The sequence below is a fragment of the Corynebacterium sp. KPL4035 genome (genome assembly GCF_037908325.1).
GTDB lineage: Bacteria > Actinomycetota > Actinomycetes > Mycobacteriales > Mycobacteriaceae > Corynebacterium > Corynebacterium kefirresidentii.
Genome location: NZ_JBBMGF010000006.1, coordinates 56,494 through 158,100, shown reverse-complemented (window position 1 = coordinate 158,100; position 101,607 = coordinate 56,494). Strand labels below are relative to the sequence as shown.

The window sequence follows — 101,607 nt, the reverse complement described above, 5'->3', positions numbered from 1 at the left end:
CGGCCCCACCACCCGCCAGCGCCGCCCGCGAAATCCCGACCCTGGCCGAAGACATGAAAAAGCCGCCTCCCACGCGGGGGAAGCGGCCAGTTCGGCGTGCCTACTTAAGGGGCTGCCGCAGCTTAGAAACTTTACTTGGAGAGGGACTTGCCCACAGAGTGCAGGTCCTGGCAAGACTCGATGACGCGCTCGGACATGCCCTGCTCTGCCTTCTTCAGGTAGGAGCGTGGGTCATAAACCTTCTTGTTGCCAACCTCGCCGTCAATCTTGAAGACGCCATCGTAGTTTTCCATCATGTGGCGAGCAACCGGGTTGGTAAAGGCATACTGGGTATCGGTATCCACGTTCATCTTGATGACGCCGTAGCGAAGTGCCTCTTCAATCTTTTCCTTCTCGGAGCCGGAGCCACCGTGGAATACGAAGTCGAAGGCGTACTCGTCCTCACCCAGGCCGAGCTTCTTCTGTGCAACCTTCTGGCCCTCAAGCAGGACCTCTGGGCGCAGCTTCACGTTGCCTGGCTTGTAGACGCCGTGAACGTTGCCGAAGGTAGCGGCCAGCATGTAGCGGCCCTTCTCACCGGTGCCCAGGGCATCGATGGTCTTTTCAAAGTCCTCCGGGGAGGTGTACAGGTTAGCGCCTGCCTTTGCCTGAACACCGTCCTCTTCGCCACCGACGACGCCAATCTCAGCCTCGAGGATGACGTGAGCGTTCTTAGCCTTTTCCAGCAGTTCCTGTGCGATGACCAGGTTCTCGTCGATTGGAATAGCGGAGCCGTCCCACATGTGGGACTGGAACAGCGGGTTCTCGCCGCGGTCGACGCGCTCCTGAGAGATAGCCAGCAACGGGCGGACGTACTCATCGAGTACCTCCTTCTGGCAGTGGTCGGTGTGCAGCGCGATATTGACGCCGTAGTGCTTCGCGGCCTCATGAGCGAATGCGGCCAATGCCTGAGCACCCTTGACCTTATCCTTCAGTGCCAGGCCGGAACCGAAGGCTGCGCCGCCGGTAGAGAACTGGATGATGCCGTCGGACTCGGCCTCCGCAAAGCCCTTCAGAGCTGCGTTAATGGTCTCAGAAGAGGTGCAGTTGATAGCTGGGAACGCGAAGCCATTCTTCTTCGCGGTATCCAGCATCTCGTTATAGACCTCAGGGGTTGCAATTGGCATGAATTTCCATCCTTAAAAGTGGGTTTGTGGTCAAACACGTTCCAGCACCCAAGTATGCCCGTTTCACGGAATTTCTGCCGCAAAAACTCTGTGACATTTTCAACCCGTCTATGCGCGCCGCACAACTAGCCCGCGGCTGCAGACTATTTAGATAGATGCCGCGTCACGCGAGCGCAGGCCTCCATCAGCATCCACCCGGAAAGTTGCACGGACAAATCACGCTCGTCCACCCGGATGATGCCTACCTTCTCGCTCATGGTGCGCCGGCCGAAGCCGTAGTTATGCGGCAGGCGAGCATCGGACAACCAGTCAGAGCCGAAGATCGGCAGCCCATCAACCTCTAAGCGGTGCTCCCACACCGACTCGGCCGAGGCCATCACCATGCGCGCGGCCAGCTTCTTCGTCGCACGGTTGGCGGGAGAATCGCCGGGCAGGCGCACGGCGACGTCGGCAAGATAGCGCATCAAAATGCCCTTAAACAGGCCACCGTCACCATCGCCGGTCTCCCAGTCCACCACGCCCGAGGGGGTAGCCATGCCCGAAGCCACGGTCTGCACCAGGCCGCGGATGCGGATAATGTAGTCCATCATCTCGGAAGCCAGCTCGGCCTCGTGTACGCTGTCGATTTGCTCCAAATCACCGATACCGGCCTTTTCCCGCAGCGCCAGCACAATTTCCAAGCACGCACCAAGCACCACGCCTTGGCAGTAGGGGTGGATGTTTTTTACCACCTCAGGGCCGTCCATGCGCATGCGCACGCCGTCCATGATGTAGCCGTCGTCGTCAAGCAGGTGATCGTAGATCCAGTCAATGATGCGCCGCGCTTCCTCAATGCGCCCCATCCGCGCCAACATGATGGCGCCCGGGCCATTGGAGGGAACGTTCATGAAATTCTCGCCGAGGCGCCACGGCAGCACGCCGAGCGATTCATCGAGTCCTTCGTGGATATTGCGCTGCAGCTCCGCCAAACGCTTCGGCGTCTTCGCCTTCTTTAGCTCCTCCACGCGGCCGAAGGCCAAGGCGAGCCACCCCTTGTCATCGTAGTATTTATTCTTCGTCAGCTGCGTCAGGTTGCGGATACGAATCCCCCGCATGGTGTCGAAGATGCGCTGTCGGCGCACCTTGGTGTTATTGCGCAGCGCCGCATCAACGAGGCAATCCAAATAATGGGCCTGCCACCAGTAGTGCCAATGGATGAAGAGTTTTTCTTTCGTGGTAGGCGGCCAGCTCACCACCGCAAGATTGGTGCGCGGCAGGCCCCACACAGGGTGCGCGTGGCGCTCATTGATGGCGGCTTCTGCGAGTTCGGCGCGGTGGGCCCATTTTTCTTCCACGATTCCTCTATCACTCCAGTTACGCGGGTAGATATAGCTAGTGTAACGATCTTCCTACCAAGAATCGGCTAGATCAGCGTGCTGGCGAATCCAGGTGTGCATGGCGATTCCGGCCGCGACGCCTGCGTTGATGGAACGGGTGGAGCCGAACTGGGCGATGGAGCAGGTCATCACGGCGGCGTCCTGGGCCGCTTGTGTCACGCCGGGACCTTCCTGGCCGAAAAGTAGAAGGCTGCGCTCGGGCAGCTCGGCCGTTTCCAGGGGCACGCAACCGGGGGTGTTGTCGATGGCGACGACGGTCAGCCCCTCCTCGGCCGCCCACGCAATAAGCTTCTCGACGCTCTCATGGTGCATCAAGTGCTGGTACCTATCCGTCACCATTGCCCCACGCCGATTCCACCGCCGGCGGCCGACGATGTGCACTGTATCGACGGCGAATGCGTTGGCGGTACGCACGACGGTGCCAATATTGGCATCGTTTTCAAAGTTCTCGATAGCGATGTGCAGGCTATGCCGGCGCTTATCGATGTCCTTTTTGATCGCTTCCCTGCTCCAGTAGCGGTAGGCATCGACGACGTTGCGACGGTCGCCTTCAGCGAGCAGCTCTGGGTCGTATTTCTCGGCCTCTGGCCCTTGCGGCAGCGGACCTTCCCACGGTCCTACGCCATGGCGGCCCTCGTTCCACTCGGTCGGGCCCTTGGCCTCGTCTGCGTTAGGCAAGGTCAAGGTCGCCCAGGCCCAACAGGGAGCGGTATTCAAGGCCTTCTGCGGCGATGACGTCGCCGGCACCAGTCTCGCGGTCTACGACGGTCGCCACGCCAACGACCTCGGCGCCAGCCTCGCGCAGCGCAGCCACGGCGGTCAGCGGGGAGTTACCGGTGGTCGTGGTGTCTTCTACGACAAGGACCTTCTTTCCTTCCACGTCCGTGCCCTCGATGCGGCGCTGCATGCCGTGCTTCTTGGCTTCTTTGCGCACGACGAAGGCGTCGATATCGCGGCCGTCGGCATGCATGATGGAAGTAGCAACAGGGTCAGCGCCGAGCGTTAGGCCACCGACGGCCGCGAAATCCCAATCGGCGGTCAACTCGCGAAGCAGCGCACCGATGAGGCGGGAGGCCTCGTGGTGCAAGGTAGCGCGGCGCAGATCCACGTAGTAGTTAGCTTCCTTGCCCGAGGACAGGGTCACCTTGCCGTGGACTACGGCCAGTTCCTTGACTAGCTCGGCAAGGCGGGCCTTCTTCTCGGCATCCAGGTTCTGGGCATTCGCGGTGTGCGCATTGGTGTTGTGAGAATCCACAGTCATCTGCTCCTTGTCGTGGTTCGTGCGCGGCGGTTCGCGCGTGGTGGCAGGCCTCCAGTATCGGTCTCTAGGCTACTCTTCCCGGCGCGGGTCCGATTCCTCGGCTGCACGGGAATCGGCCGCGCCGGGGGCGGGCCCACTAGTGGAATCGTCGGAGGGGCCGTCAAAGATGGAGGCAGCGCGGAACTGCTGGCGCGGCAGGCGGGCGGTATGAGAATCGGGGGTGGGGCGCTCGCGGCCGTCGGCAATAGCGTCTACTTCGTCGCCGCCTAGCGCGCTGTGTTCGACCGGGCCGCGAGTTTCGGAGTACGCCCGGGACGGCATGTGCAAAGGCTCTTCCGGCCGCTGGATGACGGGACGCTCAAACACGGGTGCACCGGCAGCCGGCGCACCGCCGACAGCTTCCGCGATGGGCTGGGCGGGAATCTCGCGAGCTGGATCCAATTCCTCTAGTCGCACCACGTGGGTGGCCGAGGAGCGCGGTGGCAAGACACGGGCGGCGTCTGCCAATAACGCAAGCGGCGGTAGCATCGCTTCCCATTCCGCGGAGCGCGCCTGCTTTGTAGTCTGTGCTAGCACCCACTCAGTTTCCATCCACAGTGCGGTGACCGCTTCGGGCATTTGCTGCAGGGCGACGTGAACACGCTCGTCTACCATGCGCTCGGTAACAGCACTATCCGAGGAATACACATCAAACCCCTCAAGAGTCATGGCTAAATGCAGATCCTCGGAGGCCTTCGTGTCTTCGCGGTCGAAGCGACGGAAGTCCACCACCATGTCTGAGGCCGCTCCGGTGCGCATCGCCATGACGTTGACGCCATCAATATCCATCAACAGCATCTCGTGGCCATACACGTTTCCCGCGACAATGTCTTTTGGCGCCGCACCGGTAGAGGCCACTCCCCTCGTCCATTCATCTACGAGGTAAGGATCGGACTTCATAAATTCGAAGCCTTTTGCTTCTGCCCAACTGCGGCGCTCGCGACGCAACGTTCCCGGCAGAATCGGCCGATGGCGGGTGTGCGGCTTGGAGGGCGCGCAGTTCTCGCTCGCGGTCTCCTGGCTCGGATTGTGGCTTCGCTCGTGCTTCGGCTCGTTGCTCGGCTCCTGGTCTGGTCCGCGCTCAGGGGTTGGCTCAGGGTCTTGCTGGGTTTCAGACTCCGGTGCGGACTCTGGTGCGGCTTCGGCATGGGACTCGGGAGCTGGGGCAGCTGGCGAAGACGCTAGGTGGGCTGGGTCGACAGCGGGGGCATCGCTAGAGGTCGAGTCAACGGGAGCGGTATCGGAAGAAGCAGGCTCGGGGGACTCGGTGGACTCGGTCCTGGACTCAGGCTCGGGGGAAGCGGCGTCGACAGGCGCGGCGTCTGCGGGGGTGGTGTCCGCGGGCGCGGTGTCTGCAGGCGTGGCGTCAGCGGGCGTCGGGTCCGTGTCGGCGGAGAGTGTAGGGGCGGAGGTGCGCTGTTTGCCGTCGTAAAGCAGCAAGGCACCGCCGACAATGCCGAGAAGTAGCGCCAAAGCAAGGATTAGAAAAGCCATCACCCCACGATAGTAGTAGGAACAAACAAGCCCTCAGCGCTCGGCGCGCGGAGGCGGGAGGCTGAGGGCGAGGGGTGAGCGTGGGCGATTAGCCGTTGACGGTAAGGCGGTCGCCGCGCTCGACAGGGTTCTTAGGGTTAGCGGACCACTGCGACCAGCCGCCGACATAGTGGCGCAGGCCGGTGAAGCCGGCGTCGTGCATGGCGGCGAGGGCGAGGGCGGAGTGGTTGCCAGAGCCGGAGTAGATGATGGCGCCTTGGACATTGTCGGGGGTTAGTCCGGCGTCGAAAAGAACTTCGCGGATTTCACCCGCAGACTTCCAGGTGCGCAGGCCGTCGTTGTGGAAGAGGCGCTCCGGCACATTGACGGCGCCGGGGATATGACCGGCCTTAAGGTCGAGGTTTTCGCGGCGGCCGGCAAAGCGGTTGCGGGTGCGGGTATCGATGAGCAGGCCATCGTGACTGCGCACGTCATCAATGGTGGCCACCGGCATCTGGCCGGGGTTTACCGTGGCGCTGGCGCCCACGGCGAAGTTGCCGGGGCCGGTCAGCGTCGTATAGCCCAGGTGGCGCCAATTGGCCAAGCCGCCGTCGAGGATGCGGACGTTGTCCAAGCCGGCCCAGCGCAAGGTCCACCACGCGCGGCCGGCGAATAGGCCGCGCCCCTCGTCATAGACCACGACGGGGCGGTCCTCACGGATTCCCCACTGGCGGAAGTGCTCCTGCAGCTTATCCGGATCCGGCAGCGGGTTGCGGCCTACCTGTGAACCGGGGAGACCGGCGAAGGAATTAGCGGTATCGCTAAACAGTGCCGTAGGAATATGCAAGGAAGTGAACTGGTTATAGCTCTGACGCAGCTGTGGCTGCCAGTGGGTGGCCAAGAGGGTAAATCGTTCGCCGTGATAAATGGATTCGCGGAGTTCTTGTGGGGAGACCAAAATGCTCATGCCCCGAGTCTAGGGGCATGAGCAGGATTTGGCGCGGCGGGCGGTACGCGGCCGACTAGCGGGCGGCGATGTCTAGCTCGGCACCGCCATCTGCGACGTCCACGTGGACAGTGTCGCCATCGACGATATCGCCGGCCAACAGCTTCTTGGCGAGCTTGTCACCAATGGCCTGCTGGATGGTACGGCGCAGCGGGCGGGCACCATAGGCTGGGTCGTAGCCGCGCTCGGCCAGCCAGGACTTGGCAGAATCCGAGACTTGCAAGGTCAGGCGGCGGGCGTCGAGGCGCTCGGCCAAGCCACGCAGCTGGATATCGACAATGCCGCGTAGGAGCTCCTCAGAAAGGGGCTCAAACATGACCACGTCATCGAGACGGTTGATGAATTCAGGCTTGAAGGCCTTCTTCACCGCATCCATGGTTTCTTCCCGGGTGCCGCCGGCGCCCAAGTTGGAGGTCAAGATGATGACGGTATTGCGGAAGTCGACGGTGCGTCCCTGGCCGTCGGTAAGCCGTCCCTCATCCAAGACCTGTAGGAGGACGTCGAAGACATCGGGGTGGGCCTTTTCTACCTCGTCGAAAAGCACGAGCGTGTAGGGGCGACGGCGCACGGCCTCGGTGAGCTGTCCGCCGGCCTCATGGCCGACGTATCCCGGAGGAGCACCAACGAGGCGGGAAACGGAGTGCTTCTCCCCGTACTCGGACATATCGATGCGAACCATCGCGGATTCATCGTCGAAGAGGAAGTCCGCCAGGGCCTTCGCAAGCTCGGTCTTGCCCACGCCGGTAGGACCGAGGAAGAGGAAAGAACCGGTGGGGCGGTTCGGATCGGCCACTCCCGCACGGGAACGGCGCACAGCATCCGATACCGCGGTAACGGCTTCCTTCTGTCCCACCACGCGCTTGCCCAGCACGGATTCCATATTGAGCAGCTTTTCTGTCTCGCCCTGCAGCATCTTGCCGGCCGGAATGCCGGTCCAAGCGGAGACGACCTCAGCGATGGTGTCTGGGCTTACTTCCTCATCGAGCATGGTATTGCGCTGCTCGGTGGCCTTAACTTCGGCGGCCGCAAGATCCTTTTCCAGCGGCGGAATCTTGCCGTAGTTAATCTCAGAGGCGAGTGCGAGGTCGCCATCACGCTCGGCGATTTCTGCTTGTCGGCGCAGGTCATCGAGTTCTTCCTTGATGTTTTGCACATCATCGATGGCCTTCTTCTCATTAGCCCAGCGGGCCTTGAGCTCGCCGAGCTTCTCGCGCTGGTCCGCAAGCTCACCTTGCAGGGTGGCCAGGCGGTCTTGAGAAGCAGCATCCGATTCCTTCTTCAGCGCGAGCTCTTCAATCTCCATGCGGCGGACGATGCGCTCGAGCTCGTCGATTTCCTGCGGGGAGGAATCGATCTCCATGCGCAGGCGGGAACCTGCTTCGTCGACAAGGTCAATGGCCTTATCCGGCAGGAAGCGGTTGGTGATGTAGCGATTGGACAGCTCGGCGGCCGAAACCAACGCGGAGTCCATAATGCGCACGCCGTGATGCACCTCGTAGCGTTCCTTCAGGCCACGCAGAATACCGATGGTGTCCTCCACGGAGGGCTCGGCAGCATAGACCTGCTGGAAGCGGCGCTCCAGAGCGGCGTCCTTTTCGATGTACTTGCGGTACTCGTCCAAGGTAGTGGCGCCTACGAGGCGCAGCTCGCCACGGGCCAGCATGGGTTTGATCATATTGCCGGCGTCCATAGAGCCGTCACCGGTAGCACCGGCGCCGACGATGGTGTGCAGCTCGTCGATGAAGGTGATGATCTCGCCCTCAGAGGACTTAATCTCATCGAGCACGGCCTTTAAGCGCTCCTCGAATTCACCGCGGTACTTAGCGCCAGCGACCATGGAACCCAAGTCCAGGCTGATGAGGGTCTTGCCCTTGAGAGACTCGGGGACATCGCCAGCCACGATGCGGCGGGCCAAGCCTTCCACGATGGCGGTCTTGCCCACGCCGGGCTCGCCAATGAGTACCGGGTTATTCTTCGTGCGCCGGCTGAGCACCTGGACCACGCGGCGAATTTCCTGATCACGGCCGATGACCGGGTCGATCTTGCCTTCGCGGGCGCGAGCAGTGAGGTCAGTGGCGTACTTTTCCAAAGCCTGGAATTGGTCCTCCGGATTCTCGGAGGTTACCTTGGCAGCACCGCGCACGGAAGGGAAAGCGCCCTTGATGGCGTCATAAGTAGCACCGCGGCCGGTAAGCAGCTCGGCGGCATCGGTCTTGGAGGCGGCGATGGCAGCCAGCAGAACCTCGGTGGAAACGAATTCATCACCAAGCTCACCGGCCAGTTCCTGCGACTGCGTTAGGACGTTGAGGCCGTCGCGGTTAAATTGCGGGTTGGCCATATTGGCGCCCTCGGCCTTGGGATAAGAATCAACAAGCTCGCGGGCTTCCTTGAGCACAGTATCCGGATCTACGCCGGTGGCCTTAAGAACCGGAGCGGCGATTCCGCCGTCCTGGCTGAGAATTGCCGCCAGCAGGTGAGCCGGGCGGATATCCGGGTTTCCATTAGAAGAGGCGGTTTGCAGGGCATCCTGCAAGGCCTCTTGTGTTTTAGTGGTGGGGTTAAATGAGTTCATGTGTGCGTTGCTCCTTCTAAGATTTATTCACCCACTGTAGGGCTTCACTTAGTACAACGCACCCAGAGTTGAGCCTATTCCACTCAACCTAAATATTTTTGAGCGTAGGTCGCTCAACTTTGCACAGGGTGATTAAACCTGCTTGAACTCCTCGTTTTCATGGCCAAGAATCTGCAAGCCATGGGCGATGGCAAAGAAGGACACGGTTACCACCTGGATAAAAAGCGCCCACTTGAGATCTTCATTAAAGCTCTTGAAATCGCCGATGCTGCACAGATGGGCAATGCCATTGGCCCCTGCCCACACGGCCAAAGTGCTGATATAAACCAGCTGGTCGGTGGGAGTAATTCCCATCTCGATGACAAACTTGCGGAGCAGATCCATCATGATGGCGAAGTTCTTGGTCATGCCCTCATGCGAGCTACCATCACCATTGTGCGGAACTACAGAACCGCTGGCCAGCGCAATAATGGAGCTGAAACGCTCTGGGTACATCATCGCGTAGTTAAAGTAGGCGGCCGCAACAATCTGCAGGCGGTCTACCGTGGGGGTGTCATCCGGAAGCTCGGCGAGGCAGGCCTCAAAGATCTTCGCCATCTCTGTGGTGGTGAGAGTTTCTGCCACCTCACGCAGCGCGAAGTCATTGTCCACAATGGTGGTCAGGAAGTCTTTGGAGGTACCAAGCTTTTCGGCCACGTGGTCAAAGAAGCGACGGTCGACGCCGTTGCGACCAGCAACGCGCAGCGCGGCCTCAATAATGACCTTCTTGGCTTCCTCCGGGTCCATTTGCTCGAGGTTATCCGGGGCCACGAAGGGCTTTTCACGTTCGCTGCCCATGACCTTTTCTACAATGCCGCGGGCATCGTTCATAATGGGGCGGCGCTGCGGGATCTGCTTATTTTTAAACCAATATTGCAGGGCATCAACCACGAGGCGATCCACCTGCTTCAGGTTAGCGGCGCGAATAACGGCATGCTGCAGGCGCAAGATGCCCACCACACTCAAGTGGCCCATGCCATGGATGAGCGACCAGAGGGCCAAAGTAATGCGGCCGATTTCCAGGGGCGAGATATCTCCGTCTGCCGCTACGACGGCACCCTGCTCTTCGGCAAAGCGCTTGACGACGTTCAGCGCCATGTCCGCACCCGGCGTGCCCGACTTTTCCCCCTTGGCAAATTGGCAGACCCGCTCCTCATCCATGGCATCGTACCGTTCGAAAAGGTAGTGGTAGATGTCGGGCTCGTCTTGCACGTAGGCAAAGTAGGCCTCCGCCAACTGCATGAGGACATCGCCGCCAGAGTTACCCTCTGGCAGGTGACGTGCAGCCTCCACCATGTATTCAGACATGCGGCAATCCAAAAAATCTGGGATTTCCGCAAGCATGGCAGCACCGCTGCTAAATTCCTTAGAAACCGCCTCCGGCGAGAGGCCAGCCTGGTCTGCCACAGATTCCACGGTAACGGCCTGCTCGCCTTCGCAACCCGCTACATAAACAGCGGCTTCTAGGATAATCACCCGCCTGGAAGCCCCATCCAACTGGTACATCTATTTCCTCACCACGCCAGAGATTGACACCAGCTAATTCTAACAAATTTTAAGGTTTAGGGATAGTCCCAATCGATTGCACTTTTCAAGTATTTTTACCCTCACCGATGTTGACGGTGGTAGCGGGGCCGATAGGCCATGGTCACGACCGCAGCCGCGTCCACCCGCCTCGCACTGGGAACCATTTTCTAAGTTTTGGTGCGCCCAATCTCATAGTTTTTTAAGGTAGCGATGCGGGAGGGGGGGGACGTCGGCAAGCGCGGCTATTCCTGCCTTTGTCCTACATGGCCAATACCCTCTTGGAAGATGGTGCCGCGCGGTGGCATAAGACGCATGGATTTAAAGGCGATATAGACGCCGATGGAAATCGCCAAGGAAATGGCGCCGAAAATGCCGGTAAACCCGTACATGACGGCCATTGGCGCGATGATGGTCCACGAGATTTCAAAGGGTCCGAAGCCGATATAGGCCATGCCATATTCAGACAGGGTGCCGGACTTGAGCTTGGGATCCACGATCTTCAGGATGGCAATGCCGGTCGCCACGGTGGCGGTGGCCCAACCCCAGCCAAAGATGCCGCGCTCAATCCAGCGCTCACCAAAGAACTCGGCCGGGAACCACAGCAAGAAGAACACACAGAAGATGGTGCCGAGGATAAAGAGGAGAAGAAGCGCCTGCCAGTAGGAAGCAATGGCGGCCGGAACGATGGCGGCCACGCCGAAGGCAATGAGGTAGTCCGTGGCTGCTCCGGAGATGGAGGAAATGGAGTCCTTATCTAGGTAGTCCTCGGCGCCCACGAAGTTCATAAGCGCGCGGAAGAATAGTCCCACCACCATGGACATGGCAAAGAGCGGCACGGAGACATTCTCCCAGATGCTGCTCAAACCCTGGTTGATGCCGTAGGCAGTCATCACGGTCAGGATGATGAAGCCGAAGTGCAATGCGAGCGGCTCGATGGACGAGGGATTGGTGGTAGCGCGGCCGAGCGACGGACGATCATCAATGTTTTTGATGTAGCCGCGACGCAGCTCTTCCGGCAGCTCCTTGGGCACGTGGGAAACCTTGCCCTTGCGGATGCCCCAGTTGCCGGCGATAACGCCGCCAATGATTGCGGCCAGCGTGCCGACGGTCGCCGAGGTAAAGCCCAGCGAGGATGCCGCATCAGCGCCTACACCTTCGAGCGCGCCACCCACGGCCGCGGCGGTACCAAAGCCGCCGGTAAAGCCAACGGGCAGCATCATGCCGAACCAATTTGGGGTATCAAATAGCGGCGCAAAGAGGAAAAGACCCAGCACGATGAACAGGCCCCACTGGCCGGTAAACATCATGGTGGAGTAGCCCCACATATTGCGCGCACCCTTGCCCATATTTCCGCCTACTTCCATGGAGTAGGCCATAGACGCAAAGACCACCGCGATGAGGATGGAGGTGTAGTCACCCAAGTTATCGGAGAAGTTAATCCAACCCAGCACGTTTGGACCAACCAGCAAGCCGATGAGGCCGGCGGTAATCGGGGCAGGTAGCAACAGGTCCTGGAAGATGAACTTCACTTGGTGACGCAGGACATTGCCGATGACCATGAGCAAAGAAATCCAGCCCACATCCAGCATGAGCGTATAAGCGGAAAAATCTTCCATGGAGACCCTTTCTAGCTGTGCAATTATGGCGGCTTGCCCCCGTTAGAGGGCAGACGGATAGGGAATACAATACCTTCCACTAAGTGATCCACAACATAGGCTCCCGTTTTCACCCCCACTACAGCTTTCAGTATGTAGCTCGACCTCCGGTGCGGCACCGACTATTAGGATGATGAGACATGTGGGAATTGGGCGAGCATTTTCGAAATTACGCAAACGAGTACCGCGATGCGGTGCACGAGCATTTCTTTAACGCGGTGCCCGAATCCCGGCAAATATTCGCCCTGTCTATGCGCGATACCCATACCTCTCTGGTCCCCGCGCTGGCGTGGGTGATTGAACGTACGGAGCCGGGACAGCCCCTGCTTTCCGAAGTCTCTGCAAAGCTCACCCAACTCGCCCGCGATCACCGCCGGCATGGGTTTCCGGCCGAGATTTATTCTCGTTTTGAACACGCCCTGATAGCGGGCCTGCGAGTCCTGGCACTGACGCAGTATCAGTACGATTTCGCCCGCGATGTCATCCACCGCATATGCACGACGATGGCCCAGGTTGCCGGAGAATCTGATGCCGCCGGCGAAGCACCGGCGCACTCGGCGCAAGTGGTGGCTGTAGACCATCCCACCCGTGATACTTCTATTATTCGCGTGGAAGCCGGCTTAGCCGTGCCCTATCAACCGGGACAGCACTTTCCCGTGACCACGCAGTACTTGCCCGGTCAATGGCGCATGCTTACTCCCGCACAGCCTAGCGACGGAACCGGCCAGTTAGTCTTCCACGTCTCCACCGCGGGTGAGGCCTCTCGGTCCCTCGCGCACGCGCAGCCCGGTGATTGGTGGACCCTTGGCCAGCCCGCTGGTGGAATAAGCCTCCACAACGCGGGCGCAGAAGAGCTAATCATCATTGCCTACGGCACCGGATGGGCCACGGCCCGCTGCGCGGCGCTCGCCGCGCTGGACGACGGCGACCACAATCACGTACCGCGCATCTTTGCCGTAGCGGGCAGCCCCGGTGCTCACTATGACACCTACTTCCAGCAAAATCTGGCAGCGCTAGGAGTCCGAGTGCGCCGCATCGTGCGGGAAGAAAGGGACCCGTGGTTGCTCAACGCCCGCGAATTGGCCCCCGGTGCCGATTATGTGGTCTCCGGAGAGCCGACCGATGTAGTAGTCAACGAGGTGGAGTTATCCACAGGCACTCCCCCGCGCTTCCTGCTCGTCGGCCCCGCCGAAGAGGTTGCGGAAGGTAAACAAGAGTTGGTTAAGAAGGGCTTGAACAAGCAGCAGATCGATGTCCTTAGCTGGGGCCGCGACGGGCGCTGGCAGCCGGAAGATTACGCAGCACTCGCCTAGTCCGCAGGGGTCACGACCGGCAAGGTGCGGCGGGTTTTCGCTACCTCATTCGGATCGATCTCGGCATAGAGGATGTCGTCTTCGTAGCCAGCCTCGGCCACGCGCACCCCGTTCGGATCAACGATGGTGGAATGACCAATGCCCGTCGGGCCGGAGGGATTGCCCGCTTCTGCGTCACCGCCTGGGCGCGATTGGCCGGCCGCCACAATGTAGCTGGTGGAATCCAAGGCACGCGCGGCCGTAAGCAGGCGCCACTGCTCCAGCTTGCCAGGGCCGTCTGCCCAGCTGGTAGGCACCACAATAAGTTGTGCGCCCTGGCTAGCTAGCTCCTTGAACTGCTCCGGGAAGCGAATGTCATAGCAGGTGGCCGCGCCCACTACAAGGTCATCAACATCAAAGGCAACCAGCGATTCGCCGGCCAAGACAGTATCCGATTCGCGGTAATCGAAGGCGTCATAGGTATGAATCTTGTCGTACCCGCCTAACACGCCAGGCCCTGCAATAAGCGCTGTATTGCTAACCCGATTGATGGTCTTGCCATCGCGCTCAACGGTATCGGCTGGGCAAAACATGCCGGCTACGACGGTAACCTCGAGTTCTTCTGCCAGAGCTTGGATCGCCGTGGCAAACGGACCTTCGAGTGATTGCGCCTGCTCATCAAGACGCCCGGAGCGGAAATTCTGTGACGTGGCCTCTGGCAGCACGATAAGTCGCGCCCCGTTTCCAGCGGCTTCACGGATCTTTGCTAGGGCTATCTCCTGGTTTTCGGTGATATTTCCGGTGGATGTTAACTGCACTGCTGCTACCTTCATGCCTCCCAAAGTAATGAAGCGGAACCGAGTTATCCACAGGCTGCCTCTGTGCCCATAGCGCCGAACTGCGATGTCCATCAGGCTAAAGGGCATGAACTATGTAGAAATTCCCACGCACTTACCCGATTATGTCCGTTCCCTGCTCTCACGGCCTCCGCTGCCATCGCCGACGGCCGCGCTCGATACCGCCTGCCGAACCGCGGACGCGCTGGAGCGAGCCCGGTCTGCTTGGTCCAGCGCCGTGTCCGCAACTGAGGATGCCACGGCCGAGCAATTGCGCTCTGTCGCGGACTTCCTCAGCACCGCCGCCGGGGTGGATTCCCGGCTAGGCCAAACCCTAGGAGCCGCTCGATGACCCTTTCTGCGGCTTTAAGAAATAGCGCTAGCCAACTGCGCACAGAACGCTCTGAACTGAATCTTCGTTTTATAGATTCGCACCATGATTGGCTTGATCTATCGCTGGGAGGGCCTGCTGGCGACGCCGCTCGGACCAGCTTGGCAGGCTATACCGACTGGCTGGCACCGTCGTTGCATCAGATGGAGCATGTTGCCGCCACCCTTGACCGCCACGCCAACCTGCAGGCCCGCCGTGAGGAACTAGAAGACCGCGTCATCGCATTCCTAGGCCAGATAGACGAGCGCAATGTCGCGGCGGCCCGCGCCGCTGGGCTCCTATTAAATCAGGTACGAGCATTGGGCGATTCCCTCGATTGGCTCTGTTCCCAAGAAATTGATGCCCTGTGTACGCCTGCTGGTGTTTCTCCTCCCGTGCGGTTTGAAGAATTTTCCGATCTACCTGTGGACACCATTCACGAGATTAACCTAGCCCAAGCCAACGAGCACGTGGCTCAGTTGGCCGCGAAAAACCCAGATATGAAGGTATTAGAAGCAAGCGACGGACGGCTGGTTGCCATGGTAGATCCAGGCGAATTCCGGACCACGCCGGCATCGCTCACCACATTTATCGAAGGAGTTCACTCCTCCGATCCAGAAACCTGGCAGCGCGCGGTGGACCGGGGCCGCAACTTAGCTAAAGCCAGCGGTGGGCCGGCCGTGGTGTGGTTAGGCTACCAGGCGCCATCTTCCCTGCCTCGGGCAATTCATGCCGACCCCGCGCGCACCGCTGGCCAAGAGCTCGTCCGGTTTCAGCGCGCGCTTGGTGCGCGCTATCCGCAGGCCAAGCGCACCGTCGTGGGATATTCCTATGGTTCAGTAGTCACCGGGCACGCCGCTAAGGAGGACAAGATTGCTGATGACGTGGTGCTCGTCGGCAGCCCTGGAGCCGGCGCCAGCCACTCCTCAGAACTCCATGGCCGCATCTGGGCAGCTACCAACGCGCACGACCCCATCGCCATTGCGACGGGGCCGCACGGCGGCATCCATGGCCCCGATCCCACTACTGATGCCTTTGGTGCTACTCCCCTTCCCGGCGCAGATGGCCTTCCTGGTGACCACGGCACCTATTGGGAGGACCCACGGTTCCTGCGCGGCCTAGGCCAAGTGGCACGGGCACACTAGGCCGCACGACATTGTGGAACCGCCTGCACAGATTTACCCGCGGGAGGTGTTTTAGAACAGGCCGGCCGGCTGATCCGAGTAGGAGACCAACATATTCTTAGTCTCCTGATAGTGGCCCAGCATCATCAAGTGGTTCTCACGGCCAAGGCCGGATTCCTTGTAGCCGCCAAAGGCGCTGTGCGCCGGGTAGTCATGGTAGTGGTTTACCCATACGCGGCCTGCCTGAATATCGCGGCCGGCGCGGTAGCAAATGTTTTGGCTACGCGACCATACGCCTGCACCGAGGCCAAAGTTAGTAGCGTTAGCGATGGCAATCGCCTCGTCATAATCTTTGAACGTAGCTACAGAGAGTACTGGGCCGAAGATCTCCTCCTGGAAGATGCGCATGTCATTATTGCCCTTAAACACGGTGGGCTCAATGTAGTAGCCCTTTTCCAAGCCTTCTACCTTGTTCACGTGGCCACCGATGAGGGTCTCCGCGCCTTCCTGCGGGCCGATCTCCAGGTATTGCTTAATCTTGTCCATCTGCTCCTCGGAAGCCTGCGCGCCCATCATGGTTTCCGTATCAAGTGGGTGACCGATCTTGATCTTCTTCACGCGCTCAATGGCCAGCTCCAAGAATTTATCCGCAATGTCCTCGTGTACCAGGGCGCGGGATGGACAGGTGCAGACCTCACCTTGGTTGAGGGCGAACATAACGAAGCCTTCAACGCACTTTTCCAGGTAGGAATCATCTTCATCCATGATGTCTTTAAAGAAGATAGATGGGGATTTACCACCCAGTTCCAGGGTGACGGGGATGACCTTGTCTGCGGCGGCTTTGTTGATGATCTTGCCCACTGGAGTAGAGCCGGTAAAGGCAATCTTGGCAATGCGGTCCGAGCCGGAGAGTGCCGCGCCTGCCTCCTCACCTAGTCCGTTGACGATATTGAGCACGCCAGCAGGAAGGAGGTCACCGATAATATCCATGAGAAGCAGGATTGAGGCAGGGGTTTGCTCCGCTGGCTTCATAACAATGCAGTTACCTGCAGCCAGTGCGGGCGCGATCTTCCAAGCGGCCATGAGCAGCGGGAAGTTCCACGGGATAATCTGGCCCACTACTCCGAGCGGCTCATGGTAGTGGTAGGCCACGGTGTCCTGGTTGAGCTGGGATAGGCGGCCTTCTTGGGCGCGGATGGCGCCGGCGAAGTAGCGGAAGTGATCTACGGCGAGCGGAATATCGGCGGCAAGGGTTTCGCGCACAGCCTTACCATTCTCCCAGGTTTCAGCGACCGCAATCTTTTCCAGATTTTCCTCGATGCGGTCCGCTATGCGGTGCAGGAGCAATGCGCGCTCGGCTGGAGTGGTTTTGCCGAAGGTCTCGAAGGCTTTTTCCGCGGCGTCGATAGCCAGGTTGATATCGGCTTCTTTGCCGCGAGCTACCTGGCAGAATACCTCGCCGTTGACCGGACTGATGTTGTCCATATATTCGCCGTCGACGGGTGCTACCCACTGGCCGCCAATGTAGTTGTCATAGCGTTCGCGGTAATCGACGATGGAGCCTTCGGTTCCCGGAGCTGCGTACAGGGTCATGGTGCGTGTCCTTTCCTGGAGAATACGAGGATCATCGGTGGTACATGACACTCGTTATTGTTTCTGTGCCATAGGTCACCTTTATGTTGAATATACTAACCCCAAACTTTGCAACGCGCACTGATTGCAGCTATCCCCTTTACAAGCCTTAACATCACACCGTCACTGTGCAGGCAGAAGAAAACCCCGCAGCCAGCGGCGACGCTGGTTGCGGGGCGGGATGTACTCGTCTGCAGAGTAAGAATTAGTCCTGACCGTTACCACGGCCGCGGGCGCGTTTACGCTCGCGCGCGGTACGCGGACTCCACATCACCACGGAGGTAGACCGAGGGACATGGACAAGTTCGCCGCTGCGCTGCGGGCGGCGCCCGGCGGCCTGTTCGCGCAGAGTCCGAACCTCTTCAGCTAGGGCGTCGCGCTCGGCTTCAAGGCGATCGCGTTCCTCGGTCAGCTCGATGATGGACTTGATTCCGGCAAGATTGACGCCATCGTCTTGGGATAGCGCTTGAATCTTGCGCAGCAGCTCGATATCGCGGTCGGAATAGCGGCGGCCACCGCCACGGGTACGAGCCGGGGAAACCAAGCCCATGCGGTCATAGGTTCGCAAGGTCTGGGCGTGCATTCCGGATAGTTCCGCGGCCACGGAAATCACATATACCGCGGTGCCGGAATCTTCTGCCTTTCCAGTGCTCATGCCTTAACACACCTCCTACCCTAAGCCTTCTCGGCGCCGGCCCAACCCGCACGCGGGTTGAAACCAGAGTCCTTTTCCGCTTGAGCATAGGTACGCAGGGCGCTGGAGGCGGCGGCATCGAGCTTGGTGGGCACGGTGACCTGAACGGTAACCAAAAGGTCACCGGAGTTGCCCCCGCGCTTGGCGATGCCCCTTCCACGCACCCTCAGCGTTCGCCCGTCCGGCGTGCCGGCGGGGATCTTCACGCGTACCGGGTTATCCAAGGTAGGAACCGCGATGGTATCGCCCAAGGCCAGCTCCGTGAAGGAGACCGGGACGGTAACGTGCAGGTCATCGCCTTCTCGAGTGAAGACCTTGTCCGGTTTGACGGTTACCGCCACGAAGAGGTCACCGGCTGGAGTGCCGTTCGGGCCGGCTTCGCCCTGACCAGCAAGGCGAACCTTTTGGCCGTCAATGACGCCGGCAGGGATGCGCACGGTGATATTGCGGGTGCGATGAACCGTGCCGGTACCGTGGCAGTCCTTGCACGGGTCCGTGATACGGCGGCCGGTGCCATCGCAATCCTTGCAGGGGGCGGAAAAGTCGAAGGCGCCGCGGTTTTCAGAGGTAAAACCGGTGCCACTGCAGGTGCCACAGGTAGAGGTCTTGCCGGATGCAGAACCCGAGCCGTGGCACGTGGTACACGGAGCATTTCCGCTCAGCGCTAGGGGGATGGTGGTTCCCTTGGCGGCCTCGCGGAACTCGAGGGTTATTTCCGTTTCGACGTCGGCCCCCCGCGACGGTTTAGCTGAGTGGCCAGCACCACCGCCGCGGTTGAAAACGCTACCGAAGATATCCCCAACACCGCCGCCTTGAGCCGCTCCTCCAGCGGGTCCTCCGAAGAGGTCCGAGAGGTCGAATTCTTGCGCACCTTGTCCACCCATGCGCGTGGATCGAAACCCGCCGGGAAATCCGGCGCCTCCCATCCGTCCAAAGCCCCCACCGTTACGGAGCATGGCCTTGAACTGGTCGTATTCCTTGCGCTCAGAGGCGTCGGAAAGCACGTCGTAGGCTTCCGCCACCTTTTTGAACCTTTCCGCTGCTGCGGGGTCGTCGGGGTGGGTATCGGGGTGGTTTTCGCGTGCTAGCTTGCGGTAGGCACGCTTAATTTCATTCTGTTCTGCGGACGAGGAGACCCCCAGATCCACATAATAATCTTTGTCTGCCCATTCGGGTTTAGCGCTCACTGGGCATCTCCTCCTTTCAAAGAGAATCGATAAAGTTAAGTAAAAGGGCGCCGCGGGAAGGTCAATCGTCAGTTCCCAGGGCGCCCTTTATGTTATTTACTCGGAATCTTCCGAGCCGCTGGACTCATCGCTGGGGTCCGCGATGATGACCAGGGCATTGCGGACGAGCCTGTCGCCCACACGGTAGCCCTTGCGCAGCACGGTGCCCAGCACCTGCTCATCGCCTGAAGACAAGTCCTGCACGGCCTCGTGAACCTCCGGGTCGAAGGCGTCGCCTTCTTCGCCAAAGGCGGCAAGCTCGTGCTTTTCCAGCGTGCTGTGGAGCTTATCCGCAAAAGCCTTGAGCGGGCCTTCCAAGTCACCGTGTTCATCGGCCAGTTCCAGGTCATCAAGGACAGGCAGAAAATCTGCGATGACCTTGGCCTTGGCGGTCTCGATTACGGCTTGGCGGTCGCGCTCGGTGCGGCGGCGGTAGTTGGTGTATTCCGCATTCAGACGCTGTAGGTCTTCCGTGCGTTCTGCCAACTGTGCTTCCACATCGCTGACGCCGTTGCCAGCGGGCTCTTCACCCGCGGCCTCGGCCTCTACCTCATCAGCGTTGACGTCTGCCAGCGCTTCTTCAAGGTCAGCATCGAGAGTGGGATCCAGCTCGGCTTCTTCGGTGGCATCAGCCTGCGCTTCCTGCGCGGCCTGGGCCTCCTCAGCCTGCTCGGCAGCAGCCTCAGCGCGGTCAGCCGAGGTAGCCTCCGGATCCGTGTTTTCCGGGTCGCCTGGGTTATGCGGCATTCCGCTGTCCTGAGTCATTACTTATTGCCATCCTTATTCTCATCCTCGTCAACTACCTCAGCGTCGACGACGTTCGGGTCACCCTGCGCAGCACCAGCATCAGCCGCGCCCTCAGCACCAGCCTCAGCAGCCTGTGCCTCGTAGATCTGCTTGCCCATCTCCTGGGATTCGGTGGACAGCTTCTCCACTGCGGACTTGATGGCCTCGAGGTCATCGCCCTTCAGAGCCTCATCAACGGCGTCAGCAGCCTCGGTAACCTTGGTCTTAACATCCTCGGATACCTTGTCAGCATTGTCGTCCAAGAACTTGCGGGTCTGGTAGGAGGTGGACTCTGCGTTATTGCGCAGCTCCTGCTCCTCGCGGCGCTTCTTGTCCTCTTCGGCGTGCTGCTCAGCATCCTTGACCATGCGGTCGATTTCTTCCTGGGACAGGCCGGAACCATCCTGAATCTTGATGGTGTTTTCCTTGCCGGTGCCCTTGTCCTTTGCAGTCACGTGGACGATGCCGTTGGCATCGATATCGAAGGTGACCTCAATCTGCGGAACACCGCGCGGTGCCGGAGCAATGCCGCCGAGCTCGAAGGAGCCGAGGAGCTTATTGGCAGTAGCAATCTCGCGCTCACCCTGGAAGACCTGAATCTGCACGGAAGGCTGGTTGTCTTCTGCGGTGGTAAAGGTCTCGGACTTCTTGGTCGGAATGGTGGTGTTGCGCTCGATGAGCTTGGTCATCACGCCACCCTTGGTCTCAATGCCGAGGGACAACGGGGTGACGTCAAGAAGCAGCACGTCCTTGACCTCGCCGCGCAGAACGCCTGCCTGCAGGGCAGCGCCTACGGCAACAACCTCGTCCGGGTTAACGCCCTTGTTGGCATCCTTACCGGTGAGTTCCTTGACCAAGTCCGATACGGCCGGCATACGGGTGGAGCCACCAACGAGAACAACGTGGTCAATATCGCCGACGGAAAGGTCAGCATCCTTGATGACCTGGTTGAACGGAGCCTTGGTGCGATCCAGCAGATCCTGGGTGATCTTCTGGAACTCGGTGCGGGTCAGGGTCTCGTCCAAGAACAGTGGGTTCTTATCGGAGTCGACCGTGATGTACGGCAGGTTGATATTGGCCTGCTGGGAGGAGGACAGCTCAATCTTTGCCTTCTCTGCAGCCTCGCGCAGACGCTGCACGGCGCGCTTATCCTTGGTCAGGTCAACGCCCTGGGAGGTCTTGAAGCGGTCTACCAGCCAGTCAACGATGCGCTGATCCCAGTCATCGCCACCCAGCTCGTTATCGCCGGCGGTTGCCATAACCTCAACCACGCCATCGCCGATTTCCAGCAAGGAGACGTCGAAGGTGCCGCCACCCAGGTCAAATACCAGGATGGTCTGCTCCTGCTCGCCCTTTTCCAGGCCATAAGCCAAAGCGGCTGCGGTTGGCTCGTTGACAATACGGAGCACGTTCAGGCCTGCAATCTGGCCAGCTTCCTTGGTGGCCTGGCGCTGTGCGTCCTCGAAGTATGCAGGAACGGTGATAACGGCGTCAGTAACATCCTCGCCAAGGTAAGCCTCTGCATCGCGCTTCAGCTTCATCAGCGTGCGAGCAGAAATCTCCTGGGAGGTGTAGTCCTTGTCATCAATGTTGATCTTCCAGTCAGTGCCGATGTGGCGCTTGACGGAGCGAATGGTGCGGTCAACGTTGGTTACCGCCTGGTTCTTAGCGGACTGGCCAACCAGAATTTCGCCGTTCTTTGCAAAGGCAACGACGGAAGGCGTGGTGCGAGAGCCCTCGGAGTTAGCGATAACGGTGGACTCGCCACCTTCCAGTACGGAAACGACGGAGTTCGTCGTACCAAGGTCAATACCTACTGCGCGTCCCATGATTTCTTCTCCTTTTATCTTGGGGTAATTAATAAAGTTGATTGTCAGTGACTCAACTTCTCGTTGTGTCCGAGCGCTACTGTAACAGAACTTTCACACCCAGTCACACAACCTTGAGCCTGCGTCACTCAATCTCTACAACGAGCAGCCTACAAAAGCTATTCCCCAAGACTCAACTTTTTCTCAAATGTCCCACTTTTACCAGCTCACCGCCGCTCTTTCCGACGCCCACTTTCCCACCCCTGCCCATTAACCCCATCCCCCACACAGCCTCATACCCAAACGGAGATCCTTAAATATCTCTAAGAGGATCCAAGAGTTACCTCAGAAAGGATCCAAAAGAGGATTGGCGGCGCGCCCCCACTGCCGCATACTAGGAATCACAGCAGTTAAGAGCTGCTACCCCAGAGAGAGATTGTAGTTTTACTCCGCCTATCCGAAAGGAATGTATATGTTCGATTCCCTAGTAGACCTCAGCTCCGCTATCGACTTCGAGGCACTCGTCAAGGGCATCAAGGGCCTCGTCGAGGCTTCCTCCGAGTCCAACACCGACTCCGAGGGCCTGGCCTCCGTATTCGAGGGCCTGTCCTCCAAGGATGACGCAGAGGCTGCTGCAGAAGCTAAGTAATTAGCAATCTGCACTCCTTCATGAAGACCAGCTAAACCCCTCACCTTCTACCTCCGCACGGAACCCACCACAAGGAACCGCGCACGAAGGTGCGGGGGTTTCGCTGTTTTCAATCGCTGCTCTACGTTCGCTGCACCCGCACCGCTGTACATAGACTAGGGAGATAAAACCCGTTGAGCCTTAGCACCCAGGAAGTGTGGACCGCATCGTGCCGAAATCTTCACAGCCACCCATCTACCAGCGCATCCGCGCGGCCATGACTCTGCAGCGAACCGCCGCGTTAACTGCGGTGATTTGTGTGGCGCTAACATTACTTGGCGCATTCCTTACCCCCATAGAGCATCAGTTGTCGGCAGCCATCCTCGGATTGGTTCTTACAGTGATAACTACTTCGGGTTATCGCTGGCCGTTAGGCATGTCAGGTACATTTATTGCCGCTTGGCTAACCGCTACATTTCTCACTAGAACCCCTTTCATCTGTTCGGTGTTCCTAGCCCCGATTTTCCTAGCCGTAGTTGCTTACCACGGCAAACATAGCCGCACAATTGCAATCGGCCTGCTCCTTTGGATATGTGGACTCATTGATCCTGAGACGCTTGAGCTAAGCATTCACCCTGCCCCAGCCTTCACTTGGGGAATGCTAATTGGCGTCGGTGGTGTGATTGGAGCAACTTTCGCCCACTCAGCAAACCGATATAGATCTGCCATGGTGGAGTGGAACAATGACGTGAAGCGCCGTCAATCCGATCTGGCAGAAACCTTGCACAACTCGGTAGTTTCTAACCTAACGGTAAATACCATGCAGCTCGAAGCCCTGAACCTCGAGTACTCCACCCAGCCGGAACTAGCTAAGAAACTCGATGAGCTCAGTGATTCCATGCGCTCTGCCATGTCTGAAGTACGTGCACTGACCAAAGTCCTACGAAATAATATCGATGGGATTAACGACGGCATGAGTTTTGGTTCAACCACAAAACCAACGAGCTTCGCCCAACTAATTTCCGAAGAAGAAGAGCGTCTTTCCCGTCTCAACCGGTCACCCATTGTTGAGGTCACAGGCGAGGAGTTTGCGCCGGAATTTCCTCAAGAAATTCTTGAGCCCATTGCAGCCATCACCACAGAAGCGTGCCTCAATGCAGTGAAGTATTCCCCACCGGGGGCGGAGATTCTGATTTCCGTTCGTCCCCATATGGGCTGGACAGTCATCACCATCACTAATCCCGTAGCTAAGCCAACAAGTAAGAACACCGAAATGTCCTCCGGTATTGGCATGCCCTCCATGAACCGGATCGCGGCCACGATTGACGCACGACTGGATACAGATTTGGAATCGGGAAACTGGGAATTGAACCTATTTCTGCCGCCCAGCGCCCACAAGCGACGTTAATTCCACCACGTTGTATAGCAAAGGCTTAATTCATACACTAAGCTTTCGTTTGTTTCTGCCTATTCAAACTTTCGCAAAAGGAGCGCCTTGATGCAGGCCGCACTCGCAACTCTTCTCACCCCATTCGTGTTGTCCTCTTCCATCTTCGGTGCCGGCCCCACCCCTGGTGAGCTACCAGAGACTACGGCATACGCATCTCCTGTCGATATTGCTTTTGGTTGCCCGGCACCATGGTGCGTGAAGTAAAAACTTCCCTTTTGGTCGTCGATGACGACCCACTTGTCCTCGAAGCTTTGGGGCGTTACTTCGCCTCGGCCGAGGACATGGAGGTGCGCGCCACCGCAGAAAATGGCAAGGTCGCCCTCGATATATTGCAAGAGCAAGACTTTGACGTCATTGTCGCGGACATCCATATGCCCGAGATGGATGGCACTACCCTCTTGCGCGAGGTCAACAAGATGGAAGACCCGCCAGCCTTTGTCGCGATGACCGCGATGGACAATGATGAGACCCTCAAAGAGGTCATGTCCAATAGGGCTGCGGCCTATATTTTGAAAAGCTCCAAGCCGGTCTACATCTTGGATACCGTGCGCGAGGCTGTACGCGGCGGCACGGTTGTCACCCCGCAATCCCTCACCCGCTTATTTGAGCAACTTCCCGATTGGAACACTGAGGGAAGCGATGCCGATGTGGCCGCCGCAACCGCAAGAATTAAGGACAACCATCACATTTCGCCTGCTTTAGAGCAGGTTCTGGACCTGGTCTGCCAAGGCAAGTCCAATGAAGAAATTGCCAAGAGCACACACTACGCACCGGGCACGGTGAAGAAATATGTATCTACCCTGCTCAGTGAATTCCATGCCAAGTCCCGCCTCGAACTGGCGGTGAAGGCGCTCAAGGCTGGCTACGGTTCTTAGACCCCGATTGTTGGACAATCCGGGGGTGGAATACCCCCGGATGTGTCAATACCCCCTCTAAACCCCACATGCTGGGGTTTATTTTTTGTTTTTCTACCCCCACATAGCGATTTGCAAAGGAGACTAGCATCACGTTTGGCACTTCCCTATAATTACGGCAACACCAAACTTCATAGTATTTCCTAGGCAACAATAGGAACCTGAACCTGCAGGGTTGCCGCACGTCAGAGCGCTATACCGCTCACGTTTCTTCCTCTGCCCCTATAGTCACGTCATAGAAAGCAGGTGAGTGTTGAACACCAACCTGGCGCGCGTTCGTCGCAGCAGCGATAGGCCTCCCGTCCGCATTCGGCCCGCATAAAGGCCCGCTGAACATCGCATTTCACCACGAATCTCTGCGACCCTCACATTGCGTCGCGCGCACCCGCGTGTTCGCTCCTCACCCAGCTGCACCCTGCAGCACCACATAGCTCACCGCTCACCATCCAGACGCCGTATCGCCCAGCAATTCCAGACCGGCGCAGATACATCTACCTTCACTCCCGAGTGAAAAGTTGTGTCTAGGATGTGACCCGTTTGAAAAAGAGGTAGAACCCATATGACTTCTCCTGCAAATACCCGCTTGCCCATCTCTGATGATGTGGAAGCAGTCCTGCCCGCAGCGATTAGCCGCGCCCACGACTGGTTGAAGTCCACTGCGGACGAAGAAGATACGGCCACCGAACAGCTCGCGGACCTGCTGCGCGATGACGACGGCGTGAAGTTCACCATGGACTTCGTCGACCGCGTCATGCGCCCAGAAGATGACAAGGTTGCCGCACACGCGCTGAAGGATATTTCCTCCCACTATGACCCGTCGTTCCTGGGCAGCATCAATGGTGCGCTCGTTGGTGCCGGTGGCTTCTTCGGTCCAATCCTGCCCAACCTGGTCATGCCGGTTGCCCGCCTGTACATGCGCAAGATGGTTGGCCACTTGGTTCTGGACGCCGAGTCTGATGCACTCAACAAGATTCTGGACAAGGCCGCCGAATCCGGCGAACAGCTCAACCTCAACCTGCTGGGTGAGGCCGTGCTCGGTGAGGAAGAGGCAAAGTCCCGCGCGCAGCGCACCCTCAAGCTCATCCAGAACCCACGCGTAACCTACGTTTCGGTCAAGGCTTCCTCCATGGTGGCCCAGCTTAACCACTGGGATATCGATGGCTCGGTAGAGCGCCTCAAGGAGCGCCTGCGTCCGCTGTACCAGGCTGCGGCCGACCGTACCGACAAGGTCTTTATCAACATGGACATGGAGGAGTACCACGACCTCCACCTGACCATCCGCCTGTTCAAGGAGCTGCTCAGCGAGCCGGAATTCCTCACCCTGGATGCCGGCATCGTGCTGCAGGCTTACCTGCCAGATACCTTCGATGCGCTCAAGGATGTCGCTGACTTTGCCAAGGAGCGCGTGGCTAAGGGCGGCGGCAAGGTCAAGGTGCGCATTGTAAAGGGCGCGAACCTATCCATGGAAACCGTGCAGGGCGAGGTCCACGATTGGCCGCTGGCTACCTACACCAACAAGCTCGACGTAGATGCCAACTACTACCGCCTTTTGGATTTTATCCTGCGCGAAGAGTACGCCGATAGCGTCCGCATCGGTGTAGCAACCCACAACCTCTATACCGCGGCAATGGCCTATGAGCTGGGCAAGAAGCGCGGCGTGCTGCACATGATGGATTCGGAGATGCTGCAGGGCATGTCCCCAGCGCAGCAGGCAGCGGTGCGCAAGGTCTTTGACGGCCGCCAGATCCTCTATACCCCGGTTGTCCACGCAGAAGACTTCGATGTCGCCGTGTCCTACCTGGTGCGCCGACTAGAGGAGAACTCTGCGCCGCAGAACTTCCTCTACGCACTCTTTGCCCCAGGCGAGGAGCCGCTTGCGGACCAGGAAGAGACGTTCCGTCGGGCCGTCGCCAAGCGCTGGGACACCTTCGCTGGCGCCCGCCGCACCCAGAACCGCCTCGAGGAGGATGGCCGCCAGGCACCGCGCACCGGCCGCTTTACCAACGAGGCTGATACTGACCCGGCTCTTGCCCCGAACCGCCAGTGGGCACAGGAAGCGCTCAAGCGCAACCCGGGCGAACACGGCATCGCAGAGGTCACCGACCCAGCCGCGGTAGAAAGCCACATCGCCCGCGCCAAGGAGCTCGGCACCGAGTGGGGTAAGCGTCCTGCCGCCGAGCGCGCCGCGGCCCTCGAGGCAGTCGCGGACGAGATTGCTTCCCAGCGCGGCAAGTTCATCTCCGTGGCCGCATATGAGGCCAATAAGACCGTTACTCAGACCGACCCTGAGGTCTCTGAGGCGATTGATTTCTGCACCTACTACGGCCAGTCCGCGCGCCTGCTGGAGGAGTCTTACTCCCAGTTCACCCCGCACACCGTCACCGTGGTAACTCCGCCATGGAACTTCCCCATCGCCATTCCCACCGGCGGCATTGCGGCATCCTTGGCGGCCGGCTCGGCGGTCATCGTCAAGCCAGCCCCGCAGGTGGTTCACTGTGGCAAGCTCGTGGTGGAAGCCTTCCGCACCGCCCTCGAGGCGCAGGGCCTGGATCCGGATTTGGTGCAGCTCGTGCTCACCGATGAAGCCGAGGCCGGCAAGGCGCTGCTCTCCCACGATGATGTAGACAATGTCATCCTCACCGGCGCGTCCGATACCGGTGCACTCTTCCGTTCCTGGAAGCCCAAGATGAACATCATGGCAGAGACTTCCGGTAAGAACGCGCTCATTATCACCCCAGCGGCAGACCCCGACTTGGCCATCGATGACCTCTACAACTCCGCTTTCGGTCACTCTGGCCAGAAGTGCTCGGCGGCCTCCCTGGTCATCTTCGTCGGCGCGGCAGGCAAGTCCGAGCGTCTGCGCACCCAGCTATTGGATGCTGTCAAGACCCTTAAGCCGGGCCCGGGCTTTGATATCACCACGACCATGAACGGCTTGGCCGAGGAACCAAGCGAGAAGCTCCTGCGCGGCCTGACTCAGCTCGAGCCGGGCGAGAAGTGGCTACTCAAGCCGGAAAAGCTCAACCAGGAAGGCACCCTGTGGTCCCCGGGCATTCGCGATAACGTGCAGCCGGGCTCCTGGTACCACAAGAATGAGTGCTTCGGCCCCATCCTTGGCATCATGTACGCCGATACGTTGGAAGAGGCTATTGCCTGGCAAAACGACACCGGCTATGGCCTGACTGGCGGCATCCACTCGCTTGATGACGGCGAGATTGAGTACTGGATCGACAACGTTGAGGTGGGCAATGCCTACGTCAACCGCGGCATTACCGGCGCGATTGTGCAGCGCCAGTCCTTCGGCGGTTGGAAGAAGTCCGTCATGGGCCCGGGTGCTAAGGCCGGCGGCCCGAACTACGTGGCGCAGATGGGTGAATGGGCCGATGGCGAGCTCAAGCCACGCAATGTGGACATCGCTCCTGCTAGCCTCGCCGCGCTGCACCGCCTGCGCGATAACCTCTCCGGCAAGCTCACCGAGGACGACATCACTTGGCTGTGGCGCGCCGCTGAGCTGGACCAGTTGGCTTGGCAGGAGGAGTTCGGCCGCAACCACGACCGCACCGGTTTGGTCTCTGAGGCCAATATCTTCCGCTACCGTCAGCTACTGACCAAACTGCGCGTGCGTGTGGGCGAGGGCTACGCGCTGCGCGAAGTTGCTCGCCAGGTGCTGGCCGCCGCCATCACCGGTACTGCAACGGAAATCTCCGCCACCCCGGAGGTTGCTACCCAGCTGCAGGACCTCGGTTTCGATATCAAGGCCATTACCGACGAGGCTTTTGCCACCGACGTGGCCAATGCCCCCTCCTCCCGCGTGCGCGCCTTGGGCACCGTGCCGGATTCCATCTACGAGGCCGCAGTGCGCTCCAACTCCGTGGTGCTGGACCAGCCCGTGCTTGCCGACGGCCGCCGTGAGCTCATTCCTTACCTCCTTGAGCAGGCAGTCTCGGTAACCATGCACCGCTTCGGCATCATCCGCAACGTGGGTAACCTGCGCGAGGAGTAATCTCCCGCCGCATTAAAGGCACTCCCTGGAGGTAGCGTCCCGCCCGTGGGCCGCTACCTCCTTTTTCGTATATGCGCTGCGCGTTTTATGTGGCATAGTGGTAGGCAATGTCTACGTCACATAATTCATCTTCCCGCGACGAGGCCCAGCGCCCGTCTGCGCAGGAAAAAGGCACCGCAACGCAGATTCAGAAGCCAGGCGAGGAAGATTCGCATACCCTAGTCGCTTATGATGATGCGCATCTCGGTGCAGAAGCCGCCAGCGAGCACCCCGCCGAGTGCGATGATAAGTCTGCCATCCTGGCCAAGGACTTCCGCACCATGGCCAAGGTCTCGGTGGTCTTTATACTCATCGTCGCCGGCCTGGCCCTGGCGGGCTATTTGCTCAAGTTCATTTGGGTAGGCCTGCTCCCTGTCCTGCTCGCCATCCTTGTCTCCACGGTGCTTTATCCAGTCAGCGCCTGGCTGCGCGGCAAGGGATTCCCGCGCTCGCTCGCGGCGGTGAGCACTTTGCTCGGCCTCATCATCATCTTCTGCGGCGTCTTTGCCGCCATGGCCCCGGTTGTCACCAGCCAGAGCCAGACGCTCATTAACCAAGCCGAAGATGGCATTAACCAGCTGACGGACATGGTGGAAAAATCCCCCATCGATATCCAAAGTGACCAGCTGCAATCCGTACTCCAAGACGTGGTCAAGTTTGCCAAGGGCCAAGCCTCCACCATCGCCACCGGCGTTATCTCCGGCTTTTCCATGGCCAGCTCCATCGTTGTGGCCGCACTGATTATGCTATTTGTCACCTTCTTCATCATCAAAGACGGCGACAAGTTCCTGCCTTGGCTGCGCAAATACACCGGCAACTCCACCGGCTGGCACGTTACCGAGCTCGGCGCGCGCATCTGGAAGACCCTGTCCGGCTTTATCCAGGCGCAGGCCGCGGTGGCCATGGTGGACGCAGTTCTCATCGGCCTTGGCCTATGGGCTCTGCAAGTTCCGCTAGCACTCGTCATCGCGGTGGTGACTTTCTTCGCCAGCTTCATACCTATCATCGGTGCTGTCACCGCCGGTGCTTTGGCAGTTATTATCGCCTTGGTATCCAATGGCCTGACCAATGCACTATTGGCCTTGGCCCTTATCATCATCGTCCAGCAGGTTGAGGGAAATCTCCTACAACCACTGCTGCAATCCAAGGCCATGGGACTGCACGCGGCCGTTGTCCTACTCTCCGTCACCGTCGGCTCTACCCTGGCAGGCATCGTCGGTGCCTTCCTCGCCGTCCCCGTGGCCGCAACCATCGCGGTTGTCGTGCGCTACCACGCCGAAATGGCTGCACTGCGCTCCGGGGAAGTCGATCCTTCAGATATAGACATCATCACCGGCTCCAAGGATGATCCTGAAGACTTCAGCGACGTCACCTACGAACACGACGAGACTCCACGCGATAAGGTAGAGCAGCTCTACCAGTCCATGAGTCCGTTGAGCTAAGACTCAGCCACAAGCGCGCCGGCCCTCCCCGGCGCGCTTTTAGTTTTTAGCGCAGAAAGCCTAGGTCCGTGGCCGCCGAGGCGAGCTGGCGCGCGCCACGGTCAAGGACGTTGGCCCACGTGCCCTTGGACTCCTCATTCGCGGAATCAGATACCTGCTTGAGCAGGGTGCAGGGCACGTCGAAGCGCTGGCATACTGCGGCAATGGAATAGCCTTCCATGTCGCAGAGCTGGGATTTTTTGGCCAGCTCAGTGCGCAGGGCGGTATCGGAGACAAACATATCGCCCGTGGCCAGCCCACGAACCGGCAAGCGGCCGGAGGTCTCCAGCTCTATGACCTCTGGCAGCAGGTAGCGATTAATATCGGTGAGCACCTCGAGCTTGAAGTCGTGTTTGGTGACCTTGCCTACTTCGAAGACACCAGCCATGCCGTCGACAAGCGCGCCGGCCGTGCCGATATTGACCACGCGCTCGGGAAGGGCGCCGTTAGCGCGGGCGTCGGCAAGAGCCTCCGTTAAGGCAATGGCCGCTGGAACCGTGCCGATTCCAGTAATGAGCAGGGGCTCGCCCTTCGGAATGTGCGCGGCCTCCGCATCGACAGCGGCGACGAAAAGGGTACGTCCGTTGAGATTCTCCATGCCTGCGAGAATACCTGCCCTCCCTAATCGAAGTTCAACGTGCGGTTCTTCTGGCGCAGGCGAATCGTAATATTCTTCTGGCCAGCACCGAGTGCGATAATTTTCCCGCTGAGCACGCGCGCGACCGCCAGGTCGGCCTCCGTGGGGGCTTCGGCGGCCACCTGTGCCGTAGGTAGCCAGGCGTCGTGCGGATCAGGCGCGCCAAGGTGAATGAGCCGCTCGCGCTCCACATCAATCCAATAGCCTTCAGTGGCCATAAAGCGATCGTGGCTCCCATCGAAGGAATCGCGGCGCCACCCACCCTCGGCCACACGGAAAACAAAGGGGCAATAGCCAAAGCGCGAAGGCACGATGTAGCGCGTCTGGGGGCTGACGCGCCAATGACCGCGCGCGGAGCTCCAAACTTGCCGGTAGGTATCAGCCAGGCTCATACCCAGCCGCAGGCGCTGTTGTCTGTCCTCGTCTAGCCCCGCATCTTCTACCTGCGTATTTAGCTCACCCAGGCGCGTAGCATCTGCCACGTACATGCCCAGCCATGCCTCTTCCGGCGTCGTATACGGCCCGGTGATATCGCGGTGAAAGGACCCCGGAATTGCCTTGTGCGCGTCCTGGGGCAGGCGCTGGCGCGCGGCAAAAGCCCACAGCCGCGGATGCCCCATGCGGTAGAGCATCACCGTCGCCCGTGGCAGGCGGTCATGCACCTGTTGGCGCGTCAAGTAATCACCAGCACTGATGCGCCGCAGCAGCTGCTTGGCGACGTCCCCCTCCACCTTCTGCTCCACTCCCGGCGCGACCTCCATATCCGGCAGTTGGCTAAGCAGCATCAGATCGATGATGTCTCCCAAATCAAAGACCTGGTTCAATTCCGACTGTGCTTCGGAGCCGAAGGCCTCGATAGCGTCATAGCCTAGGGCACCACCCAAGCGACGGATGAGATCCGGGGACACACTCACCCGGTTGCGAGTTGCGTGCAATTCCGCGGCGTTGAGATTGCGGTCCAGCCCCACGAGGGCTCCTTTCTCCCCCTCATTGGGGAAATAATGTTTGGTCATGCTTGGGCTTAAGCCGGACATTGTCCACCGTGCAGGATGGACCCAACCGTTCTGTGTATAGCCTGAATGTTTCCTAGCAAGGTTGTGTAGGCATTTTCCATATCCCAAACTCGCCTCGGTGACTTTTATAGGTCATTTAGATTCATCCATTTATGTCTAGCTTAATCCATTCGGGTTACATTTACTACCATCCGAACTGACTAAACTTACCCCTTCAGGACACCTTTTAGAAGAATTTATGCAACTCCTGTGCCTATAGTATGACGCGGATTGATTCTTAGCTTTCCATTCTCTTTCGCTTTCCTATTTCACCCAACGCACATAGGAGTCCAGCCCTTGACTGATAACAATGCTTGGGGCCGACCGGAACCTTCCTCCTCAAACCCTGGTTCCTCGGACAACACTCAAACTTGGGGTACACCCTCCTCCCCCGCCTCCCCTACACAGGAGCCAGAGGCAAAATCCACCGGCAAAGGCAAGCGACTAACCATAATCGTGGTTGCGGTTCTCGCCGTACTCGCGCTTGTAGGCGCTGGTGCATGGGCCTTGCTAAATAAACAAGATTCCGGAGACGACCAAGGGGCCGCGACAATGGCCACAACGTCTTCACCTTCAGATTCAGCAACCTCTGAAAAGTCTTCTTCGACCGATTCCGATGAAGATGCGGAAAAGAAGACAGAGGGCAAGGCTAACAACGCCGCTTCGGCGAATGCTCCCACCAAATACGAAAAATGCAATGACTTCGCAGATGAGAAGCTCAGCTCGTGGACAAGACCAATTAAACAGTACTGCGATGACTCATGGCTTTTTGTCGGTCAGGACGGAACTGCAAATTTCTCCTTGTACTATTGGACCGACAATGCTTGGCACAAATACGATACGGATGGAAGAGCATGGCCTTCCGATATCGGATGCTATGACCAAGACAAGCTTAAAGACGCAGGAGCACCGCTTCCCCTCCTTGACAAGGTCACGCTCTGCACCGATGAAGGCGACACTTCAACAGAAGCTGAAGAAGACGACGAGGAACCAGCAGCAGACGAGTTTGCTTGGGCCGGTAAGTGGAACGGTAAGTGCGATGGTCGCTATATCCTCATTGTCGAATCCGCGCTCATCAGCGGCCCAGAGCCTTATACTGAGACCTCTCGAATTCAAGATAAGTACCCCGGCTCCAAGATTCTTTATGGCGGGGCCTGCAGCTCCCTTCGCAATACGGTGGACGGAAAATCCGTCTACGCCATCTACTACGACGCTGGCTACAGCGTGGACAAAGTCTGTTCCCTCAAAGCACAATATGGCGGCAACGCTCGTTCCCTAAACGATGATGGGGACTTCTCCGACCCTTGCTAGTCCCCCAATATTCCTTCCCTATCACTCTCCTTCCCACATCTGTCACCTCCGATTTACACCTGAAAGGATTCCCTCGTGGCTCACTACAACCTCTACGATTCTCTCTCCCTCGACCCCACCGCAGACTCTTCTCAGCTGGTAGCTGATATCGACGCCAAGCTGGCACAACTAAGCCCAGAAAATGCGGCAGCTCACGACGAGCTCACCACCGCTCGAGAGATCTTCTCTGTTAAAAACCGCCGGACGAAGTACGACGAGGAAATCGCCAACCCCACCGGCCCAGAAGTAGATATCGCGCGCATTCGCAATATCGCTGCTCTACCTCCTGCAAGTGCTACTGATTCCACTAGCCCTGCAGCCAAGCACGAAGCACCATCCCCAGAAGCAACCGGCACCTACACTCCTGCACCCGGATACACCGCCGCACATACACGGCAACCACAACAGGGATGGCCTGCCCACACCGCTAGCCAGCAGGCTTCCTCCAACAACACCGGTTTCAGTAGCTCCAAAAAGCAATTCACCGTCGACTTCAGCAATATGGCCTTCCCGGTCGCCCCCGCCCGCCAACGCTGCCAGTCCATCATGTGGTGCGTAATTTGGGGAATCTTGCTGCTGATGTGGCTGATAGCCGGTATTCGCGGCCTTTCCTTAGCCAACACTGCTGGCGACGCCACCGCGATGAGCCTGCTTTTTGATTCTTCAAATCTCGAAGCGAGAACCGCTGACTTCGCTGCCTCGATAATTAAGACCCTCATCGCGACTCCGCTCCTACTCGTACTGGGCGAGTTCATTTGGTCTATTCGCAAGACCATGGGTCTTAAGGCAGCGGACGATGCCTAAGCGTCCGCTAACGGTATGCAGCTTGCTTGCAGGCCTTGTCCTCACCGCTTGTACTGCAGAATCTCCAGACTCCACGCCACAGGAGCCCTCGATGGCCACTGCGACGACGTCAACAACAAAAGAAGACACAGATGCCCAGCAGGAAGAAACATCCTCTCCCCCTGCTGCGAAGGAAGAAAACTCCACGCGCCCGGTGCCACCTAATGTCCTCTTAGACGACGAAGAACCCGCTTCCAAACCGGAAGCCGCACCAGAGTCCGACATGTCTTGCGGTTCTGGTGATGCACAGTCCGCCTTTTCTCAGGGCGTATCGCAGGTGCCCCTGTGGGGCACCATTGGCTGGGAGCTTTTCGACTCCTCCGGCTACGACCCCTGCGCTTCCCTATCGTGGGAGACTCTGATGATTGAAGGAGGAAGCAGTTCCTCACCTTTCCATATCATGCTGTTTAACCACGGCGAATACTTGGGCACAGCAACGGCTAAGCCCTATGGCTTCGCCCCCACCATTGAGCGGGTGAGTGATTCCGAAATCGCGGTGACCTACCACTGGCCGCGTGAGGGCGAAGGAAGTGCCAACCGCTCGGGGACTACCCAAGCGGGCTTCCGCTGGGATGAAGGTGCGCAAAAAGTGATTATGTCTGGAGATGTCCCGCCCACGGGATAGAAGGAAGCTCACAACGGCATTTCGGCGTTTCTTGATGGGAGCTGTTGCTACTCTCGGGAGTAACACAGCTCCCTACGATTAGCTCCGTGGAAGGAAGCCAGATCATGCTGAATACCCGCCCCCGCTTCATACGTCATTCGCGCTCCGCCGCAACATTAGCTAGCGTCGGCGTCCTCTGCCTTTCTTTAGCAGCTTGTGGAAGCGGTTCCGGAGATTCAGGGGATTCACCAACCTTCTCTGCCGCGAGGGAAGCCACTTCAGAAGCGGATGGAGCTACTTCTTCTGCTAACGAAAAGACCGAAGAAAAGCCCTCCCGAAAGACCACTACCGTCACGGAAGTTCCTCCAGAGGAGGAGCAGGAAGAGAGCACGCCGCGTCGAGGTAAGGGCAACGACGGGTCTTCTGAGTGCGGCTCAGATACTGCCGAGACCGCCTATGAAAAGGCTATACCGCAGGTAGAGCCTTATCCGGGACTTGATGCCCCGTGGGGTCCTTTTTCCTCTCAATACGATCCATGTGCAGCTCTTTCATGGATTACTGTAACGCTTGAAGGGGCAACTGTTTCCTCGCCGTATCACATCCTGCTTTTCCACAATGGTGAGTATCTGGGAACGGCAACAGCTAAGGCATATGGCTTTTCTCCGCGAATTAGCCGAGTAAATGATTCCGAAATTGCAGTTACCTACCGCTGGCCAAAAGATGGTGAGAGCAACGCTGCAGCATCAGGGAAGAGCCAAGCCGGTTTCCGCTGGGATGAAGGCGCGCAAAAGGTAATTATGTCTGGGGACGTACCACCGTACTAGGCCGAGGCGAAGCGTGCTTGTTTAAGTCCAAGAGCGGCCAGCGTTATGTTGATGCGAAGCCTCCACGGGTGTGCGAGCCCATTGAGTGGACACGTTATGGGCTTTCGCGGAAAGCTGGCGGTAGTTAGCGTGGCCGTTTTGTGGCGGAAGGAGAGGTAGGAATGAAGGAGATGACGTTTCAACAGAAATTTGGAGTCTTCGCGCTGGTGGCGGCGGTTCTTCTGCTGATCGTGAACCTAGTCGTAGTGGGGACTACGGTGCTGGGGATCTCCTCGCCACTGCTGCTCGGAATCACGGGCATCATTATGATGCGCGGTGACAGAAGTGAGAGCAGCAGCGGCACGAAGAACAACTAACGCAGGCGGTGGCCCACGAATCCGGCGGCGAGGGTGTTGCCGGAAGATTGGTCGATGAGCAGGAAGTTGCCCACCGCGCCGCGGGCGGCGTAGTCCTCGACGGGGAGCTCGGCTTGGGTCTGGATGGTGATGTGGGCGATGTCGTTCATAGCGACGGACTCGGGGTTCTCAACATCGGAAACGCCATCGAGGTCCAGGGTGCGAGTGATGGCGGCGATGCGGGCTTTGACCAGGGAGGATCCGTAGCGCAGCTTGAACATCTGTCCGGGCTTGATGTCCTTTTCGGTCAGGCCAACGACTGTGGCATCGAATTCGCGGGTGGCCGCGGGGCGTTGGGACCCGGCGATGAGATCGCCGCGGGCGAGATCGATGTCATCGGCAAGCAAGAGCGTCACGGAGTCGCCGGTGGCGGCGGAGTCGGCGGGGCCGTCGGCGGTGTCGATCTGGGTGATGGTGCTGGTGCGTCCCTCGGGCAGGTGGACCTCATCGCCCACGGAGATGGACCCCGCCTTCACGCGGCCGGCGTAGCCGCGGTAATCGGAGGCGTGCTCGCGGATGACGTACTGGATGGGGAAACGGAAATCCAGCTCATCGGCGCGGCCAGTGGCCACGGGGACGGTCTCGAGCACCTCGAGGACGGTCGGTCCGGTATACCAGGGCATATTAGAGGAACGCTCAACCACGTTATCGCCCTTGAGCGCGGAAATCGGCACCACGGTGGTATCGGTGATGTCTAAGCGCGCGGCGATCTGGTTGAACTCGGACTCAATATCGCGAAAGACCTGCTCGTCATAGTCCACGAGGTCAATCTTGTTCACCGCGAGGACCACGTGGCGCACACCAAGGAGGGCGGCGACGTTGAGGTGGCGGCGGGTTTGTTCGACGACGCCATGGCGGGCGTCGATAAGAAGCACCACTACCTGGGAGGTAGACATGCCGGTGACCGTATTGCGGGTGTACTGCACGTGCCCCGGGGTATCGGCGAGGATAAAGGTGCGCTTATCCGTAGCGAAGTAGCGATAAGCCACGTCGATGGTAATTCCCTGCTCACGCTCGGCCCGCAGGCCGTCGACAAGCAAGGAAAGGTCCATGCCGTCGAAACCGCGGTCAGTGGAGGTGCGCTCCATAGACTCGACCTGGTCCGCGAGCACGGACTTGGTGTCATAGAGCAGGCGGCCGACGAAGGTGGACTTGCCGTCATCGACGGAGCCGGCGGTGCACAGGCGCAGGGTATCGCGCTGCTTGAGGGCGCCGACATTCGGCGCGAGGGTAGTCGTCATCAGAAGTAGCCTTCCTTCTTGCGGTCCTCCATGGCGGACTCGGAGAGTTTGTCATCGGCGCGGGTGGCGCCGCGCTCTGAGAGGGTAGAAATGGAAATCTCCGCGAGCACCTCATCCGGGGTCGATGCGGTAGATTCCACGGCGCCGGTGCAGGACATATCGCCTACGGTGCGGTAGCGCACGGTGCGGGTTTCCAGCTCCTCGCCCTCAGCCGGGCCGCCCCACTCACCAGGGGCTAGCCACATGCCATTGCGCTTGAATACCTCGCGCTCATGCGAGTAGTAAATGGAGGGCAGCTCGAGTTCGCGGGCGCCGATATATTCCCAAATATCGGACTCGGTCCAGTTGGAAATGGGGAATACGCGAACGTTTTCGCCGGCCATTTTGCCGCCGTTATACAGATCCCAGAGCTCGGGGCGCTGGCGGCGAGGATCCCAGCCGCCAAAGGAATCGCGGATGGAGAAGATGCGCTCCTTGGCACGGGCGCGCTCCTCATCGCGGCGGGCGCCACCACATACGGCGTCATACTCGCGCTCGGCGATGGTCTCTACCAGCGGCACGGACTGCAGCGGGTTGCGGGTACCATCGGGACGCTCCTGGAGGTCGCCGCGGTCGATCCAATCCTGGACGCGGGCGACGTGCAGGCGGGCACCGGATTCTTCCACGAGGCGGTCGCGGAAATCAATAACCTCGGGGAAGTTATGCCCGGTATCGACGTGGAGGAGCTCGAACGGAACCGTGGCCGGCGCGAAGGCGCGGCGGGCCAGCTCGAAGACAACGACGGAGTCCTTGCCTCCCGAAAAGAGGATGCCTACCTTGTCGAATTGGCCGGCCACCTCACGCAGGATGTGGATAGACTCGTTTTCAAGGTCTTTGAGGTGCGGGGAAAGTGTGCTCATTATTCGTTTAACCCGCATTCTGCCTTGCCGTCTGCAAATACGCGCCCGGATCGGGCATCTTCGCCTTCGCCAACTGGGAAGGTCAGCGGGGCGCAGCCGATGGAGCGGTATCCCTGCAGGGTGAGTGGGTGGATGATGAGGTCGTTGTCCTCGATATAGCGGTCTGTATCGTCTAGATCCCAGGTGATGATGGGCGAGATCTTCAACCGGCCGGTGCGATCCAAGCTCAGCGCCGGGGCGGTGGCGCGGTGCTCGGAATCGGCGCGGCGCAGGCCGGTAACCCAGCCGGCATACGGGTCCATCGCCATATTTAGCGGTTCCACCTTGCGCATGCGGTTATAGGCCGCGGTATCGCGGGCATAAAGGCGCGGGCCGTAGACCTCGTCTTGTTCCTCTGGGCTCAATAGCGGCAGCACCCGCACCAGGGGCAGGTCTGAGTAGCGCTTTTCTACCTCATCGGCCACCTGAAGGGTTTCCGGGAAGTGCCAGCCGGTATCGATGAACAGCAGGTCCGCATCGAGCCCGGCACGGTGGGCGAGCTCGGCCAAGACCGTATTTTCCATGGACATGGTCACCGCAAGGCGGCCGGGAGCGTGCTCGGCGGCCCATTCGGTGACGGTTTCGGCAGAGGCATCGTGCAGCTTATCCGCCCACTGGTCTACCAATTGCTGGTTGCGCGCGGCTACCTCGGCGTCCAGCGGCGCGGTATCCCGCGTGCCTTCCGGGGAGATGCTGGGGTCACGGTAGTTCTTGCCACCGTCCAGCAGGTTCGTTGTTGGGTTCATGCCGTCACACATTAGGCAAAACCCCAAGGCGGTGCAGGAGATTATGCGCGAAAAGCCGCTGAGCTTGGCGGGAGCTGCGAATAAAAAGTTTCCAATCCGTACCAAGCGGACTAGATTTACAGACAAGACAGTCTATTGCGGGGTGTCCACGCCCCACACAAGGAGGCACTTCCATGCAGCGTATAGCCATCATCGGGGAGGGGCCGGCGGCCCTATCCACCGCCGAGAAACTTATCAGCGCTGGCATGTGTGTGGACCTCATTACTCAACGTACCGCACCATTCGGTCTACTTCGACGCTTTGCCGGCCTTGCAGGCGTGCTTGCCGACGCCGTCTCAGGAGCCCACTGCGGCCCCGGCACCACTCCCCGGCTCCGTCTCATCGGCAACGTGCGCGTAGGGCCCGACGGCGATATCACCCATAACGAAATCCACCGCCTTTCTGCCGCCGGCGACCGCGATCTGCTCATTCTCGAGCTCAAGGCCCGAGGCGTCGCCGTAACTACCTGGGAAGGGCTGTGCGCTCCCCTCGAAGACTTCGAGGATTGGCACCGCGTCATCACCCGCGCGCAGCTGGCGCATGTGGGGATTTAAAGGAAGACTCAGACTAGCGCCCCGCTCACCCTAGATATAAACTTGCACGGCTACCCAGCCACGGCAAGGAAAGGGGCGCGAGTCCATGGATCTGGTTCGCATTCTCATACGACGGTCGGCACCATACACGCCGTATTTCATAGTAGTGCTCGTGCTTCAGGCCCTCTCCACGGCCGCCACACTCTATCTCCCATCGCTCAATGCCAAGATCATTGATGAAGGCGTGGCCCAAGGCGATGTGGATTTCATTTGGCACACCGGTAGGATCATGCTTGCCGTTGCTTTTGCCCAAGTCATCACCGCCATTGGCGCCGTATGGTGCGGCAGCCGCACCGCCATGGGCGTAGGCCGAGACGTGCGCAGCCAAGTCTTTCGCCACGTTAATTCCCTATCTACCGAGGACATGAGCCGCTTCGGCACGCCTACGCTTATCACCCGTGGCACCAATGACGTCCAGCAGGTGCAAATGGTCTATATGATGATGCTCAACTTCATGGTGACCGCGCCCATCATGTCCATCGGCGGCATCATCATGGCCATGCGCGAAGACGCCGGGCTGTCCTGGCTGGTGTGGGTGTCCGTAGCAGTATTGCTCGGCACGATTTCCGTCATCATTGCCCGTCTCATGCCACTCTTTCGCATCATGCAGGACAAGCTGGATGCCATCAATGGCACCCTGCGCGAGCAAATTACCGGCATTCGCGTGGTGCGCGCCTTCGTGCGTGAGGCGTATGAAACCGAGCGATTTACCCAGGCTAATAAGGAAATTACCCAGCTATCTTTGAACATCGGCCGCCTTTTCGTGGTGATGTTTCCGCTCATTACGGTGATCCTCAACGTGGCCACGGGCGCGGTGCTGTGGTTTGGTGGCCATCGCGTAGACGAGGGATTGGTCAATGTCGGATCCCTCACCGCATTCTTGCAATATCTCCTCCAAATTCTCGCTGCGGTAATGATGGGAACATTCATGGCGATGATGCTTCCGCGCGCCATCATTTGTGCCCGCCGCATCACTGAAGTTCTCAACCATGAGCCGTCCATTACCCCACCGGAGTCCACGACAACGCCGGAGACTTCCGCCGGTACGGTGGAATTTCGCAATGTCAGCTTTTCCTATAGCGGCGCAGAGGCACCGGTGCTAGAGGATATTTCTTTTACCGCGCAGCCCGGAATTACCACGGCCATCATCGGTTCGACCGGCTCGGGCAAAACCACCCTAATTTCCCTTATCCCGCGCCTATATGTTCCCACGGAAGGCCAGGTGCTTATCGACGCCACCCCGACGACCTCCCTGGCCCGCCAGGACATCGTCCAGCGCGTGTCCCTAGTACCGCAAAAGGCCTACCTGTTTAGTGGGACGGTGGCCTCGAACCTGCGCCTTGGCCGCCCCGAAGCCACCGATGAGGAGCTCTGGGAGGCGCTGCGTGTAGCCCAGGCTGATTTCGTGGAGGACCTAGACATGCCTATCGCTCAAGGCGGCACCAATGTCTCCGGCGGCCAGCGCCAACGCCTATCCATCGCGCGCATGCTGGTCGCCCGCCCGCTGGTTTACCTCTTTGATGATTCCTTTTCCGCGCTGGACGTGGCTACCGACGCCAAGGTACGCGCCGCAATGCAGGCTTCCTTCGCTAAGCGTGAGCAACCGGTGACCAGCATAATCGTCGCCCAGCGCGTGGCATCCATTCGCGATGCCGACCAAATCCTGGTACTCGATGCCGGACGCATTGTTGACCGCGGCACGCACGAGGAACTTCTCGCGCGCTGCGTGGTGTACCAAGAAATTGTTGATTCCCAAGAAACCGCCGCTGCTGCAGGAGGCGCGAACTAATGGCTGAAAATACCGCCTCCACCGCCGAGTCCACGGAGCGCTCCACCGGCCCCATGGGCGAATCTGCTCCGCGCCAAGCCAAAAACTTTTGGCCCTCCATCAAGCGCCTCTTTTCCTTGCTTGCCCCATACAAGCGTCGCCTGTGGGCCGTAGCAGCGATGAATATTGTCTGTATCTTTTTGGCAGTTGTGGCACCCAAGGTCATGGGCAAGGCCATGGATGTCATCTTCGCCGGAGTTATCTCCCGTAACCTTCCCGCCGATATAACCGCCCAACAAGCTATCGATGGCATGCGTGCGCAAGGACAGGACCGCTTCGCAGACATGGCCTCCGCCATGGATTTCATCCCGGGCGATGGCATTGACTTTCACCGCTTGGGTACGCTCATCATTGCCGTTATCGCAATGTATATCGTCTCTTCCGGCTTCCAATGGTGGCAGGGGGCCATCCTCAATAAGATCAGCATGGATACCGTGTTTGACCTGCGTGAGCAGGTAGAGGCCAAGATTAATGCGCTGCCGTTGAATTACTTTGATTCCCAGCAACGCGGCGATATCCTCTCACGCACGACCAATGACATCGACAACGTGCAGCAGGCCCTGCAGCAAGCGCTGTCGCAGCTGTTTTATAACGCGCTTTTGGTCATTGGCATCACCATCATGATGTTTAGTGTTTCCTGGCAGCTCGCACTGGTTGCTCTCCTAGCTCTGCCGCTTACCGCACTAGTCATCGGGGTCATCGGCGGCCGCTCACAGCGCCAATTCAAAACGCAATGGCGCTCTACCGGACAGCTCAATGGCCAGGTAGAGGAATCCTTCTCCGGCCATGACCTTGCCATCGTCTTCGGCCGCACAGAAGCAATGACGGAGGAATTTGATAAGCGCAACGAAGAGCTTTACCGCTCCGCGGCAAAAGCACAATTCCTCTCCGGCAGCATGATGCCAATCATGCAGTTCCTGTCCTATCTGTCCTACGTTGCCATCGCGGTCTTGGGTGGCCTGCGCGTGGCTAATGGCCACATGACTTTGGGCGCAGCCACTGCTTTCATCCAGTATTCTCGCGAGTTCAACCAGCCGCTGGGCCAGCTTGGTGGCATGATGCAGCAGGTCCAATCCGGCGTGGCCTCGGCCGAACGCGTCTTTGAGCTTCTCGACGCCGAAGAACAAGCCCCTGACACCACCGACGAGGACCTCCCCGGCCGCGCCCGCGGACTCGTTGAGTTCCAAGACGTTGATTTCTCCTACTCGGAGGATAAGGAACTTATCACCGGCCTCAACCTGCGCGTGGAGCCCGGCCAGACCGCGGCCATTGTCGGCCCCACCGGCGCAGGCAAGACTACCCTGGTCAACCTGCTGATGCGCTTTTATGAATTAGACGCCGGTCAGATTCTCATTGACGGGCACGATATCGCCCGCATGCCCCGCCAGACGCTGCGCTCCCAGGTGGGCATGGTGCTCCAGGATGCTGTCCTCTTCAAGGGATCGATCATGGAAAACATCCGCTACGGCCGCTTGGACGCAACGGACGAAGAGGTCATCGCCGCTGCAAAGGCAACTTGTGTTGACCGCTTCGTGCACGCCCTGCCCGATGGTTATGACACCATTATCGATCAAGACGGCGGCGCCATCTCGGCCGGCGAGCGCCAGCTCATCACCATTGCCCGCGCGTTTTTGGCCCAGCCCGCGCTGCTCATTCTCGACGAAGCCACCTCTTCGGTCGATACCCGCACTGAGGTACTCGTCCAAGAAGCGATGAACGCACTGCGCGCAGATCGCACCTCCTTCGTCATCGCCCACCGCTTGTCTACTATTCGCGATGCCGATCTCATCCTCGTCATGGAAAACGGCACCATCGTTGAACAGGGCTCGCACGACGATCTGCTCAATGCCCAGGGGGCGTACTGGCGCCTGCATCAATCCCAGTTCGCCCAAGGCTAAAGGCTGCGAGCTGCTACCCGCCTATATTCAATTGAACTCGGGGAGCGTTGAACTTATGGCCGGTGAGGTTCACCAGCTCCATGGTGACGTCCTCGAGCGCAATGTGATCCATGAGGGGGTCAGGAATGTTAGCGTCCGGAACTGAGTGTGGCTTGGGCACCCCCAGTTGGTCGAGCACATCGTTGACGTTTTCGGCCCCTAGATCAATGTCCACCGGAATTGTTGGCGTATTTTCAACAGCAGGGGTGGCCCTCAGTCCCGAAGCGAGAACCGTGACCGGACCATCCGTCACGGTTGTCTCGGCGTCGCCAGTAGTCAATTTTCCCTGCCCCGTAGCGCCAGGAAGAGTCAAAGAAAGTCCGCGTGCCACCAACTTGTCACCCACGAGTTTCAAGGCTCGCTCTTCACCATTCACGGAAGTCACAGTCACAAGCGAAGCGCGTACGTTGCCAGTCAGTGTGACCTTGTCTGCGGTGACGATGCTGTGCTCCGACTGGGCTAAGGCCAAAGCTTCTTGGGCACTGGATTCCTCCGGGTCGCTTACGGCGCACACAACTGCTGCGGAGCACACCACAACGGCCGCGCTAGTCTTTAGAGCAAGCGACGAATGGGACAACAACTGTTTGAAAGATTGGGTGCCCATACTCAGCCCTTTACCCTTCCCCGTTCTCTAGGCTGCCAAGCAAAGGTGAGTGCGCCGCCGATTATCCCCAAGAGCGAGCCGATAACAAACCCTCCAATATTGGAGGTCGGCAAAGCAACGATTGCAACTAGAATTCCCAGCACGCCAACGTAGGTTGCCGTTTCCTGCCTAAACCAAGCCCCTAAACCAAACATGATAAGTAGGGCACCGATGAGCAGGGTAGAAACACCGGAAACGGTAGAGATCATCACCAGTAGATCCGAAATATGGATCGTTATATAGGCAGGGGCGGCGATAACTACCCCGGAAAGAATTAATAAAAGCCCGCCAGCGAAAGGACGCTTTTTCCGCCAAATTTTAAAGCGCTCCCACCTTCCACGCTTTTCCTCGCCAAGATTTCCTTCTTCCACGGTCTCTTCTTGCAATCCAGATTGGACATCACTGTCAGAGACCTTGTCTTTGTCCTCTACCACCGGCATGCTGAGGGTTTCTTCTTGCGAAGAACTAGCAGCCATTCTCGTGTCCTCTCTTTACATCCACGTTTACGCCCTTTGCAGAAAGCTTTTCAGCCCCCACGGAGGTGGTGCGGATGTCATCTGCGCTCAATACCACCTTTTCGGAGTTCAGTCCCCACGCGCCAGGTGCTGCGCGATCATTTACTTGGTGCGCATCAATACCCACGTTGGCATTGGTCAGATCTAGTTGACCCTTGATGTCCGTTGCCCCAACCAGCAGGTTTCGCACCTCAACACTGTTATCACCTTCGGCTCGCAACGCAAGAGTGGTCTCGCCGACGCCAGGAACGTCTGGAATCGTCGCCGACAAGCAAAGATTTGAAGCCAAGGCATGCTCGAACTTCAAACGCGCTGCAGGAACTGTTTCCTTAGCCATATCGTCCTTGTCCACAAAGATAGACAGCCCCTCGCCTTCCAAGTGACTCATGGAGACTTTAAAAAAAGTACCTGAAAGGGCCAGGTTTGCAGTCAAACCACCTTGCGCTACCGCAAATCCGGTTACACCAAAAGCCGCCAACCCAGCAGTCAGCGCCACCGCAAATTTTGGAATGCTTATTCTGCCCATGAAGGGACCTTTCTCTAACAAAAATAACCTATGCAGAGCTAAGGCTTCCCGCCGCTCTCGCTGCTCCGAAGATCTCCATTGTGCCAAGAAGCCACGTGACCATTAAGACAATCACACAGCTAGCTCAAAATTGCCTTTACTAGTAATTTTTCACATTCTAACACAAACTGAGACTTGGAGCACAATCTTGCACTCCCAATTGCATAATTCACCAAATCATCTAATAAATAGGCACACCCCCTTCGCTTTCGGAACTTTGAAACGGAAGCGAGATCGGTCGCAATAAACCCCCAGCCCGGAAGAGCACACCCCCACAGGTCTCGTCCACCCCAATAACATGCCCCTCGGTACCAGTTTGTGCTTCACGCAACATGGAACCCTCTGTGTGTGATACGCTACACAACATTCCATAGTTAACATTTAGAGAGGGCTTTCCAATGTCTAACTTGCCTGATTCCAAAAATTCTCCTGAAATTAGTGAATCTAGCCAGGACACTGCTAACAACGAATCTAAGCGCAAGCTGCGCCGTGCCCCATTAGGTCCTGACTCCCTGCTTTGGAAATGGGGCTCAGACAACCGCCTACAGCTCTTGCGCGGGTACACCGGAATTTTGCAGAATATGCACCCGGCCATCGGACAATCACTGCTCGACCACTCCAAGTTTTTTGACGAGCCCTTCGCACGCCTTCAACGCTCCACACCGCAAATCATTCAGTCCATCTACGACGATGGAGACTTAGCCGAGCGCATCCGCGATTATCACGTGACTATCAAAGGAACCCTGCAAAGCGGCGAGCGATACCACTCCCTCAATCCGGAAACTTACTGGTGGGCTCACGCCACCTTTGTCTATCGCGTTATTTATGCACAGGATCTATTTGGCACGCCTTTCACCAAGGCTGAGCGCGATCAACTGGTCCGCGAAGGCGTGACGTGGTGGGATAAGTACGGCATGTCTGAGCGCCCAGTCATTGACAACTATGACGATCTCGTCGCCTATATGGATGACATGGTTGAAAACGTGCTTGAGCGCAACGAGACGGTCGACTTCGCGCTGCGCACAGCTCGTGTAGAACCAGTCAAGGCCCCCGATGGTGTCCCGCCTCGGTTGTGGAAAAGTATCTGGAAGCCGATCATGCGCAGCACTATCTGGCTCACTATTGGCACCCTGCCAGAAAAGTATCGCCGGATTCTAGATCTGGAATGGACCTCGCGAGACCAAAAGCGCTTCGATCGCATAGCTAAGGCTATTCGAAAGGTTTTCACTCTCCTCCCCGAGGACAAGCGCTTCATGGAACCGGGCCGCTCACTAATGATCAAAAACGGCATGATCGAGGGCAAATACAAGGAGCCTAAGACCATTCAGGCCTACCAGCCCAAGAATGAAGCCGCCGAGGCTTCCGATACGGCTAAACCGAATGCCGAAGGCGATTCTAATGACGCAGTTGCAGCACGCCGCGCTGCAGGCTGCCCGTTCTAATTCATCCACACCGGGTTCGTGAGCAGACCAGCTCACGAACCTTTAGCTTTCTGGAGTAGCTTTTCATGCCATTACCACACCGCCTGGAAGAACGACCCTTACCTCAGGACCTTTTATCGGAGCTGCAGCAACTATCTACAAACTTCGCTACCGGCTCCTTAGATAGCAGTGAACACCATGCCGTTAACTCGCCGCTCTTTGATGAAGAACTTGGCTGGGTTGGAACGGGAACCGACGCAGATGTTGATGAAGCCTTTCTGCGTGCCCGCAAAGCTCAAAAAGGTTGGGCAGAACTTGACGTCAAAGACCGAGTGAAGATTTTCCGGCGATTCCACCGCCTTGTGGGAAAGCACCGAGAACTCCTTGCGGATTTCATCCAGCTAGAAACTGGCAAGGATCGCACCGCTGCATACGACGAGGTGCTCGACGTGCTTAACAATGCACGCTACTACGCCAACATTGCCCCTAAACTGCTACCGACCGTTAAGCGGCCGGGGGCGTTCCCCCTAATTACCAGCACTTCTCTACAAAGGCTCCCCAAGGGAGTCGTGGGCCAGATTAGCCCTTGGAACTATCCTCTCGCCCTAGGGATTTCTGATGCCATTGCAGCCCTAATTGCAGGAAACGCAGTGGTAGCGAAACCAGATTGGTCCACGCCCTTTTCAAATCTCATTTCTCTCCGCTTACTCCAAGAGGCGGGTCTTCCCCATGATGTTCTACAAATCGTCACGGGCTCTGGGGAAGTTGTAGGTGGTGCCATCTCACAGAAGTGCGATTACCTCATGTTCACAGGCTCTACCCAAACCGGCAAGATTTTAGGAAAAACGGTGGGTGAGCGGCTCGTAGGGTACTCCGCTGAACTTGGCGGTAAAAACCCGATGATTATTGCTCCCGATGCAGACATCGAAAAGCATATTGACACCATAGCCACGGCCTGCTTTTCCAATTCTGGACAACTCTGTGTATCCATCGAGCGAATATATGTTCCTGAGTCCATCTATGATGAATTCTTAAGAGCCTTTCAAAGAGCCACGGAATCCATCGTCTTAGGCAAGGGACTGAATTGGGGTTACACTATGGGCTCTTTGATCGGTCCGGAGCAACTGGACCGAGTGCAAGGATTGGTTGATGATGCAAGAGCAAAAGGAGCAACTGTCCTTACAGGCGGAAAGCCCCGACCAGACATCGGTCCATATCATTTCGAACCCACTGTTCTGACCAATGTGGGCGCGGACATCAAATTGGCAACCCAGGAAGTCTTTGGACCAGTAGTTTTTGTCCAACGAGTTCGTGACATCGATGAGGCAATTTTCCTGGCAAATGAAACCTCGTATGGACTAAACGCATCCGTGTTTGGCAAGCCGGAGACTGCGCGCGACATCGCAGAACGAATAGACGCCGGAGGTGTCACCATTAATGACGGTTACGCCGCGACGTGGGCATCAATTTCTACCCCACTGGGAGGAGTAAAAGAATCCGGTGTAGCTCGCCGCCATGGTGAAGAAGGCCTGACAAAGTACACAGAGGCCAAGAACATTTCCGCCCAGCGAATTATGCCGATGCGAGGTCCGCGGTGGCTACCACGCCGGTTCTACGGCAGCCTTATGACCGCTGCCCTTCGCCTAGGTAGGTTTCTCCGTTTTCTTCCCTAGCATCTCAAGACATCACACAACTACACATTTTGTGTGATGCGCTTCACATCAACAATAAATGTGTGTATCATCACATATCATCCCGCGATAATTTTAACCCCCAAATCCACTACTCGATACGAAAGGTTCCGCACCCTACCGTTGCAACCTCGAAAGGAACAGTAATGTTCAAGCCCTACCGTCGACCAACCGTTGCCGTGATTGGAGCCGGGGTGACAGGATGCGCTGCCGCCTCTGAGTGCGCATTCGCCGGATTCGACACGACACTTTTTGATAAGAACTCGGAGATCGGAGGTCAGTTCACCTCGCCTAATGCGCCAAGGGTCTCTCGGTCTTTTCATTTTCGCACCCCGTACCTTCGACTGACCAGAACCGATGGGTCACCGGCGTCGATTTCGCAGCACCTCGAAGCTGCCGTCGAAGCGAGCGGTGCCATATTCCGCGGATCGACAGAGGTAACGGCAGCAGAATTCGATGCTGAAGAAGGTCACTGGACCGTTTCCTACAGTGGAGAATCGGGACTTGAATCCCGATCTTTTGATGTTCTTATCCGAGCTACCGGAGAAAGTTCACCATGGATTTCAGTTCCAGGACGGCCGCATACCAAGATCGATGACTTATATCTTCATCACGGAATTGAGGTACTGGGGCTTCCCAATACTTTATTCGTTGATGGGCCAGTGCCACAGGATTCTTACTTGAAGCGGCATCCACTCGCAGCAGTAGAAGCGCGCGCTGATCACTGCCGTCGATACGTACGCCAATTGGAGATTCGCGGTCCAGGCGCACTGACTGTAAAGCACGATAAGTGGCTAGTTCAGCCGGGTACCGTCCGCGGCATACGAACTACCCTTGCAGGATTCGACGCCGGCGCGCACGCATTTACAACTGCTAGCAACTATGACGCCCAGACCGTCTCTTCCACTACCTAACAGCGCAATAAAGCTACCGCCCTCAAGGAGGCATGATGACTAACCTGAGCAATCCCACCAGCACTACTTTCGTTGACTCCACGGCCCATCCAAGCCAGCCGGAACTCCCAGAGCTTGGTCCAGATTCTTTACTGTGGCAGCGTTTTGGTGATTGGCGTTCCGCTTTCGTCGCTCTGTCCGCCGGACTTCTCCAAATTGCACACCGCGACATTAGCCGTTCCCTGGTCCAGCACTCCAATGTCTTTGACAATGAGGTAGCCCGCTTGGTCCGCTCTGCGTTCCCAATTATTCGAACAGTTTATGAGGGCCCAGAAGTTGGCATCATGATTCGTGATTTTCACAAAGACATTAAGGGAACTCACCCCGATGGAAGTCGCTACCACCCTCTAAACCCTGAGGTCTATTACTGGGCGCACGCCACTTTCGCTGCTATGCCATATGCCTTGGCGGGCAATTTCATGAACCCTCTGAGCAGCGAGGAGCGCGAGCGTTTATTCCAGGAGACTCGGACTTGGTACAGCTTCTATGGCGTCGCTGAACCCGATGATGCACCTAAGTCATATGCCGAGTATGAAAAATACATGGATCGCATGATCGATGAGCTCTCAATAAGCGAAACCATTGAGCGTTCTCGCATTATCAATGGGTTGACACTAGACAGCCCTGATCCCAAAGTCCCTAACTGGCTGTGGCGCCCTATTTCTCCATATGCTTCACGCCTCTTGTTGTGGGTAGCTATTGGTCTCATTCCTGACAAGCTGCGAAACAAACTGGGTTGGGAGTGGACTAAGAAGGACGCGCGCAGGCTCAAGCTTTTCTCTCGCAGCGTCAGAGTCGCATTCTCAGTACTGCCCCGAAAGCTGCGTATGGTGCCTATCGCTTCTCGTGCGTTCGATCGCGCAGAGGCTGAGGGCGGCTTTCGTTATTAGGACGTCACGCCTCCGCACTGAATGCAGACTCTCTGATTTCCAGCCCTAGGCTTTAAGGTAGAGAGAAACGTGGAGCATCAGTTTTAAAGGAGCACGCATGACCACCGTGTTCGGTTGGATCGCTATAGCCGCATCGATTCCGGTGTGGTTGTACTTTTTCACCCGCGTATGGGCCCTCTTCAAGTTCATCCGCTCGGGCGGGCCTACCCAGCTCAAACGCACCGATAATATAGGCAAGCGTTTATGGCGCGTGATTGCAGAGGTCTTTGGCCACTCCCATTTCAAGGGAAAACCTCTAGTCAATGCCGCCCACTGGCTGGTGATGGTGGGCTTCCTTTTCGGCATCCTGGTGTGGTTCGAGGCCTATATCCAAACCTTCGCACCGAATAAGGGCTGGCCGTGGCTCAGCCACTGGCCGGTCTACCACTTTGTGGAAGAAGTCTTGGGCATCGCGACGGTGCTCGGCATTGGCTTCCTCATCGGTGTGCGCCTCAAGCTCGGCGATACCGAGCGTGGCAGCCGCTTCTTCAACTCCCAGACCGCCTCCGCACGCTGGGTAGAGTTCATCGTCTTTTCCGAGGGCCTCGGCATGATCTTGGTGAAGTCCACCAAGATCGCCACCTACGGCGGCGGTTCCGCCTGGGCGGATTTCTTGAGTATCCACTTGGCCAAGCTCTTCCCCGAGTCACCGGCCCTGGTGAGCTTCTTCGCCCTGTTCAAGCTGCTGTCCGGCATGCTGTTTATCGTCTTTATCTCCCGCAATTTCCAGTGGGGCGTCATGTGGCACCGCTTCACCAGCTTTTTCAATATTTTCTTCCAACGCAATGCCACCGGTGAAAAGGCACTGCAGTCCTTGCCCACCCCGGATTTGGAAGAGGACATCACACCAGGCAGCTGGAAGATGCTGCTGGATTCCACTTCATGTACCGAGTGTGGTCGCTGCCAGGAGCTATGCCCAGCCTGGAATACCGAGAAGCCACTGAGCCCCAAAAAGCTCATGATGGACCTGCGCCAGGGAGCGCTGGATAACTACAACCCGCACGAGGGCTTGGATGTACTGTCCATGGCCGGCGTTATCGATGATGATGTGCTGTGGTCTTGTACCAACTGTGGTGCGTGCGTGGATCAGTGTCCTACCGATATTGAGCACATCGACCACATCGCAGACCTGCGCCGCTTCAAGGTGCTCGCTGAATCTGACTTCCCCTCCGAGCTCACCGGCCTATTCAAAAACATGGAAAACAAGGGCAACCCGTGGGGCCGGAATAATTCTGAGCGCCGCGCCTGGATCGATGAGGCCCGCGCCGATGGCATCGACGTGCCCATCATCGGTGAGGACGAGGCCGATTTCTCCGATATGGAATACCTGCTCTGGGTGGGCTGCGCCGGCGCCTATGATGACGACGGCCGCCGCACCACCCGTGCGGTCGTAGACCTGCTGCATACCGCGGGCGTGAAGTTTGGTGTCCTCTCCACCGGCGAGACCTGTACGGGCGATCCTGCCCGCCGCGCTGGCAACGAGTTCCTTTTCCAGATGATGGCGCAGCAAAACGTGGAGACCCTCAACAACGCCTTCGACGGCGTACCGGAGGGCCAGCGCAAGATCATCACCACTTGCCCGCACTGCTTTAACACCATCCGCAACGAGTACCCGGACTTTGACGGGCATTTCGACGTCTTCCACCACACCCAGCTGCTCAACCGCCTGGTACGCGAAGGCCTGCTCAAACCAGTGCCGCGCACGCCGGAGAACCGCAAGCCGATTACCTACCACGACCCTTGCTTCCTCGGTCGCCACAATAAGGTCTTCGATCCCCCACGCGAGCTACTCGAGGCCACCGGCGTGGAACTGCGCGAGATGGACAAGAACCGCGACGAAGCCTTCTGCTGTGGCGCCGGCGGTGCCCGCATGTTCATGGAAGAAAAGCTTGGCACCCGCATCAATGACTTCCGCACTGAGCAGGCTTTGGAGACCGGCGCGGAAGAAATTGCCACCGGTTGCCCCTTCTGTAATGTCATGATGACCGGCGGCGTGAAGTCCTTGGCGCAGGATTCCACCCCCGCCGCCAAGGTCAATGACGTGGCAGTGATGCTGCGCAATTCCATTTCCCTCGATGAGGCCGGCACCCTGCCTGAGCCCCACCCCAAGGCCTTCCTTGCCACTCCGGTGCGCCACCAGAAGTCCACCGGCACCAACGCTGCCCCGCTTGCCGACGCCCCCACTTCCGATGCTCCCAGCGCCCCCGCCCCGTCCGCCTCGGCGCCGGCAGCTCCCAGCACACCTGCGGCACCGGCTGCGCCTGCGCCAAGTGCACCTTCTACTCCATCAGCACCGACGCCGCCAGCTGCACCGCAAGCTCCCCAAGCGCCGGCAACTCCCGCCGCACCGACCGCGCCTACCCCACCGAGTGCCCCAGCAGCACCTGCACCGAAAGCACCAGCCGCTCCAACACCACCAAGCGCACCTGCGGCACCGGCCGCACCCGCTGCGCCCGCGGCACCTGCTGCGCCTGCACCAAGTGCACCTTCTGCTCCATCAGCACCGACAACGCCAGCTGCACCGCAAACTCCCCAAGCACCGGCAACTCCCGCAGCGCCCGCGGCACCAAGCGCTCCAACTCCACCTAGCGCACCCGCAGCACCGGCCGCACCCGCTGCGCCCGCGGCACCTGCTGCGCCTGCACCAAGTGCACCTTCTGCTCCGTCGGCACCGACGCCGCCTGCGGCCCCGAAGCCCCCACAGGCTGCCCCGCCAGCACCACCGGCGGCTCCGGCACCGCCGGCGTCGGAAAGCGCGCCACAGCCGCCTGAATCTGAGTAGGCGCGCAGGGGCATGGGTGCGTACGCTGTAGTCCATGCATTTTAATGCGGGACTCCCCACCGATGCCCTGCTGCTGGCGGCAGGCGCGACCGAAAATACACACTCCCTCGTCTCCTTCGCTTGGATCATGGCCGCGGCCCTGCTGGCGCCGCTGGTCTCCTATATGTTAGGCCACCGTCTTCCATCGGTAGCCCTCTTGCTGATTTTCGGCATGATTATTGGCCCTTCGGTGCTTGACCTAGCCGCCGAGGACGAAGGCATCGAAATGCTCAAGGAGCTTGGCGTGGGAGCGTTGTTTCTCCTCGCGGGCTTTGAAATTCAAATCTCCACCCTCAAAACCAAGGAAGCCGGAACGGCGTTATCCACTTGGGCAATCTGTGCCCTCGCCTGTGGAGTGGGCGCCTACTTCCTAGTAGATAACGTGCCCGGTGCCATCGTGGTTGCCTTGGCACTGACTTCAACGGCGCTGGGCACGCTCACGCCGATGCTGAAGCAGGACCGCATTCTGGGCACCAAGGTGGGCAACTCTGTGATGATTCACGGTGCCATTGGTGAGGTCGCCCCCATTACCGCAATGGCACTATTGCTGGGTACTCGTTCCACGCTGACGACGATGATCATTTTGTTGTTCTTCATCATCATCGCCGTTGCTGTCGCCATCATGCCGGCGGCTATCGCATCAACGATCCCTTGGGTAAAGACCGCCTTTATCTCTGGTGCGGGTTCAACCAACCAAACGATTCTGCGTCTTATCATTCTTATTCTGGCCATTCTTATGGCCGTTACCGCAGTCTTTGAACTCGATATTGTGCTCGGTGCCTTTGCTGCCGGCATCATCTTGAACCGCATTATCCCGGATGAGTTCCACCGCCGCCTAGAGCACCGCCTCGATGTGGTGTTTTATTCGATGCTTATTCCGGTCTTCTTTGTGGTCTCTGGGATGAGCATTAGCTGGGATACCATCGCTCATAATCCGTGGAAGGTACTGGGCATTCCGGCTCTCATCTTGGTGACGCGTGGCCTGCCCGTCTTCTTGCGCGAAAATGTTGGGCATACCGGATCTGATATTGAAACCTTCCGCGAGCGCCTCCAAGTAGGTTTGTATTCCGCTACCGGTCTGCCGATCATCGTGGCGGTAACGTCCCTGGCGGTCAATTCCGGAATCATGGAGGCCGAGAATGCCTCGATCTTCGTCTCCGGTGGAGCGCTTACCGTCGCCATCTTCCCATTCTTGGCCAGCCTGGTAGGCGGAAACCAGCAAGAAAAGAAAGACGAGAAGAGCCCTGACGCTGAATCCAAGGACCTATAGGCTGCGTTCGCTGAGAGCACGTCCCTGGAAGAGCAGAATTTTCCTAGACTGGAAAACGTGAGTAATAACTTTGGTTCTTCCCCTGTCAATCGGACTCTGCGCCTGTCCGATTCCGAGCGCAACGATGCCATCAATGACCTCGCCCGCGCCGTGGGTGAAGGCCGGTTAACCATGGAGGAGTTCGAGGACCGCTCGGACGACGTCATGCGCGCCAGCACCCACCAAGACCTCGTGCCCGTCTTCCAAGACATTCCGGCGCGTGGTTCCCACGAGGTCAAGATTTATTCCCGGGGAGACGTCACCCGTGCGCATAATGCAGGCAAGAAACCGAAGTTTGCGACTGCCCTTTCCGGCTCTGTGGTGCTTGCAGTAGCAAGCCCCACGCTGATCTTCTTGAGCGCTACCATGAGCAACCCATGGCTACTGTTAGGTGGCGTCACGGCAGCCGCCCTCATTCCGATTTTGTGGATCATGCTCTACGTCGCCAAGGTCGGCCCCTCCTCGTGGCATGCACCATCCGTACGCCAGATTGAGCGGCAACAGCTGCGCGAGATTCGCGCTCTCACGGCGCATGAGCGCGCGCAGCAAAAAATGATCGAGGAAAAGATGTGGGCCGATCGCCGTATGCAAGCTGGCGAAATCACCGGCCAAGCCATGGATCTGGCGAAGCGGAAGTTCAGCGAGTGGAATAAAAAATAGTCATCGCCGGTGTTGAAGCATTTTGTGCAGCTGTGAATCGTGGCACAATATTCCCATGACTTCTCCCAAACACCGCATCTTTGACCAATCCGACAAACTCAAGGGCGTCGCGTATGACATCCGCGGCGAGGTCTCTGCGGAAGCGGAACGCATGGAGCTCGATGGCCACACCATCTTGAAACTCAACACCGGTAACCCGGCCGTCTTCGGCTTCGAAGCACCCGATGTCATCATGCGCGATATGATCGCCGCCCTGCCTACTTCCCAGGGCTATTCCACCTCCAAGGGAATCATTCCTGCCCGCCGATCCATCGTTACCCGCTACGAGCTGGAGGATTTCCCACCCTTCGACATCAACGATGTCTTCTTGGGCAATGGCGTCTCCGAGCTCATCAGCATGACCACCCAAGCGCTGCTTAATAACGGCGATGAGGTTCTCATCCCAGCACCGGATTATCCATTGTGGACCGCAGCTACTTCTCTGGCAGGTGGCACCCCAGTGCACTACTTGTGTGATGAGGAGGATGATTGGAATCCATCCATCGAGGACATCGAGTCCAAGATTACGGATAAGACCAAAGCCATCGTAGTCATTAACCCTAATAACCCAACGGGTGCGGTCTACTCGCGCGAAGTACTGCAGAAGATTGTCAGCATCGCCCGCGAGCATAACCTGCTCATCTTGGCCGATGAGATCTATGACCGCATTCTTTATGACGGCGCGCAGCACATCTCCATCGCTTCCCTAGCCCCTGACCTTCTCACCATCACGTTTAATGGCTTATCCAAGGCCTATCGCGTGTGTGGCTACCGTGCCGGCTGGATGGTACTTACAGGCCCTAAGCACCACGCCCGTGGCTTCATCGAAGGCCTTGAGCTACTTGCCGGAACACGCCTGTGCCCGAACGTACCGGCGCAGCACGCCATCCAGGTGGCATTGGGTGGCCGGCAGTCCATCTTCGAGCTCACTGGTACCGGCGGGCGTCTTTTGCGCCAGCGCAATATCGCCTACGAGAAGCTCAATGAGATTCCCGGCGTTTCCGCGGTAAAGCCTATGGGCTCGCTTTATCTCTTCCCGCGCTTGGATCCGAATGTGTATGAAATCCATGATGATGCCAAGCTCATGCTGGATATTTTGAAGGCGGAAAAGATCCTCATGGTGCAGGGAACCGGCTTTAATTGGCCGACCCCAGATCACTTCCGCGTAGTCACACTGCCGTGGGCATCCCAAATCGAAAACGCCATTGAGCGCCTTGGCAACTTCCTGGTGAGCTATAAGCAGTAGCTTTCTTCCCCGCAAGTTGCTAATGATAGTAATAATCCATAACAATATGGTGCATGGGAAGACATTCTGCGGCACCTAAACCTCAACCGACCCCTCGTTCACGGGGTCGGCTCTCTACTTCGATAGCTCACCATCCTTGGCGCTTAGCCTTGCTCGGCGTGCTCGTCATAGCTCTTATAGCCACCATTGCGGGCATGGCATTGCTGTGGCCTACTAGCCCAGCCAGCGAGCACACCTCCACCGATTTTCAGCAAACCTATGCCCTCAACCACCCACAGGTCGAGGGCACGGTCGACACGACAGATCACTCTGCTTGCCAATCGGAACTTACTGGACAGGCCTTTGATAAACCGCCGCTCATTCCTGGGTCTGAGGAAGTGCAGTGCGACCGCGCCTTAGTCAATATCACCTCCGGCGAGGACGAAGGACGCATGACCCAATTGGTCACCTACGGCAATGCCGGCGATCCGCAGCTTAAACCGGGCGACAAAATTGTTCTTTCTAAGGCAGATGACCCTTCCGGCGCTGTGTCCTATGCTTTTGCTGATTATCAGCGCACCGGAAACCTAGCTCTGTGGGCAGTAATCGTAGCCGTCGTCATTATCGCTTTTGCGGCGTGGCATGGCGTGCGCGCCCTTATCGGCTTGGCGCTCAGCCTAGGCGTGATCTTTGCGTTCCTCGTCCCCGCTCTTATCGACGCCCATAATCCCCTGTGGTCCGCCCTTGTCGCCTGCTCTGCCATCATTCTGCTGGCCGTTCCTCTCGTCCACGGCATGAATTGGAAATCGGCATCGGCGGTGGGTGGTTCCCTCACCGCTCTCATTCTTGCAGCAGCCTTAGCGTGGGCCGCTATCGATAGTTCGCAGCTACAAGGCTATAGTTCCGAGGACAACCTGAAGCTACTTCTTTATATGCCCAACGTATCCATCGTGGGCGTGCTTTTATGCGGCTTTGTAGTTGGCGCCTTGGGCAGCCTTGCCGACGTCGCCGTGGCCCAAGCATCCACCATTACCGAACTCCACGAAGCGGATCCTGATGCCCGCCCTACACAGCTTTTCCTCTCCGCAATGAAGGTGGGCCGCGACCATATTGCCTCCATGGTCTATACGCTGATTCTCACCTATACCGGCGCGACCTTGCCGCTGCTCATGCTGATTACCGCAGCAGAACGCCCTGCCGGACAGATTTTGAGCAGCGATCTCGTCGCAACGGAACTGCTGCGTTCCGGAGTGGGCGCGATGGCATTGACCCTCGCGGTTCCCATCACCACAGCCATTGCGGCTTTCACGGTGCCAAAGCGTACAAAAGCTTAAGCCTAAGCAGAAGGCTGAGCCAGCATCGACGCTGCTCAGCCTCTACTTTTAGCCTGTCCGAATCCGCCTAGAGGGTGCGGCCCAAGGCCTCAACCTTCCACCCTGCCTGCTGCCAATCGGCGACAGGCAGCACATTGCGGCCGTCGATAATGTGTTTATTGTCCACGAGCTGGCCCGCCTGCTGCGGATCCAATTCCTTGAATTGCTTCCATTCGGTAGCAAGAATCACCAGCTCGGCCTCGCGCAGGGCGTCATCGGTGTTTGCGGCGTAATCCAGAGTAGGGAATACCTTCTTGGCGTTGTCCATACCTTCTGGGTCATAGACGGTCACTGCCGCACCAGCCAAGGACAAGGAACCAGCCACGGCAAGGGCGGGCGAATCGCGCACGTCATCGGAATTGGGCTTAAACGCACAGCCCAGCACAGTCACGCGGTGGCCAAGCAGAGAGCCATTAAAGGCTTCCTTGGCAAGGTCTACCACGCGGTCGCGGCGGCGCATATTGATAGCGTCTACCTCGCGCAGGAAGGTCAGCGCCTGGTCGGCGCCAAGTTCGCCGGCGCGGGCCATGAAGGCGCGAATATCCTTGGGCAAGCAACCGCCACCAAAGCCGAGACCGGCGCCTAAGAACTTGCGGCCGATGCGTTCATCGAGCCCAATGGCGTCGGCAAGCGCGGTCACGTCCGCGCCCGCAATCTCGCAGATTTCGGAGACTGCGTTGATAAAGGAAATCTTGGTGGCTAGAAATGCGTTAGCGGAGACTTTGACCAGCTCCGCGGTCTGCCAGTCCGTGACAATAAATGGGGTGTCTTGCGAGAGCGGCTGGGCATAGACTTCACGCGCGACCTCTTCAGCTCGACTTTCATTGTTGGTTTCACCAACGCCGAGCACGATGCGGTCTGGGGTGATGGTGTCCTTGACGGCATAGCCCTCGCGCAGGAACTCCGGGTTCCAGGCAATTTCCACGGTGGCGCCTTCTGGGGCAAGCTCATTGGCTAGTTCCTGGAGTTCCGCGGCGGTGCCGACCGGGACGGTAGATTTACCGAAGATGATGTGATCGCCCTTGAGCTTGGGCACCAAGTCCGTAATAACGGCCTTAACGTAGGTCATATCCGCCGCGTAGGAACCACGGCGCTGCGGAGTTCCGACGCCCAAAAAGTGCAGATTGCCGAACTCGGCTGCTTCTTCGTAGTCCGTGCTGAAATCGAGGCGTCCGGCCTCGATATTGCGCTCGAGAACCTCCGGCAGGCCCGGTTCATAGAACGGAACCTGGCCCGATTTAAGAGCGGAAATCTTATTTTCATCTACGTCCACGCCTAGTACTTCATGGCCGAGCTCGGCCATGCACGCAGCATGGGTTGCACCCAGGTATCCGGTGCCGATTACAGTCATACGCATAAGGCCTTATCTTAAAGGCCTTATGTGAATACCGGTTTAAGCCTATCGAAAATTCAGGTAAGACTTCGATGGCGTCGGGCCACGCTGGCCTTGGTACTTCGACCCCAGCGAACCCGTGCCATAAGGGCTTTCAGCTGCTGAAGTCATCTTGAAAATCGCCAGCTGTCCCACCTTCATGCCCGGCCACAGGGCAATGGGCAGGTTGGCTGTATTAGAAAGCTCGAGCGTAATGTGACCGGAAAAGCCTGGGTCAATAAAGCCCGCGGTGGAGTGGGTCAACAATCCTAGGCGACCGAGGGAAGACTTGCCCTCCAAGCGGCCTGCCAAGTTTGCAGGCAGGGTGAACTTTTCCAACGTAGCACCGAGGACGAACTCGCCTGGGTGCAGGATGAAGGACTGATCTTCTTCTACCTCCACCAAGGTGGTGAGATCCGGCATTTCCTCTTTGGGGTCAATATGCGTATACCGCGAGTTATTGAATACGCGGAAATATTTATCCAAGCGCACGTCTACCGAGGAGGGCTGGATAAGCTCGCTGTCGAAGGGCTCGATGCCCAATTCTTCGGCGTCGATGGCGGAACGGATATCACGATCTGAAAGAAGCACGGCCCCAATTCTACTCATGCCGAAGGCCAAGGTGTATAGTAGGCCGGAGCGCACAAGTGCGCAGTGCCGACGTAGTTTAATGGTAGAACTGCAGCTTCCCAAGCTGCTAGCGCGGGTTCGATTCCCGTCGTCGGCTCCAATTTTCGGGGGGGAATTTTCTTGCTAGTCTGTGGCGCTTAACCACTGGGCAAGTTCTTTTTGTGCCCGCTCTACCCCGCCTGGATAGTGCGCCTCTAGTTCTGCGGCGGCCGGCTTCAAGAATCTCTCCACAAGCTCGGCCATATCACGCTGAGGCACGGTGCCACGGATATTATCCAGCGGGGCACGGAACGTCACTCCAAGGTCAGTCCGAAGCTGATATCCGCGCCAATCTTCGCTGTAAACGCGCAGCTCTGCCCCGCGCAGGTTCGATTCGATAACCACATTGCCAAAGATGAGCGTTGTCAGAGCTCTCTCTTCCATGGCTCCGAGCCTACTAGCCGCAGCGGACGATGGGCTGCGGGTCGTAGACCGTGGTGGTGGTCTCGCGGGAGAGCTCTTTGCCGCCGAGGTCCTTGATGATGCGGGTATCAGACGTCGTAAAGCCTGGCGCACCAGAGGAAGGCGAGCAGTCGCTGCCTGGCACAGACATCGGCTGTGGGTCGGTATTGGCCCAGCGGCCATTGTTCACAGACTCAACGTCAACGGTCTTGGTGCCCTTCAAACGCACGGTAATCTTGCCGCCCCCGAAGTCGGTCTCAATGCGGACCGGGGTGTTGAAGGTATTGGTGAACTGCAGGTCGATGGCGCCTTCGTAAACGGTGGCCTCGCGGCCGGCGGGGTAGCGCGAAATATAGTACGAGTGCGGGGTGTGGGCGGTATCTTCCATGCCCGCAAAGTAGGCAGCGTTGTACAAGGTAGTGGCGAATTGGGAGATGCCACCGCCGACGGCGGAACCGGAGTGGCCATCAATAATGATGCCGGATTCCACATAGCCCTGGGCAGTGCCGCGCGGGCCGGTGTAGCCGTTGAGCGAGAAGGTCTCGCCCGGGTTGACCACGGCACCGTTGACCTGCTGGGCTACCAGCTCGATGTTCTTGCCCGAGGCAGCCGAGTAGCCCTCGGTGGTGAACTCACCGACGGTATCGTTGAAGGTCGCCTTCTTGGCATCTTCGGTGGTGAACTTGGCTGGGTCCGGCTTATAGGTTGCGTCCCACTCGCGGTCATCGCCGGTCACGCGCTTGTCAAAATCCTTCATGGTCGGTTCCCAGTCGATGATTTCGCCATCTTCGGACGGGGTGACCTGCTTGTCATTGCCGTTGAAGGAAATCTTGGCATTCACCCCGGGCACATCGGCGCCCTCAGAGCGCTCCACCAACAGCTCCTGCGCGCGGTTGGTATCCACGGCGAGCTTGAGCTTGCCGTCCTTCTTTTCAATGCTGGTGAATTGGGAGATTTCCGGCTTATTCAGGGTAGCCGTGACATTATTTTTAGCCTTCAAGGTAATCGGATTATCCAGCGCCTTAGCGGCGTCGCCGGTGCGCATGGCCTCGATGGCCGCATCATTGATGGCCGGTTCTACCTCTTCTGGGTCCACGTCCACGCCCTCGGAATCGAGCCAGTTTTCTGTGACCGCGTTGTGCAAGGAGCCGGCATCCACGGTTTGGCCAAGCTTCGGGTCGGTGACCTTGAGCTCGCCGTTGTTAAGCTCCAACATGCCATCGACAGGGTCGGTGGAAAGGTTTTTCTTCACCCGCTCCAAGGCAGGCTGCAGCTGGGCTTCATCTACGTTGGTCTCTACCGGAATATCCCGGGTGGAACGGAAGAAGCTATACAGGCGGGTGAAAGGGTTGAGGGAAGGCTCCTTAATATTGTCCACGGCCCGCTGGTTATCCAGGGCAAGGCCCGATTCGGAAGGGACGAGTTCTGTGTGAAGGTCACCGGAGGTGACGGAAACGGGTTCGGTCTCTACGCCCGCAAGCTCATCTTCGAGCTTCTCCACGGCGGCAGTGCGATCCATGGCGGAGATGTCCACGCCGTTGACGGAAACGGCGCGCGGAATCTTGTCCTGGTTTGCCGCGACATCCCAGACATAAGCAATACCCGCGATCAGGACAAGGCCGACAAATACACCGAGCGCGATGAGCCAGCCTTTAGCACCGTTTTTTCCTTCTGCCTTTTTCACGCCTTAAAGGTTAACGGTTTTAGTGGTATTTTTCCTAGTCCTGTGCGGCCTCGGGTGCAACGTCAGCCGGTGGAACGCTGACATGGCGGGCCGCGTCCTCGAGGCGCTCGCGCGGCAGGCGCCCCTCGTCCACGGCACCGACAACGGCATCGATTACCGCATTGATATCGCCCTCGGTGGACCACAGGGGCATGTCGGCACCGGCATTGAGGGAGGTCACGACGGCGTCGGCAAGCGGGAGCGAATCCGCAATCGCCTTCATGCCACCGATGTCATCGGTATAAATAGGGCCGTCGTACTGCAGGGTCTCGCGAGCCAAGCCATAAGCCTCCGGCAGCATAGAAGCAGGAGTCTGGCCATCGCCCAAACCGGGCACGGCGAGGTGGCCCATCATGAGCGCGGCATGCGGCGCTTGGGGAAGGGCGGTCTTAAAAGGAATGAACTCATGGCCCTCCAGATCTTCAAGCGGCGGGGTGACTGCCTCGGCCAAGTGGGTATCACCGGAGGCACGTCCATGGCCCGGGAAATGCTTGAATACGGCCTTCACCCCAGCGGAATCCAACCCGCGCGCAAAGGCGGCGCCGTATTCACCCGCCTGTGCGGGGTCGGTGGAAAAGGACCGATCGCCCACCACCTCTAGGCCATTGCCATCGACATCGAGCACCGGCGCGAAGTCCACGTTGATGCCATGCGCCTTGAGAGTGGTACCAATCTCGTGCGCGAGCTGTTCCACCTCTTGCGGGGAACGCTCGGCTGCCATTTGCTGCGGTGCGGGATACTCGCCCAAGATCTCTGAGAAACGCTGCACGCGCCCGCCTTCAAAATCGATGGAGACTTCAAAGTCGCGGCCTACCTCTTGGCGCAGGGCATTAATATCGCGGCCCTCCTCCTGCAGCAGGTTGGGATCCGCCCAGCTGGGGATAAAGATTCCGCCCACACCAGCATCTAGTTTGGCCTTGGCATCGTCGTAATTGGTGACCGGGGGCATCAACACAGAGGCGGCCATGGCGCGGATGTCCTGCTGCGGGGCTGCTTCCTGCGAAGTCTCTTCTTGCGTCTCTTGCGTCGCGGCCGGTGAGCTCGATGCCGCTGGAGTGGTGGAGTCCTGACTCTCGGCGTCCTCCTGAGGGGAGGTGGAGCAGGCGCCCAAGGCCGTCACGAGGGCAAGGCTGGCGAGAATGCGCGGAGTTTTCATGCCTTCCAGTGTGCAATATTCCTCGCCTTCTGTCTGAAACGGTGGGTAGACTAGCCACATGAGTAACGGCGAGACAATGCTAATTGCCTACGATGGCACCGAACGAGCCGGCCGCGCCCTCGAGCACGCGGCCCAGCTGCTGCGGCCCACCACGGTGGAAATCCTCACCGCTTGGGAACCCGTAGCCCGGCAGACCGCCCGCGCCGTCAGCCGCACTGGAATGCACCAGTCCACCGTCTCCCCGGACGGCGTTGAAGAGGATCCGGCCTACGAGGAAGCGTTGAAAATCTGCCGCCAGGGCATCGAACTAGCCGAAAGCCTGGGCTTGGCTGGCCGCGCCCACTTGGTGGAATCCGCCACCACTATTTCCTCCGCCATCATTGATGCAGCACACGAGCTGGACGTGGATGTCATCGTGACCGGCACCCGCGCCCTGACAGGTTTCCGCGCCTGGTGGACCAACTCCACCGCCGATCAGATTGTGCGCAATGCCGGCCTTCCCGTCTTTATCGTGCCGCAGGAAAACGAGGAAGACGCGGACGATGATGAGGCAGAATACTTCTAAATAGCTGCTAGTATTTTTAGCCATGGCTCTGGAAACCGATTCTTTGAACAAGCGCACCCTTGGCCCCGCCATCGGTAGCGCTGTTGTGGGCATCGCGCTCGGCGTCATCACCATCATCGGCATCGCGCAGTTCTCCGGCACTGATACCGTGCCGGAAGGCAATGCGGTTTCTGCTTCCGATGCGGTTTTGGGCGGCCCTGAGTACGGATCCCGCAACTAGGTGTGCGTACCCTCCGCGGGCGGCTTGCCCGCCCCTACCCGCTGGGGATCTTTGCCCTAGCGCTCATCCTCCTCGTGCAGCCGTGGGGGCTGACAGCTGCCGATACCAAGCATGATCTGGCCGCCAATCCGCTGCACTTTCTCCGCGGGGCACTGAGCGCCTATACGGATACCTTTACCCTGGGACAACTACAAAATCAGGCCTATGGCTATCTTTTTCCCCAGGGGCCCTTCTTCGTTTTGACCCAGCCACTGCCCGATTGGCTGGCCCAGCGCCTGTGGTGGCTGGTGGTCTTAAGCGTTGGCTTCATCGGCTTTCATAAGCTCGCCTGCAAGGTAGGCCTGCGCGGCGGGTGGGTCTGGGTGGCGGCGATGCTCTACGCGCTCTCGCCTCGCGCGCTTTCTACCCTGACCGCCATTTCTTCCGAGACCTGGCCGGTCATGCTCGCCCCCTGGGTCATCCTGCCCTTCCTCAATGCCAAGCTCACCTGGCGCGACGCCGCCGCAGCCACCATCCCCGTAGCGCTCATGGGTGCGGTCAATGCCACCGCCACCATCGCCGCCTGCACCCCGGCCGCGGTAATTGTGCTCTACCGCCGCGCATTCAAACCCGGCGCGGCCTGGATCCTAGGGTGCCTGGCGGTATCGGCGTGGTGGATCGGCCCGCTTATCGTACTTGGCCGCTACGCCCCGCCGTTTACGGAATTCATCGAATCCGCTCGCGTGACCACGCGCTGGCTCAACCTGCCAGAAATTCTGCGCGGAACCACGAGCTGGACACCGTTTGTAGATACCGAGCGCGTGGCGGGCAATGCGCTGGCTACCGAATCCTTCTTCGTGCTGGTCACCATGGGCATCGCGGCCGTGGGCATCTACGGACTCACCAAACTGCCGCGTGTGTGGGCCGTTGTCCTAATGGTGGGCATCGCGGTGCTGGGCTGCCAGGCGGGGTGGTACCTCGATGCTCTCGATGGCCCGCTGGCCGCGCTGCGCAACCTGCATAAGTTTGATCCGCTGGTGCGCATCCCACTGCTTTTGGGTGTCGCGCGCGCCTGCGCGCATCTGCCTCTACCGCAGAGCTTGCGGCCTACCAAGAAGCAGACAGTAGGCGCGCTCACGCTACTGCTGTGCATCGCGGTCATCTCCCCGGCATGGTCGCAGCGCTTGCTGCCGCTGGGGGCGTATAAGGAGGTTCCCTCCTACTGGCACGAGGCCACGGACTTTATCAATACTCATGCCGCCGATACCCGCACCCTTATCTACCCGGAAGCATCCTTTGCCCGGCAGACCTGGGGGTGGACGCGCGATGAGCCGGCCCAGCCGCTGCTCGATGTCCCTTGGGCCGTGCGCGATGCCGTTCCACTCGTACCAGCAGAGGCTATCCGCGGGCTCGACGGCGTCATGGCCGCACTGAAGGAGGACCCAGCCACCGGCGTGCGCTCCCTTCAGCGCCTGGGCATCGGCGCGATCATGGTGCGCCACGATCTCTTCACCGGTGAGGACGAGGCCCTGGCCAGTAAATTTGGCGGCGAAGTCCACCGCTTCGACGAGGTCGATGTCATCTTGCTCAACCACGCCGGCATGTCCTTAGGGCCCACAGACCCAGTCCGCGTGGCCGGCGGCGGGGAAGCCTTGGCGCTTCTCGACGCCCACCATGGCCCCACCACCCGCCAGCTCGTCGATAGCGATGCCGATATCGTCACCGATACCCCGACGCTTTCGGACCGCAACTACGGCACCCTCGATGGCCCTATCTCCGCACCCTTGGCTGCAGATGACCCCAGCCACGTAAATAACCGCCTGCGCGATTATCCTTCCGCAGGGCCTCTTAGCCAGGTCGAGACCCACGGCGGTTCCGTGGCGGTCTCCTCCTCGGCAGCCGATGCCACGGCCTTCGGTGGCGCCCAACCGCACAAGTCCGCTACGGCCGCGGTGGATGGGGAAAATTCCACCGCGTGGTGGCCCGCGCCGGGCGATGATTCCGGGTGGATTGAGCTGCGCGGTCATTTCACCCAACCGCGCCTAAAGCTCATGGCCACCAGCGCCACTACGGTTACGGTGCGCTCCGGCAGTGCCGCGGTGGACGTGGATCTCAAGCCTTTCCATGCACAGGAGGTCCGCGTTCCCGGCGGCGATACCGAGGCCATCCGCGTGGAATTGTCCCACCGCACCGGCATCGCGGAACTAGGGGTAGAGGGCCAGCCGGTCGAGCGCGTAGTGACCGTGCCGGATACCTCCCCCGATGTGCACCAATTCTTCTTCCAGCAGATGCTGCAAGATACCGGTGTGCTCATCCGCGACTTCACGGCGCCGCGCCCCATGCGGGTAAAGGTAGATTCCACCAAGCCGGTGCTTATCGACGCCCACCGCTACTCCCCCGGCGATTCCCTCACCCTGAGCCCCGGCACGCACCGTGTGCGCACCACTGGACCGTGGGTGAGCCTTCGCGAGGTGGGCTGGCGCCCGCCGGAGCCCTCGGAGCCCACTGGATACTCGATTAAAGCCAGCGAGGAAGACCGCCTCTTGGTCACCGGACGCGCCTTTAATAAGGGCCTGCGCGGGTATTTGGACAATGACGAGCTCACCCCGTGCGAGATCGACGCCGCCACCCAGGCTTTTGTCATTCCGGCCGGCCGTTCCGGCGACTTCCATATGTCCTTCACCGCCCAGCCGGTTTATCGCGCCACCCTCCTCTTGGGAGGTTCCTTGGGATTGCTGACGCTCGGCCTGTGCCTCCTGGCGGCCGCGCGCCGCCCGTCCCAGCCCGCCTGGCACGCACCGCGTGGGGGCGCTGCCTCAGCCGCCGTGGCACTTGGTGCACTGGCCCTTACCGGCTGGCCGGCGGCAGTGGCGGCCGTGGCTGCGTGGTTGGTAGTGCGCTGGACCACCATCCCGCGCGCCTATCTCGCCCCCGGCGTAGTCGCTGCGGCCGGAGCCATCCTCGCCCGCGCACCGTGGACGTCTGGTTCCTATGCGGGTGATTCGCTCTTGCTTAGCTGCTTGTGTGCCGCGGGCGTGGCCTGTCTTTTCGCCGCCGACCGAGGAGAAGATCCCGGCCGGGACGCTCGATGAGCGTATAACTAGCGGCCGAAACCACCACGGGGCCCACCACAGTCACGGTCAGAATGACCCAAAAGTCCAGGGGTTTCCCGCTAAAAAGCGGCACCCCGGTAAGGGGAAAGGCCAGACCCAAGATGGCCACATGCCACAAAAAAATGGAATAGGACCATGTACCCAGTGCCTGCATGAGTGGGCTGGTCAGCCAAGATTTCTCCCCCGGGGCGAGTGCCACCGGTACCACTACGACCGCAGCAAAGGCCGCGCCCGCCATGATGCGGCGAGAAAATTCCGCGGGTTCGGGATGGATAAGCCCCTGCGGCCCAAACCACTCGCGACTGGCAACCCACAGCACCACCGCCGCCACGATCCACCACGCCCAGCGCGGCCGCAGCACGCGCTGCACTCGCCGACTGATGCCGGCTTCTTCGAATTCGGCGGCCAGCATTCCCACGGCAAACCACGAGGCATACGCGGGCGGCCAGATCTGCGAGTTGACCTGGTCCTTGGCGTAATCGGCTACAAAGGGCACGAATCCCCACGCCCAGCTGAGCACTCCTGCCACGGCAATGGCGGCAATGCGCCAGCGCCGCGGCAGCGTTCCAAGCAGCCACACCAGCACAGGCAAGAAGAGATAAAAGAAGAATTCCACGCACAGCGACCACAGATGGGTAAGACCTGGGGCCAACCCGTCGACCACATAAATTTGCGTGGAAGTAAGATTGCTCAGCAGTTGGGTGAGGGTGAGTGAGTGAGCGTCGGGAAGCAGGAGCATCACCGCCACCACGCAGGCATAATAGGCCGGTAAAAGACGTGCCACGCGCGAGCGCGCATAGCCGGCTAAGCTGTGCAAGCCGCGGCGGCGCCACAAGAGGAACGCGCTGAGTGCAAAGAAAACGGCGACGAAAAAATCGAAGCGCCCGGCAAACCCCCACCCAGTTCCGGTCTGAAAGGACACGTGGGTGACAATGATTCCAAGGGAGGCGACCGCGCGTAGACCGTCTAGCTCCGGCAGATGCTGGGGTACGCTTTTCACAGATGCCTGCGGCTGCACGCTTGCTCCTAACCCCGGATCGACCTGAAACTGATTGGACATATTACTGCAATGAAACGCTACCTTTGGCCACGCTCGCCACTGGCGTGGGTTGTCATTGCCGCCGTCATTTTCTTAGTGCTGGGCACTGTGGTGCCACCGCTATATAACAATCAGACTCGGCCCCTCGCCTTCGACCAAAACATCAACACCGTGACCGCTCCCTCTGCCGGCGTGTGGATGGATGCGCCCGCCTTTATCGCCGGCGCCAAGGCCACAGGCGATAGCAAGAATCCGCAGTGCCAAGAAAAGAAGGCACCCATCTGGTGCTACCTGCACCATGACCTGCTCACCATCGAGCGCAACACCACGACCGCTGAGGTGGCAGAAGACGATGCGCTCGCTCACTCTGATTCTTTATCGCGCCTGCTCGCCGGAGAGACTCCGCTCGCCCAAATCACCGAGCACTCCGTGTTGAACCGAGAATCCACCTACCCTGTGGCGGCCCCTAAGGATAAATGGGAATTCCTCCTGCCGTCAGTGGACACGGGCATGGCCCGCACAGATTTCGAACGAGATGGCATCAACTACTTTTTCCCCTCCGGAACCGAGCAGCGCTCCTATCCCTTTTTCGATCTGGCCTCACAATCCTCCACGGCGGTGGACTTCACCACTACGGAAAAGCTAGACGATATCCCTACCTATTCCTTCCACCACGATATTCAGCCCATTTCCCTGGCCGATATGCGCAGAAACATCACCACCGAGGCGGTCGATTCCGGTAGCGGCGAAAAGCAGCTGGCCGCTAAGGACTTCCGCATCTCTGGTCCGGCGAAGCGATTCTACGACGAAGACTCGCGCAAGCTCCTCGGCCTAGATCCCACTGACCGGGTCACGGTGGAACCTTTTTATACCGTCGGCCGCGATATCTCCGTGGAACCCACCACCGGCACCATCGTGGATCTGCGGGAAAATATCAAGATTTTCTTCGCTGCCGACGAAAAACAAGCCGGCACCATGGTGGCCAATAACGATACGGAGGATCGCTCCATCTTCGCTGCCGATATGCGCTGGTCCGATGACACTCGCGCGGAGCGCCTCGACGAGGTGCGTCCGGTCATTCGCACCATTCGTGCCTTGATGGTCGTCGGCTGGGCGGGCAAAGCCATCGGCGTCGGCCTATTGCTCTGTGCTGCCTATATGTACATGCGCCGCCACCGTGAAGGCTAAGCGTCTAGTACTCCTCGCCTGGGGCTTCATCCTCGTGACCGCGGTGTGCTGGCCCTTCGCCCTGCCCGGTGAGTTCCTGTGGCGCGATATGGCGCTGCTTGACCATCCGGCGCTTTCCCCTTCGGCTTTCGGCGGCGGCAGTTTGCCTGCCCGCAATGCCCCGCAAGACGGCTTCTTGGCTGTAGTAGGCGGCGCGTGGGCGGCGCGGGTGCTCATTTTTGCCGCCGCGGCGTCCTCCGCGCTCACCGCGGCGCGCTGGGCGCGCTCCACAGCCTCCGCGGTGAGCGCGATGGGGGTGGCGGTGGCCAATCCTTTCGTTATCGAGCGCCTCCTCCAAGGCCAGTGGTCACTTGCTGTGGCCGCGTGGCTGCTCCCGGTCATCGCGTGGGCCGGAAAGCAGCGCAATTGGGTGGCGTGGCTCGCCATGTGGGGCGCTTCACTTACCCCTACGGGTGGGCTCTTTGCCGTGGTGACCGCGGCGGTGACCTGCCGCAAGCGGGTGGCACTTGGCGGCGTGGTCTTGTGCTTGCCGTGGGCCATTCCAGGAATGTTCTATCCCACTGCGCCCGGTGATACCGCTGCGGCGGTGGCTGCGTTTGCCCCGCGAGCGGAAGAGCACGTCGGCACCGGGGGCGCGTTGTTGCGCCTGGGCGGCATCTGGAATGCACAAGCAGCCATCGGGTTCGCGATATGCGGTGTCATCGTGGCGATCATCGCCCTGCTCGGGGCGTGGCGGGTTCCCGTTCGGCTGAGCATACTGGCAGCTATTGGTCTTGGCGGGGCTGTGTTTTTCTGGCTGGTTCCCGGCGTGCTGGTGTGGTCCATCGATCACGTACCGGGGGCGGCGCTACTGCGCGATAGCGGAAAGCTGACCATGCTGGCATTGCCGCTTTATGTGGCCTCGCTGGGTGCGCTGCCGAACCTGCCGGCGGCACTAGCCACCGTGGCCGCGGCAGTGCAGCTGATTCCGGTTCCGGGGCGGCTAGCGGTGCTCGCACCGCGGGATACGGGAGTAGATAAGCAGCTGGTGCGCGAGATTGACGGCCGAGTGGCTTTCTTTCCAGAGCGCGCCAACCTTGTAGAGGTGCCTGGCGGTGTGGCGGTAGATCCCTATTCCAAGGCGGTGGCCATGGTGGAATCAGGGGAATTGAGCGTAGACGGGACCGTGGTGGATCAGGCTTCGCCGCAGTACCGGGCGGCGCTGCGCGCATGGGAGGCACACGATATGAAGCAGCTGTCCCGGATCGGTGTCGGCGTGGTTGTCGTGGACGGTGCTATAGCCGCGGAGACGGACGCACCACGGCCGCAGGTTCCATGGGCGCTTACTGCGTTGTGGATGGCTTGTCCGCTACTAGCCCTTGCAGCAATTCCGCGAATTGCTCGCCGGTCTTCTCCCACGAGAAGCTAGCGGCAAAATCGCGCGCGTTGGAGCCGAGGGTGCGGCGTAAGGGGGCGTCGGCAAGCAGCTGCTTGGTGGCCGCAACAAAGTCTTCCTCGCGCTCTACTAGGATGCCGGTCTCACCGTTAATAACACTGTCACGCAGGCCAAACGTATAGCCGACGGTGGGAACCCCATGTTGGGCGGCCTCCATTACTGCCAAGCCCCACCCCTCTTTGCGGGAGGGCATAAGCAGGGCATCGGCCCGGGCGAGCAGGGCATGCTTATAGTCCTCGGTCACCTGGCCGCGGAAGCGCACGCGACTGCTGACGCCGTGTTCCTCGGCATAGGCACGCAGGTTAGCCTCCCACCAACCGGAGCCTATGACATCCAGGACCGCGCCCGGGGTCTGCGCCACCGTATCCATGGCATGCTCAATCTGCTTATGCGGCACCAGGCGCGAGAGCGTTACCAAGTGCACGTCGGCCTCTCGCTCCAGGGAAGGCACATGGTCCGGAACCGGGTCCAGACCATTGGCAATGATGTGCGCACCCTTAATTCCCAGTGCCTCTAGATCCTCGCGGGAAGCCTCAGAAACGGTGACATAAGGCGCGCCGCGATACACACGCGGAGCCACCCGGGACTCAAGGAACCAGCCGAGGTGGCCCAGGAGGGGACCTGCCACCGGCCACTGCTCGCGGTGGCAGTGGTGGGTAAGCAGCACCGTCGGTGCTCCAGATACCAAGCGGGCAAAGAAAGGAATGCCGTTTTGGGTATCGATTACCGCATCCACCCCGCGCAGGTCACCCAGCCCCACACGGCCTGCCAGCATCGCCGCCCAGGCACGCGGATACACGCCGAACTTGGCGCCACCGCGGCTATAGCGCACGCCGTCGCGCACCTCCCGGCGCGCGGCATTCATGTGCTTGGAGGTGCGAAAAACCACCTCGTGGCCCTGCGCCGCGAGGTATTCGCCCACGCGCTCCAAGTAGCGCTCCGAGCCCCCGCCTTGCGGGTGGGTGGAATCGCGCCAGCATAGTAAAAGAATCTTCATTGTGAGGTATTAGCCTAGTGGGTTATGAGACATACCCGTGAGATGGCCACGCTGCGCCGCTCCTTGCAGCTGTTGCGTTCCTTTCGCTTTGAGCAGACGCACCCCGAGATTTTCTACGGTGGGCTAGCGGAAGATACGGCCGCACTGGTAGATAACCTCGGCCGCGACTTGGGCGTGCAGCTTCCCGGGGCGAGGGTACTCGATGTGGGCGGCGGACCGGGCTATTTTGCGGATGCTTTTGCCCGGCGCGGGGCCCACTATGTGGGACTAGAGCCAGATGCCGGCGAAATGTCTGCGGCTGGCATCCACTTGAGCAACTCGGTGCGCGGGGACGGCACCAACCTTCCCTTTGCCGATGACTCTTTTGACGTGGTCTACTCCTCCAACGTGGCCGAGCACATCCCCAATCCTTGGGATATGGGCGAGGAGATGCTGCGCGTGACCCGCCCGGGTGGCCTGACTATCCTGAGCTATACGGTATGGCTCGGCCCCTTTGGCGGCCACGAGACCGGCCTGTGGGAGCACTATGTGGGCGGCGAGTTTGCCCGCGATCGCTACACCCGCCGCCACGGTCACCCGCCCAAGAATGTCTTTGGCACTTCGCTTTTCGACGTCCCCTGTTCCGCCGGCCTCCACTGGGCACAGCGCACCGGCGCGCTCAAACTCGCCTTCCCCCGCTACCACCCTAGCTGGGCTTGGTGGCTAACTCGCGTGCCAGGTGTGCGGGAATTCGCGGTTTCTAATCTGACGTTGGTGCTGCAAAAATAGCACCCAGCAACAGTGCTGTCGCTGGGTGCTATTGAACTTAGAGCTTAAGAGGCGTTCTCTACGCGCTCCTTTAGAGCGTGGAACTGGTCCCACACCTCAGATGGCACTCGGGAGCCTAGGAAGTTGAGGTAGCTGGCGTTATCCTGCATATCACCTTCCCAGTCCTCCGGGTTGACGGCGAGAGCAGCGCGCACATCCTCGATATCAAAGTCGATACCCTCGAGGTCGATATCCTCGGCGCGAGCGGTGTGGCCTACGACGGTCTCCTCGGCCTCAACATTGCCCTCGATGCGGTCAATGATCCACTTGAGCACTCGAGAGTTCTCGCCGAAGCCCGGCCACAGGAAGCGGCCATCGTCGCCGCGGCGGAACCAGTTAACCAGGAAGATAGACGGCATACGGTCGCCGCCCTTTTCACCCATGTCAATCCAGTGCTGCAGGTAGTCACCGGCGTTGTAGCCAATGAACGGCAGCATAGCCATCGGGTCGTGGCGCAGGGTGCCAACGCTGCCCTCTGCTGCAGCGGTCTGGCCCGAAGCCAGCAGAGCGCCAATCATGGTGCCGTGGTTCCAGTCAAAAGCCTGAGTAACCAACGGAACGGTGGTCTTGCGGCGGCCGCCGAAGAGGATGGCATCGATCTTTACGCCCTGCCAGTCGTCATACTCTGGAGCGGCGCTCGGGCACTGGGAAATCGGCACGCAGTAGCGGGAGTTAGGGTGCGCAGCCTTGGTAGACGAAGACGGAGTCCAGTCCTGACCGGTCCAGTCGATGAGGTGCTCTGGTATCTCCTTGGACATCTCCTCCCACCAGACATCGCCGTCGTCGGTAAGCGCAACGTTGGTGAAAATGGTGTTACCCGGCTCCATGGTCCGCATAGCAATCGGGTTGGAGTCGTAGTTGGTGCCAGGAGCCACGCCGAAGAAGCCGTTTTCCGGGTTTACGGCGTAGAGACCGTCTTCGCGCAGGTGTAGCCACGCAATGTCATCGCCGACGACCTCAGCCTTCCAGCCCGGAATGGTTGGGGTAATCATGGCCAGGTTGGTCTTGCCACAAGCCGAAGGGAAGGCAGCTGCAACGTGGTACTTCTTGCCTTCTGGGTTGGTCAGCTTCAAGATGAGCATGTGCTCGGCCATCCAGCCCTCTTCCTTGGCCATAACGGAAGCGATGCGCAGCGCGTAGCACTTCTTAGCCAGGATGGCGTTGCCGCCGTAGCCAGAACCGTAGGACCAAATTTCCTTAGTTTCAGGGAACTGGGTGATGTACTTGGTGTCATTGCATGGCCATGCCACGTCTTCCTCACCCGGCTCCAGCGGGGCACCCACGGAGTGCAGGGCGTGGACAAAGTTGCCGTCAGCACCGATTTTCTCCAGGGCTTCAGCACCCATACGGGTCATGATGCGCATGGAGAGCACAACATAGGCGGAGTCAGTCAGCTGCACGCCCAACTTCGGCTCCGGATCGCTAATCGGGCCCATACAGAAGGGAACCACGTACATGGTGCGACCCTTCATGGAACCACGGAAAGCTTCCGTCATCTCTTCCTTCATTGCCGCAGGCGGAGCCCAGTTATTGGTAGGGCCGGCGCCATCTTCGTGCTCGGTACAGATGAAGGTGCGGGATTCCACACGTGCGACGTCGGAAGGGTTGGAACGAGCCAAGTAGGAGTTAGGTCGCTTTTCCTCGTTCAACTTGATAAGCGTGCCTTTTTCCACCAGCTCGCCGGCCAAACGGTCAGCCTCGTCCTGGGAGCCGTCTACAAAGACCACCTGGTCCGGCTGGAAAAGCTCAACATTTTCGCTAATCCAGCCGATAAGCTTTTCATTTTTAGTCGGCAGCTCTCCGACGAGCCCTGGGATAGTGGCGGTCATTAGTAATTCTCCTGAGGGTGGGTGTGAAAATTGGAGCGAAAAGCCCCAACTGTGCCTTCCACCTCAAGATTAACGTGCTCGCCCGAATAATTTGCGCAGAACTTGCCACACCGGTTATATCCACCACGTTAACCAGAACTTCACCAAGCGCATACGAAGGTAATGTGTTAAAAATCGCCTTTTCCACTCCCCCTTTCTGGGGGTTCATTGTCCCACTTTTCCGCCTCGAAACGATCTTCTACCACCCCCAACTGGGCCCACTGGTTATATCCGGGATGTCATCGCCACATGTATCCCTCGGCGCGGCGTATTGCTTGGCGGGGCTAAGCAGGGGAAAATAGGCCGCAATGAATAGCACAGATAATTCTCAAAACACCCGCGCTGGGGAAATGCCCCCTGGCCGCCCGCCACAAACCGACTTCAACGCCGTTTTCCACAACGAGCTTGACTACCCGCGCCTAGGCAACGTCACTTTCCGCCGCGGCACGCTGACCGAAAACCAGCATGAACTTTTTGAAAAGCGCTGGCCGGAGCTCGGACGCGTGCTGGAAGACGAGGTCATTGATCTCGCTTCCTGGTTCGGCCGCAGCGGCGACAAGACGATCGTGGAAATCGGTTCCGGTACCGGCACCTCCACCGCTGCCATGGCACCGAAAGAAGCCGATACCAACATCATCGCCGTCGAGCTCTACAAACCAGGCCTTGCCAAGCTGCTCGGCCAGATTGAGCGTGAGGGTATCGAAAATATCCGCATGATCCGCGGCGATGGCATCGAAGTCTTGATGCGCATGTTTGAACCGGAATCCCTCGACGGAATCCGCGTCTTCTTCCCGGATCCGTGGCCAAAGGCGCGCCATCACAAGCGCCGCATTATTCAGTCGGGCACCCTAAATCTTTTTGCCTCCCGGTTAAAGAAGGGCGGTGTGCTGCACGTCGCTACCGACCACGCCGGATATGCCGAGTGGATCGATGAACTAGTTGAAGTAGAACCAAGCCTGGATTACAAGGGCTGGCCATGGCCGGAGTGCCCGCAGCTGGTAGATCGTCAGGTCATCACCAAGTTTGAGGGCAAGGGCCTAGATAAAGAACACGTGATTACGGAGTATCTCTGGGAGAAGAAATAAATGAGCACCTATCTGCTTGTCTGGGATGCACCCAATATGGACATGGGCCTAGGCTCCCTGCTGGGCGGTCGGCCTACCGCCGCACACCGCCCGCGCTTCGACGCCATCGGTCGCTGGCTGGTACATCTTGCTCAAGACGTTGATGCTGAACCGCGCGCCGATGTCTTTACTAATGTGACCCCCGGCGGCGCAGATGTCATTCGCCCATGGGTAGAAGCCATCCGCAACGTGGGTTTCGGTGTTTTTGCCAAGCCCAAGATCCACGAAGACGATGACGTAGATCCGGATATGCTCGACCACATCGACAATCTTCGTGCGGATCTGGCCGGTGTCATTGTCGCCTCCGCCGATGGCCAAAACTTCCAAAAGCCTTTGGAGGAGCTCATCGCCGCGGGGATTCCGGTTACGGTCCTGGGATTCCACGAGCACGCCGCTTGGGCCGTCGGCCACGCGGATATCAATTTTGTGGATCTAGAAGACATCGAGGGCGTATTCCGCGAACCGCTACCGCGCGTGAATCTGGATAACCTGCCCGAGGGTGGTGCATGGCTGCAGCCATTCCGTCCCTTGGCGGCCCTGCTTAATAACCGCTAGGAGGCTGCCCCAATGTTTGAGAAATGGGGACGTTTTTCCTATGCGCACCGCCGGCTTATCCCCGCCATCGTTGTCGCTGCCATCCTTGCGCTCTTCGTGGGCTTTGGCTTGCAGCTCGAAGATCGCATGAGCCAAGAGGGCTGGGAGGATCCCAATGCGGCGTCGACAAGCGCGGCCCAGATCGAGGAGGAAACATTCGGCCGCGATAACTCCGGCGATGTCATCTTGCTCTTCCACTCCCCCGATGAGAACTTCGACGCCGCCAAGCAGCACTTGGCGCAGCTGAAAGCAGAGTATCCCGAGCAGATTGATTCGGTGACCAGCTACTTCGATACGAAGAACCCCAACCTAGTCAATGACGATCACTCCCTAGCTTTCGCCGCCATCGGTCTTAAAGGCGATGATGAGCAAACACTCAAGGATTTCCGCACCATCCAAGGCGAGCTTACGGATACCTCCGCCCCAGTGGAAATCGCGGGCGCTACCGCAGTTGCTGATGCCCTAGATAATGGCATGTCCCACGATATCTCCCGCGCCGAAAAGGCCGCGCTTCCTTTGGTGGGCATCCTCCTGCTGGTGGTTTTTGGCTCCGTCGTTGCGGCCTGCATGCCGCTCATCGTCGGCGGCCTCTCCATCCTGGGGTCTTTGGGAATCCTGTCCATCTTGGCGGGATTTTCCCAGGTCAATGTCTTTGCTCAGGCCGTTGTCACGCTGCTGGGCCTCGGCCTAGCCATCGATTACGGTCTCTTTATGGTCTCGCGCTTCCGCGAAGAGCTGGATAAGGGTCGCTCCTCCGAGGAGGCCGTTGCTACCACCACCGCGACTGCCGGCCAAACGGTGGTTTTCTCGGCAGCCATGGTCGCCGTCGCACTTTCGGGGCTCTTTCTCTTCCCGCAAGCCTTCCTGAAGTCCGTGGCTTATGGCTCCATTTCCGCCGTGGGTCTAGCAGCGCTGCTTTCGGTCACCGTCCTGCCCTCAATTTTTGGCATGCTCGGCCCCAAGATCGATACCTGGTCTGTGCGCCGCACCTCTCGGACGGCGCGCACCATCGAAGACACCTGGTGGTACAAGCTGCCGCTTTGGGCAATGCGCCATGCCCGCGGGTTGACCATCGCCGTGTGCGGCCTGCTTATCGCACTTACCCTGCCCATCATGAGTATCACCTTCGGCGGCATCAACGAGTCTTACTTACCGCCCAACCAGGAAACCCGTGTGGCGCAGGATAGGTTCAATGAGGAATTCCCTACCTTCCGCACGGAGCCGGTAAAGCTCGTCGTGGAAAATGCGTCTAACCAGCAGCTTGTCGACGTCGTCATGCAAGTCCGTGGCCTCAATGGCCTCACCGAGCCCATGGCGCCGACAACAGCCACCAAGGACGGCACGACAGTTCTTTCCGCCGGCATTAAAGACCGCGATGATTACGCGAAGATTGTCCACGAACTGGAACAAGTAAAGGCACCCGAGGGCGTGAACCTGTACGTGGGAGGCACGCCTGCCATGGAAGTGGAATCCCTTGATGCGCTCTTCCATAAGCTGCCGTGGATGGCACTCTACGTGGTGCTAGCCACGTTCCTGCTCATGGCGTTGGTCTTCGGTTCCTTCGTGCTCCCGCTCAAGGCGATCGTGATGACGCTTTTGACCTTGGGGGCAACGCTGGGCATTTTGACCCTGATGTTCGTCGCTGGCCTTGGCTCGGGCGCCCTCAACTTCACCCCTGGCCCGCTCATGAGCCCCATTTTGGTGCTTATCATCGCCATTGTTTACGGCCTGTCCACCGACTATGAGGTCTTCTTGGTCTCCCGCATGGTGGAGGCGCGACGGCGTGGTTCCACCACCGATGAGGCCATTGCGGCCGGCACCGCGCATACGGGTGGGATCATCACTGCGGCGGCGCTCATCATGATCGTGGTCTGTGGCGCTTTCGGCTTCTCCGATATCGTGATGATGAAATACATCGCTTATGGCATGATTTTTGCCCTGCTTATCGACGCCACCATTGTCCGCATGCTCCTTGTCCCCGCCGTCATGCACCTGCTGCGCGAGGATAACTGGTGGGCACCTAGCTGGCTGCGCCACGCCACTACTGCTTTGACTGGTGGCGCTAGACACCGCGGCAAGACTGTTCCCTTCTCTGAGCTCAAACAACGCCTCGAAGGAGATAAATAAGTGAAGAACTGGCTGCGGCTTATCGTCTCGCTCATCGTCCTGCTTATCCTGATTTATGTCTTCCGCGATGAGTTGGACTTCCTGCGCGAAGGCTTCTCGCGGCTGTCTCATTCTGACCCGGCTGCGGTAGCACTGGTGGTCATCGCCTCAATCGTGGCAGTCCTTGCCATGGGCGAGGTTATGCGCCTGCTCATTCGCGCCGGGGGCGTACACGTACCAGCCTCAGAGACGGCCGCCCTCACGCTGGCGGCTAATGCTTGGTCTACCACGCTTCCAGCGGGCCCGGCCTTTTCCGCCATCCTCACCTTCTACGTGCAGCGCACGTGGGGTGCTTCCGTCATGCTCTGTGGGTGGTTCTTCGTGCTGTCTTCGGCCATTTCCACCATGTGGCTCGTACTCATCGGCTTGGGCGGCGTGCTCTTCCTCAATGCTGACATGGCATTGTGGTCCCTCATTGGCACCCTGGTGCTCATGCTGGCGCTTTCCGGCGGCCTTTTCTGGCTGACCAATCACCCAGACACCATCATTCGCTGGCTCAACCGCCAGAAACTCGTTAAGGGCTCCAAGCGCGAAGCCATCGTGGACCAGGTAAAGAATCTAGAAGAGGTTCACCTCACCGGCCGCCAATTCGCTTGGGTTTCCTTTTACTCCCTAGCCAACCGCCTCATCGATATGGTCTCGCTCTGGGGCTGTGTCTGGGCCGTAACCGGCCACCTCCCTGCCCTGCATGCGGGTGAAGACACTACGACTATGGCCGGTGTGGCGCTAGCGTATCTTACCGCCAAGCTGGCCGGCTCCGCCCAGGTCACGCCCGCCGGCCTGGGCACGGTAGAGGCCGCCATTATCGCTACCCTGGTTGCCACCGGTATGACCGCGGTGGATGCAACCGGTGCGGCAATCATTTATCGGCTGATTTCCTTTGCCCTTATCACCATCATTGGCTGGGTAATCTACTTCTGGCACTATGCTCGCAAGGGCATTACTTACGCCGCCTTGAATCGAAAGGAAAACGCATGAGAATCGCCCCCGTCATCGATATCATCGCCTTGATGCTCTTTGCTGTGGCCGCCCGTCTCGCCCACGGCGGACTAAGTTTTTCCACCTGGGTTGATGCTTTCTGGCCATGGGCCATCGGCGCGCTCATCGGCTGGGCTATCATCCTGGCCGCCAAGGTGCAGGGCAAGTGGAAGGAAGGCGGCGTCGTCTGACTAAGCACCATCGTGGGCGGCATGGCCCTGTGGATGCTGGTCAATGGCCGGCTACCACACTGGAGCTTCCTCATCGTGGCAACCGTTATGTCGGCACTATTCTTCTTTGGCTGGCGGCTTTTCGCCCGCAAATAAAAATAAGGAGGGTTGAACCCTCCTTATTTTTTGCTCGTTTTACTTGGAGCTTACCGGTACGCCTGCTTGATTGAGAATATCGGCTACGAAACCAATGATCTCGCTGATGATATCCACAGCACTAGATAGAATCATAAATAGCTCCTTGACTAGGATTGGGACTTTATACTCCTATCGCTCATCCAAGCACACGACGTTACATCGGGGCAATGGTGTGCTTCTTCGGCAGATCGCTTTCCTGCTTCGTTGCCAGCTGCCGCAGCGCTTGGCGGAGAGCCAACCGGGATTGACTCGGCTGAACCATGGCGTCCAAATAGCCGCGCTCAGCCGCAACATAGGGAGCGGTCATGGTCTCATCGTAGAAGTCCATGAACATCTTCTTGGTCATCTCGCGCTGCTCAGGGGTCTCGGCGGCGTCTAGCTGCTTACCGGCGATCATCACCACGGCGGCTGCGGCACCCATAACGGCGATCTGTGCGGTTGGCCACGCCAAGTTGATATCACCGGTCAGGTTCTTCGACCCCATCACGGCATAAGCACCGCCATAGGCCTTGCGCACGATGAGCGAAACCTTGGGCACGGTGGCTTCTACCACGGCGAAAGCAAACTTGGCGCCGCGGTGGATAAGGCCGACCTTTTCTTGCTCTACGCCTGGTAGGTAGCCCGGAGTATCCACCACGAAGACCAACGGAGTGTTGTAGGCATCGCAGATGCGAATAAAACGTGCGCCCTTATCGGCGGCGTCCGCATCAATGCAGCCTGCAAGGTGCATGGGATTATTGGCTACAAATCCCACCGTCTTGCCATCGATGCGCCCAAAGGCGGTGATCATATTGGGCGCAAAGTTCTCTTGAATTTCAATGATGTCCTCGTCATCGCCCAATTGGGTCAACAAGTCCATCATGTCGTAGCCGGCATTGGTGTCATCCGGCATAAAGGAGTTAAGGTCTTCGTCTTCGGCCACGTCGGCGTCGGCAGGCGCGGCAAATTCCGGGGCCTCATCAAAGCAGGTTAGCGGCAGGTGGTCCAAGAGATCGCGCACCATGTCGAAGGCGTCTTCCTCAGAGGGAACGACGGCCGAAACGTTGCCGTTGAGCTCCTGCTGGCGAGCTCCACCCAGCTCGGCGGAAGTAATGTCCTCACCGGTGACCTCACGAATCACGTTGGGACCAGTGACATACATTTCCGCTTCCTGGTCCACGGCAATCACAAAGTCCGTGGTCACAGGAGCATAGACGGCGCCGCCAGCGGACTTACCCATCATGATGGAAATCTGCGGGCTGCGGCCGGACAGCGGCAGCTGGCGGCGGGCGATCTCGGAGTACATGGCCAGCGAGGTCACCGCATCCTGGATACGGGCACCACCGGAATCCTGAATGCCAATGACAGGGCAGCCAATCTTAATGGCCATATCCATGACCTCGGTAACCTTCTTGCCAAAGGTCACGCCGACAGAGCCACCGTAGACGGTCTTATCGTGAGCGTAGATGCACACGGGCCGGCCGGAGATGCGGCCATAGCCGGTGACCACGCCATCGGAGTAGATAGCATCCGGGTCGCCGGGGGTCTTGCCCAAGGAACCCGTCTCAACGAAGGAACCCTCATCCAGCAGTTCATTGATGCGTTGACGAGGCGTGGTGCGCCCAGCCTCGTCGCGGCGCTTGCGGGAGCGCTCACTGCCTGGGTCCTGCGCCTTATCTAGGCGCTCACGCAGGTCAGCGAGTTTCTCAGCGGTTGTCTGCTTGGCCGCCACGTACCTTCTCCTCGATCCATTCGTTCATATGCTTGCCCACGATGCCGATGGCCGGCTCGTCCGGTACCGCAAGGTGATCGCCTTGCAGCTGCACAATTTCTAGATCCTTAACGATAACTCCCCAACCTCCGTCAGGGTCAATCTCAGCGTAGCGCGGCTCCAGCTCGATCGCACCGTCGTGCATGCGCTCGGAGCGGAAAAGCAGAACCGGCACGGTGACATCGGCCCAGCGGTGGAAGTCGATCTTGGCCAGAATCTGGTTATCCACGAAGGAAGCGCGCTGGTGCTCTAGAACGCCGGCGGCAAGGCCGTGCTCGGAGGCGTCGGTAGTAGCGAGGAACTCCGCCAGCATGGTCATGAGCGCATCCTCGCCCATGGTCTCCAGCATCTCGTACGGCGGCTCGAAGTCCAGTCCGTAGGTTTTCTTGGCAAAGGCCGCGTAGCGCTCCCACCGGGCACGGGTTTCTTCCGGCGTATCCGGAGCCGGGTTCGACGGCTGAGTGGTATCCAGCAGCGCGATGAACGCCACGTCCGCCGAATCCTGGCCGCGCTGGGTGCGCTGATGCAGCTGGTAGGCCACCTCGTAGGCCAGCGCGCCGCCGAAGGACCAACCGCCGAGCACGACCTTGCGGCCACGAGCGTAGTGCAGGATGTCCTCGACATATACCTTGGCTCGCTCCTCTAGCGAACCCTCGATGCGCTCGACTCCGTAGACAGCCACATCCTCGGGCAGGCGGCGGGTCAGTGGCTGGTAGACCACCGTGGTGCCACCGGCTGGGTGGAACATGAATACAGCGGGGCCGTCGGCCTCGCGCAGCACGCGGATATTGCCCTCTACCTCGGTCTCTAGTCCCTCACGGACCAAGTCAGCCAGGCTCTCCAAGGACTCAGCCTCGTGGACCTGCTGGGTAGTGACTTCGATGCCTGCACGTTCGGTAAGGCGCTCGGCAATGTTGCTAGCAACCTCGTCGCTTATCTTGGGCAGTGCAGAGGTCACTCCCGCCGCGGCCTTGCCGGTAAAGGTAGCCCACGTGCCAAAGACCATGCGCTCGGAGGCATCGCGCGGGGCAACACCCACGCCCTGGCCCGGCTCATCTTCTTCTGGCGCAGGAGTGTCCTCGGAAGCAATCTCGCTGGTATCTACGTTACCGCCGGCTACGGCCTCTTCCACCATGGCAATGACGTCCGCCAGGGAGGCGTCGCGCAGCGCCTGCACCTGCAGCGGCGGAATCTGGAAGTCATTTTCCACGCGATTCTTAATGCGCATACCCATCAGGGAATCCAAGCCCAAGTCAATGAGTGGCAGCTCTCGCGGCAGGTCGGATACGTCATAGCCCATGGACTCAGAAACGATGAGCGCGAGGCGGTCCTCCACGGTTTCCTCCGTGGGATCCCAGCGCACGGCATCGACTTCTTCCGTCGCTGCAGGCGCGCTTTCGGGCACCTCAGCCACGCCTGGAATAGGCGCCGCACCCAAATCCAAAGCGGAGGCAAAGCCTTCCGCCACCAGCTCTGTCTGTGCACCACGAACAGCGTAGACAGCCACGGACATACCGCCGATGGACTGATTTACCACCGTGGTGACCTCGCCGTGCGGTGGCAAATCGGCGTGTTCCTCGGTGGCGATGATGCGTGCTCCTGGCTTGACGGCCTCGGCCGCAGCCTCGACGATGGCCAGGGCGGATGGCGCTTGGTCCGCATTGGTGGAGAAGGCAACCTTGCCTTCTGGCAAGTTAACGCGTGCGCCCGGCAGGCCAGAAACGCCGGCCGATGGACGGGCATTGGTCCAGAAACGTTGGCGGTTGAACTGGGTATAAGGCGCCTCTACGCGCGCGCCAGAACCAAAGACCGCACCAAAATCCACCGGCATGCCGGCGACATAGAGCTTGCTGAGCAAGTCGAGGAGAGACTCGGTGGGATCTACCTTGCGCTTTAGGGCATACAGCAGTTGCGCATCGGCCTTGCCCACCGCAAAGGCGGTGGACATGAGCCCCATGAGCGCAACCGGGTTCGGCGAGATTTCTACCAGCTGGTTGTGCCCGGCAGCGAAGGCTGCCTCGGTGGCATCTTGCAGGTAGACCGAGTGGCGGGTCATGCGCAGCCAGTAATCCTCATCATGCACGGTGGTTCCAGGACGATAGACCGTGCCCTTATCCACGGAGGAAAACAGCGGGGTGTGCAGCGGCTTGGCTTCCATGCCGGCAATGGCCGCATGCAGCTCTCCCAGGATGGGATCCACGGCCGAGGTATGTCCTGCGGCCTTCACATTCAACGCGCGAGCGAACTTGCCCTCACCGTCGAGCTTTTCCACCAGGTCCAGCACCTCTTGGCGCGGGCCGCCCACGGTGGTCATACCTGGACCGGTATACACGGCAGGCTCGATGTTTCCATCAAGCGCGGCAACATCCTCGGCAGAGAGCTCGACTACGGCCATGGCTCCTTGTTCGGCATCGCTTAGCGACGCCTCACCCTCACCCATCAACCGCGCGCGGTGGCAGGCGATCACCATAGCGTCCTCGGCGGAAATACCGCCCGCGGCATAGGCCGCTGCGATCTCGCCCATGGACATGCCCATCACACCGGCAGGGCGCACACCAAAGGAAGCGAGCAAGTCCGTCAATGCAATCTGGATGGCGGTAATGGCTACCTGGGCGGTCTCGGTGTCATATGTTTGAGCATCGTCGTTGACGATGTCCAAGATGGACCATCCGGACTCAAAGTCCACGATTTTATCTAGCTCTTCCAAACGGGCCGTGAACTGTGGCGAAAGCGCAATCATGTCCTTAGCCATCTTGCGATGCTGGGAGCCGAAACCGGAGTACACGAATACCGGGCCCGGAACCTGCGGCGAATCCGCAGCAGCGATACCGACGGATACCTTGCCCTCAGCCACCTGACGCAAGCGCTTGACCGCTTCTTCGGTAGAGCTAGCCATCACGACGACGCGGGAGCGGGAGTGATTGCGGCGGGCGACGGTACGGGCGACGTCGACAAGCGCGGGCTTTTCCGCCTCAATGAAGTCCGCCAACAGGGCCGCAGCGCGTGCCCGGCGCGATGGCAAGAGGCCAGAAACCGGCAACGCGACCATTTCCGTGGAAAGCTGCGGCTCGCGCTCGACAGGGGTGCCGCGGTAATCGGTGAGCACGACGTGTGCATTGGTGCCACCGAAGCCAAAACCGGATACGCCAGCAATCTTGCGGCCGGAGTATTCGGGCCACTCGCGCGGATCCTCGACTACCTCTAGGCGCTCTGCTTCGAAATCGATATAGCGGTTCGGCGCCGTGTAGTTGATATTCGCCGGAATCACATCATTGCGCATTGCCTGGATGACCTTGATGAGGCCCACCACACCCGCGGCGGATTCGGAGTGGCCAATATTGGTTTTGGCAGATCCCAGCAAAATAGGAGTATCGTCCCCGCGCCCCACGCCGAGCACACGCCCCAATGCAGAGGCCTCGATCGGATCGCCCAAGATAGTGCCAGTGCCGTGCGCTTCGATATAGTCCACGTCCTGCGGATTCACGCCCGCATCGGCATAGGCGCGGCGCAGCACATCTTCCTGCGCTTCCGGGTTCGGGGCGGTCAGGCCGTTGGAGTGGCCATCGGAGTTGACGGCTGAGCCTTTAATGACAGCCAAGATATCGTCGCCGTCCGCCTCCGCGTCCTCCAAACGCTTGAGGACGAGGACACCAGCGGCATCGGCGCGCACGATGCCATCGGCGTCGTCAGAAAAAGCGTGAATGGCACTCGTCGGAGAGGTAACGCCCAATTCAGAAAACGCCGTCGACGCGTGGGGAGCGGCGAGGATATTTATGCCACCGGCCAGCGCCACGTCCGCGCTTCCCGTGCGCAAGTCCTTCACCGCCTGATTGACGGCTACGAGGGAGGAGGAGCAGGCCGTATCCACATTGATGGAAGGGCCGCGGAAATCCAGGGCATAGGAAATGCGATTGGCCACCACAGCCGAAGAAATACCGGTCAGCGCATAAGGATGCATCTCGGCAGAATCGGCGGCGATGAGCATGCCATAGTCATTATTGGTCGAGCCCATGTACACACCAGTCTGCGTGCCGCGCAGCTCGTTGGCAGGAACACCAGCGTTTTCTAGCGCTTCCCACACCAGCTCCAACAGGATGCGCTGCTGGGGGTCCATATTGGCGGCTTCGAGTGGAGAAAGACCAAAGAATTCAGCGTCGAAGGAAGCAATATCCTCGATATAGCCACCATCGGTATTTTGCTGGGCGATCTTCTCGCTCATTACAGGGTCCGCCGAGTACTCGGACCAGCGTCCTACCGGCAGTGGACCTGTTCCGGCGCGGGATTCGGCCAGCATGGACCAGAATTCCTGGGCATTTTTTGCACCCGGGAAGCGGCCCGAAAGACCAATAACCGCGACATCGGCTCCATGCGCTATGCGAGGAGAGTGCGCCTCAGGCTGAGGCGCTGGAGCGTTCAACAGGCGATTTGCCAGCAATTCGATGGTTGGGTACTCGTATGCCACGGTGGCATCGAGGCGGGTACCGAGTAGATTTTCCAGTTCGCCAGATAGCACTACAGCATCCCGCGAAGAAAGACCATAGTTTTCCAGGGGCTTGGAATCTAGGATCTCTTCTGGGGAAACACCGGTGGCCTGGGCGACCCAGTCACGCAGCCATGCTCGCAGTTGCTCGATGGTCATAAAAGGTCTTTCATTACGAGAAGTTATTAACTGGCAAGAGGGTATATCGCTATATTTTGTCACTTTGTTAGCGATAAATCAGATCCCTACATAGTTCTTCTTAGCTACACGGCGCGCAATCTTGCCGGAAGAAGTACGGTTGATTTCCCCTGGGGCCTTCCACACGATGTCATCTGGCGTAATTCCATGATGCGAGGTGACGGCGGTGCGGATGACTGCGGACGCCTCTGCATCGCCGGCCGGCTGCGCATCATCGGCGCGCTCCACCAACAATACGAGAGATTCAGAATCCTTGCCTTCCACAGAGAAGGCGGCAACGGAGTCCGGTCGCACCTGCGTGGACGCTGCTTGTACGGTGCTTTCAATATCCTGCGGATAGTGATTGCGCCCAGCGATGACGATGAGGTCCTTCAGGCGGCCAGTGATATAAAGCTCACCATCCACGATGGCGGCTAGGTCACCGGTTGCCATCCAGTAATCGTCTTCTGGCAGGCCGTCCTGCTGGCGCTCACCCAAGGTATTGCGGAAGGTCACGGCGGTTTCCTCAGGCCGATTGAGGTAGCCGGTAGCCATATTGGGACCATGCACCCAGATTTCACCGATTACGCCGTCCTTGACCTCAGCGCGCGTTTCCGGGTCCACGATGGCAAGGTGCTGATGCGGCACGCACTGCCCATTGGACGCATAGGCCACAGTCGCGTCGGACTTATCCTCGATGATGGCGCGTCCCGCGGCCAGTTCGGCACGATTGAAGTGGGAGATGACTGGGCGCTTGTCGGTTTGCGGGGTAGATACAATAAGCGCCGCCTCTGCCAGACCATAGGACGGGCGCAGCACGGAACGATCCACGCTGAAGGCATTCAAGAAGGAATCCACGGCCGCCTCCGTTACCGGCTCTGAGCCGATAATGATGCCTGCTACGTGCGAGAAATCAGCATCCTTGGCATGGCGCGCGGCCAGTTCCAGCGCAAAGTTGGGGATAGCGGAGTACGTAGCTTGCTCGCCGGCGGTCAAACGCCGGATCCAGCGGTCTGGGTGTTGGATGAAATCGCGTGGGGTCATCATCTCGAAGTCCAAGCCCAAAATGGTAACGAATACGGCCAAAATGATGCCCATATCGTGGTGCATTGGCAGCCAGGAGACGATGCGAGCCGGCATCTGCAATTGCAGTGCTTGGAAGATCTGCGCAACATTGGTGATAATCGCTCGGTTGGTGAGCTCCACGCCGGCCGGGGTCCGAGTGGACCCAGACGTGTACTGCAGGAAAGCGATGTCCTCCGCGCTTCCCTCCACGGGTGTCCAAGAACCAGCCAAGGAATCAGGAAGAGCGTCGAGGGAAATAATCCGCGGGCGCTCACGCTGGGCAGAGAAGTACTTACGCACAGCGGCGGCAGAAACACGATTCGTCACCACGATAGGCGGTTCGCAATCACCGAATACCGCCTCCAGGTGGTCCGCGTGGCCCGGTTCATTGGGGTCATAAAGCGGAATCGGCACCATACCCGCGTACAGTGCACCCAAGAAGCCAAAGACGTATTCCGGTGAATTACCAGCCAAGATGGCAACGCGGGTGCCCGGATCTGCTACCTGCTGCAGTCGCGCCGCCACCACCTTGATGCGTTTATTGACCTGCGCGCGGCTAAGCTCCCGGCAGGTTTCTTCCTCACCGTAGATCCACTGGCGCATAACCACACGGTCTGGGTCAGTCTCCGCCTGGTAGAGCCTTTCTGCCAGCTGGGCCAAACTGAACTCGGGCGCTAGGAATTGCCCCATCTGCGCTTTCAGATCCATGGAATCTCCTTAAGTGAATGGTTTCTTTAATAAAACTATCGGAGGGTGGGGAATTGCTGTTACGCGGCGTCGATAAGCTGTCGGGCCCAGCCCACTACCCACTGGTTAGCCGTCGTGCCATCAATGACACCACTATTAGAGGCGTACTGCGCATGGACGCCATTCGCGGCAATCAAACCCTGCGCGCGCTCCAGCGCAGTAGACACGTTTGGCGGGGCATCACAGACTGAATCATTGGGCGCACAAATCTGGAAGGTCCGATCCGCCAAGCTACCGAACCCATTCGGGCGCGCACCACGCATGGACGCACCCGGAACGATGGGCTGAACTAAACCGGATACCGGCTGGAGGGCAATTTCCGCACCCACGCCGCCGACCTTGCGGCCTGGGTTTTGGCCAACGCCATTTTGGCGGCGACCATCTGCAATAAGGGCCACACCTGCAATGCTTTCCGCCGGCACTGCACCCTGGCCGCCACCGATCTCATCGGCAACGTCACCTGCAATGACCGCCCCCTGAGAAAAGCCACTCACAATGAATTTGGTTGCCGGGCAGCTCTCATGCACACTGCGCAGCTCATCATTCATCTTGGCGGTTCCCTCATTGCGGGAATCGTCGTAGCTCATTTCATGCTGTGCATTGATGTTTTTAAACTGCGCGGTATAAGGAAGGGTCCATACCTTCACGTCCTCCCCGTAGGCCTCCTGCAATGGCTTCGTAATAGACAGCATAAACGAGCGCGGATTGGCAGAAGGATTAAGGGGATCGTCGTCAGCCGCAGATTCCCACGTACCCGGGGCGGAAATGAACTCCACGCGCGGGCACCACTCGGGCTGCTGTGGCGGTGGCGCAGCCTGCTCCGTGGAATGCGGAGCTGGGGAGTCATCCGTTCCACTATTGAGGTAACGCGACGCGCCCACGCCGATAACAGCTAAAACGACGAGGACTGCGACAACGGTGATGGTTTTTCTCATGGATTAGTTGTACCAGGTGAACCTAGCAAATCCCTGTACGTGCGGAATCCGTAATCAGCTTAGAAAGCTCTTCAAAGCCCATCGTGGTGCGCTGTTGCTCAACAAGCTGGCCGGCGACCGCAGAGAGGGTGACATCATTCTCATCACAGGCTGCTTTGCCCGCGCCGAGGAGCTGATCTTCTACGCCATCAACGTTGACGCCGGCGTCTTTTAGCCTGCCTAGGTACTTGGCTTCCGATTCCGGCAGCTCGGCGGTGGGAATTTCAGAGATCTCACGCGCACCGCGGTCTTCCTGCGACTTAGAGGATGTCTCTTCCGCAGAGGTAGGGGCCTCCGACTCCCGCTCGAGGGGCGCGACCTCGGTCTCTTGCGAAGGTTCGCTATCCACCGTGGCAGAACCGCACCCCGCAAGGGTCAAGCACAGCGCCGCGCCCACTACTACTAGCTTGCGCATGACTACTTCTTCTCGGTCCGAACCTGGCCCAGAACCTCGCTGATCTTGCCGTGCTGGAATTCCTGGCTCAAGCCACCAGCGGCAATCTCGGAGTAGTCAGAGGTAGGCCAGCCGAACTCGCCCTGCTCCCAGCCAGCCTGGCCCCAGCGGTCCATAATCTTGCTCTTCAGAATGTAGTGCGCACCAGTCTTCGGGGACCAGTAGATGCTGCCCTTTTCAAAGGTCTGGAAGAAGCCGCCATTGACGGCGTTCTCTCCTGACGTCGGGAAGCCGAGCGCAGACTCCGCGCCGCCCATGTCCTTGTATTTGGCGCCGATAGCACCGTGTACTACCTGGTTGGAGCCATCCGGGTTACGGGTAAGGATTCCGTCCTGGAATTCCTGCATGTAGCCCTCACCGACCTTCTTTACCGAGCCGGTCGGGTACTTCAGGTCGCCCTTTTCGTAGCCATTCTTGCCCCAAGCCTGGAACATATCGCCGGTAATCTCCCAAGCGCCAGTCTCCGGGGACCAGTAGATGGAGCCGTGCTCAAAGTGCACGAAGCGGCCCTTGCCATCTGGCGTCTTGGACTCGCCGGTCTTCGGGAAGCCAAGCCAGGAGGTTGGTCCGCCGATTTCGGCGTAGCGAGCACCAATGCGGCCGAAGAGGGCATGCGCACCGGTGTCTGGGGACCAGTAAGCGGTGCCAGACTCGAAGTCCTGGGCCTTGCCCTTCTTAGCGACGTCGTACTCATTATTCAAGCAAGAGCCAATAACGCCGCTCTTGGTCTCCTTAGCGATGGCTCCGATTGCCTCACAGTCCGCACCGCGGTCGGCCTTGTCCATCTGCAATGCATCTGCGATGTATGGCCATGCCTGCTGCATCTCAAACTGCCAGTATTCCCAGCTGTGCACGCCGGATGGGCGGAACTTAACCACAGGGTCAATCTTGGCGCGCTTCGCATAATCAACATAGGTCTGGGTGGACATACGGGAGATGACCTCCAAGCCCATGCCAGCGAGGTTTGCCTGGCCCTTAGCCACGGAGTTGGCGTTGCCAAAGTCATCCTTGCCCGAACCTGCGGAGACATATACCTTCATGTCCTTCAGGTTTTCAATGCCCAGCTTTGGATCATGGTCGATCCAGTTTTGGGAGCCCGGCTGGCCCCACATCTTGCGGGAATCATAACCGCCGGCATCGCGCTGCGAAGCCATGATGGCTTCCGGCATGCCACGCGTAGTGGTATCGAGGTAGCCGGAGAAAGAACCCACGAAGCTAAACAGGTGCGGGTTGCGCTCAGCCAGGTTCATCGCGGCAGTACCGCCCATGGACAGGCCGGTTACCGCGCGCTTGTGGTTGGAGCGGTACTCATTGTCCAGGATCGGGATCAATTCCTTGGTCAGGAAGGTCTCCCACATATAGTGTTTACCGCGGTCTGCTTGCTCCCAGTCCGAGTAGAAGGAAGACTCGCCGCCTACCGGCATGATCAGGTTGACGTTGCGGTCGGCGTACTGGTTCAAAATATTGGTTTCAATGGTCCAGCCGGACTCATCGTCACGTGCACGCAGGCCATCCAGTGCCCATACCTCTGGGAACTTCTTTTCTGGGTGGGAGTACCAGTCACGGGCGAGCTGGATTTGCACCTTCTGCTCTTTGTCCGGCATCGCCGCAGACTTGATGTAGACCATCAAGTGGCGGTTGGTTAGGTACTCCACGCGGTTGATCTTCACGCCCTCCGGCAGGCCCTTAACATCCGGGTATTCGGTGTTCAGCGGGGTGCGGGCGGGTGGATCCTTCGGTGCGAAATGATCGGACAGGCTGGAATCGCCGCCGATTGCGGAAGAGAGATCGCCTACAGAAGATTGTGCGGTGGCGTTTGGCAGCAGGGCCAAACCCACGGCGATGGCGGTAGGTACTGCGGCCACAGCAAGGCCCTTGCGAGCCTTGCTCGGGGAAGTGCTTTTGCGCATAGGTAAACGTCCTTGAAGATTTGCCGCGGTACCTTTCCGAGGGTTCCCCTCCCCCGGACCGATGCCTACGGCGTGAGCTGTCTATCGTGTACTCAAGTTTAAGTTGAACTTGAGACTTACGCTAGACAGACACGCCGCTACATTGCCGGGGAATTACCCGGATTATCCTGTCCGCTCACGCGGTACAGGTGCTCGTTGACGAACTCGCCTACGCCCCAGCGCGCCAACTCGCGGCCATAGCCGGAGCGATTCACGCCGCCGAATGGCAGGCCTGCTGCGGTTACCGACGCCTCGTTAACAAACGTCATGCCATCGTTGAGCTGGTTGGCTACTTCAAACGCAGCATCCAAGTCAGTGCCCCACACGGAGCTAGACAGACCGTACTCAGAGTTATTGGCAATCTCGATGGCCTCTTCGACGTCCTTGGCCTTGTACACAATCGCCACTGGGCCGAAGATCTCGTTGCAGCCTACGTCGGCGGATGGGTCGACGTCGGTAAGCAGGGTAGGCTCCATGTAGGCGCCCTCGCGATCGATCTTCTTGCCGCCTACGCGAATCTTGGCGTCGCCGTTGGCCGCGGCCTTTTCGAGGCGCTCCACAATCTCATCGCGGGCGCCGATGGAAGACAGCGGACCGATATCGGCATTCTCCTCATCATAAGTACCGACCTTCATGTCCCCGATCTTCTTTTCCAGGTACTCCACACTGCGGTCATAGAAGTCCTCTAGAACGATAAGGCGCTTCGGCGCATTGCAGGCCTGGCCGGTGTTATACATGCGAATCAGGTTGTACTGATCCAATACCCACTCCAGATTCTCATCATCGATAACCAGGAATGGGTCATTGCCACCCAGCTCCAGCACGGACTTCTTGTAATTTTCACCAGCGGTCTTAGCAACGGCAGAGCCTGCACCCTCGGAGCCGGTCAAAGAAACGCCCTTGATGCGCTTATCCGCTACAAAAGCATCCATCTGGGAACCGGAAGCATAAATGTTGATATACGCATCCTTCGGCAGACCAGCTTCTTCCAAGATGTCCTGACATGCCTGGGAAGACAGCGGACAGATGGAAGCGTGCTTGAGCACGATGGTGTTACCCAGCAGCAGGTTAGGAGCTGCGAAGCGGGCTACCTGGTAGTACGGGAAGTTCCACGGCATAATGCCCAACAATGGGCCAATCGGCTCCTTGCGTACCACGGTCTTGTGCGCGTTCTGAGCCGGCAGGTACTCATCTGCGAGCAGCTCGTGCGCATGCTCGGCATAGTAGCGATAGATATCGGCAACAATCTGCACTTCAGCCTTTGCCCAACGGGTCAGCTTGCCCATTTCACGACCGATGTGGTCTGCCAACTCATCGATGCGCTCTTCATAAAGGTCTGCAGCGCGGGACAAAACCGCGGCACGCTCCTCGATGCGAGTACTACGCCATGCATCGTAGGCCGCGGTGGAACGGTCTAGGATGTCATCGCGCTGCGAATCATCGATGCGTTCAAACTTGTCTTCACTCTTGCCTGTGCTTGGATTCTCAATAGCGAACATGGGCCCCTGTATAGTCGCGGATCACAACCCACGCAAGCTTATGGAGCGACGAAATCGGCTCTAGATTGGGCTAGTTACGCAGAATTTACAACTCCCCGAAACCCCAGTAAACGAATAATTTAAGGATTGTTTATTTAATGATTATTTGATGCCAAGAGACAGGCCAATGCCCCCCCCCATCCAGATCCAACACCTATGTCCGGCTTAAATGCCACTAAGAAACAGCCCACGTAGCTTCTCGGAACCTGTACTGACGCAAATAACATTTGAGACGTAGCTGTTGCACCCCTTTTGTGACACCTGTGAACGTACCACCCAGTACTATCCCCACGATTGAAGGAATGGCTATGGCCGTACTGCTTCAAATCAACGAAATCGTTTCTGGTCCCATTAAAGACCTTCTAGTTCACATTTCTGGAGGAAACTTCCCAGAAATTAAGCTCCCGAACATATCTTTGCCGGAAGTAAACCTCCCGGAGCTTCCACCAATGTCGTCTCCGACTTACCCAGAAGAGGTTAACCTTGAGGTTGGCGGTTCCTCTTTCGGCGACTTGGGTTCCTCGAATTTCCTCAACGAGACTGGCTCTTCCGAGCTACTGAACGACTTTCAGTCTTCCGAATTGGATCTCAGCGCACTAGGCAGTGTTTTGGGCGGTTACCCCCCATTTAACACTCGGCACCCTACTACATGCTAGTGATATTGAAAGCTCCTGCAGCACGGCACTAGTTTAGGCATGCGCCTCCCAAAAGATTGCGGGTGGGAACGGACTTATAAGTCCGTTCCCACCCGCAATCTTTTATCATCTAGTTTTAGGGAAAGCGTCCTCTTGATTGGCGTGCTACAGGTTGGGCGCCTATTGCTAGGCCATAGGTTCTTTCAGATCTTATGAAAAGCGAAGCAATCGGTTAGTACAGCATGGACGTAGAAGATTGTCGACTTTAACCAGTTTTCTTTTCCAAAACTCTACTTCATGTCGAACTGGATCAAGTCGTTAGACAATCGCGTTTTCGAGGGGAGGCACCATTCGGACAGTCCTCCCTGTCGATCTCCTCCCCAATGCGATGCGTTTGAGCCGCTCTTTAATTCCCCCTCCTCTGACTGGCTGTCAGTGGCCGTACGGCCATCGTTTCGGACGACGGTTGCAAGTCAGCGGAAAACCGGTTTTCTATACGCGACGTTGCAGTATTTCATAGCGTTCGCGCACTCCCGCTGCACCTATTCCCTCTGCTAGTTAAATATACACCGGTGCATCAGCGCCTATTCACGCGTTACTGTTTCAAAACACTTAGGCTGGGAAACTCGCACTTGTCACAAACGGAAAAATGATACTTTCACAGACTCGGATTCAAGAGCCTCTAAGCTCACACGGCTACCAATTTTCACCCCCATAACAGGAATTACCGCCCCTCAGAATTGGATTTTCCCTGTATAAGCACTACGTTTGTCAGGGTGATGAGCAAACCTCACACACTCCTATTGTTCCCGATCCCTAAGACCATGAAAAATATAAAAAACAGGATAACTGCCGGCTTCATCGCCCTCACCGCGAGTTTCTCCCTCGCCCAAACTGCCAACGCAAGCCAAGGGCAGGAAATGGTAACCTTCGGTGATTCTATTACCGCCAACGGCGGAGCACCTGGTAGCCGCGCATCTACAAGCCCCTACAAGCCCTACATCCAAATCCACCCCTGCTTTAATGACAAACGGAACTGGGCACATCAAACCGCCGATAACTTCCACTACACCCTCGCAGATTACTCCTGCAACGGAACCAGCTACTGGGTGGACGCCTACGTAAATGACGCGATTCGTACCGGTAATATCGGACACAACACTAAAGAAGTCGTCTTCATGTACGGAGGAGTTCAGCCAGACACTCATATAGATGCCCTAGCCAACTCCACCCTCCCAAACATTCCTAAAGGATCCAACTATCGAGCGCTACTCAGCTCAGAGTTCGACAAAATCCGCTGAGTTGCCCCCAAAGCGCGGATCACTATGGTCAACTACCTGCCAATGACTGTAAATGACACGCTGTGCGCGATTAACGATGGCATCAGAGTTGTGCCTATCTCCTTCCCAGGTGCTACTAATGCGGAAGCCGAATTCAACCGTGAAATCGGACGCGCAGCACAAGCTTTAGGAGCCAACTTCATCAACCTCTATGACCAGGCCAAGACCCACGACACTTGCCAACCTAACGCCACTCAGCGTTGGACTGTAGCGTTGAAAACTCAAGCAGCACCTTCCGTCATGCCTATGCACCCGACAGATATCGGACACGACGGAATGGCCAGAATCATCACCAGCGAACTTCAAAAGCGTTAACCAGACGACAATCCCAGGAAGAACCTAAGAATGCGACTCCACACTAAAATGGTTGCAACTTCCATCGCAGCCGCAGCTCTCATGTCCGGAAATATCACTGCAACAGCCGCAGTACCAGGCAACACTGTCCTCACCGGAGACAGCGTGGTAGCAAACCCAACGCTCACCGATTTCTTGCAAAATAAAGCCAAAGTCAAGACAAATACTGGAGTAGGCTGCGTCACCGACGGCTCCATTGCCAATGAAATAGCCATCGCTTCTGGGGGCGCCCACGTCGATCAGTACCAATGCGCAGGCGCCTCTTTCGCAACTGGCGGTATACACATTGAAGACGCGCTTCGAACTGCAGCACAACGCGGCGATCTCAACCCACAGACCAAAAACGTAGTCATTGTCGCAGGCGCCAACGATACATACCCATACGGGTCTGATGTTGCTGCTTCGGAACGCGCAATCCGAAGCGGTCTGCGTAACGCCATTAGCGTAGCACATCACCATTCACCAAATGCTAAAGTCATTGTTGTCGGCTACCCACATGTATCTTTCAATAACATGTCCTGCTACAACAGTGGCTTGGGGTCATCAAACCCACTACCCATCCCAGCCGGTAGTACCGCTGGCACCGAACAGCGCCTCCAAAACACACTCCGTGAAGTCACGCAACAAAACAACGCTACCTTCCTCGACGCATGGCCGATGTCCCAAGGACACGACGCCTGCTCCCCAGACCGATGGTGGGTAAATCTCGTCGACATCATGCCACCAGCACCAGGAAACCTGCCTTTCCACCTCAATGCCCACGGCACACACGAATATGGCCGTTTCATTGGGCGAAACATTGCAAAATAGCCCCATGCCGCCAGTTCCGAGTAAACAATCAAAGGCCTAGGCTTTTCTTCCCTAGTACATTGGATAGACTCTTGCACGCCCAAAAAATCACTGCCGCACTTTTAACCGCAATACTTACAACCACGGCCCTAGCACCCTCCGCTCAAGCCCTCCGACCAGGAGACAAATACGTAGCACTCGGGGACTCCTACGCCTCCACGGGCACAATCACACGGCCTGCTCCGGGGAGCACCCCGGCCTGCGTCAGAGACCGAGACAACTACCCCCACCGACTAGCTGAGCTCCTCAACCTCCAGCTCGACGATGCCACCTGCGCTTGGGCGTTTACCTACCAATATGACAACCCTCAACATCACGCTCTGCCCCTCACCGCTCCAAGTCCTCAGAAGCAACATCTCACCCCCGACACAAAAATAGTCACCATTAGTCTCGGGGGAAACGACGCAGGCCTAGCCGCCCTTTTTGCTAGTTGCGCACCCCACGTTCAAATTCCCGGACTACCCGAGTGCGCGCCCCTCGCCGAGCCTGTAACAGATGGAAGTATCTACAACCCCGATTTCACTGGCAGGAATCTTAAACAGCGACTGATCGATATAGCCAACGATGTAAAGAGACGCGCACCGGCAGCCCAAATATTCTTCACAGGTTACTACACAGCCGCGACCCCAGAGCACACGTGCCCAGAAAGTGGCTTTCTCTCCCTAAGCGATCGACGATACATTGAAAGCTTTCTCACTAAGGTGAACTATACGCTTAAACAAGCAGCTTTGGAGTCACACACGACTTACATCAGCCCCCCCCAAATGACGATGAAGGTTGGTGCAAACCGCCGCATCAACGAAACTCCAACTTCCACGGGCTTCCCGAGGGCAATCTAATCGCTCATCCCACCGCATTAGGCCAACAACACATGGCACAAGAAATCGCCCGCAAGGTTCGCTAATCTCCTGCCCGAGCGGAGCAGTTGAAAATTTCAGTGGCTTCTGGCCCAGGTAGTCGAGCAATTCGGGCCTTAGGTAGTTCGGAGGCTCGTGATTTCCTCAGTTTGTAAACACCGAGCGCGGTTATCTGGTCGTTCATGCGTCTGCCGGAGACCTTTGTGCGGTGACTGTTTACAAAACGCGTTAATGCGGCCGCGGCATTCGTGTAGCTAGGCGAGAAAGGATTTTACGGTGCCTAGCTTCACGAAGTCTACGCCAATCAACCAACTCGGGTCTCAGAGGTCCTCCTCTAGCGATGGACAGCCAAGTTAGCGAGACCTGGATATTGACAAGCACGCCAAACTTGACGTACCCCGTAAAGAAGTAGCTAAGCTAAACATGAAAAGGGAGTTCTTCTCAAAATCGGCAGCCTTCTTCGTCACAAAGCAAAGAAGATAGAACGTTTGGGGATGCGGGCATTTCAGGGCTCTTCAGAGTAGCAGCTTGCATCGGCGTTGATTGATGCTTAGCCCCAAGCATTCCAGGCTTTCTCATATAGTGATATGAGTACGGGGTCAAAAATACCCCTTTAAGCAATGAATTGTTCAATTTAACAACCAGTGGATAGCAGTCGAAAGAGAAATCCACCGAATCCCTCGTCAAGCAACGGTCCCCACTCAGTTATGTTGAAGAAGTGTAGTTTAGTCGCTCTGGTTAATCTTGGCGGCATCTCGAAAAATTTGAGCAACTTGCTAGATTGCTCGTAGTTTTAGCTGGTTGTAGAGTGACCCCACTATATAATTTTCCACCACCCGGGCATTCAGAAGTATTCCCAACTGAAGCCCCCAGCCTTTCCGTATTGTACTGCTCCCCATTACTTCGCCTGAGAAATCAATTACCTACTCTAGTGGGGAGCAGTTGTATTCGCGCACGTAGTTCGTTGTCAGTGGCGCAGCGGGAGAATTGGCGGCCCGAGTTATGGTTACTAGGCTGCAGCTCAACATGTTGGTGTTCGCGTTGATCCAGTCCTTGTTTTGTTTGGTCGAGTCTTGCTCCATGGCAAGCTATGTCTTGTGAAAGGCCTTCAAAGCGTGAGGTTGCCGAGTTTAGGGTTGCAGGCCGCAAAGTGTATTTGTCACCGGTAATGGATCTCTTCGACCGCTGTATTGTCGCTCACACCGTGTCGCCATCACCGTCGATAGAGTTTATCGCCAAATTCATTGACAAAAGCGATTGCGGCTTGTGCGCCGAAGCCTGGGTGGGTGATGCACACCTATACCAAGGCTTCCAATACCAGCAGTCGACCTGGCGTACTTTGATTCACGACAACGGCGGTGTTCAGTCAGTGTCGCGTAAAGCCAACTGTGACGACAACGCAGTAATGGTCAACCTTTCGGACACTTAAAACCGAGATGTACCACGGAGAAGATTTTAGCAACGTCGAGGAACTCACCCATGCTATCGAAGATTACATCCAGTGGTACAAAACCGAACCCATCCAACAACGACTAAAGGGCCTGACCCCGATGCACTATCGGAATCAAGCCCTTGAACGTCTAACCACCTAGAATTAAACCAGCCCAACTTTTGGGGACCAGTTCATATCAGAAGGCAAGCAGAGGGGAGAATAGGCTTAGAAAAATCTCATCCTACACAGACGAATTGAACTCTCTAGGCTGTCGACTTGCCAGGAAGCTCAGGGCGTATAACCTTACCCATTGGGTTGCGAGGAAGATCAGTAACGAAAAACACGTCGCGAGGAGTGTGCGCGTCGGACAAGCCCTCGCGGACTAGCCGGCGAACTTCATCTTCTGTAAGCTCCTCCGAATTCACGCCGTCTTCCCGAATGATGTAGGCACGGAGAGCCTGGCCAAAGTCAGGATCTTGAACGCCGTGTACATGTACCTCTGCGACACGACTGTCTCGGATCAGTAAGTCCTCTAGCTCAGAAGGGAAAATCTTCTCACCATACTGCGTAATTACTAGGTCGTCCGCACGCCCGCCCACGTATAGCTTATTTCCCTTCTTATAGCCGCGATCACCCATACGCAGTAGCCCATTTTGAGTTTTAATATCAATTGATGGATCGGTATATCCGGCAAACATGTCGTAGGCACCGGCGAAAATCTCCCCTACTTCGCCGTCGGGAACCACTTGACCGTCATCGTTTCGTATCTCAATCATTGAGCCTGGGTGAATAGTACCAGTCAACGTTGGGTCTGCCGCCAAGTCTTCGGCTGCCGAAATCGCAAGACCAGAAGTTTCAGTGGAACCGTAGCAATTGTGGAAAATGGGGCCGAACTTTTGATTTACTTTTTGCACCTCGTAAGGGGTGAGGAGGCTACCTGAGGACGTTACAAACTCAAGGCCAGGCACGCGGTCAATACCGTTCTTATCCAAATAACCTATCATCCCGCGAAGCCGAGAGGCGGAGCTGATCCACGCATCCACACCATACCGTTCCACTTGTTCAAGTGCTTTCGCTGAATCGAAATTGCGTTGAGTAATGATCGTCGAACCGGTAAATAAGCACAACAGCATATTACCCCAGCCGTAGAAGTGAAATAGTACGCCTGTAAGAAGGACAGACATATCTCGGCGCCATGGGATAGCGCCCAAAATCGGTCCAATACCCTGAGGCGACTTAAGCTGGCGGCGTACAACTCCCTTCGGCATTCCTGTGGTACCCGAGGTCATCACGACATGCTGAGACTTCGTAGGCTTTTTGGGCAGGAGGTTCAAATTAGGACTGCCGGCTTCTATGACTCCCTCCATAGTAAGGACACCCTCAGGGAGGGAGGAGCTATCCTCCACGTGACCAATAATGATCTGACACGTCTTCTTAGTAGTCTCCGTAAGCCCTTCGTAGAAACATTGGTCCACGATGAGGGTTTTAACTTCATGGAACTCAAGCACGCGCTCGATCTGGGGGCCAGAGCTATTGGCGTTAATCATGAAAATATGGTAGCCAGCCATCTGACGTGCGCAAAGCGGAAATATTGCAGCACGCCCGTTTAGTGCCATGACGGCTACATTGCTTCCGTCCTCCACACCGTTTTTGAGAAGTCCGGTTGCTAGTCGAGTCACTTGCTCGAAGCACTCACCAAACGTTAGCTCGCCGTCGTCATCAACTAGGCCCAGACGTTCAGGGTGACGGCGTGCTGTATTCGCCAATGCGCCACTTTCCAACGTCCCAAACCTTCGAATAGTCTCAAAGTCGGACCTTACCTCCCGCGCCGAACCGAACTCAAAGATGTTGTTTTTCCGAATGACGTTAAGAAAGTAAAGGAACTGACGAACAACTTCCTTCCTAGGAACACCATGCTGAGTGTTAGGTTGCAGTGTGTATTTTGACATTGTTTTCCTTTCACGGCTTAAATTACTTAGTTGCAATTTTATGAAAATGCATCAGTGACATAGGTAAACGATTCTCGTTCCATCTTTCCAACTGCAGCGGCGGCAGCGCTTTCATCTAGGTTGAGATGTTCCCCAACAATCGTTCGCATGACTTCACGCACCGAGGGCGCAACCTTGGTCGCATCTCCGCAAACTAGGACCCTCGCGCCCCTGGAAATATAGTCCATTACCTCCTGACGATTCTCGTATACTTTGTCTTGAACGTACTTCACTTCATTTTGGGAAGAATTCATTTCTGGATGCCTAGAAAAGGCTGTCCTAACGTCGACTAGACCGTCTTTCTCCCAGACTTCCAATTCTTCACGATACAAGTAATCCGAATCTGGTCCGTGGCATCCGAAAAAGAGTAGTACAGGTTCCACAGCACGCGTACTATTCCGTGATTCAATCGCGCGTTCCTCGATGAACGCCCTCAAAGGTGCGATCCCTGTACCCGCACCGATCATCACCACTGGTTTGTCCACGTCATCGGCGCGGAAGTGGGGGTTTCCACCAACAACGGAAACGCAAACCTTTGCCCCTGGTTTTAGTCCAGCTAGATAGTTGGAGGCAACACCGGAAAAAACTCCACTTCCAGACCAAGCTGGAGACTCTAGCCTAGAGAAGGTAAGGGACACCCGATTAGTAGATGCCAACGAGGAGGAGGAAATAGAGTAGCGGCGGGGCTTCATTGGCTCGAGGAGGGACAAATACTCTTCAAAGCTCAAATCAATTGATGAATACTTCTCGAGGAGGTCTATCAATGAGGTCCTATTCTTCAACAACTGAGCATAAGTGGCCGGTTCAAGGAGCATTTCCAATTCCTTCTTTTCCGGGGGGCACACACAGTTGCGTTGTAGGATGCCGATGTGCTGTTTACTAACTGGAGTTGCAAGCTCAACGTAGTTAGTAAGTAGTTCAGTAAGAGTCATCACTTGGCCGACTGGAAGAATCGTAGATTTGCCGTTCAGCTTTATGCGGGCCTCGCTTGACAGTCTAAATCGATCCAAAACTCGATTTACTGAAACCTCTGGATTTCGCGGTAGTACTTCAAGATAGTCACCTGTAGAATACTTAACTTCTTGAGGTAGCTCTATATCCACCCGGTACTTATCATTGATCGGTCCATCTGCGGCGGTTGAAAGCCTGACAACTCTTTGAACTACGGCCTCAAAAAATTCGCTCTCCGAATCGGTCGACAAGGCATCTGCTCGACCTTCGCTCATGTACTGGATCTGAACAGAATTCGCTTCGTCTTGGCTGTCAATTTCTACCGAAAGATGATCTCCAATAGCCTGCCAAAGCTGCTTTTCCCAGTCCGCGAAATCCGAGAGGTAGTCTCCGCGAACATCTACAGCTCCCCTATCGACGAGCCGGTTAGCCCCCGCCGCTTCCATAGCCTGATCGATGACTGACGGCACGCGTTGGAACGTTTCCGCCCATTCGGAATTACCACTACCAATTACGGCAAAGCTTACTTCACCTAAGTCAGGACAGTCCCCAGTGGTCAGCCACTTGAAAAAAGACTTCGCATTCTCCGGCGGCAATCCCTCATAAGAGCTGGTAGCAATTATTACTACGTCTCCAGAGTGCAGGTCATCAACTGCATCATCGAGGTCAGCCACCTCCGTTTCAAAACCTTGCGAATTAGCGAACGCTTCCAGTTTTTTCGCATGATTCCGAGAAG

81 protein-coding genes, 1 tRNA gene and 2 pseudogenes (1 of these 84 only partly in view) are annotated in these 101,607 nt (G+C 58.3%); 44 read left to right on the top strand and 40 right to left on the bottom strand.

What is annotated here, in order from left to right:
* Positions 1–131: 131 nt before the first annotated feature.
* The 9 genes from fbaA to WMP96_RS07375 form a co-directional block, all read right to left on the bottom strand.
* On the bottom strand, positions 132–1,166 hold the full coding sequence (gene fbaA / locus WMP96_RS07415; RefSeq protein ID WP_023019991.1) for a class II fructose-bisphosphate aldolase: 1,035 nt from the start codon (positions 1,164–1,166) through the stop codon (positions 132–134).
* Positions 1,167–1,309: 143 nt separating this feature from the next.
* Complete coding sequence (locus WMP96_RS07410; RefSeq protein ID WP_301716278.1) at positions 1,310–2,500, bottom strand: glycoside hydrolase family 76 protein; 1,191 nt, start codon at positions 2,498–2,500, stop codon at positions 1,310–1,312.
* A gap of 54 nt (positions 2,501–2,554) precedes the next feature.
* Complete coding sequence (locus tag WMP96_RS07405; RefSeq protein ID WP_239206818.1) at positions 2,555–3,220, bottom strand: TrmH family RNA methyltransferase; 666 nt, start codon at positions 3,218–3,220, stop codon at positions 2,555–2,557.
* On the bottom strand, positions 3,213–3,803 hold the full coding sequence (gene pyrE / locus WMP96_RS07400; RefSeq protein WP_051138304.1) for an orotate phosphoribosyltransferase: 591 nt from the start codon (positions 3,801–3,803) through the stop codon (positions 3,213–3,215). The genes WMP96_RS07405 and pyrE overlap by 8 nt, the downstream gene beginning before the upstream one ends.
* Before the next feature lie 69 nt (positions 3,804–3,872).
* The gene (locus WMP96_RS07395; RefSeq protein WP_239206819.1) at positions 3,873–5,336 is read right to left on the bottom strand and encodes a hypothetical protein; all 1,464 of its coding nucleotides are present in this window, start codon (positions 5,334–5,336) and stop codon (positions 3,873–3,875) included.
* Positions 5,337–5,424: 88 nt separating this feature from the next.
* Positions 5,425–6,282: a sulfurtransferase gene (locus tag WMP96_RS07390; protein ID WP_023019996.1), complete on the bottom strand. Its 858-nt coding sequence runs from the start codon at positions 6,280–6,282 to the stop codon at positions 5,425–5,427.
* A gap of 55 nt (positions 6,283–6,337) precedes the next feature.
* Positions 6,338–8,893, bottom strand: coding sequence for an ATP-dependent chaperone ClpB (gene clpB / locus WMP96_RS07385; protein ID WP_239208658.1), 2,556 nt, complete (start codon positions 8,891–8,893; stop codon positions 6,338–6,340).
* Between the two features lie 132 nt (positions 8,894–9,025).
* Positions 9,026–10,408: a TetR/AcrR family transcriptional regulator gene (locus tag WMP96_RS07380; protein WP_301716276.1), complete on the bottom strand. Its 1,383-nt coding sequence runs from the start codon at positions 10,406–10,408 to the stop codon at positions 9,026–9,028.
* A 293-nt stretch (positions 10,409–10,701) separates the two neighbouring features.
* On the bottom strand, positions 10,702–12,075 hold the full coding sequence (locus WMP96_RS07375; protein WP_023019999.1) for a sodium/glutamate symporter: 1,374 nt from the start codon (positions 12,073–12,075) through the stop codon (positions 10,702–10,704).
* 179 nt (positions 12,076–12,254) lie between these two features.
* Here WMP96_RS07375 and WMP96_RS07370 point away from each other — a divergent pair, with 179 nt between their 5' ends.
* The gene (locus tag WMP96_RS07370) at positions 12,255–13,427 is read left to right on the top strand and encodes an FAD-binding oxidoreductase (RefSeq protein WP_200288588.1); all 1,173 of its coding nucleotides are present in this window, start codon (positions 12,255–12,257) and stop codon (positions 13,425–13,427) included.
* On the opposite strand, the gene WMP96_RS07365 is transcribed toward WMP96_RS07370, so the two are convergent.
* Positions 13,424–14,239: a carbon-nitrogen hydrolase family protein gene (locus WMP96_RS07365; protein ID WP_239206824.1), complete on the bottom strand. Its 816-nt coding sequence runs from the start codon at positions 14,237–14,239 to the stop codon at positions 13,424–13,426. The genes WMP96_RS07370 and WMP96_RS07365 overlap by 4 nt on opposite strands.
* 91 nt (positions 14,240–14,330) lie before the next feature.
* Here WMP96_RS07365 and WMP96_RS07360 point away from each other — a divergent pair, with 91 nt between their 5' ends.
* Both WMP96_RS07360 and WMP96_RS07355 read left to right on the top strand, forming a co-directional pair.
* Entirely contained in the window at positions 14,331–14,594 is a 264-nt protein-coding gene (locus WMP96_RS07360) for a hypothetical protein (RefSeq protein ID WP_301716275.1), read from the top strand.
* A complete protein-coding gene (locus tag WMP96_RS07355) occupies positions 14,591–15,757 on the top strand; it encodes an alpha/beta hydrolase (protein WP_301716274.1) in 1,167 nt (388 codons plus the stop codon). Before WMP96_RS07360 ends, WMP96_RS07355 begins: the two co-directional genes overlap by 4 nt.
* A 51-nt stretch (positions 15,758–15,808) precedes the next feature.
* Here WMP96_RS07355 and exaC read toward each other — a convergent pair whose 3' ends face one another.
* From exaC to dnaK, 5 genes are all read right to left on the bottom strand, one after another.
* Entirely contained in the window at positions 15,809–17,329 is a 1,521-nt protein-coding gene (exaC, locus tag WMP96_RS07350; RefSeq protein ID WP_301716273.1) for an acetaldehyde dehydrogenase ExaC, read from the bottom strand.
* A gap of 244 nt (positions 17,330–17,573) precedes the next feature.
* On the bottom strand, positions 17,574–18,023 hold the full coding sequence (locus WMP96_RS07345; protein ID WP_023020004.1) for a heat shock protein transcriptional repressor HspR: 450 nt from the start codon (positions 18,021–18,023) through the stop codon (positions 17,574–17,576).
* 20 nt (positions 18,024–18,043) lie between these two features.
* Complete coding sequence (gene dnaJ / locus WMP96_RS07340) at positions 18,044–19,249, bottom strand: molecular chaperone DnaJ (RefSeq protein WP_340432655.1); 1,206 nt, start codon at positions 19,247–19,249, stop codon at positions 18,044–18,046.
* A gap of 96 nt (positions 19,250–19,345) precedes the next feature.
* Positions 19,346–20,053, bottom strand: coding sequence for a nucleotide exchange factor GrpE (grpE, locus tag WMP96_RS07335; protein ID WP_034655552.1), 708 nt, complete (start codon positions 20,051–20,053; stop codon positions 19,346–19,348).
* The gene (gene dnaK / locus WMP96_RS07330; protein WP_301733020.1) at positions 20,053–21,903 is read right to left on the bottom strand and encodes a molecular chaperone DnaK; all 1,851 of its coding nucleotides are present in this window, start codon (positions 21,901–21,903) and stop codon (positions 20,053–20,055) included. Before dnaK ends, grpE begins: the two co-directional genes overlap by 1 nt.
* Before the next feature lie 451 nt (positions 21,904–22,354).
* Between dnaK and WMP96_RS07325 the strand changes: the two genes are divergently transcribed.
* The 6 genes from WMP96_RS07325 to WMP96_RS07300 all read left to right on the top strand — a co-directional run bounded on the left by WMP96_RS07325 (position 22,355) and on the right by WMP96_RS07300 (position 30,358).
* A complete protein-coding gene (locus tag WMP96_RS07325) occupies positions 22,355–22,531 on the top strand; it encodes a hypothetical protein (protein ID WP_023020008.1) in 177 nt (58 codons plus the stop codon).
* A 196-nt stretch (positions 22,532–22,727) separates the two neighbouring features.
* Entirely contained in the window at positions 22,728–23,918 is a 1,191-nt protein-coding gene (locus WMP96_RS07320) for a sensor histidine kinase (RefSeq protein WP_301716270.1), read from the top strand.
* Between the two features lie 90 nt (positions 23,919–24,008).
* Complete coding sequence (locus WMP96_RS07315; protein ID WP_167371314.1) at positions 24,009–24,164, top strand: hypothetical protein; 156 nt, start codon at positions 24,009–24,011, stop codon at positions 24,162–24,164.
* Positions 24,149–24,835 carry a response regulator transcription factor gene (locus WMP96_RS07310; RefSeq protein ID WP_301716269.1) on the top strand — a complete coding sequence of 229 codons (687 nt, stop codon included), beginning with the start codon at positions 24,149–24,151 and terminating at the stop codon, positions 24,833–24,835. Before WMP96_RS07315 ends, WMP96_RS07310 begins: the two co-directional genes overlap by 16 nt.
* 598 nt (positions 24,836–25,433) lie before the next feature.
* Entirely contained in the window at positions 25,434–28,877 is a 3,444-nt protein-coding gene (locus WMP96_RS07305; protein ID WP_340432648.1) for a bifunctional proline dehydrogenase/L-glutamate gamma-semialdehyde dehydrogenase, read from the top strand.
* Between the two features lie 107 nt (positions 28,878–28,984).
* On the top strand, positions 28,985–30,358 hold the full coding sequence (locus WMP96_RS07300; protein ID WP_301716267.1) for an AI-2E family transporter: 1,374 nt from the start codon (positions 28,985–28,987) through the stop codon (positions 30,356–30,358).
* A 46-nt stretch (positions 30,359–30,404) separates the two neighbouring features.
* On the opposite strand, the gene WMP96_RS07295 is transcribed toward WMP96_RS07300, so the two are convergent.
* Positions 30,405–30,995, bottom strand: a complete 591-nt coding sequence (locus WMP96_RS07295) for a nucleosidase (RefSeq protein WP_239206764.1) — start codon at positions 30,993–30,995, stop codon at positions 30,405–30,407.
* A gap of 23 nt (positions 30,996–31,018) precedes the next feature.
* Entirely contained in the window at positions 31,019–32,047 is a 1,029-nt protein-coding gene (locus WMP96_RS07290) for a hypothetical protein (RefSeq protein WP_301716266.1), read from the bottom strand.
* Positions 32,048–32,383: 336 nt separating this feature from the next.
* Here WMP96_RS07290 and WMP96_RS07285 point away from each other — a divergent pair, with 336 nt between their 5' ends.
* The 5 genes from WMP96_RS07285 (at position 32,384) to WMP96_RS07265 (ending at position 36,063) form a co-directional block, all read left to right on the top strand.
* Entirely contained in the window at positions 32,384–33,397 is a 1,014-nt protein-coding gene (locus tag WMP96_RS07285; protein WP_239206768.1) for a hypothetical protein, read from the top strand.
* A 75-nt stretch (positions 33,398–33,472) separates the two neighbouring features.
* Positions 33,473–34,240, top strand: a complete 768-nt coding sequence (locus tag WMP96_RS07280) for a hypothetical protein (protein WP_023020017.1) — start codon at positions 33,473–33,475, stop codon at positions 34,238–34,240.
* A complete protein-coding gene (locus WMP96_RS07275) occupies positions 34,233–34,904 on the top strand; it encodes an LppP/LprE family lipoprotein (protein WP_301716265.1) in 672 nt (223 codons plus the stop codon). The genes WMP96_RS07280 and WMP96_RS07275 overlap by 8 nt, the downstream gene beginning before the upstream one ends.
* A 104-nt stretch (positions 34,905–35,008) precedes the next feature.
* Positions 35,009–35,707, top strand: coding sequence for an LppP/LprE family lipoprotein (locus WMP96_RS07270; RefSeq protein WP_023020019.1), 699 nt, complete (start codon positions 35,009–35,011; stop codon positions 35,705–35,707).
* A gap of 161 nt (positions 35,708–35,868) precedes the next feature.
* Positions 35,869–36,063, top strand: coding sequence for a hypothetical protein (locus WMP96_RS07265; protein ID WP_301716264.1), 195 nt, complete (start codon positions 35,869–35,871; stop codon positions 36,061–36,063).
* Here WMP96_RS07265 and WMP96_RS07260 read toward each other — a convergent pair.
* Genes WMP96_RS07260 through WMP96_RS07250 form a run of 3 tightly spaced genes read right to left on the bottom strand, consistent with a single transcriptional unit; the run spans position 36,060 to position 39,027 of the window.
* Positions 36,060–37,343, bottom strand: a complete 1,284-nt coding sequence (locus tag WMP96_RS07260) for a sulfate adenylyltransferase subunit 1 (protein ID WP_301716263.1) — start codon at positions 37,341–37,343, stop codon at positions 36,060–36,062. The two genes, WMP96_RS07265 and WMP96_RS07260, sit on opposite strands and share 4 nt — an antisense overlap.
* The gene (cysD, locus tag WMP96_RS07255; protein ID WP_086588811.1) at positions 37,343–38,242 is read right to left on the bottom strand and encodes a sulfate adenylyltransferase subunit CysD; all 900 of its coding nucleotides are present in this window, start codon (positions 38,240–38,242) and stop codon (positions 37,343–37,345) included. Before cysD ends, WMP96_RS07260 begins: the two co-directional genes overlap by 1 nt.
* A complete protein-coding gene (locus WMP96_RS07250) occupies positions 38,242–39,027 on the bottom strand; it encodes a phosphoadenylyl-sulfate reductase (protein ID WP_340432636.1) in 786 nt (261 codons plus the stop codon). Before WMP96_RS07250 ends, cysD begins: the two co-directional genes overlap by 1 nt.
* Positions 39,028–39,200: 173 nt before the next feature.
* Between WMP96_RS07250 and WMP96_RS07245 the strand changes: the two genes are divergently transcribed.
* From WMP96_RS07245 to WMP96_RS07235, 3 genes are all read left to right on the top strand, one after another.
* Positions 39,201–39,620 carry a methylenetetrahydrofolate--tRNA-(uracil-5-)-methyltransferase gene (locus WMP96_RS07245; protein WP_301716261.1) on the top strand — a complete coding sequence of 140 codons (420 nt, stop codon included), beginning with the start codon at positions 39,201–39,203 and terminating at the stop codon, positions 39,618–39,620.
* Between the two features lie 85 nt (positions 39,621–39,705).
* Positions 39,706–41,448, top strand: a complete 1,743-nt coding sequence (locus WMP96_RS07240) for an ABC transporter ATP-binding protein (RefSeq protein ID WP_301716260.1) — start codon at positions 39,706–39,708, stop codon at positions 41,446–41,448.
* Positions 41,448–43,385 carry an ABC transporter ATP-binding protein gene (locus WMP96_RS07235; protein ID WP_340432633.1) on the top strand — a complete coding sequence of 646 codons (1,938 nt, stop codon included), beginning with the start codon at positions 41,448–41,450 and terminating at the stop codon, positions 43,383–43,385. Before WMP96_RS07240 ends, WMP96_RS07235 begins: the two co-directional genes overlap by 1 nt.
* Positions 43,386–43,398: 13 nt before the next feature.
* Here the strand turns inward: WMP96_RS07235 and WMP96_RS07230 are convergent, their stop codons facing one another.
* Genes WMP96_RS07230 through WMP96_RS07220 form a run of 3 tightly spaced genes read right to left on the bottom strand, consistent with a single transcriptional unit; the run spans position 43,399 to position 44,970 of the window.
* Positions 43,399–44,028, bottom strand: a complete 630-nt coding sequence (locus WMP96_RS07230; protein ID WP_284835504.1) for a hypothetical protein — start codon at positions 44,026–44,028, stop codon at positions 43,399–43,401.
* Between the two features lie 2 nt (positions 44,029–44,030).
* A complete protein-coding gene (locus WMP96_RS07225; protein ID WP_248100028.1) occupies positions 44,031–44,507 on the bottom strand; it encodes a DUF6114 domain-containing protein in 477 nt (158 codons plus the stop codon).
* A gap of 25 nt (positions 44,508–44,532) precedes the next feature.
* Positions 44,533–44,970 carry a DUF6230 family protein gene (locus WMP96_RS07220; RefSeq protein WP_244169565.1) on the bottom strand — a complete coding sequence of 146 codons (438 nt, stop codon included), beginning with the start codon at positions 44,968–44,970 and terminating at the stop codon, positions 44,533–44,535.
* A 575-nt stretch (positions 44,971–45,545) separates the two neighbouring features.
* Between WMP96_RS07220 and WMP96_RS07215 the strand changes: the two genes are divergently transcribed.
* The 10 genes and pseudogenes from WMP96_RS07215 (at position 45,546) to WMP96_RS07175 (ending at position 57,529) form a co-directional block, all read left to right on the top strand.
* Positions 45,546–46,589 carry an oxygenase MpaB family protein gene (locus WMP96_RS07215; protein ID WP_340432624.1) on the top strand — a complete coding sequence of 348 codons (1,044 nt, stop codon included), beginning with the start codon at positions 45,546–45,548 and terminating at the stop codon, positions 46,587–46,589.
* Positions 46,590–46,654: 65 nt separating this feature from the next.
* Entirely contained in the window at positions 46,655–48,241 is a 1,587-nt protein-coding gene (locus tag WMP96_RS07210; protein ID WP_023020031.1) for a succinic semialdehyde dehydrogenase, read from the top strand.
* 164 nt (positions 48,242–48,405) lie between these two features.
* Positions 48,406–48,552, top strand: a pseudogene (locus tag WMP96_RS11750) (FAD-dependent oxidoreductase); the annotation flags it as partial.
* Between the two features lie 387 nt (positions 48,553–48,939).
* A complete protein-coding gene (locus WMP96_RS07205; RefSeq protein ID WP_232212560.1) occupies positions 48,940–49,173 on the top strand; it encodes a hypothetical protein in 234 nt (77 codons plus the stop codon).
* Between the two features lie 32 nt (positions 49,174–49,205).
* Positions 49,206–50,102 carry an oxygenase MpaB family protein gene (locus WMP96_RS07200; RefSeq protein WP_051138306.1) on the top strand — a complete coding sequence of 299 codons (897 nt, stop codon included), beginning with the start codon at positions 49,206–49,208 and terminating at the stop codon, positions 50,100–50,102.
* 97 nt (positions 50,103–50,199) lie between these two features.
* Positions 50,200–52,923 carry a (Fe-S)-binding protein gene (locus WMP96_RS07195; RefSeq protein WP_301716257.1) on the top strand — a complete coding sequence of 908 codons (2,724 nt, stop codon included), beginning with the start codon at positions 50,200–50,202 and terminating at the stop codon, positions 52,921–52,923.
* 34 nt (positions 52,924–52,957) lie between these two features.
* The gene (locus tag WMP96_RS07190) at positions 52,958–54,232 is read left to right on the top strand and encodes a cation:proton antiporter (RefSeq protein ID WP_301716256.1); all 1,275 of its coding nucleotides are present in this window, start codon (positions 52,958–52,960) and stop codon (positions 54,230–54,232) included.
* A 96-nt stretch (positions 54,233–54,328) separates the two neighbouring features.
* The gene (locus tag WMP96_RS07185) at positions 54,329–54,931 is read left to right on the top strand and encodes a DUF1707 SHOCT-like domain-containing protein (protein WP_396335054.1); all 603 of its coding nucleotides are present in this window, start codon (positions 54,329–54,331) and stop codon (positions 54,929–54,931) included.
* 55 nt (positions 54,932–54,986) lie between these two features.
* Positions 54,987–56,216: a pyridoxal phosphate-dependent aminotransferase gene (locus WMP96_RS07180; protein ID WP_301716255.1), complete on the top strand. Its 1,230-nt coding sequence runs from the start codon at positions 54,987–54,989 to the stop codon at positions 56,214–56,216.
* Positions 56,217–56,365: 149 nt separating this feature from the next.
* Positions 56,366–57,529, top strand: a complete 1,164-nt coding sequence (locus WMP96_RS07175; RefSeq protein ID WP_301716279.1) for a YibE/F family protein — start codon at positions 56,366–56,368, stop codon at positions 57,527–57,529.
* Positions 57,530–57,596: 67 nt separating this feature from the next.
* Here the strand turns inward: WMP96_RS07175 and WMP96_RS07170 are convergent, their stop codons facing one another.
* Both WMP96_RS07170 and dcd read right to left on the bottom strand, forming a co-directional pair.
* Positions 57,597–58,925: a UDP-glucose dehydrogenase family protein gene (locus WMP96_RS07170; RefSeq protein WP_301716254.1), complete on the bottom strand. Its 1,329-nt coding sequence runs from the start codon at positions 58,923–58,925 to the stop codon at positions 57,597–57,599.
* A gap of 42 nt (positions 58,926–58,967) precedes the next feature.
* Positions 58,968–59,531, bottom strand: coding sequence for a dCTP deaminase (dcd, locus tag WMP96_RS07165; protein WP_034656041.1), 564 nt, complete (start codon positions 59,529–59,531; stop codon positions 58,968–58,970).
* 65 nt (positions 59,532–59,596) lie between these two features.
* On the opposite strand from dcd, the gene WMP96_RS07160 reads away from it, so the two are divergent.
* A tRNA-Gly gene (locus WMP96_RS07160) sits at positions 59,597–59,670 on the top strand.
* Positions 59,671–59,693: 23 nt separating this feature from the next.
* On the opposite strand, the gene WMP96_RS07155 is transcribed toward WMP96_RS07160, so the two are convergent.
* The 3 genes from WMP96_RS07155 to WMP96_RS07145 are packed head-to-tail and all read right to left on the bottom strand — an operon-like array spanning position 59,694 to position 62,890.
* A complete protein-coding gene (locus tag WMP96_RS07155) occupies positions 59,694–59,993 on the bottom strand; it encodes a hypothetical protein (RefSeq protein ID WP_301716252.1) in 300 nt (99 codons plus the stop codon).
* 13 nt (positions 59,994–60,006) lie between these two features.
* The gene (locus WMP96_RS07150) at positions 60,007–61,695 is read right to left on the bottom strand and encodes a VanW family protein (protein ID WP_301716251.1); all 1,689 of its coding nucleotides are present in this window, start codon (positions 61,693–61,695) and stop codon (positions 60,007–60,009) included.
* Between the two features lie 34 nt (positions 61,696–61,729).
* Positions 61,730–62,890, bottom strand: coding sequence for a glycoside hydrolase family 3 N-terminal domain-containing protein (locus WMP96_RS07145; RefSeq protein WP_301716250.1), 1,161 nt, complete (start codon positions 62,888–62,890; stop codon positions 61,730–61,732).
* A gap of 58 nt (positions 62,891–62,948) precedes the next feature.
* On the opposite strand from WMP96_RS07145, the gene WMP96_RS07140 reads away from it, so the two are divergent.
* The 3 genes from WMP96_RS07140 to WMP96_RS07130 are packed head-to-tail and all read left to right on the top strand — an operon-like array spanning position 62,949 to position 66,746.
* Complete coding sequence (locus WMP96_RS07140) at positions 62,949–63,455, top strand: universal stress protein (RefSeq protein WP_034655562.1); 507 nt, start codon at positions 62,949–62,951, stop codon at positions 63,453–63,455.
* Between the two features lie 22 nt (positions 63,456–63,477).
* Complete coding sequence (locus WMP96_RS07135; RefSeq protein ID WP_005325448.1) at positions 63,478–63,675, top strand: DUF2613 domain-containing protein; 198 nt, start codon at positions 63,478–63,480, stop codon at positions 63,673–63,675.
* Between the two features lie 2 nt (positions 63,676–63,677).
* On the top strand, positions 63,678–66,746 hold the full coding sequence (locus WMP96_RS07130; protein WP_340432610.1) for an alpha-(1->3)-arabinofuranosyltransferase domain-containing protein: 3,069 nt from the start codon (positions 63,678–63,680) through the stop codon (positions 66,744–66,746).
* Here WMP96_RS07130 and WMP96_RS07125 read toward each other — a convergent pair.
* Positions 66,667–67,827, bottom strand: a complete 1,161-nt coding sequence (locus WMP96_RS07125) for an acyltransferase family protein (RefSeq protein WP_340432607.1) — start codon at positions 67,825–67,827, stop codon at positions 66,667–66,669. The genes WMP96_RS07130 and WMP96_RS07125 overlap by 80 nt on opposite strands.
* 9 nt (positions 67,828–67,836) lie before the next feature.
* Here WMP96_RS07125 and WMP96_RS07120 point away from each other — a divergent pair, with 9 nt between their 5' ends.
* Entirely contained in the window at positions 67,837–68,994 is a 1,158-nt protein-coding gene (locus WMP96_RS07120) for a DUF3068 domain-containing protein (RefSeq protein ID WP_301716248.1), read from the top strand.
* Positions 68,984–70,402 (top strand): hypothetical protein, encoded by a 1,419-nt coding sequence (locus WMP96_RS07115; protein WP_340432604.1) that lies wholly within the window; start codon positions 68,984–68,986, stop codon positions 70,400–70,402. The genes WMP96_RS07120 and WMP96_RS07115 overlap by 11 nt, the downstream gene beginning before the upstream one ends.
* Here the strand turns inward: WMP96_RS07115 and WMP96_RS07110 are convergent.
* A complete protein-coding gene (locus WMP96_RS07110) occupies positions 70,317–71,426 on the bottom strand; it encodes a glycosyltransferase family 4 protein (protein ID WP_284835514.1) in 1,110 nt (369 codons plus the stop codon). The genes WMP96_RS07115 and WMP96_RS07110 overlap by 86 nt on opposite strands.
* Before the next feature lie 24 nt (positions 71,427–71,450).
* Here WMP96_RS07110 and WMP96_RS07105 point away from each other — a divergent pair, with 24 nt between their 5' ends.
* Positions 71,451–72,194 (top strand): class I SAM-dependent methyltransferase, encoded by a 744-nt coding sequence (locus WMP96_RS07105; RefSeq protein WP_023020050.1) that lies wholly within the window; start codon positions 71,451–71,453, stop codon positions 72,192–72,194.
* 44 nt (positions 72,195–72,238) lie between these two features.
* Here WMP96_RS07105 and WMP96_RS07100 read toward each other — a convergent pair whose 3' ends face one another.
* A complete protein-coding gene (locus tag WMP96_RS07100) occupies positions 72,239–74,062 on the bottom strand; it encodes a phosphoenolpyruvate carboxykinase (GTP) (protein ID WP_340432600.1) in 1,824 nt (607 codons plus the stop codon).
* Positions 74,063–74,409: 347 nt separating this feature from the next.
* On the opposite strand from WMP96_RS07100, the gene trmB reads away from it, so the two are divergent.
* The 5 genes and pseudogenes from trmB (at position 74,410) to WMP96_RS07075 (ending at position 79,289) form a co-directional block, all read left to right on the top strand.
* Positions 74,410–75,186 (top strand): tRNA (guanosine(46)-N7)-methyltransferase TrmB, encoded by a 777-nt coding sequence (gene trmB, locus WMP96_RS07095; RefSeq protein ID WP_301716246.1) that lies wholly within the window; start codon positions 74,410–74,412, stop codon positions 75,184–75,186.
* Complete coding sequence (locus WMP96_RS07090; RefSeq protein ID WP_301716245.1) at positions 75,187–75,780, top strand: NYN domain-containing protein; 594 nt, start codon at positions 75,187–75,189, stop codon at positions 75,778–75,780.
* Positions 75,781–75,792: 12 nt separating this feature from the next.
* Complete coding sequence (locus tag WMP96_RS07085; RefSeq protein ID WP_301716244.1) at positions 75,793–77,946, top strand: MMPL family transporter; 2,154 nt, start codon at positions 75,793–75,795, stop codon at positions 77,944–77,946.
* Complete coding sequence (locus WMP96_RS07080) at positions 77,947–78,963, top strand: lysylphosphatidylglycerol synthase transmembrane domain-containing protein (RefSeq protein WP_301716243.1); 1,017 nt, start codon at positions 77,947–77,949, stop codon at positions 78,961–78,963.
* Positions 78,960–79,289: pseudogene (locus WMP96_RS07075) on the top strand (DUF3054 domain-containing protein). Before WMP96_RS07080 ends, WMP96_RS07075 begins: the two are co-directional and overlap by 4 nt.
* A gap of 196 nt (positions 79,290–79,485) precedes the next feature.
* Here the strand turns inward: WMP96_RS07075 and WMP96_RS07070 are convergent.
* The 7 genes from WMP96_RS07070 to WMP96_RS07040 all read right to left on the bottom strand — a co-directional run bounded on the left by WMP96_RS07070 (position 79,486) and on the right by WMP96_RS07040 (position 92,426).
* Positions 79,486–81,042 (bottom strand): acyl-CoA carboxylase subunit beta, encoded by a 1,557-nt coding sequence (locus WMP96_RS07070; RefSeq protein ID WP_301716242.1) that lies wholly within the window; start codon positions 81,040–81,042, stop codon positions 79,486–79,488.
* Positions 81,017–85,720, bottom strand: coding sequence for a type I polyketide synthase (locus WMP96_RS07065; protein WP_301716241.1), 4,704 nt, complete (start codon positions 85,718–85,720; stop codon positions 81,017–81,019). Before WMP96_RS07065 ends, WMP96_RS07070 begins: the two co-directional genes overlap by 26 nt.
* Positions 85,721–85,798: 78 nt before the next feature.
* Entirely contained in the window at positions 85,799–87,511 is a 1,713-nt protein-coding gene (locus WMP96_RS07060) for an AMP-binding protein (RefSeq protein WP_301716240.1), read from the bottom strand.
* A gap of 59 nt (positions 87,512–87,570) precedes the next feature.
* On the bottom strand, positions 87,571–88,485 hold the full coding sequence (locus tag WMP96_RS07055; protein WP_301716239.1) for a cutinase family protein: 915 nt from the start codon (positions 88,483–88,485) through the stop codon (positions 87,571–87,573).
* 22 nt (positions 88,486–88,507) lie between these two features.
* Positions 88,508–88,939: a hypothetical protein gene (locus WMP96_RS07050; RefSeq protein WP_301716238.1), complete on the bottom strand. Its 432-nt coding sequence runs from the start codon at positions 88,937–88,939 to the stop codon at positions 88,508–88,510.
* Positions 88,940–88,941: 2 nt separating this feature from the next.
* Positions 88,942–90,888 carry an alpha/beta hydrolase-fold protein gene (locus tag WMP96_RS07045; RefSeq protein ID WP_023027781.1) on the bottom strand — a complete coding sequence of 649 codons (1,947 nt, stop codon included), beginning with the start codon at positions 90,886–90,888 and terminating at the stop codon, positions 88,942–88,944.
* A gap of 137 nt (positions 90,889–91,025) precedes the next feature.
* Entirely contained in the window at positions 91,026–92,426 is a 1,401-nt protein-coding gene (locus tag WMP96_RS07040) for an NAD-dependent succinate-semialdehyde dehydrogenase (RefSeq protein WP_301716237.1), read from the bottom strand.
* A gap of 1,450 nt (positions 92,427–93,876) precedes the next feature.
* Between WMP96_RS07040 and WMP96_RS07035 the strand changes: the two genes are divergently transcribed.
* The 5 genes from WMP96_RS07035 to WMP96_RS07020 all read left to right on the top strand — a co-directional run bounded on the left by WMP96_RS07035 (position 93,877) and on the right by WMP96_RS07020 (position 98,092).
* On the top strand, positions 93,877–94,401 hold the full coding sequence (locus tag WMP96_RS07035) for a hypothetical protein (RefSeq protein ID WP_301716235.1): 525 nt from the start codon (positions 93,877–93,879) through the stop codon (positions 94,399–94,401).
* Between the two features lie 42 nt (positions 94,402–94,443).
* On the top strand, positions 94,444–94,755 hold the full coding sequence (locus WMP96_RS07030) for a hypothetical protein (RefSeq protein WP_301716234.1): 312 nt from the start codon (positions 94,444–94,446) through the stop codon (positions 94,753–94,755).
* Positions 94,756–94,803: 48 nt separating this feature from the next.
* Positions 94,804–95,604 carry a GDSL-type esterase/lipase family protein gene (locus WMP96_RS07025; RefSeq protein WP_301716233.1) on the top strand — a complete coding sequence of 267 codons (801 nt, stop codon included), beginning with the start codon at positions 94,804–94,806 and terminating at the stop codon, positions 95,602–95,604.
* Positions 95,487–96,482 carry a GDSL-type esterase/lipase family protein gene (locus tag WMP96_RS11745; protein ID WP_445292945.1) on the top strand — a complete coding sequence of 332 codons (996 nt, stop codon included), beginning with the start codon at positions 95,487–95,489 and terminating at the stop codon, positions 96,480–96,482. The genes WMP96_RS07025 and WMP96_RS11745 overlap by 118 nt, the downstream gene beginning before the upstream one ends.
* Positions 96,483–97,936: 1,454 nt before the next feature.
* Positions 97,937–98,092: an IS3 family transposase gene (locus tag WMP96_RS07020; RefSeq protein ID WP_234288152.1), complete on the top strand. Its 156-nt coding sequence runs from the start codon at positions 97,937–97,939 to the stop codon at positions 98,090–98,092.
* A 103-nt stretch (positions 98,093–98,195) separates the two neighbouring features.
* On the opposite strand, the gene WMP96_RS07015 is transcribed toward WMP96_RS07020, so the two are convergent.
* Both WMP96_RS07015 and WMP96_RS07010 read right to left on the bottom strand, forming a co-directional pair.
* Complete coding sequence (locus WMP96_RS07015; RefSeq protein ID WP_340432587.1) at positions 98,196–99,881, bottom strand: AMP-binding protein; 1,686 nt, start codon at positions 99,879–99,881, stop codon at positions 98,196–98,198.
* A gap of 38 nt (positions 99,882–99,919) precedes the next feature.
* Positions 99,920–101,607 carry the 3' portion of a cytochrome P450 gene (locus WMP96_RS07010; RefSeq protein WP_340432585.1) on the bottom strand. The gene runs 1,582 nt beyond the window's last position, so the window shows 1,688 of its 3,270 coding nt (coding positions 1,583–3,270); the start codon falls outside the window, past its right edge — the gene reads right to left on this strand; the stop codon is at positions 99,920–99,922.

What these genes read in the sequence shown, in the direction of transcription:
- fbaA (WP_023019991.1), bottom strand. Translation starts at nt 1,166, where the DNA reads ATGCCAATTGCAACCCCTGAGGTCTATAACGAGATGCTGGATACCGCG.
- pyrE (WP_051138304.1), bottom strand. Translation starts at nt 3,803, where the DNA reads ATGACTGTGGATTCTCACAACACCAATGCGCACACCGCGAATGCCCAG.
- WMP96_RS07395 (WP_239206819.1), bottom strand. Translation starts at nt 5,336, where the DNA reads ATGGCTTTTCTAATCCTTGCTTTGGCGCTACTTCTCGGCATTGTCGGC.
- WMP96_RS07390 (WP_023019996.1), bottom strand. Translation starts at nt 6,282, where the DNA reads ATGAGCATTTTGGTCTCCCCACAAGAACTCCGCGAATCCATTTATCAC.
- clpB (WP_239208658.1), bottom strand. Translation starts at nt 8,893, where the DNA reads ATGAACTCATTTAACCCCACCACTAAAACACAAGAGGCCTTGCAGGAT.
- WMP96_RS07375 (WP_023019999.1), bottom strand. Translation starts at nt 12,075, where the DNA reads ATGGAAGATTTTTCCGCTTATACGCTCATGCTGGATGTGGGCTGGATT.
- WMP96_RS07370 (WP_200288588.1), top strand. Translation starts at nt 12,255, where the DNA reads ATGTGGGAATTGGGCGAGCATTTTCGAAATTACGCAAACGAGTACCGC.
- WMP96_RS07365 (WP_239206824.1), bottom strand. Translation starts at nt 14,239, where the DNA reads ATGAAGGTAGCAGCAGTGCAGTTAACATCCACCGGAAATATCACCGAA.
- WMP96_RS07360 (WP_301716275.1), top strand. Translation starts at nt 14,331, where the DNA reads ATGAACTATGTAGAAATTCCCACGCACTTACCCGATTATGTCCGTTCC.
- WMP96_RS07355 (WP_301716274.1), top strand. Translation starts at nt 14,591, where the DNA reads ATGACCCTTTCTGCGGCTTTAAGAAATAGCGCTAGCCAACTGCGCACA.
- exaC (WP_301716273.1), bottom strand. Translation starts at nt 17,329, where the DNA reads ATGACCCTGTACGCAGCTCCGGGAACCGAAGGCTCCATCGTCGATTAC.
- WMP96_RS07345 (WP_023020004.1), bottom strand. Translation starts at nt 18,023, where the DNA reads ATGAGCACTGGAAAGGCAGAAGATTCCGGCACCGCGGTATATGTGATT.
- grpE (WP_034655552.1), bottom strand. Translation starts at nt 20,053, where the DNA reads ATGACTCAGGACAGCGGAATGCCGCATAACCCAGGCGACCCGGAAAAC.
- dnaK (WP_301733020.1), bottom strand. Translation starts at nt 21,903, where the DNA reads ATGGGACGCGCAGTAGGTATTGACCTTGGTACGACGAACTCCGTCGTT.
- WMP96_RS07325 (WP_023020008.1), top strand. Translation starts at nt 22,355, where the DNA reads ATGTTCGATTCCCTAGTAGACCTCAGCTCCGCTATCGACTTCGAGGCA.
- WMP96_RS07315 (WP_167371314.1), top strand. Translation starts at nt 24,009, where the DNA reads ATGCAGGCCGCACTCGCAACTCTTCTCACCCCATTCGTGTTGTCCTCT.
- WMP96_RS07310 (WP_301716269.1), top strand. Translation starts at nt 24,149, where the DNA reads ATGGTGCGTGAAGTAAAAACTTCCCTTTTGGTCGTCGATGACGACCCA.
- WMP96_RS07305 (WP_340432648.1), top strand. Translation starts at nt 25,434, where the DNA reads ATGACTTCTCCTGCAAATACCCGCTTGCCCATCTCTGATGATGTGGAA.
- WMP96_RS07300 (WP_301716267.1), top strand. Translation starts at nt 28,985, where the DNA reads ATGTCTACGTCACATAATTCATCTTCCCGCGACGAGGCCCAGCGCCCG.
- WMP96_RS07295 (WP_239206764.1), bottom strand. Translation starts at nt 30,995, where the DNA reads ATGGAGAATCTCAACGGACGTACCCTTTTCGTCGCCGCTGTCGATGCG.
- WMP96_RS07290 (WP_301716266.1), bottom strand. Translation starts at nt 32,047, where the DNA reads ATGACCAAACATTATTTCCCCAATGAGGGGGAGAAAGGAGCCCTCGTG.
- WMP96_RS07275 (WP_301716265.1), top strand. Translation starts at nt 34,233, where the DNA reads ATGCCTAAGCGTCCGCTAACGGTATGCAGCTTGCTTGCAGGCCTTGTC.
- WMP96_RS07270 (WP_023020019.1), top strand. Translation starts at nt 35,009, where the DNA reads ATGCTGAATACCCGCCCCCGCTTCATACGTCATTCGCGCTCCGCCGCA.
- WMP96_RS07265 (WP_301716264.1), top strand. Translation starts at nt 35,869, where the DNA reads ATGAAGGAGATGACGTTTCAACAGAAATTTGGAGTCTTCGCGCTGGTG.
- WMP96_RS07260 (WP_301716263.1), bottom strand. Translation starts at nt 37,343, where the DNA reads ATGACGACTACCCTCGCGCCGAATGTCGGCGCCCTCAAGCAGCGCGAT.
- cysD (WP_086588811.1), bottom strand. Translation starts at nt 38,242, where the DNA reads ATGAGCACACTTTCCCCGCACCTCAAAGACCTTGAAAACGAGTCTATC.
- WMP96_RS07250 (WP_340432636.1), bottom strand. Translation starts at nt 39,027, where the DNA reads ATGAACCCAACAACGAACCTGCTGGACGGTGGCAAGAACTACCGTGAC.
- WMP96_RS07245 (WP_301716261.1), top strand. Translation starts at nt 39,201, where the DNA reads ATGCAGCGTATAGCCATCATCGGGGAGGGGCCGGCGGCCCTATCCACC.
- WMP96_RS07240 (WP_301716260.1), top strand. Translation starts at nt 39,706, where the DNA reads ATGGATCTGGTTCGCATTCTCATACGACGGTCGGCACCATACACGCCG.
- WMP96_RS07235 (WP_340432633.1), top strand. Translation starts at nt 41,448, where the DNA reads ATGGCTGAAAATACCGCCTCCACCGCCGAGTCCACGGAGCGCTCCACC.
- WMP96_RS07230 (WP_284835504.1), bottom strand. Translation starts at nt 44,028, where the DNA reads ATGGGCACCCAATCTTTCAAACAGTTGTTGTCCCATTCGTCGCTTGCT.
- WMP96_RS07225 (WP_248100028.1), bottom strand. Translation starts at nt 44,507, where the DNA reads ATGCCGGTGGTAGAGGACAAAGACAAGGTCTCTGACAGTGATGTCCAA.
- WMP96_RS07220 (WP_244169565.1), bottom strand. Translation starts at nt 44,970, where the DNA reads ATGAGTCACTTGGAAGGCGAGGGGCTGTCTATCTTTGTGGACAAGGAC.
- WMP96_RS07215 (WP_340432624.1), top strand. Translation starts at nt 45,546, where the DNA reads ATGTCTAACTTGCCTGATTCCAAAAATTCTCCTGAAATTAGTGAATCT.
- WMP96_RS07210 (WP_023020031.1), top strand. Translation starts at nt 46,655, where the DNA reads ATGCCATTACCACACCGCCTGGAAGAACGACCCTTACCTCAGGACCTT.
- WMP96_RS07200 (WP_051138306.1), top strand. Translation starts at nt 49,206, where the DNA reads ATGATGACTAACCTGAGCAATCCCACCAGCACTACTTTCGTTGACTCC.
- WMP96_RS07195 (WP_301716257.1), top strand. Translation starts at nt 50,200, where the DNA reads ATGACCACCGTGTTCGGTTGGATCGCTATAGCCGCATCGATTCCGGTG.
- WMP96_RS07190 (WP_301716256.1), top strand. Translation starts at nt 52,958, where the DNA reads ATGCATTTTAATGCGGGACTCCCCACCGATGCCCTGCTGCTGGCGGCA.
- WMP96_RS07180 (WP_301716255.1), top strand. Translation starts at nt 54,987, where the DNA reads ATGACTTCTCCCAAACACCGCATCTTTGACCAATCCGACAAACTCAAG.
- WMP96_RS07170 (WP_301716254.1), bottom strand. Translation starts at nt 58,925, where the DNA reads ATGCGTATGACTGTAATCGGCACCGGATACCTGGGTGCAACCCATGCT.
- WMP96_RS07155 (WP_301716252.1), bottom strand. Translation starts at nt 59,993, where the DNA reads ATGGAAGAGAGAGCTCTGACAACGCTCATCTTTGGCAATGTGGTTATC.
- WMP96_RS07145 (WP_301716250.1), bottom strand. Translation starts at nt 62,890, where the DNA reads ATGAAAACTCCGCGCATTCTCGCCAGCCTTGCCCTCGTGACGGCCTTG.
- WMP96_RS07140 (WP_034655562.1), top strand. Translation starts at nt 62,949, where the DNA reads ATGAGTAACGGCGAGACAATGCTAATTGCCTACGATGGCACCGAACGA.
- WMP96_RS07135 (WP_005325448.1), top strand. Translation starts at nt 63,478, where the DNA reads ATGGCTCTGGAAACCGATTCTTTGAACAAGCGCACCCTTGGCCCCGCC.
- WMP96_RS07125 (WP_340432607.1), bottom strand. Translation starts at nt 67,827, where the DNA reads ATGTCCAATCAGTTTCAGGTCGATCCGGGGTTAGGAGCAAGCGTGCAG.
- WMP96_RS07120 (WP_301716248.1), top strand. Translation starts at nt 67,837, where the DNA reads ATGAAACGCTACCTTTGGCCACGCTCGCCACTGGCGTGGGTTGTCATT.
- WMP96_RS07110 (WP_284835514.1), bottom strand. Translation starts at nt 71,426, where the DNA reads ATGAAGATTCTTTTACTATGCTGGCGCGATTCCACCCACCCGCAAGGC.
- WMP96_RS07105 (WP_023020050.1), top strand. Translation starts at nt 71,451, where the DNA reads ATGAGACATACCCGTGAGATGGCCACGCTGCGCCGCTCCTTGCAGCTG.
- WMP96_RS07100 (WP_340432600.1), bottom strand. Translation starts at nt 74,062, where the DNA reads ATGACCGCCACTATCCCAGGGCTCGTCGGAGAGCTGCCGACTAAAAAT.
- trmB (WP_301716246.1), top strand. Translation starts at nt 74,410, where the DNA reads ATGAATAGCACAGATAATTCTCAAAACACCCGCGCTGGGGAAATGCCC.
- WMP96_RS07090 (WP_301716245.1), top strand. Translation starts at nt 75,187, where the DNA reads ATGAGCACCTATCTGCTTGTCTGGGATGCACCCAATATGGACATGGGC.
- WMP96_RS07085 (WP_301716244.1), top strand. Translation starts at nt 75,793, where the DNA reads ATGTTTGAGAAATGGGGACGTTTTTCCTATGCGCACCGCCGGCTTATC.
- WMP96_RS07065 (WP_301716241.1), bottom strand. Translation starts at nt 85,720, where the DNA reads ATGACCATCGAGCAACTGCGAGCATGGCTGCGTGACTGGGTCGCCCAG.
- WMP96_RS07060 (WP_301716240.1), bottom strand. Translation starts at nt 87,511, where the DNA reads ATGGATCTGAAAGCGCAGATGGGGCAATTCCTAGCGCCCGAGTTCAGT.
- WMP96_RS07055 (WP_301716239.1), bottom strand. Translation starts at nt 88,485, where the DNA reads ATGAGAAAAACCATCACCGTTGTCGCAGTCCTCGTCGTTTTAGCTGTT.
- WMP96_RS07050 (WP_301716238.1), bottom strand. Translation starts at nt 88,939, where the DNA reads ATGCGCAAGCTAGTAGTAGTGGGCGCGGCGCTGTGCTTGACCCTTGCG.
- WMP96_RS07045 (WP_023027781.1), bottom strand. Translation starts at nt 90,888, where the DNA reads ATGCGCAAAAGCACTTCCCCGAGCAAGGCTCGCAAGGGCCTTGCTGTG.
- WMP96_RS07040 (WP_301716237.1), bottom strand. Translation starts at nt 92,426, where the DNA reads ATGTTCGCTATTGAGAATCCAAGCACAGGCAAGAGTGAAGACAAGTTT.
- WMP96_RS07030 (WP_301716234.1), top strand. Translation starts at nt 94,444, where the DNA reads ATGACTGTAAATGACACGCTGTGCGCGATTAACGATGGCATCAGAGTT.
- WMP96_RS07025 (WP_301716233.1), top strand. Translation starts at nt 94,804, where the DNA reads ATGGTTGCAACTTCCATCGCAGCCGCAGCTCTCATGTCCGGAAATATC.
- WMP96_RS11745 (WP_445292945.1), top strand. Translation starts at nt 95,487, where the DNA reads ATGGTGGGTAAATCTCGTCGACATCATGCCACCAGCACCAGGAAACCT.
- WMP96_RS07020 (WP_234288152.1), top strand. Translation starts at nt 97,937, where the DNA reads ATGTACCACGGAGAAGATTTTAGCAACGTCGAGGAACTCACCCATGCT.
- WMP96_RS07015 (WP_340432587.1), bottom strand. Translation starts at nt 99,881, where the DNA reads ATGTCAAAATACACACTGCAACCTAACACTCAGCATGGTGTTCCTAGG.